At 68.1% G+C, this 112,481-nt stretch carries 104 protein-coding genes, 1 pseudogene and 1 riboswitch (2 of these 106 cut by a window edge); of the genes and pseudogenes, 48 read left to right on the top strand and 57 right to left on the bottom strand.

Translation table 11 applies throughout. The features are described 5' to 3' along the window. The 3 genes in view from KME82_RS24520 to KME82_RS24510 are tightly spaced (at most 13 nt apart) and all read right to left on the bottom strand, a layout consistent with a single transcriptional unit that may run on beyond the window. Positions 1 to 2,392, bottom strand: partial view of a fimbria/pilus outer membrane usher protein gene (locus KME82_RS24520; protein ID WP_215496346.1) — the 5' portion only. The gene continues 29 nt to the left of window position 1, outside the view; only the first 2,392 of its 2,421 coding nucleotides appear in the window; the start codon lies at positions 2,390 to 2,392; its stop codon lies beyond the left edge, outside the window. Continuing rightward, positions 2,343 to 3,128, bottom strand: a complete 786-nt coding sequence (locus tag KME82_RS24515; protein WP_215496345.1) for a fimbrial biogenesis chaperone — start codon at positions 3,126 to 3,128, stop codon at positions 2,343 to 2,345. Before KME82_RS24515 ends, KME82_RS24520 begins: the two co-directional genes overlap by 50 nt. A 13-nt stretch (positions 3,129 to 3,141) precedes the next feature. After that, positions 3,142 to 3,645 (bottom strand): Csu type fimbrial protein, encoded by a 504-nt coding sequence (locus tag KME82_RS24510; protein ID WP_215496344.1) that lies wholly within the window; start codon positions 3,643 to 3,645, stop codon positions 3,142 to 3,144. A 333-nt stretch (positions 3,646 to 3,978) separates the two neighbouring features. On the opposite strand from KME82_RS24510, the gene KME82_RS24505 reads away from it, so the two are divergent. From KME82_RS24505 to KME82_RS24490, 4 genes are all read left to right on the top strand, one after another. Next, positions 3,979 to 5,142 (top strand): hypothetical protein, encoded by a 1,164-nt coding sequence (locus KME82_RS24505; protein WP_215496343.1) that lies wholly within the window; start codon positions 3,979 to 3,981, stop codon positions 5,140 to 5,142. Positions 5,143 to 5,533: 391 nt separating this feature from the next. Beyond that, the gene (plsB, locus tag KME82_RS24500) at positions 5,534 to 8,521 is read left to right on the top strand and encodes a glycerol-3-phosphate 1-O-acyltransferase PlsB (RefSeq protein WP_215496342.1); all 2,988 of its coding nucleotides are present in this window, start codon (positions 5,534 to 5,536) and stop codon (positions 8,519 to 8,521) included. A gap of 146 nt (positions 8,522 to 8,667) precedes the next feature. Further along, entirely contained in the window at positions 8,668 to 9,933 is a 1,266-nt protein-coding gene (locus KME82_RS24495) for a hypothetical protein (protein WP_215496341.1), read from the top strand. 116 nt (positions 9,934 to 10,049) lie between these two features. Continuing rightward, positions 10,050 to 11,333: a hypothetical protein gene (locus tag KME82_RS24490; protein WP_215496340.1), complete on the top strand. Its 1,284-nt coding sequence runs from the start codon at positions 10,050 to 10,052 to the stop codon at positions 11,331 to 11,333. A 91-nt stretch (positions 11,334 to 11,424) separates the two neighbouring features. On the opposite strand, the pseudogene KME82_RS27305 reads toward KME82_RS24490, so the two are convergent. Next, a pseudogene (locus KME82_RS27305) lies at positions 11,425 to 11,667 on the bottom strand (DUF6053 domain-containing protein); the annotation flags it as partial. Between KME82_RS27305 and KME82_RS27300 the strand changes: the two are divergent. Continuing rightward, positions 11,585 to 11,764 carry a DUF6053 domain-containing protein gene (locus KME82_RS27300; RefSeq protein WP_430538762.1) on the top strand — a complete coding sequence of 60 codons (180 nt, stop codon included), beginning with the start codon at positions 11,585 to 11,587 and terminating at the stop codon, positions 11,762 to 11,764. The pseudogene KME82_RS27305 and the gene KME82_RS27300 sit on opposite strands and share 83 nt — an antisense overlap. Here KME82_RS27300 and KME82_RS24485 read toward each other — a convergent pair. The 4 genes from KME82_RS24485 to KME82_RS24470 form a co-directional block, all read right to left on the bottom strand. Next, on the bottom strand, positions 11,743 to 12,375 hold the full coding sequence (locus KME82_RS24485; RefSeq protein WP_215496339.1) for a hypothetical protein: 633 nt from the start codon (positions 12,373 to 12,375) through the stop codon (positions 11,743 to 11,745). The two genes, KME82_RS27300 and KME82_RS24485, sit on opposite strands and share 22 nt — an antisense overlap. Further along, entirely contained in the window at positions 12,375 to 13,001 is a 627-nt protein-coding gene (locus KME82_RS24480) for a hypothetical protein (RefSeq protein ID WP_215496338.1), read from the bottom strand. The genes KME82_RS24485 and KME82_RS24480 overlap by 1 nt, the downstream gene beginning before the upstream one ends. Then, complete coding sequence (locus KME82_RS24475; RefSeq protein ID WP_215496337.1) at positions 12,998 to 13,621, bottom strand: hypothetical protein; 624 nt, start codon at positions 13,619 to 13,621, stop codon at positions 12,998 to 13,000. Before KME82_RS24475 ends, KME82_RS24480 begins: the two co-directional genes overlap by 4 nt. A gap of 113 nt (positions 13,622 to 13,734) precedes the next feature. Next, the gene (locus tag KME82_RS24470) at positions 13,735 to 13,944 is read right to left on the bottom strand and encodes a YdcH family protein (protein WP_036105101.1); all 210 of its coding nucleotides are present in this window, start codon (positions 13,942 to 13,944) and stop codon (positions 13,735 to 13,737) included. Between the two features lie 110 nt (positions 13,945 to 14,054). On the opposite strand from KME82_RS24470, the gene ttcA reads away from it, so the two are divergent. The 3 genes from ttcA (at position 14,055) to KME82_RS24455 (ending at position 17,188) form a co-directional block, all read left to right on the top strand. Then, positions 14,055 to 14,978, top strand: coding sequence for a tRNA 2-thiocytidine(32) synthetase TtcA (gene ttcA, locus KME82_RS24465; RefSeq protein ID WP_215496336.1), 924 nt, complete (start codon positions 14,055 to 14,057; stop codon positions 14,976 to 14,978). Positions 14,979 to 15,155: 177 nt separating this feature from the next. Beyond that, complete coding sequence (locus tag KME82_RS24460; protein WP_215496335.1) at positions 15,156 to 16,064, top strand: recombination-associated protein RdgC; 909 nt, start codon at positions 15,156 to 15,158, stop codon at positions 16,062 to 16,064. 329 nt (positions 16,065 to 16,393) lie between these two features. Further along, positions 16,394 to 17,188 (top strand): M48 family metallopeptidase, encoded by a 795-nt coding sequence (locus KME82_RS24455; RefSeq protein WP_215496334.1) that lies wholly within the window; start codon positions 16,394 to 16,396, stop codon positions 17,186 to 17,188. A gap of 358 nt (positions 17,189 to 17,546) precedes the next feature. Here the strand turns inward: KME82_RS24455 and KME82_RS24450 are convergent, their stop codons facing one another. Both KME82_RS24450 and hemH read right to left on the bottom strand, forming a co-directional pair. Further along, positions 17,547 to 18,407 (bottom strand): alpha/beta fold hydrolase, encoded by an 861-nt coding sequence (locus KME82_RS24450; protein ID WP_215499198.1) that lies wholly within the window; start codon positions 18,405 to 18,407, stop codon positions 17,547 to 17,549. A 193-nt stretch (positions 18,408 to 18,600) separates the two neighbouring features. Further along, the gene (gene hemH / locus KME82_RS24445) at positions 18,601 to 19,605 is read right to left on the bottom strand and encodes a ferrochelatase (RefSeq protein ID WP_215499197.1); all 1,005 of its coding nucleotides are present in this window, start codon (positions 19,603 to 19,605) and stop codon (positions 18,601 to 18,603) included. Between the two features lie 60 nt (positions 19,606 to 19,665). Between hemH and KME82_RS24440 the strand changes: the two genes are divergently transcribed. The 6 genes from KME82_RS24440 to KME82_RS24415 all read left to right on the top strand — a co-directional run bounded on the left by KME82_RS24440 (position 19,666) and on the right by KME82_RS24415 (position 23,410). Beyond that, the gene (locus tag KME82_RS24440) at positions 19,666 to 19,842 is read left to right on the top strand and encodes a hypothetical protein (protein WP_215496333.1); all 177 of its coding nucleotides are present in this window, start codon (positions 19,666 to 19,668) and stop codon (positions 19,840 to 19,842) included. A 62-nt stretch (positions 19,843 to 19,904) separates the two neighbouring features. Next, positions 19,905 to 20,804, top strand: coding sequence for a lipid-binding SYLF domain-containing protein (locus KME82_RS24435; RefSeq protein ID WP_215499196.1), 900 nt, complete (start codon positions 19,905 to 19,907; stop codon positions 20,802 to 20,804). Positions 20,805 to 21,001: 197 nt separating this feature from the next. Beyond that, entirely contained in the window at positions 21,002 to 21,241 is a 240-nt protein-coding gene (gene tatA / locus KME82_RS24430; protein WP_036105095.1) for a Sec-independent protein translocase subunit TatA, read from the top strand. Positions 21,242 to 21,286: 45 nt separating this feature from the next. After that, positions 21,287 to 21,841, top strand: coding sequence for a Sec-independent protein translocase protein TatB (gene tatB / locus KME82_RS26895; protein ID WP_215496332.1), 555 nt, complete (start codon positions 21,287 to 21,289; stop codon positions 21,839 to 21,841). Next, positions 21,828 to 22,622: a twin-arginine translocase subunit TatC gene (tatC, locus tag KME82_RS24420; protein ID WP_215496331.1), complete on the top strand. Its 795-nt coding sequence runs from the start codon at positions 21,828 to 21,830 to the stop codon at positions 22,620 to 22,622. The genes tatB and tatC overlap by 14 nt, the downstream gene beginning before the upstream one ends. Beyond that, positions 22,619 to 23,410, top strand: a complete 792-nt coding sequence (locus KME82_RS24415; protein WP_215496330.1) for an RDD family protein — start codon at positions 22,619 to 22,621, stop codon at positions 23,408 to 23,410. Before tatC ends, KME82_RS24415 begins: the two co-directional genes overlap by 4 nt. Positions 23,411 to 23,429: 19 nt before the next feature. On the opposite strand, the gene KME82_RS24410 is transcribed toward KME82_RS24415, so the two are convergent. Together KME82_RS24410 and KME82_RS24405 are read right to left on the bottom strand one after the other, a co-directional pair. Then, positions 23,430 to 24,362, bottom strand: coding sequence for a hypothetical protein (locus KME82_RS24410; protein ID WP_215496329.1), 933 nt, complete (start codon positions 24,360 to 24,362; stop codon positions 23,430 to 23,432). Between the two features lie 183 nt (positions 24,363 to 24,545). Then, positions 24,546 to 25,271, bottom strand: a complete 726-nt coding sequence (locus KME82_RS24405; protein ID WP_215496328.1) for a glutamine amidotransferase — start codon at positions 25,269 to 25,271, stop codon at positions 24,546 to 24,548. 116 nt (positions 25,272 to 25,387) lie between these two features. Between KME82_RS24405 and glyQ the strand changes: the two genes are divergently transcribed. After that, positions 25,388 to 26,323, top strand: coding sequence for a glycine--tRNA ligase subunit alpha (glyQ, locus tag KME82_RS24400; protein ID WP_036105085.1), 936 nt, complete (start codon positions 25,388 to 25,390; stop codon positions 26,321 to 26,323). 144 nt (positions 26,324 to 26,467) lie between these two features. Continuing rightward, the gene (gene glyS, locus KME82_RS24395) at positions 26,468 to 28,660 is read left to right on the top strand and encodes a glycine--tRNA ligase subunit beta (RefSeq protein WP_215496327.1); all 2,193 of its coding nucleotides are present in this window, start codon (positions 26,468 to 26,470) and stop codon (positions 28,658 to 28,660) included. Between the two features lie 988 nt (positions 28,661 to 29,648). On the opposite strand, the gene KME82_RS24390 is transcribed toward glyS, so the two are convergent. Next, positions 29,649 to 32,438, bottom strand: coding sequence for a TonB-dependent receptor plug domain-containing protein (locus KME82_RS24390; protein WP_215496326.1), 2,790 nt, complete (start codon positions 32,436 to 32,438; stop codon positions 29,649 to 29,651). Positions 32,439 to 33,084: 646 nt separating this feature from the next. Here KME82_RS24390 and KME82_RS24385 point away from each other — a divergent pair. The 3 genes from KME82_RS24385 to KME82_RS24375 all read left to right on the top strand — a co-directional run bounded on the left by KME82_RS24385 (position 33,085) and on the right by KME82_RS24375 (position 39,643). Continuing rightward, positions 33,085 to 35,067: an autotransporter assembly complex protein TamA gene (locus tag KME82_RS24385; protein WP_215496325.1), complete on the top strand. Its 1,983-nt coding sequence runs from the start codon at positions 33,085 to 33,087 to the stop codon at positions 35,065 to 35,067. 30 nt (positions 35,068 to 35,097) lie between these two features. After that, positions 35,098 to 38,988 (top strand): translocation/assembly module TamB domain-containing protein, encoded by a 3,891-nt coding sequence (locus KME82_RS24380; protein ID WP_215496324.1) that lies wholly within the window; start codon positions 35,098 to 35,100, stop codon positions 38,986 to 38,988. Between the two features lie 112 nt (positions 38,989 to 39,100). Continuing rightward, positions 39,101 to 39,643: a DinB family protein gene (locus KME82_RS24375; RefSeq protein WP_215499195.1), complete on the top strand. Its 543-nt coding sequence runs from the start codon at positions 39,101 to 39,103 to the stop codon at positions 39,641 to 39,643. 27 nt (positions 39,644 to 39,670) lie between these two features. Here the strand turns inward: KME82_RS24375 and KME82_RS24370 are convergent, their stop codons facing one another. The 3 genes from KME82_RS24370 to KME82_RS27295 all read right to left on the bottom strand — a co-directional run bounded on the left by KME82_RS24370 (position 39,671) and on the right by KME82_RS27295 (position 43,638). Next, positions 39,671 to 42,496 (bottom strand): serine/threonine-protein kinase, encoded by a 2,826-nt coding sequence (locus tag KME82_RS24370; protein WP_215496323.1) that lies wholly within the window; start codon positions 42,494 to 42,496, stop codon positions 39,671 to 39,673. A 125-nt stretch (positions 42,497 to 42,621) separates the two neighbouring features. Beyond that, on the bottom strand, positions 42,622 to 43,194 hold the full coding sequence (locus tag KME82_RS24365) for an ECF-type sigma factor (RefSeq protein WP_036107887.1): 573 nt from the start codon (positions 43,192 to 43,194) through the stop codon (positions 42,622 to 42,624). A 132-nt stretch (positions 43,195 to 43,326) separates the two neighbouring features. Continuing rightward, complete coding sequence (locus KME82_RS27295; protein ID WP_430538761.1) at positions 43,327 to 43,638, bottom strand: DUF6053 domain-containing protein; 312 nt, start codon at positions 43,636 to 43,638, stop codon at positions 43,327 to 43,329. Here KME82_RS27295 and KME82_RS27290 point away from each other — a divergent pair. Beyond that, positions 43,521 to 43,862 carry a DUF6053 domain-containing protein gene (locus tag KME82_RS27290; RefSeq protein WP_430538760.1) on the top strand — a complete coding sequence of 114 codons (342 nt, stop codon included), beginning with the start codon at positions 43,521 to 43,523 and terminating at the stop codon, positions 43,860 to 43,862. The genes KME82_RS27295 and KME82_RS27290 overlap by 118 nt on opposite strands. On the opposite strand, the gene mutM is transcribed toward KME82_RS27290, so the two are convergent. After that, entirely contained in the window at positions 43,804 to 44,616 is an 813-nt protein-coding gene (gene mutM / locus KME82_RS24360; protein WP_215496322.1) for a bifunctional DNA-formamidopyrimidine glycosylase/DNA-(apurinic or apyrimidinic site) lyase, read from the bottom strand. The two genes, KME82_RS27290 and mutM, sit on opposite strands and share 59 nt — an antisense overlap. Positions 44,617 to 44,687: 71 nt before the next feature. On the opposite strand from mutM, the gene KME82_RS24355 reads away from it, so the two are divergent. From KME82_RS24355 to KME82_RS24325, 7 genes are all read left to right on the top strand, one after another. Next, complete coding sequence (locus KME82_RS24355) at positions 44,688 to 45,656, top strand: CHAD domain-containing protein (protein ID WP_215496321.1); 969 nt, start codon at positions 44,688 to 44,690, stop codon at positions 45,654 to 45,656. A 424-nt stretch (positions 45,657 to 46,080) separates the two neighbouring features. Continuing rightward, the gene (locus KME82_RS24350) at positions 46,081 to 47,286 is read left to right on the top strand and encodes a DesA family fatty acid desaturase (RefSeq protein WP_215496320.1); all 1,206 of its coding nucleotides are present in this window, start codon (positions 46,081 to 46,083) and stop codon (positions 47,284 to 47,286) included. Between the two features lie 176 nt (positions 47,287 to 47,462). Continuing rightward, positions 47,463 to 47,828, top strand: a complete 366-nt coding sequence (locus KME82_RS24345) for a calcium-dependent protein kinase 21 (RefSeq protein WP_215496319.1) — start codon at positions 47,463 to 47,465, stop codon at positions 47,826 to 47,828. Between the two features lie 151 nt (positions 47,829 to 47,979). After that, positions 47,980 to 48,786, top strand: coding sequence for a kanamycin nucleotidyltransferase C-terminal domain-containing protein (locus KME82_RS24340; RefSeq protein WP_215496318.1), 807 nt, complete (start codon positions 47,980 to 47,982; stop codon positions 48,784 to 48,786). A 296-nt stretch (positions 48,787 to 49,082) separates the two neighbouring features. Then, positions 49,083 to 50,081 carry a hypothetical protein gene (locus tag KME82_RS24335; RefSeq protein ID WP_215496317.1) on the top strand — a complete coding sequence of 333 codons (999 nt, stop codon included), beginning with the start codon at positions 49,083 to 49,085 and terminating at the stop codon, positions 50,079 to 50,081. Then, positions 50,078 to 50,821 carry an ABC transporter ATP-binding protein gene (locus KME82_RS24330; RefSeq protein ID WP_215496316.1) on the top strand — a complete coding sequence of 248 codons (744 nt, stop codon included), beginning with the start codon at positions 50,078 to 50,080 and terminating at the stop codon, positions 50,819 to 50,821. The genes KME82_RS24335 and KME82_RS24330 overlap by 4 nt, the downstream gene beginning before the upstream one ends. 639 nt (positions 50,822 to 51,460) lie before the next feature. Beyond that, positions 51,461 to 51,567, top strand: a riboswitch (glycine riboswitch). Between the two features lie 185 nt (positions 51,568 to 51,752). Then, entirely contained in the window at positions 51,753 to 52,343 is a 591-nt protein-coding gene (locus KME82_RS24325; protein ID WP_215496315.1) for a trimeric intracellular cation channel family protein, read from the top strand. 106 nt (positions 52,344 to 52,449) lie between these two features. On the opposite strand, the gene KME82_RS24320 is transcribed toward KME82_RS24325, so the two are convergent. From KME82_RS24320 to KME82_RS24305, 4 genes are all read right to left on the bottom strand, one after another. Then, positions 52,450 to 53,031: a uracil-DNA glycosylase family protein gene (locus tag KME82_RS24320; RefSeq protein ID WP_215496314.1), complete on the bottom strand. Its 582-nt coding sequence runs from the start codon at positions 53,029 to 53,031 to the stop codon at positions 52,450 to 52,452. A gap of 206 nt (positions 53,032 to 53,237) precedes the next feature. Next, positions 53,238 to 54,902 (bottom strand): MFS transporter, encoded by a 1,665-nt coding sequence (locus KME82_RS24315; protein ID WP_215496313.1) that lies wholly within the window; start codon positions 54,900 to 54,902, stop codon positions 53,238 to 53,240. Positions 54,903 to 55,135: 233 nt separating this feature from the next. Continuing rightward, the gene (locus tag KME82_RS24310; RefSeq protein ID WP_215496312.1) at positions 55,136 to 55,513 is read right to left on the bottom strand and encodes a hypothetical protein; all 378 of its coding nucleotides are present in this window, start codon (positions 55,511 to 55,513) and stop codon (positions 55,136 to 55,138) included. An 11-nt stretch (positions 55,514 to 55,524) separates the two neighbouring features. Beyond that, positions 55,525 to 56,721: a hypothetical protein gene (locus tag KME82_RS24305; protein WP_215496311.1), complete on the bottom strand. Its 1,197-nt coding sequence runs from the start codon at positions 56,719 to 56,721 to the stop codon at positions 55,525 to 55,527. A 312-nt stretch (positions 56,722 to 57,033) separates the two neighbouring features. On the opposite strand from KME82_RS24305, the gene acs reads away from it, so the two are divergent. Beyond that, positions 57,034 to 58,986, top strand: a complete 1,953-nt coding sequence (gene acs / locus KME82_RS24300; protein WP_215496310.1) for an acetate--CoA ligase — start codon at positions 57,034 to 57,036, stop codon at positions 58,984 to 58,986. Between the two features lie 254 nt (positions 58,987 to 59,240). Here the strand turns inward: acs and KME82_RS24295 are convergent, their stop codons facing one another. Further along, a complete protein-coding gene (locus tag KME82_RS24295; RefSeq protein ID WP_215496309.1) occupies positions 59,241 to 59,606 on the bottom strand; it encodes an endonuclease domain-containing protein in 366 nt (121 codons plus the stop codon). Between the two features lie 143 nt (positions 59,607 to 59,749). Here KME82_RS24295 and KME82_RS24290 point away from each other — a divergent pair, with 143 nt between their 5' ends. Further along, complete coding sequence (locus tag KME82_RS24290; protein WP_036107931.1) at positions 59,750 to 60,418, top strand: response regulator transcription factor; 669 nt, start codon at positions 59,750 to 59,752, stop codon at positions 60,416 to 60,418. A gap of 190 nt (positions 60,419 to 60,608) precedes the next feature. On the opposite strand, the gene KME82_RS24285 is transcribed toward KME82_RS24290, so the two are convergent. The 5 genes from KME82_RS24285 to KME82_RS24265 form a co-directional block, all read right to left on the bottom strand. Beyond that, on the bottom strand, positions 60,609 to 61,133 hold the full coding sequence (locus KME82_RS24285; RefSeq protein WP_215496308.1) for a hypothetical protein: 525 nt from the start codon (positions 61,131 to 61,133) through the stop codon (positions 60,609 to 60,611). A 123-nt stretch (positions 61,134 to 61,256) separates the two neighbouring features. Beyond that, positions 61,257 to 61,574, bottom strand: a complete 318-nt coding sequence (locus tag KME82_RS24280) for a J domain-containing protein (protein ID WP_215496307.1) — start codon at positions 61,572 to 61,574, stop codon at positions 61,257 to 61,259. After that, a complete protein-coding gene (locus KME82_RS24275; protein WP_215496306.1) occupies positions 61,571 to 62,281 on the bottom strand; it encodes a hypothetical protein in 711 nt (236 codons plus the stop codon). Before KME82_RS24275 ends, KME82_RS24280 begins: the two co-directional genes overlap by 4 nt. Beyond that, positions 62,278 to 63,153 (bottom strand): DUF2167 domain-containing protein, encoded by an 876-nt coding sequence (locus KME82_RS24270; RefSeq protein WP_215496305.1) that lies wholly within the window; start codon positions 63,151 to 63,153, stop codon positions 62,278 to 62,280. The genes KME82_RS24275 and KME82_RS24270 overlap by 4 nt, the downstream gene beginning before the upstream one ends. A gap of 196 nt (positions 63,154 to 63,349) precedes the next feature. Next, the gene (locus tag KME82_RS24265) at positions 63,350 to 66,847 is read right to left on the bottom strand and encodes a PAS domain-containing hybrid sensor histidine kinase/response regulator (RefSeq protein WP_215496304.1); all 3,498 of its coding nucleotides are present in this window, start codon (positions 66,845 to 66,847) and stop codon (positions 63,350 to 63,352) included. A gap of 521 nt (positions 66,848 to 67,368) precedes the next feature. On the opposite strand from KME82_RS24265, the gene KME82_RS24260 reads away from it, so the two are divergent. Further along, positions 67,369 to 68,613, top strand: coding sequence for a trypsin-like serine peptidase (locus tag KME82_RS24260; protein ID WP_215496303.1), 1,245 nt, complete (start codon positions 67,369 to 67,371; stop codon positions 68,611 to 68,613). A gap of 682 nt (positions 68,614 to 69,295) precedes the next feature. Here the strand turns inward: KME82_RS24260 and rpmG are convergent. The 12 genes from rpmG to KME82_RS24200 all read right to left on the bottom strand — a co-directional run bounded on the left by rpmG (position 69,296) and on the right by KME82_RS24200 (position 78,052). Continuing rightward, the gene (rpmG, locus tag KME82_RS24255) at positions 69,296 to 69,460 is read right to left on the bottom strand and encodes a 50S ribosomal protein L33 (RefSeq protein ID WP_031370656.1); all 165 of its coding nucleotides are present in this window, start codon (positions 69,458 to 69,460) and stop codon (positions 69,296 to 69,298) included. Between the two features lie 13 nt (positions 69,461 to 69,473). Continuing rightward, on the bottom strand, positions 69,474 to 69,710 hold the full coding sequence (rpmB, locus tag KME82_RS24250; protein WP_036107951.1) for a 50S ribosomal protein L28: 237 nt from the start codon (positions 69,708 to 69,710) through the stop codon (positions 69,474 to 69,476). 244 nt (positions 69,711 to 69,954) lie between these two features. Next, positions 69,955 to 70,596: a hypothetical protein gene (locus tag KME82_RS24245; RefSeq protein ID WP_215496302.1), complete on the bottom strand. Its 642-nt coding sequence runs from the start codon at positions 70,594 to 70,596 to the stop codon at positions 69,955 to 69,957. 10 nt (positions 70,597 to 70,606) lie between these two features. Further along, positions 70,607 to 70,948, bottom strand: a complete 342-nt coding sequence (locus KME82_RS24240) for a lipid-A-disaccharide synthase N-terminal domain-containing protein (RefSeq protein WP_215496301.1) — start codon at positions 70,946 to 70,948, stop codon at positions 70,607 to 70,609. A 10-nt stretch (positions 70,949 to 70,958) separates the two neighbouring features. Next, complete coding sequence (locus KME82_RS24235) at positions 70,959 to 71,684, bottom strand: glycosyltransferase family 2 protein (protein ID WP_215496300.1); 726 nt, start codon at positions 71,682 to 71,684, stop codon at positions 70,959 to 70,961. A gap of 335 nt (positions 71,685 to 72,019) precedes the next feature. Continuing rightward, a complete protein-coding gene (locus KME82_RS24230) occupies positions 72,020 to 72,985 on the bottom strand; it encodes an NAD-dependent epimerase/dehydratase family protein (RefSeq protein ID WP_215496299.1) in 966 nt (321 codons plus the stop codon). Continuing rightward, positions 72,982 to 73,716 carry a hypothetical protein gene (locus KME82_RS24225; RefSeq protein WP_215496298.1) on the bottom strand — a complete coding sequence of 245 codons (735 nt, stop codon included), beginning with the start codon at positions 73,714 to 73,716 and terminating at the stop codon, positions 72,982 to 72,984. Before KME82_RS24225 ends, KME82_RS24230 begins: the two co-directional genes overlap by 4 nt. Before the next feature lie 127 nt (positions 73,717 to 73,843). Then, positions 73,844 to 74,275 carry a hypothetical protein gene (locus KME82_RS24220; RefSeq protein ID WP_215496297.1) on the bottom strand — a complete coding sequence of 144 codons (432 nt, stop codon included), beginning with the start codon at positions 74,273 to 74,275 and terminating at the stop codon, positions 73,844 to 73,846. A gap of 395 nt (positions 74,276 to 74,670) precedes the next feature. Beyond that, positions 74,671 to 75,588: a ParB/RepB/Spo0J family partition protein gene (locus KME82_RS24215; protein ID WP_215496296.1), complete on the bottom strand. Its 918-nt coding sequence runs from the start codon at positions 75,586 to 75,588 to the stop codon at positions 74,671 to 74,673. Further along, positions 75,585 to 76,403, bottom strand: a complete 819-nt coding sequence (locus KME82_RS24210) for a ParA family protein (protein WP_215496295.1) — start codon at positions 76,401 to 76,403, stop codon at positions 75,585 to 75,587. Before KME82_RS24210 ends, KME82_RS24215 begins: the two co-directional genes overlap by 4 nt. A 189-nt stretch (positions 76,404 to 76,592) precedes the next feature. Then, positions 76,593 to 77,258: a 16S rRNA (guanine(527)-N(7))-methyltransferase RsmG gene (gene rsmG, locus KME82_RS24205; protein WP_215496294.1), complete on the bottom strand. Its 666-nt coding sequence runs from the start codon at positions 77,256 to 77,258 to the stop codon at positions 76,593 to 76,595. A 185-nt stretch (positions 77,259 to 77,443) separates the two neighbouring features. Next, positions 77,444 to 78,052 (bottom strand): 4'-phosphopantetheinyl transferase family protein, encoded by a 609-nt coding sequence (locus KME82_RS24200; protein ID WP_215496293.1) that lies wholly within the window; start codon positions 78,050 to 78,052, stop codon positions 77,444 to 77,446. A 220-nt stretch (positions 78,053 to 78,272) separates the two neighbouring features. Between KME82_RS24200 and KME82_RS24195 the strand changes: the two genes are divergently transcribed. Next, the gene (locus tag KME82_RS24195) at positions 78,273 to 79,670 is read left to right on the top strand and encodes an AMP-binding protein (protein ID WP_215496292.1); all 1,398 of its coding nucleotides are present in this window, start codon (positions 78,273 to 78,275) and stop codon (positions 79,668 to 79,670) included. A 334-nt stretch (positions 79,671 to 80,004) separates the two neighbouring features. After that, positions 80,005 to 80,280 carry a GlsB/YeaQ/YmgE family stress response membrane protein gene (locus KME82_RS24190; protein WP_215496291.1) on the top strand — a complete coding sequence of 92 codons (276 nt, stop codon included), beginning with the start codon at positions 80,005 to 80,007 and terminating at the stop codon, positions 80,278 to 80,280. Between the two features lie 224 nt (positions 80,281 to 80,504). On the opposite strand, the gene xth is transcribed toward KME82_RS24190, so the two are convergent. From xth to KME82_RS24170, 4 genes are all read right to left on the bottom strand, one after another. Continuing rightward, entirely contained in the window at positions 80,505 to 81,275 is a 771-nt protein-coding gene (gene xth, locus KME82_RS24185; protein WP_215496290.1) for an exodeoxyribonuclease III, read from the bottom strand. Between the two features lie 28 nt (positions 81,276 to 81,303). Beyond that, positions 81,304 to 82,530 (bottom strand): hypothetical protein, encoded by a 1,227-nt coding sequence (locus KME82_RS24180; protein WP_215496289.1) that lies wholly within the window; start codon positions 82,528 to 82,530, stop codon positions 81,304 to 81,306. Then, on the bottom strand, positions 82,527 to 83,801 hold the full coding sequence (locus KME82_RS24175) for a hypothetical protein (RefSeq protein ID WP_215496288.1): 1,275 nt from the start codon (positions 83,799 to 83,801) through the stop codon (positions 82,527 to 82,529). Before KME82_RS24175 ends, KME82_RS24180 begins: the two co-directional genes overlap by 4 nt. A gap of 561 nt (positions 83,802 to 84,362) precedes the next feature. After that, positions 84,363 to 85,790, bottom strand: a complete 1,428-nt coding sequence (locus tag KME82_RS24170) for a coniferyl aldehyde dehydrogenase (RefSeq protein WP_215496287.1) — start codon at positions 85,788 to 85,790, stop codon at positions 84,363 to 84,365. A gap of 297 nt (positions 85,791 to 86,087) precedes the next feature. Between KME82_RS24170 and KME82_RS24165 the strand changes: the two genes are divergently transcribed. The 8 genes from KME82_RS24165 (at position 86,088) to KME82_RS24130 (ending at position 94,164) form a co-directional block, all read left to right on the top strand. After that, positions 86,088 to 86,630 (top strand): gamma carbonic anhydrase family protein, encoded by a 543-nt coding sequence (locus tag KME82_RS24165; protein ID WP_036108115.1) that lies wholly within the window; start codon positions 86,088 to 86,090, stop codon positions 86,628 to 86,630. A gap of 68 nt (positions 86,631 to 86,698) precedes the next feature. After that, positions 86,699 to 87,211: an RDD family protein gene (locus tag KME82_RS24160; RefSeq protein ID WP_215496286.1), complete on the top strand. Its 513-nt coding sequence runs from the start codon at positions 86,699 to 86,701 to the stop codon at positions 87,209 to 87,211. Continuing rightward, entirely contained in the window at positions 87,211 to 87,894 is a 684-nt protein-coding gene (locus KME82_RS24155; protein WP_215496285.1) for an RDD family protein, read from the top strand. Before KME82_RS24160 ends, KME82_RS24155 begins: the two co-directional genes overlap by 1 nt. Next, positions 87,891 to 88,904, top strand: coding sequence for a stage II sporulation protein M (locus KME82_RS24150; protein WP_215496284.1), 1,014 nt, complete (start codon positions 87,891 to 87,893; stop codon positions 88,902 to 88,904). Before KME82_RS24155 ends, KME82_RS24150 begins: the two co-directional genes overlap by 4 nt. Further along, a complete protein-coding gene (locus KME82_RS24145) occupies positions 88,901 to 90,562 on the top strand; it encodes a DUF4129 domain-containing protein (RefSeq protein ID WP_215496283.1) in 1,662 nt (553 codons plus the stop codon). The genes KME82_RS24150 and KME82_RS24145 overlap by 4 nt, the downstream gene beginning before the upstream one ends. Beyond that, positions 90,559 to 91,773: a DUF4350 domain-containing protein gene (locus KME82_RS24140; protein ID WP_215496282.1), complete on the top strand. Its 1,215-nt coding sequence runs from the start codon at positions 90,559 to 90,561 to the stop codon at positions 91,771 to 91,773. Before KME82_RS24145 ends, KME82_RS24140 begins: the two co-directional genes overlap by 4 nt. Continuing rightward, a complete protein-coding gene (locus KME82_RS24135) occupies positions 91,770 to 92,759 on the top strand; it encodes an AAA family ATPase (protein ID WP_215496281.1) in 990 nt (329 codons plus the stop codon). The genes KME82_RS24140 and KME82_RS24135 overlap by 4 nt, the downstream gene beginning before the upstream one ends. 61 nt (positions 92,760 to 92,820) lie before the next feature. Next, the gene (locus KME82_RS24130) at positions 92,821 to 94,164 is read left to right on the top strand and encodes a DUF58 domain-containing protein (protein WP_215499194.1); all 1,344 of its coding nucleotides are present in this window, start codon (positions 92,821 to 92,823) and stop codon (positions 94,162 to 94,164) included. A 593-nt stretch (positions 94,165 to 94,757) separates the two neighbouring features. On the opposite strand, the gene KME82_RS24125 is transcribed toward KME82_RS24130, so the two are convergent. The 4 genes from KME82_RS24125 to aroE all read right to left on the bottom strand — a co-directional run bounded on the left by KME82_RS24125 (position 94,758) and on the right by aroE (position 96,689). Further along, positions 94,758 to 95,021 carry a YkgJ family cysteine cluster protein gene (locus KME82_RS24125; protein WP_215496280.1) on the bottom strand — a complete coding sequence of 88 codons (264 nt, stop codon included), beginning with the start codon at positions 95,019 to 95,021 and terminating at the stop codon, positions 94,758 to 94,760. Continuing rightward, positions 95,018 to 95,356, bottom strand: coding sequence for a DUF952 domain-containing protein (locus KME82_RS24120; protein ID WP_215496279.1), 339 nt, complete (start codon positions 95,354 to 95,356; stop codon positions 95,018 to 95,020). The genes KME82_RS24125 and KME82_RS24120 overlap by 4 nt, the downstream gene beginning before the upstream one ends. A 39-nt stretch (positions 95,357 to 95,395) precedes the next feature. Next, positions 95,396 to 95,743: a hypothetical protein gene (locus KME82_RS24115; protein WP_215496278.1), complete on the bottom strand. Its 348-nt coding sequence runs from the start codon at positions 95,741 to 95,743 to the stop codon at positions 95,396 to 95,398. A 76-nt stretch (positions 95,744 to 95,819) separates the two neighbouring features. After that, positions 95,820 to 96,689 (bottom strand): shikimate dehydrogenase, encoded by an 870-nt coding sequence (gene aroE / locus KME82_RS24110; protein WP_215496277.1) that lies wholly within the window; start codon positions 96,687 to 96,689, stop codon positions 95,820 to 95,822. Positions 96,690 to 97,052: 363 nt separating this feature from the next. Here aroE and KME82_RS24105 point away from each other — a divergent pair, with 363 nt between their 5' ends. From KME82_RS24105 to KME82_RS24095, 3 genes are all read left to right on the top strand, one after another. Continuing rightward, on the top strand, positions 97,053 to 97,958 hold the full coding sequence (locus KME82_RS24105; RefSeq protein ID WP_215496276.1) for a TolB family protein: 906 nt from the start codon (positions 97,053 to 97,055) through the stop codon (positions 97,956 to 97,958). Further along, a complete protein-coding gene (locus KME82_RS24100; protein ID WP_215496275.1) occupies positions 97,955 to 98,296 on the top strand; it encodes a hypothetical protein in 342 nt (113 codons plus the stop codon). Before KME82_RS24105 ends, KME82_RS24100 begins: the two co-directional genes overlap by 4 nt. Positions 98,297 to 98,651: 355 nt before the next feature. Next, on the top strand, positions 98,652 to 98,957 hold the full coding sequence (locus KME82_RS24095; protein ID WP_215496274.1) for a hypothetical protein: 306 nt from the start codon (positions 98,652 to 98,654) through the stop codon (positions 98,955 to 98,957). A gap of 212 nt (positions 98,958 to 99,169) precedes the next feature. On the opposite strand, the gene hemB is transcribed toward KME82_RS24095, so the two are convergent. The 4 genes from hemB to cysT all read right to left on the bottom strand — a co-directional run bounded on the left by hemB (position 99,170) and on the right by cysT (position 103,326). Continuing rightward, a complete protein-coding gene (gene hemB / locus KME82_RS24090; protein ID WP_215496273.1) occupies positions 99,170 to 100,162 on the bottom strand; it encodes a porphobilinogen synthase in 993 nt (330 codons plus the stop codon). A 297-nt stretch (positions 100,163 to 100,459) separates the two neighbouring features. Then, complete coding sequence (locus KME82_RS24085) at positions 100,460 to 101,503, bottom strand: sulfate/molybdate ABC transporter ATP-binding protein (protein WP_215496272.1); 1,044 nt, start codon at positions 101,501 to 101,503, stop codon at positions 100,460 to 100,462. 88 nt (positions 101,504 to 101,591) lie between these two features. Beyond that, positions 101,592 to 102,467, bottom strand: coding sequence for a sulfate ABC transporter permease subunit CysW (gene cysW / locus KME82_RS24080; RefSeq protein WP_215496271.1), 876 nt, complete (start codon positions 102,465 to 102,467; stop codon positions 101,592 to 101,594). Next, positions 102,460 to 103,326, bottom strand: coding sequence for a sulfate ABC transporter permease subunit CysT (gene cysT, locus KME82_RS24075; RefSeq protein ID WP_215496270.1), 867 nt, complete (start codon positions 103,324 to 103,326; stop codon positions 102,460 to 102,462). The genes cysW and cysT overlap by 8 nt, the downstream gene beginning before the upstream one ends. Before the next feature lie 355 nt (positions 103,327 to 103,681). On the opposite strand from cysT, the gene KME82_RS24070 reads away from it, so the two are divergent. The 3 genes from KME82_RS24070 (at position 103,682) to KME82_RS24060 (ending at position 105,400) form a co-directional block, all read left to right on the top strand. After that, positions 103,682 to 104,113, top strand: coding sequence for a hypothetical protein (locus tag KME82_RS24070; protein WP_215496269.1), 432 nt, complete (start codon positions 103,682 to 103,684; stop codon positions 104,111 to 104,113). Between the two features lie 94 nt (positions 104,114 to 104,207). Then, a complete protein-coding gene (locus KME82_RS24065) occupies positions 104,208 to 104,828 on the top strand; it encodes a hypothetical protein (protein WP_215496268.1) in 621 nt (206 codons plus the stop codon). Between the two features lie 95 nt (positions 104,829 to 104,923). After that, positions 104,924 to 105,400 (top strand): hypothetical protein, encoded by a 477-nt coding sequence (locus KME82_RS24060; RefSeq protein ID WP_215496267.1) that lies wholly within the window; start codon positions 104,924 to 104,926, stop codon positions 105,398 to 105,400. 201 nt (positions 105,401 to 105,601) lie between these two features. Here the strand turns inward: KME82_RS24060 and KME82_RS24055 are convergent, their stop codons facing one another. The 4 genes from KME82_RS24055 to KME82_RS24040 all read right to left on the bottom strand — a co-directional run bounded on the left by KME82_RS24055 (position 105,602) and on the right by KME82_RS24040 (position 109,088). Then, entirely contained in the window at positions 105,602 to 106,606 is a 1,005-nt protein-coding gene (locus KME82_RS24055) for a sulfate ABC transporter substrate-binding protein (RefSeq protein ID WP_215496266.1), read from the bottom strand. A 33-nt stretch (positions 106,607 to 106,639) separates the two neighbouring features. Continuing rightward, positions 106,640 to 108,100 carry an OprO/OprP family phosphate-selective porin gene (locus KME82_RS24050; protein WP_215496265.1) on the bottom strand — a complete coding sequence of 487 codons (1,461 nt, stop codon included), beginning with the start codon at positions 108,098 to 108,100 and terminating at the stop codon, positions 106,640 to 106,642. Positions 108,101 to 108,270: 170 nt separating this feature from the next. Then, entirely contained in the window at positions 108,271 to 108,573 is a 303-nt protein-coding gene (locus KME82_RS24045) for a hypothetical protein (RefSeq protein WP_215496264.1), read from the bottom strand. Beyond that, entirely contained in the window at positions 108,570 to 109,088 is a 519-nt protein-coding gene (locus KME82_RS24040; RefSeq protein ID WP_215496263.1) for an RrF2 family transcriptional regulator, read from the bottom strand. Before KME82_RS24040 ends, KME82_RS24045 begins: the two co-directional genes overlap by 4 nt. A gap of 256 nt (positions 109,089 to 109,344) precedes the next feature. Here KME82_RS24040 and KME82_RS24035 point away from each other — a divergent pair, with 256 nt between their 5' ends. Beyond that, positions 109,345 to 110,190: an ABC transporter permease gene (locus KME82_RS24035; RefSeq protein ID WP_215496262.1), complete on the top strand. Its 846-nt coding sequence runs from the start codon at positions 109,345 to 109,347 to the stop codon at positions 110,188 to 110,190. Then, a complete protein-coding gene (locus KME82_RS24030; protein ID WP_215496261.1) occupies positions 110,187 to 111,776 on the top strand; it encodes a dipeptide ABC transporter ATP-binding protein in 1,590 nt (529 codons plus the stop codon). Before KME82_RS24035 ends, KME82_RS24030 begins: the two co-directional genes overlap by 4 nt. 259 nt (positions 111,777 to 112,035) lie before the next feature. On the opposite strand, the gene KME82_RS24025 is transcribed toward KME82_RS24030, so the two are convergent. Both KME82_RS24025 and KME82_RS24020 read right to left on the bottom strand, forming a co-directional pair. Beyond that, positions 112,036 to 112,284: a hypothetical protein gene (locus KME82_RS24025; protein ID WP_215496260.1), complete on the bottom strand. Its 249-nt coding sequence runs from the start codon at positions 112,282 to 112,284 to the stop codon at positions 112,036 to 112,038. Between the two features lie 177 nt (positions 112,285 to 112,461). Then, positions 112,462 to 112,481, bottom strand: partial view of a PA domain-containing protein gene (locus KME82_RS24020; RefSeq protein WP_215496259.1) — the 3' portion only. Its footprint extends 1,636 nt past the window's final position; only the last 20 of its 1,656 coding nucleotides appear in the window; its start codon lies off the right edge, out of view; it ends in the stop codon at positions 112,462 to 112,464.

Below are 112,481 nucleotides of genomic sequence, written 5' to 3'. Positions count from 1 at the left end.
GCGGGCCGATACGCGGGATGCCCGGCCCCTGCGGATACGCGAACCGCACCCGGCACGCGCCGCTCGGCGTGTCGACGCGCAGGTCGTTGGCGTCGCCCACGCGATCGAGATAGGCCTCGCCGTCGTAGCCGACGATCGCGCTGCCGCCATCGATCAGATGCACGCGACTGCCCAGCGGCAGCGGCAGGCCCGAGGCGTCGCGCAGCACCAAGATCGCCGGGCGGATCTTGTCGATCACGAAACGCACCAAGGTGCCGGAGCGATCCTTCGGCGTCGCCTGCACTTCGACCTGACCGAGTTGCACATCGGCCGGCAGCTCCATCGGATCGATCGCGATGCGGTTGCGCTGCCAGGCGTTGAGCGGGGTGACCAGCAGCATGCCGTCGCGATCGCTGCGGCCGATCGGGCGGTTTTCGAGCAGCACCGGCACGTCGGCCACGCCGCCGGTGGACACCACCGCGAACGCATCGCTGACGTTGCGCGCGGCGAAGGCATGGCCGCCCATCCACACCAGCGAACCGCTGGCGCTGGCGTAGCCGTAATCGTTGTCGCCCTGGCGCGCGAGGCCGACGTTGAAGCGACCGTACGACGTCAGCCAACCCGCCTCGGCCAGGCCGCCTTCCTCGCCATCGCCGCCGCGCGCCTGCACCCGCCAGCCGAAGCCGCCGTCGCCCGGCACCGGGCGGCTGATGTCGATCACGCCCTGGTCGCGGTCGCGGCTGCGCTGCGCCGACACGCTGACCTGGGTGCTGCCGCGGCGGTCGCGATCCTGCAGGTTCAAGGTGAAACCCAGGTAGACGTTGCGGTCCTCGCCGCGATCCAGGTTCTGGTTGTACGACAGGCTCAGTGCGGCGCGACCGCCGAAGCTGCGGTTCCAGGTCGCGCTGGCGTAACGCGCGGCCGGTTCACTGCGATGGATCAGGCGCACGTAGCTCAGGCCGAGGCTGCCCAGTCGCGCGTCGCTCCAGCTCGCCACCGCGCGTTCGCTCACGCGCGGCGCGCCCAGTCCGTAACGCGAGGCCAGATCGCGGTAGTCGCCGCGGGTGCGTTGGGTGTCGGCGGAGATATTGAATCGTCCGTTGCTCCAGTTGTACGCCGCCGCATACAGCCAGCCGCCGTCGTTGCCGTCGCGGCCGTGCGCGAGCGAGCCGCTGATCACCCCGGCCTGGCCGAGCAGCCATACCCCGCCCACGCCGCCGTTGACCACGCCGTCGCCGCCTTCGCCGTGCGCCTCGACGGTGAAGCGGTCGCTGACGCCGTAGCGCAGGTCGCCGCTGAGCAAGGGCTCGTGGCCGTAGGCGAACGAGTCGATCGCGTAGTCCTCGCGCGCCAGGCCCAGGCTCAGCGACCAGTCCGACAGGCCCTTTGCCAGCAGTTGCTGCGCGGCGTAGAACGGGAAGTCGAGGGTGCGGGTGCGGCCGAACGCATCGGTGACCACCAGTTGCGCGTTGCCCGCGCCGGTGATGCCGGGAATCGTCGCCAGCTGGAACGGCCCCGGCGACAGCTCGCCGCTGTACTGGCGGATGCCGTTGACGTACAGGTCCACCGCCGACGGCACCGCGACTTCGCCCAGCAGGGTCGGCAGCGGGGTGGTGATGCGGTAGGGCTGCAGGCCGAAGTCGCGGCCGATGCGGATCCCGCCCAGGCGCAGCGACCGGGTCCAGTCGAGCTGGCCGCTGATCACGTCGCCGGCGGTGACGCTGAACATCGAGGCCGGCGCCGACCAGCGCCAGCTGCTGTCCAGGCGCACCGAGTCGGTGCGGCGCGGGTCGTCCTCGTTGCGATAGCTGCGGGTCACCGCGGTCTGGCTGAACACGCCGCTGCCCAGGCCGAACACGCGCAGTTCGGCGAACGCGCTGGTGCTGTCGCTGTGGCGGTCGCGGCTGGAATACAAGTCGTAGTTGAGCAGCAGCCCGGGCGAGGCGCTGGCGACCGGGACATCGGCGCCGGGCGCGTTGAGCCGGGTGGTCGCCAGCGACAGCAGCGACAGCGGTGCGTCGATCGCGACCCGCTGGCTGGCGGCGTCGTAGCGCACGCTGACGCCGGCCAGGCGGTCGGGCGCCAGGGTTTCGCCGCTGTCGCGGCCGTCGAGGCGGAAGCCGATCGCGCGCAGGGTGGCGACGCTGGCGTACAGGCGGCCCTCGCGCAGCTCGAACGGCTGCGGCGGGCCGTAGGCGGTCTGGTTGAGGCTGACTTCCAGGTACAGGGCCATGTTCGCCGCCGCCGCGGTGGCGCTGAGCGATCCGCCGCCCAGGGCTTCGCCCGCGCGCAGCACCGCCAGCGGCGGCGGTTCCGCCGCATGGCCCAGCTGCGACGCCAGGAGCAGGCCGGCCGGCATGGCGTCAGCCAGCCGGCGGGTCCAGCGCCAGCGCCTGCTCGGTGGCTTCGCCATTGATCCTCGCCTTGAGGGTGCCGCCGCCGCGCAACAGCTCGGCCGGGGCCGCCAGCGGCCAGCGCATGCGCTGGGCGGGCAGGGCGTAACCGAGCAGGCCGGACTGCAGCGCATGCCGGGTGCCGTGGGTGTCGACGAACACCAGATCGGCCAGCTGCGCGTGCTGGTCGCCGTCGTTGCGGACCTCGAGGCGGACCTGCTCGCCCTGGAAGCTCAACTGCGCGCGCAGTTTCGGCGCCGGCGCGGCGTCGCCGGCCGCGGCGAGGAACACCGGCAATGAGTAGCGCAGCACGAACTGCAGACCGGGCGGGCGGTTGACGTCGTCGGGCGGCAGCTCGTCGACGATCAGCCGGTAGCTGTCCTCGCGGGCCGGCGGCGCGCCGAGCCGGATCACCCGCACCAGTTGCCGCGCGCCGGGCGCCAGTTCGAGCATCGGCGGGCTGATCGCCAGTGCCTGGGTCGGTTCGAAGTGCTCCTCGCCGTTGGACTGGGTCCAGCGGAACACCCGCACCTGGGCCTGCAGCGTGGTCGTGCCGGTGTTGCTGAGCCACAGGCCGTCGGCGTTCTGCCGGGCCTGCAAGGTCAGCACGGTGGGCGTGACTTGCAGCCCGGCCGCGCCGGCGGGCGCGGCGATCAGGGCCAACCACAGGCCGAGTGCGATCGGGCGCAGGGCCGACAGGGCCCCGGTGGACGCGGCCGAGGCGCGGGCTGCCCGCGAAAACCGGCCGCCGCTCATCGGCCCGGCCCGGTCAGTAGGTCACCGTGGCGGTCACCAGGTCATTGTAAGTACCAGTGGGAAAATTGGCGCTCGGGGTCCGGCCGTAGACCGGCACGTTGACCGCCGCGCCGGTGCCGCTGCCGGCCAGGACGTTGCCGCCGGCGCCGGTGGTGCTGCCCCACACGTCGGCCGCGCCGCGCGCGGCGGCCCGGTACAGCTGGTACGGCACCAGATTGGCGCCGGAAGACATCTTGCGGGTGTTGACGTCGGTACCGTTCTGGCCGTTGTCGAGCGCGATCGTGTACGCCGTGCCGGGGGTGCAGTTGACGGTCAGCTGGCCCTGCTGGTCGACGTTGGTCGCGGTCGAGGCGACCGAGCCGAAATTGACGTTGGTGGCGGCGACGGTGTGGATGTCGCAGACGCTGGTGATGGTGATGGTGACGTTGAACTGGGTAGTGTCGGTGGCCGCGAAGGCGGGGCCGACGCCGGCCGAAGCCAGGACGGCAACGAACAGACAGGTGGGGGTAAGACGCATGGTCGTTCTCCTGCGCGAGACGCGCGGTGGCGAACCGACAGATGTGCCGGTTTAGTCTGTTTGGACGCATAAAACATGCCAGGACCGGCAACATATCGATCGCGGGTGCCCTTGAGGGTGATTGGGGTCACGGGATCGCCGCTCCGCCCTGTTCAGCGGTTTTTCTGCTGGACGCAGTCACTTTTCGGCGTTTCCAAAAAGCAGGCGGAACGGACGCCGCGCGTCATCTAGTGCTGGTCGGCGTCGCGATCGGTGAGCGAGCGTGAGCCGGACCCGGCTTGTGCCGGCCCGGACGCGCGGCCAAGATGCCCCACGCCTGGGGAGCCAGACCTGATGTCCATCGTCCGACGCGTCCGCACGATCTGCCTGACGACCGCCCTGCTGGTGGCGGCGGCCGGCTGCGGCCCGGACCCGGCGCCGGCCGAGCCGGTGGCGAGCCTGCCGACCCAGGCGGTGACCCAGTTGGTCGCCGACCTGCGCCGCAACGACCTGGCCGGCTACGCCCGCCACGCGGTGCCGCCGGAGCTGCATGCGCGCCTGGAAACCGCCTGGCGCGAGGGCCGCACCACCTGGCCGTTGACCGAGCTGCCCCTGCACGACCGCTTCCCGACCTTCATCGCCGCCTTGGCCGCGCAGAACGCCGAGCGCGACCTGGTGGCGAGCTTCCGCCGCCAGTTCGCCGGCGCCGACGGCGAGCTGCATTCGGCGGCCAAGACCCTGGGCGTGTTCGCGATCCAGTACGTGCGCAGCGAGGCCGTCTACAGCGACACCGAGCGCGATCACCACGCCCAGCTGATCGGTGCGATCAGCCAGTGGGCGCAGGCCACCTCGCTGGGCGACTCGGCCAAGGGCCGCGCGGCGATCCCGCAACTCGTCTCGGCCGCACGCGCGACCGGGCTGGCGGCGCCGGACGCCTTCGCCCACAACGGCATGGACCGCAGCCTGCGCCGGCTCGGCCCGTTCGTGGAGCGGCTCAAGCAGGTGCTGGGCGGCTACGGCCTGGACCTGGACGCGGCGCTGGACAGCGTCGACGCCACCCTGGCCGAACAGACCGGCGACACCGCGCGGGTCCGCATCCGCTACCAATTGGCCGGCGAACCGGTCGATGCCTACGTGCTGGTCGAACGCCGCCAGGACCGCTGGTACCTCAGCGACGTGCTGCGGCATGCCCAGGCCGAGCTCGAGGCGCCGGTGCATGCGGCTTCCGCGGCGGGGCAGCAGGCGGCGTGGGCGCAGGCTGCGGCGGCTAGGAAATCGGCGCCGGCCAAGCCGGTCGCCGCCAACAAGAACGAGACAGCGGCCAAAGTCGAGGCCCCCGAGGCTGACGCAAGCAAAACCGACGCAAGCAAAGCCGGGGACGCACCGACGCCCGCGGCCGCTCAGCCAGCCACTGCCAAACCGAGCGCAGCCGCAGCGACCCCCGCGGCAACGACCAAGCCGGCGTCTCCGCCCGCTGCTTCCGGCCCCGCAGCCGCCGCGCCGCCGAAACCCCACTAGCCGCAGCCGGCATAAGCCCCGCAGTCTTTTGTGGGAGGGCCTTCAGGCCCGACGCTTTTGTCTCAGGTCGCTTCGGACCCGCGCCGCAGCAGATCGAAAAGCATCGGGGCCCAAAGCCCCTCCCACAAAAGACCTCGCGGCTTCCGGGGCTTGCAGACCCTGAAGGCGCGGCCGCCCTTTCCCAAGCACCCGCCCATTCGGCCCAGGCGCGCGCCGAAGCCGAATAGGCATAATGCCGGGGATGCCGAAACAGACGCCCCTGCCTTTTCCCGACGCCGCCGCGACCGATCCCCACGCGACGGACGGTGCTGCCGCACGCACGCCGGCCGACCCGATCGAGCCCTCCGTTGCCGATGCCGATCCGGCGTCCTCTTCCGACCCCCTTTCCGCCATGCCCGACCCGACCCCACCCGTCGACCCCGGGCTCGATGCCGGCGACCCGACCGCAGCCGGCGTAGAACCCGGCGCGACCTCGTTGCCCGGCGCGCCCGACCCGGCCGCCTGGCCTGACTCGACCGAGCCGGCTCCGGTCGATCCCGTCCGGGTCGATCCGATCCCGTCCGAACAACTTACGGCCGATCCCGCATCGGGCGAACCCAACGCATCCCTACCATCCGAGGTCGAGCCGCTCGTGCCCGACGCAACCGGCGCCGCCACCCCGCCGTCCAACGATCCGACAGACACGGCCTCGACCTCTCCCGAACCTCGCGCCGCCGAGCAGCAGCACGCCTCCGCTCCCGTCGCCCCCCCCAGCCACCCAACCGACGAACCCACCCACCAGGCCGAACTGCCGATGGCCGCGCCCGCACCGCCCGCGCCCGAACCATCCGCCCAGGCCACCCAGGCCACCCAGGCCGCCACCAAGCACCGCCCATGGTGGGCGCGCCTGCTCGGCCAGCTGATGGCGCCGTGGGTGTCGCTGACGATCGAGCCCAAGACCCCCTCGGAGCACATCGCCGAGGAATGGAACGGCCGCCCGGTCTGCTACGTGCTCGAGGACTACGGCCTGTCCAACGCGCTGATCCTGGAACGCGCCTGCATCGAAAGCGGCCTGCCGTCGCCGCTGCAGCCGCTGCCGGGCGACCCGCTGGGCCGCAAGCGTGCCTATGTCGCGCTGTCGCGGCGCAACGCCGGCACCCTGGCGCCGTCCGGCCCGCCGTCGGCCAAGACCCATTCGGGCTCGCTCGCGCGCCTGCTCGACGCGCACCGCGCCGACCCGGCGCTGGACGTGCAACTGGTGCCGGTGTCGATCTTCGTCGGCCGCGCGCCGGACCGCAGCAGCGGCTGGTTCTCGGTGCTGTTCTCGGAAAACTGGACCCTGGTCGGCCGCTTCCGCCGGCTGCTCGCGATCGCGCTCAACGGCCGCCATACCATGGTCCGGTTCTCGCCGCCGGTGTCGCTGCGCGGCATCGTCGACGAAGGGCTGGAACCCGAACGCACCGTGCGCAAGCTCTCGCGCGTGCTGCGCACCCACTTCCGCCGCATCCGCGCGGCGGTGATCGGGCCCGACCTGTCGACCCGGCGCATGCTGATCGACCGCGTGCTCGCCGCCGAGCCGGTCAAGGAAGCGATCGCCGACCAGGCCCGCCGCGACAGCAGCTCCAGCGCCGAAGCGTGGAAGAAAGCCCACGCGATCGCCTACGAAATCGCCGCCGACTATTCGCACCCGGTGGTGCGTTCGCTGAGCTTCATCCTCACCCCGGTGTGGAACCGCATCTATCGCGGCGTGCTGGTGCATCACCTCGACCAGCTCAAGCAGGACGCGCCCGGCCACGAAGTCGTCTACGTGCCCTGCCATCGCAGCCACATGGACTACCTGCTGCTGAGCTATCTGCTCTACGCCAAGGGCATCGTGCCGCCGCACATCGTCGCCGGCATCAATCTCAACCTGCCGGTGATCGGCGGCATCCTGCGCCGCGGCGGCGCGTTCTTCATCCGCCGCAGCATCCGCGGCAGCGTGCTGTATTCGGCGATCCTCAGCGAGTACGTCGCGCAGTTGGTCTCCGGCGGCTATTCGATCGAATACTTCATCGAAGGCGGACGCTCGCGCACCGGCCGATTGCTGCAGCCCAAGGGCGGCATGATCGTGATGACCGTGCGCGGCTTCCTGCGCCAGCCGACCCGTCCGGTGCTGTTCCAGCCGATCTACGTCGGCTACGAAAAGCTCATGGAAGGCAACAGCTACCTCGACGAGCTGTCGGGCAAGCCGAAGGAAAAGGAATCGATCTGGCAGCTGCTGTGGGGCATCCCCAAGGTGCTGCGCTCCAACTACGGCCAGGTGGTGGTGAACTTCGGCGAGCCGATCCGGCTCAACGACATGCTCGCCACCCACGCGCCCGAGTGGGACGGCCGTCCGCTCGACGAAGAAGACAAGCCGGCGTGGCTGTCGGCCACGGTCGACGCGCTGGCCGAGCAGATCCAGATCAACGTCAACCGCGCCGCCGACGTCAACCCGATCAACCTGCTGGCGCTGGCGCTGTTGTCCACGCCCAAGCACGCGATGGGCGAGGCCGACCTGCTCGCGCAGATCGCGCTGTCGAAGACCCTGCTGGCCGAGTTGCCGTACTCCGACCGCGTCACCGTCACCCCGCACACGCCGCAGGAAATCGTCGCCCACGGCGAAGAGATCAACGTGCTGCAACGCGTCGCCCATCCGCTCGGCGACGTGCTCGGCGTCGACGGCGACGACAAGGCGGTGTTGCTCAGTTACTTCCGCAACAACGTGCTGCACCTGTTCACCGCGGCCTCGTGGATCGCCTGCTGCTTCCAGCACAACCGGCGCATGAGCCTGGCCGGCGTGCTGCGCCTGGGCCGCAGCGTGTACCCGTTCCTGCAGGCCGAACTGTTCCTGCCGTGGAGCGAGGAAGAATTCACCCAGCGCCTGTCGCGCACGGTCGACGTGTTCGTGCGCGAAGGCTTGCTCGAACGCGTCAGCGACGACGACGGCGGCATCCTCGCGCGCAACGCCGGCCAGACCGACGAAGTGTTCCGCCTGCGCGCGATCGGCCACTCGCTGCAACAGGCGTTCGAGCGCTATTACATCGCCATCTCGGTGCTGGTGAAGAACGGCCCGGGTACGATGTCGGCCGGCGAACTCGAAAGCCTGTGCCAGCTCGCCGCGCAGCGCCTGTCGCTGCTGTACGCGCCGGCCGCGCCGGAATTCTTCGACAAGACCCTGTTCCGCGGCTTCATCCAGAAACTGCGCGAACTCAAGCTGGTGTGGCCCGACAGCGAAGGCAAGCTCGCCTTCGACCAGCGCCTGGACGCGTGGGCGAAGGACGCGAAGGTGATCCTCGGCCGCGAACTGCGGCATACGATCGAGAAGATCAGTCCGGAGATGGCCAAGCCGGTCGTGGAAACGCCGCCGGCCGCGGCCTGATCGACGCAGTTCGGCGACATCGCGCGGCCACGGCGGCGCGCGATTGTTCCAGGCCACGGGGGCGTGGATACTGGCGCGGCTTCTCGGGAGGAGAAGCCGTTGCAGATCGCGCTTGCCCGAGCAAGCGCCCACAGGGGGTTGGGTACATGATCAAGATCAAGACTGCGCCGCTCGCGGCGGGCGTGCTCATGCTCGCGTTGAGCACCGCCGCGCAGGCGGCCAGCAAGGAAATCGATGGCTACCGATCCGAGCGCGCGTCGCTCGCGGCGAGTCTGCCGGTGCATATCGTCGCCCTCGATCGGCAAGTGCGGCCGCAGATCGATTTCGTCTATCAGGATGTGTCGCGCTACATGCCGGGTTATCCGGGCGGCACGCAGCAGTTCAATTCCGGCATGAGCACCGGGCAGGCGATAGGCGTCAATGTCCTCGGCGGGCTGATCGCGAGCGCGATCGTCAACGGCGCGGCGTATTCCGAGGCCAAGACCCGCGCCGTCGCTGCTTACCAACCGCTCCAGCAGGCGCGGTGCGACCTGCCGGTCGATGCGCCCTTGCAGCAGGCCGTGCGCGACGCGATCGCGCGCGCGCCCTGGGGCGCGGGCGTGGCGGTGAACCTGACCGACGGCGAAGACGACGCGTGGGAAAAACGCATTCCCAAGGATCAACCGCGGCAGATATTCACCATCACTTCGAGCCTGTCTCCGGGCCTGACCGCCCTGGTGACCTCGGTCGATGTCGCCGCGTACGTGCCCGAGGGCGAGGCCAAGCCGGCGTGGCGGAAGAAACCGTTGTGGCGCGATCACTTCATCGTCGTGTCCGATTGGCTGGACCTCCCGCCCAAGACCGTCGCCGAGATCGAGCAACTGGTGGCGCAGGAAGAACGGCGTTTCGCCGACAGCGGCGCGCAAGCGATGGTCGCGCGGGTCAAGGAAAAAGGCCGCGTGGGACGCAGCTCCGAACTGCGCGAAGCCGCCGACGCGCGCAAGCTGCACGAAAAGAATCTGGAACTCGCGCGCGAGGAGAGCTGGTCGGCGGAGATCGAGGACCAGCGCCGCGCACGGCTATGGAGCGAGAACGATTGCGCGCGCCTGCGCTCGGCGATCGATCTGACCGGAGTGGAACTCGGGCGCATGCTCGATGCGTTGTATGCCCAGCAGTTACCGGCGCGGCGGTCGTCGAAAGAATTGGACAACGCGTTCGAGCGGCCGGGCGAGCGGCAGATACGCGCGTTGCCGGGTGGGGTCTACGTCTCGCGTAACGAAGGCGGTTCGGTGAACCTGAATTTCCGTTACAGCCTGTTGCCGCTGAAGGACTCGAAGCCCGCCGATCGCCCGTCGCCGGCGTCCGCCCGCGGCGCCGACGCTACGGCGCCGAAACAGCACCCAGCGCAGGATGCGCCGACCGCGAACCAGTAGCGGCTCTGCGTCGAGCGCATCGACCCGGCCGGCAACGGCCGGGTCTCTGATATTCGTCACTGCAAGGACCGTGTCGGCGCGGGTTACCATCGCCCGACTTCGATCCGGCCCCGCGGATGTCCACGAGCACGATTCCGACCAGCGTCTTGTCTTCGGCCTCCGACCCGTCCGCCATTCGGGATGGCGGCAGCCACCCGTGGCTCGAAATCCCCCAGCTCAGCGCCCGCCTGCTACGGCGCCATTGGCCCGCGCTGGCATTCTGGTTCTTCGCCCAGCGGGTCTGCTACGACCTGTTGATGCAGCTGTCGGTGAAGCTCGGCGAGCGCTCGGTGCTGCTGTCGTTCGCGGCGCTGTCGGTGCTGATCGTGACCCAGCTGGCCGGCACCATCCTGATGTTCCAGTCGCTGCGGCCGTCGCTGCCGATGCTCGCCGGCGGCGCGACCACGCCCGACACCGCGGCGGTGCGCAAGCAATGGATCACCGCGCTGGCGATCGCGATGCTGCCGTTCTTCGCCTATTACGCCGGCTGGGGCCTGCTCGAGGATCTGCGCCGCAACTTCCGCACCCACTACACCTTCAGCGTGTGGGACAAGGAAAACCTGCATCAGGTGCTCAAGCTCAAGGGCCTGTGGATCGCGCTCGCGGTGGCCTGGGTGGTGCGCTGGTTCAGCAAGCGACGCGCGACCGCGACCGGGCATGCGCTGTGGAACGTGATCGCGACCAGTTGCGAGGCGTACTGGGTGTTCGTCGGCGCGGCGGCGATCGCGCAGCTGATCAAGAGCGGGCAAGATTGGTGGCACGAGCGCGTCGTGTATGTCGCGGCGACGGAGTGGTGGGAAAGCCCGACCGCGTTGTTCAAGCTGCTGGCGCCGAGCAAGCGCGCGCTGGCGCCGCTGTGGGATTTCGTCTCCACCGCCGCCGGCGCGATCGCCCTGCCGCTGATCTGGCTGGCGATCACCGCGATCATCTACGGCATCGACCTGCGCCGCGCGCAGCGCATCGACGCGGCCGACGAACGCCTGGGCCGGGTCGCCGAGCGCTTCAAGTCGATGCATTTCACCCTGCGCATGCTCGCCGACAAGGCCAGCGCCGGCTGGAGCAGCAAGGGCGTGCCGGTGGTCAACAGCCTGCGCCTGGTGCTGCGCGCGGGCCTGCCGGCCTTGCTGACCTTGTGCGTGTGCTGGCAACTGCTGGCCTACATCGATTCGTGGTCGTGGCGGCTGATGCAGCAGTTCGTCGGGCCGCAGGACCCGCAATGGCAGAGCGTGATCGGCCAGCCGTTCGCGGTGTTCCTCAACACCCCGTTGTCGTTCCGCACCTCGCTGCTGACCGATGTGCTGCGGGTGGTGTTGCTGGCGGCGACGTTCGATCGGGCGATTGCGCGATTGCCGCGCGCTTGATCGAAGCGCCTTTGGGGGGAGAAAGGGCGCCGCTGTGATAGATCGTCGCGAAGTTTTTGGTGGGAGGGCCTTCAGGCCCGACGCTTTTGTCTCAGACCACTTCGAATCCACGCCGCGCCGGACCGAACAGCGTCGGGGCTGAAGCCCCTACCACAAAAGACCTCGCGGCTTTCGGTTGCAGACTTCGAGTTACAGCGGTGCAAAGCAGAAAAACGCACTGCTTGTGAACCTTCGCCGGCCCGAAGTTTTTTGTGGGAGGGCCTTCAGGCCCGACGCTTTTGTTTCCGATCGCGACTAATCCATGTCGCGGCGGACCGAAGAGCGTCGGGGCTGAAGCCCCTCCCACAAGAGACTTCGGTGCTGAAGCCTCCCGCGCAAAAAACGAGAGTTCGCCAGGTGACTGTCGGACTTACAGCTTGAAACGCAAGTAACGGCCCTTGTCGGTCTGCAGCGGCCCGAATTCGATGCGTGCCTCCAGTCCTTCCAGCTTCTGCGTGCGCGGCAACACATAGGCATGCTGGAACGCGAACGGCCGGCCCGGCACCGCCAGCACCGATTTGAATTGTGCGTCGTAGCCGCTGCCGCAACTGGTCGGCAGCTTCGGCCCACCCAGGCGCGGCAAGCCGACCGGGCCGGCTTCCCACTGCCGGCCCCGCGCATCGGCGATGCGGCCGCGGCAGGTGTCGAGGGTTTTGATCGGGGTGCCCGAATCGGGGATCACCTCGAAACGCACCAACAGCACGCCGGCGTCCTTGCGCAGCGGACCGAGGATGCGCGGGTCGCGCGGAGCCAGCGCCTCGGCTTCGACCAGGCGCCAGCGCGCGCCTTCGAACTGCACCCAGTCGTGCTTCGATGCGTCGATCGCGATGCTCGGATTGCGCGCTCGGTATTCGTTCAAGGCGTCGTGGTACGGCGCATAGATCGCGATGCCGCCGAGCACCGCGGTGCCGATCAGCCAGCCGGTGTTGCGCCGCCACCACCCGATCGCGGCGGGTTGGACGGAAGGGGCTGCGACCGGCTTGGCGGGGATTTCGATGCTCATCAGCGCAGGTCCAATACCGGTTTCGCCTCGGCCAGCAGCTTGCGCGCGCGCGCCGCGTCGATGCCCAGGTCGACATCGACCAGGCTGTCGCCGCCCTGCGGCAGGCCGCTGCCCCAATACAGTTGCAGGTGCGCGCCTTCGAGCCGGTCGGCCGGCACTTCGAAGAACCAGGCGCCGTTCTCGGGCAGGCCCGGTGCGACCGGCCGTTCGCTCAGGTTCACCCCGCGCAGCTTGGGCCGCTCGGCGCTGGACGCGGCATAGACCAGTCCGTCGCGGGTCAGCAATTGCGCCTGGACATAGCCCGGGCGCTGGGTGGCTTCGACCGTGGCCACCACCGACAGCCACAGGCCCGGCGTGCGCAGCAGCAGATCTTCCGAACGGCTGAAGTCGCCCTTGAGCAGGTAGGCGCGCGCGGCCTTGAAGCCGCTCACGTCGACGGCGAAATTGCGGCCTTCGGCGCGGCCCAATCCGCTCGCGCGCTGCACCAGCGGCGCGTCGCGCTGTTCGTAGCTCGACTCGCCCTTGCGCAGCGCGACCACCGCGATCAGCGCCAGCACGATCCACAGCGCATCGCGCCAACGCCAGCGCGCCCGCAGGCCGGTGCCGGAGGTCGTCGTCGTGCTCATGGCGCCACCGCCCGGTCGCGCAGGTCCTGCACCGGAATCAGGAACTTGGCCGCCGGCTTGCCCTGCACCCAGGCGCCCTCGTCGTTGATGTAGGCCTTGGCCTTGTAGGCGCGCGCGAACACGCCCCAGGTCTGCTGCGGCGCGTGGACATAGGTCTTGGGCAGGTTCCAGACCAGATCGACCCGTTGTTTCAGGCGCGGATGCAGGTCGGCGGCGACGCTGTGGTCGTCGGACATCAGCAGCAGGTCGGGCTGGATCGGCTCGCGCTTGGCCGACACCAGGATCACGTCCTCGCGCGGGTAGCCGAAGCCATTGAAACTGCGCGGCGTGCGGTTCTCGATCTCGACCTGCAACACCAGGTACAGCTTGCCCGGATCGAAGCGGTCGACCTGGCCGCCGGGTTTGTAGCGCGCGACCCAGGCGCGCAGCGGCGTCACCGCCATCGCCTCGCCCTGGTAGCGGTGGCCGGCCGAATACTGCGGCAGGGGCTTGCTGGTGCTCTTGGCCTGCTTGAAACCGCCCAGGGCGAAGGTGACCACGAGCGCGACCAGTGCGACCGCCGCGGCGCCTTGCCACCACGGACTGCGCGCCGCCTTGACCAGTTCGTCCTTGTTCGCCATGCAACCGCCCGATTTCGAGTGGCGGCACCGTAGCACGAGGCAAGGGGGTGGCTGCAGCTGGGTTTCGCACTAGCTGGACATGACATCCATGCCGCTGGCAGGCGCGGCGGCGGTCAGGCCGGTTCGTCGGGGATCAGCGCGCTTTCCAGCCGGGCGATGCAGTCCTTCAACCACAGCTTGCGCTTCTTGAGCCGCTTGACCGTCAGCTCGTCGGCCTGCGGGTCCAGGGCCAGACGGTCGATGGCCGCGTCGAGATCGCGATGCTCCAGCCGCAGTTCGGCGAGCTGGCGGACGATCTCGGTGGAGTCGGTGCTGACGGTCATGCCGCTGAGCTTAACGCGCCGCCCTTGCGGCCGTCATCGGTGGCGCCGGTCCGCCGCGGCCGTCCGCACCGGCTGCGTTCACCGACCCGTAGCGTAGAATCGACGGCCTCATGAGCATCGTCCTGCCCCTCGCCGAACCCGTCCGCCGCCCGCGCCCGGACACCGCCCGCGTCGCCGACGGCGAGCGCCTGGCCACCCGCCTGCGCCATCAGGTCGGCCGCGCCATCGCCGATTTCGGCATGATCGAAGAAGGCGACAAGGTCATGGTCTGCCTGTCCGGCGGCAAGGACAGCTACACCTTGCTCGACATTCTCCTGCAGCTGCAGAAGAAGGCGCCGGTGAAGTTCGAACTGGTCGCGGTCAACCTGGACCAGAAGCAGCCCGACTTTCCCGAGCACGTGTTGCCGGCGTACCTCGAATCGATCGGGGTGGCGTACAAGATCCTCGAGCAGGACACCTACTCGGTGGTGACGCGCGTGGTGCCGGAAGGCAAGACGATGTGCTCGTTGTGTTCGCGGCTGCGGCGCGGGGCGCTGTATACCTACGCGGCGGAGCAGGGGTTCACCAAGATCGCGCTCGGGCATCATCGCGACGACCTGGTCGCCACGTTTTTCCTGAATCTGTTCTTCCACGCCAAGCTCAGCGGCATGCCGCCCAAGCTGCTGTCCGACGACGGCAAACACGTGGTGATCCGGCCGCTGGCCTATGTACGCGAGGACGACATCGTCGATTACGCGGCGGTCAAGGATTTCCCGATCATCCCGTGCAACCTGTGCGGCTCGCAGGAAAACCTGCAGCGCAAGCAGGTCAAGCGCATGATGGATGCCTGGGAACGCGAGACGCCGGGCCGCATCGAGACGATTTCGCGCGCGCTCGGCGATATCCGGCCGTCGCAGTTGAGCGATGCGAAGTTGTTCGATTTTCTGGGGCTGGGCAAGGCGGGCGCCGCGCCGGTCGTCGATGCGCCTGTGTGGCTCGATGAAGCATCCGTTGAAACGGACGACACGCAAGTTAACGACGCGCAAGTTGGATAACCGCGTACTTCCCAAGTCGTCATTCCCGCGAAGGCGGGAATCCAGGGCTTCATCCAGGCATGACTCTGAAGTCTTTGGATTCCCGCCTTCGCGGGAATGACGAGCAAGGGCGGCCCGCAAGCCGCTCTTGGCTGTTTCCGACTCCCCATTCCCCATTCCCCATTCCCGGTCCCCTAGATGTTCTTTCGCAACCTGACCTTCTTCCGCTTCCCCACCACCCATGAACTCGACGATCTCGAAAAAGGCCTCGAAGAGTGCGCGCTCAAGCCGGTCGGCCCACTGGAGCTGTCCTCGCGCGGCTTCATCTCGCCGTTCAGCCGCGCCACCGAGGACGCGCAGATGCTCAACCGCATCGGCGACGCGATCTGGATCACCGTCGGCAGCGAAGACCGGCTGCTGCCGGGCGCGGTCGTCAACGACATGCTGGCCAAGAAACTGGCCGAGATCGAGCAGAAGGAAGGCCGCAAGCCCGGCGGCCGCACCCGCAAGCGGCTCAAGGACGAACTGATCGTCGACCTGATGCCGCGCGCCTTCATCAAGCCCGGCCGCACCGACGCGATCATCGATCTCGAACATGGCCTGGTCATCGTCGACACCTCCAGCCGCAAGACCGGCGAGAACGTGATCAGCGAAATCCGCCGCGCGGTCGGCAGTTTCCCGGCGCTGCCGTTGAACGCCGAAATCGCGCCGCGTTCGATCCTGACCGGCTGGGTCGCCGGCGAGGAACTGCCCGACGGCATCAGCCTGGGCGATGAATGCGAACTGCGCGATCCGGTCGATCAGGGCGCGGTGGTCAAGTGCCAGCGCCAGGAACTGGAAAGCGATGAAATCGCCAAGCACCTGGAAACCGGCAAGCAGGTCACGCGCCTGGCCCTCACCTTGGACGATCACGTGTCGTTCGTGATCGGCGAAGACCTGGTGGTGCGCAAGTTCAAGCTGCTCGACGGCGCCGTGGACCAGCTCGAAAACAGCGACAGCGACGGCGTGCGCGCCGAGCTCGACGCGCGCTTCGCGCTGATGAGCGCCGAAGTGAAGCGGCTGTTCCGGGTGATGGAGTCGGCGTTGAAGTTGTCCAAGGTCGATTGAGCCGTTGCGGAGCGGTGCCTTGCGGGCCGGCGTGGGCCGCGAGGTTGCGCCGCAGTCGTGGTGGCGTGGTCGCGGCTTGCGCCGCTCCTGCAGGGGCTTCGGCTGTATGCGCGAAGCTTTGACGGCGCCAAGAAGGTTTCGATCGCCTCCTGTAGGAGCGGCGCAAGCCGCGACCGCGAACCTCGCGCCACGGCGCAACCGGCCAGGCCGCCGTCGCGCGCATGCCGCGCCGCCTTTACCAAGGCACGAACGCACGGATTTTCGCCACGCGCCGACGCGCTAAAACCGTCATCCAGGCGCTATGCTTCGCCCATGGCGGTCCCCCACCCATGACGAGCCTCCTGCGCCTGCTGACCGGCAAGCCGCAGCCCGCGCCGCGCGCGGTCTCGCGCGAAACCATCGCGATCACCCTGGGCAACGGCCAGGTGGTCGAAGTCCTGCGCGTGCGCGACCCGCGCGCGCGGCGGATCAAGCTCAGCGTCGACGAACGCGGCCCGCGCCTGACCTTGCCGATGCGCGCCAGCGAGATCGCCGGCCAGCGCTTCGTGATCGAGCACGGCGACTGGCTGCTGGCGCAGATCGCCAGCGCCAGCAGCGATGCGGCCAGCCTGCAGGCGCATGTCAGCACCGGCATTCCGCTGCGCGGCCGCGACTTGCCGCTGCAGTGGCGGCAGGCGCGCTATCTGCGCCTGCACTTGAACGACGACGCGCTCGAGATCGCCGCGCCCGAGACGGTCAGCCCGGCCAACTTGCGGCGCGCGTTGCGCGATTTCTACGAAGGCCAGGCGCGCGCCGATGTCGGCCGCTGGCTGCCGAAGTACCTGCCCGGCCTGCCGCGCGCGCCGTCGCGCGTGCGCTACCGGGTGATGTCCTCGCAATGGGGCTCGCTCGCGCCCGACGCGGCCTTGTCGCTGGATCTGTCGCTGGTGCTGGCGACACCGGCCGCGTTCGAATACGTGCTGGTGCACGAGCTGTGCCACCTGATTCATGCCGATCATTCGCGCGCGTTCTGGCGCGAGGTCGAAGCACGCTGCCCGGACTGGCGCGATCAGCGCGAGTATTTCCGCACCTCGGGACGCGCGTTGAAGGCGAGTCTGCGGCGGTTGATCGCGGACGATAAGTGACGAGTGCGCAGCCGCGGGCGCCGATGGCTGGCTACCATGAGCACGCGCCGCGCTTTCGCCATTGAGTAACCCAGGCTTTTGCTGTTCCCCCCTTTGGAAAGGGGAGCAGGGGGCATTCGCGTTTCGCTCCAATCCGCCGCGCAACTGGCAAAGAGCAAATCCCCCGCGCGAGCAAGCGCAGTCGGGCTTCGTGCCTTCGCAGCGCGCGGCCCCCTTTTGCAAAGGGAGCGAATTTCAACGCTCTGAAGAAGCCTCATATGAGACCGCGGCTGTTGCTGTTCCCCCTTTGTAAAAGGGGGGGTAGGGGGGATTTGCTGTTCGCTCCAATCCGCCGCGCAACCAGCAAGAGGGTTTTCTTTCACCCACCCGTCAAGAAATTCTGAAACACCTCACCCACCACGCCCGGTTTTTCCATGTGCAGGTGATGCGTGCCCGGCAAGGTGTGCAATTCCCCTTGGCGCAACAGCGCGGCGCGTTCGCGGCGCAAGGTGTCGGGCATGTAACTCTGCGCCGGGTCGGCCCAGATCATGCAGGTGGGGCAGTCGATCGCGCGGATCAGCGAGCGCATCTGGCCTTCGCTCATGCGCAGGGCCGAGGTCAGAGTCAGACGCGGGTCGCTGCGCCAGGCGTAGCCGCCTTGCTGGTGTTCGCTGCGCACCGGTGCGATCCCGCGTTCGACCAGCAGCCGCGCGACCGGTTCGCTCAGATCGTTCGCGGCCATGCGCACCTGCACCGCGCTGGCGATGTCGGGAAACACGCGCAGTTGCTTGCTGTTGGCCGCGGCCAGGCCGGCGAAGGCCTCGCGCAGGCGGGTGCCGACGCGTTCCTCGGATTCGGCCAGCGACCCCAGCGCTTCGATCAGCAGCAGTTTCTCGACCCGTTGCGGCACCGCCGCGGCGACGAAGCTCGCGGTCGCGCCGCCCAGCGAATGGCCGAGCAGGTGGAAGCACTCCCAACCCAGCGCATCGGCGATCGCCAGCGCGGTGCGCGCGGCGGTGACCAGGGTGTATTCGCTCGACACCGGCAGGTGCGCGCTGGCGCCGTGGCCGGGCAGGTCGGGCGCGACGAGGTCGTAGCCGCCGAACCACGGCGACAGCGGCACGAAGCTGGCCGCATTGTCGAGCCAGCCGTGCAGCGCCAGCAGCCTGGGCGCGCCGGCATTGCCGTTGCGCAGCCCGCTGATGCGTCCGAACGCGGTGTCGACGACGAATTCCTGCATTGCGGCCATCAATCAAGTCCCATCAGCGAAATCCCGTCGGCGAAGTCTCATCGGCGTGGCCGTTCCCCAGGCGCCCGAGCGCGGCGCTTCATCAAACCATGCGTGGGCGATCGCGCCCAACGACGGCGCGCCGATTTTGCCAAATCCATGCGGCGAATTCGTGGCGAAGCGTGCCAGGCCGGCGCGCTTGCGCTCAAACCGCGACGTCGGCCCAGTCGCCCAGTTCGCGCTCGATCACGCCGGCCAGGGCCGCGGCGTGGGCTGGCGAATCGTTGAGGCAGGGGATGTAGCGCAGCTCGCCGCCGCGCGCGGCGAACTCCTCGGCCAGCATGATCGCGACTTCTTCCAGGGTTTCCAGGCAGTCCACCGCGAAGCCCGGCGCGATCACGTCGACCCGTCGCACTCCGCGCGTCGCCAGCGCGGCCAGGGTGTCGGTGGTGGACGGTTCCAGCCAGCGTTCGCGGCCGAAGCGCGATTGGTAACTCAAGGTCCAGGCATCGTCGGGCAAGCCCAGCGCCTGCGCGATCGCCTGCGCGCTGGCTTCGCAGTGGAGCGGGTAGGGATCGCCGGCCGCGGCGAAACGCTGCGGCAGGCCGTGGAACGACATCAGCAGGTGCTCGCCCATGCCGTGGATGGCGCGATGGCGGCGCACCGAGTCGGCGATCGCCGTGACCCAGTCCGGGTCGAGGTGATACTCGCGCACCATCCGCGACGTCATGCCCGGCGAGGCGTCGAGCACATCGCCGACGGACGCGGTGGTCGAGGTCGAATACTGCGGGTACAGCGGCAGCGCGAGCACGCGGCGCACGCCCTGGCGTTCGAGATCGAGCAGCAACTGCTTCCACGACGGCTTGCCGTAACGCATCGCGTGCAGCACGCGCACCTGCGGCAATTCGCGCTGCACCGCCTCGGCCAGGCGGCGGGTGTGGACCGCCAGCGGCGAGCCTTCGGGCAGCCACACGCTCGCGTACTTGTGCGCGACCTTGCCGCTGCGCAGCGGCAGGATCGCGAAATGCAGCAGCGGGCACCACAGCCAGCGGCTCATGTCGACGACCCGGCGGTCGTGCAGGAATTCGGCCAGATAGCGCCGCACCGAAGCGCTGTCGGGCGCGTCGGGCGTTCCTAGATTGACCAGGACCACGGCCGTGTCGGCGGCGGAAGGAAGCTCGTGAGCGGCGATGCTGGCGTGGGCGGGCATGCGCATAGGATGACATTCGCGGTGGTGACGGCGAAATGTTTTGCCGGATCGAAGGTTCCGATGGCTGCGATAGTCGGCCGCGATCGGCGCCCGTCGACGGCGACGATCCTCGCCGCGCGCGATGCCGCGGCCGCGCATCGCTACAATGCGGCCGTCGTGCGGGCGTTCGCCGATTCCGTAGCGATTCATCGCCTGCTTACTAGCCTGAACCAACCCTCGTCGTTGCGGTTACCGTGATGGCTGCCGTCCATCCATTGCCCAGTTGCGCATCACCGCCGGAGTCCGCCATGTCCCGATCGCTGCCCCGCGTCCTGAGTCTGAGCCTCGCCCTGAGCCTGGGCCTTGCCGCCACCACCTCCGCCGTCGCCGGTCAGACCGAAGACCAGCGCGCCCGCGACGCGGTACGCGTGCTGGCCGATATCCAGCAGATTCCCGAATCGGCGATTCCCGACAAGCTGTTCGACGAGGCGCGCGCGATCGTCGTGGTGCCCGACACGCTCAAGATCGGGCTGGTGGTCGGCGGTCGTCGCGGCCACGGTCTGGTCTCGGTCAAGAACCCCGACGGCACCTGGTCCAACCCGAGTTTCGTCAAGCTCACCGGCGGCAGCGTCGGTTTCCAGGCCGGCGTGCAGTCCTCCGACATCGTGCTGGTGTTCCGCGGCGATCGCGGCCTGGACTCGATCGTCAACGGCAAGGTCACCCTCGGCGCCGACGCCAGCGTCGCCGCCGGCCCGGTCGGGCGCACCGCCGCGGCCGCCACCGACGGCCAGCTCAAGGCCGAAATCTGGTCGTGGTCGCGCGCGCGCGGCCTGTTCGCCGGCATCGCCCTCGACGGCGCGGCGCTGTCGATCGACGACGACGCCAACCAGGCCGCGTACGGCCAGGGCAACACGCCGCGGATGATCTTCGAAGGCCGCGCCACCGGCCAGCCGTCCAATGCGGTGGTCGATTTCCGCGACCGCCTGGAAGAAGCCAGCGCCGCCGCGCGGTCGCATCGCACCGCCGAAGAGCAGCGTCCGGCGCTGGGCGCGACGGTCTACCCCGAGCACGGCAGCGCGCCGGCGGCCACCGCGGCGCCCGCGCAGACCGCGCAGACCGCGCCGGTGCAGGCGCAGCCGGCCCAGACCCAGCCGCAGCCGCAGGCGTTCGAGACCGTGCCGGCGCAGCCCAATCCGGCCAAGGTCGAACCGCTGCCCTGAGTTTGCGGCGTCGCTGCGAGCCAGCGGGCAACCGCTGTCCGGGGCGGGTCGGTCGATCCGGCCGCGCCCCCGTTCAGGCCCTTTGCGGCGGCGACCATGCCGAATCGGGCGTTCGGTCATACAGGACCTTCGCCACATTGGCTTAAGAACGGTTGCGGTATCCTTGCTGTCTTCATCATTCAGCAGCGAGCAACGTCATGGGCGCCTGGGGCATTGGTCATTGGATCGTCGTCCTTGTGATTGTTCTGCTGGTCTTCGGCACCAAGCGTCTGGGCAGCGTGGGCAAGGACCTCGGCGACGCGGTCAAGGGTTTCAAGAAAGGCATGCAGGACGACGACAAGCCGTCCGCGCAGTTGCCCAACGACGCCAACCGCACCGACTCCACCACCGGCAGCACGCCGTCGCAGTCGCGCGACAACGAGCAGAACCCGCGCTGAGCCCGGGCTGTTGCGCCACCCGCATCCCTCGCCTGGCAGACGCGCATGTTCGACATAGGCTTCTCGGAAGTCTTCGTAATCGCGATCGTGGCCTTGATCGTGCTCGGGCCCGAGCGCCTGCCCAAGGCGGCCCGGTTCGCCGGGCTGTGGGTGCGGCGCGCGCGCGCCCAGTGGTACTCGGTCAAGTCCGAACTCGAGAACGAGCTGGCCGACGAGGAGCTCAAGCGCAGCCTGCGTCAGGCCCAGGCCGACCTGCGCGACGCGCAGAGCCAACTGCGCGACAGCGGTCAGGCGATCCGCAACGAAGTCGACGACATGAACCGCCGCATCGCCGCGCCGGTCGCGACCGCCACGGCGGCCGCCGATCCCGATCCGGCGGCGACGCCGGAGCCGGTGTACGGCTCGGCCGACCCGGTCAATACCGCGCATCCGGCGCCCGCGCTCGATGCGCCGGCGCCGCAGGCCGCGCCGATCGACGCGCCGCCCACTCACGATTACCAACACGACTACGCCGGCGCGGCCCAGCCCGACTACCGCCCCGCCGCTCCCAATGCCCCCGCGCCCACGCCCACCGCGAGCGATGCCGATGAGCGACGCTGACCACGGCGTGCCGGGCGAAGAGGCCTCGGCCGAGCCGCGTCTGCTCGATCACCTGATCGAACTGCGCGCGCGCCTGCTGCGCGGGGTAACCGGGCTGGTGATCGTATTCGCGTGCTTGTTGCCGTTCGCCAACAAGCTCTACCACTACCTGGCCACGCCGCTGCTGGCCAAGCTGCCGGCCGGCAGCCAGCTGATCGCGGTCGAAGTGGCTTCGCCGTTCTCCGCGCCGCTCAAGCTGGCGTTCTTCGCCGCGTTGATGATCTCGATGCCGTGGCTGCTGTTCCAGGCCTGGGCGTTCGTCGCGCCGGGCCTGTACAAGCGCGAGAAGCGGCTGGCGCTGCCGCTGCTGGCCTCGGCGCTGGTGCTGTTCTACGCCGGCTGCGCGTTCGCGTTCTTCCTGGTGCTGCCGTCGGTGTTCGGTTTCCTGGTCAAGATCACCCCGACCGGCGTGTCGATGATGACCGACATCAACGCCTACCTGGATTTCGTGCTGATCCTGTTCCTGGCCTTCGGCATCAGCTTCGAGGTGCCGGTGGCGCTGGTGATCCTGGCGCTGCTGGGCTGGGTCACGCCGGCCCAGCTCAAGGAAGGCCGCGGGTACGCGGTGGTCGGCATCTTCATCATCGCCGCGGTGATCACGCCGCCGGACGTGGTCTCGCAGTTGATGCTCGCCATTCCGATGTGCCTGCTCTATGAGCTGGGCATCATCGCCGCGAAGTGGGTCGCGACCGAATCGCGCGACGCCGACGATCACCCGACCGGGGACGCGCGCGGTCCATGAGCGCGCCGGCTCCGAGCGGCGCGGGCGCGCCGCCGCCATTGCCGCCGGGCCCGCTGATTTCCGCTTCGGCCGTCGCTGCGCCGCCGCCTTCCACGCCGTTGTTGCCCGCGCGCTTCTGGCCGCGCTACGTGGCGTGGTCGCTCGATGCGGCCTTGATGGCGATGGCGACCTGCGTGATCGGTGCCAGCCACTGGCGCTATCAGGCGCTGGCGGCGAAGCAGGCCTACGCGGCGATGAACGCGCGCGCGGCCGAGCTGATGGCCGACAGCGTGCTCAACGACCTCGACTTCGGCGGCTTCGCCCAGCAATTGATGACTGATCCCGCGATGCACGCGGCCGGGCTCGCCTCGACCGCCGCGCTGACCTCGCTGATCTTCGGCTGGATCTTCCTGTTCGCCTTGTTCGGGCTGATCTACGAGGTGGGCTTCGTCGCGTTCTCGCCGTGGCAGGCCACGCCGGGCAAGCGCGTGCTCGGGCTGCGGGTCACCGATATCGCCGGGCGCCGGCTGAGTCCGGGCCGCGCGGTGCTGCGTTATCTCGGCGGCGGATTGTCGTGGCTGCTGTTGAACCTCGGCCACGTGATCGCGATGGCCAAGCCCGAATACCGCGCCCTGCACGACCGCCTCGCCGGCGCGCGGGTGCTGCGCGACGCGCACGCGCGCATGCCGCTGTGGGCCTGGGCCTGGGTGGCGGTGCAGGTGATCGTCGGGTTCAGCGCAACGTTCTGGCTGATGCGCGCGATGCAGGCGGCGATGGACGCCGCGCTGGCTCAGTCCGGCGCGCTGTAGGCGAAAGGATTCGCGCGGCTCAAGCTTCCAGCTCGCCCGGACGCGGCGAACGCGGCGTGTTCGGCGCATTCGCCGCGGGCGCATCGTCGTTGTCGCTGAACACGTCGCGCCAGGCGTAGTAGCAGGTGCCGCACATCACCACCAGGAACGCCGAGCCGTAGGCCACGACCACGGCCACCACCAGCAACTGGCCGACCGCCGGGTGGATCAGCGACCCCAGCTGCATCGCCGCCAGCGACACCACGCTGATCAGCGCGCCGGAAATCATCACCCCGAGCATGAACAGCATCGCCGCGAACAGGTACGAACCCAGGTTCCACACCGACGCGCCGAGACTGCGCCGTACCGCCGCGGAGATATCCAGCCCGGAGAACATGATCAGCGGGATCGAGACCAGCACCACCGCGGTGCTGAAGTAGTAGTAGACCAGTTGCACCAGCACCACCAGCGCCGGCGATTCGGCGGCCGGCACGTTGACTTGCCCGCCGATCGCGCCGCGCGCCATGTCCTGGTAATGCGCCCAGAAGTCCGGCCCGGTCGCCCACAGCAGCAAGGTGCCGCAGATCAGCGCCAGCGCGATCTGGATCACCCCGAGCAGCGCCAGCTGCACCGCCTTGTGCTGGCGCAGCGGCGCGAACAGGTCGCGCGCGCGCACCGGGCGGCCGCTCTCGGCCTCGCGGATCACGTGCATCAATCCGCCCAGCAGCACCGGCAGCACCAGCACCGCGGCGAGCGCGGCGATGCCGATCACGGTGACGAAGCGCTCCATGTCGACCTCGCCTTCGCCGATCCGCAGCGGGATGGTGAACAGGTACAGCACCAGGTACAGCACCGCCATCACCAGCAGGCCGGCGCCGAAGATCGCGCGCGGGTTGCGCGTACCCAGGTTGAACGCGCGGATCAGCCATTGCGCGCCGTGGGTCAGCGGAACCTTGCGGATGGGTTGGGTCATCGGATCGATCCCGGGCCATGGGCCCCTGACTGGACGAAAGCATGCGAAGCGGACGCGCCATGGTGCGAAGGCGCGCGTGACGACGGCGCGCGCATCGCGCCGGGCGTGCGCTGCGGCGTGGCGCGCCATCCGATGGCGGCCTTCGCCGCGAGGTCGCGGCGAGACGGTGGCGTGCCGGCGGGCTCAGCGCCCGTGCAGGCTGCGCGCATGACCGATGAAACGCCGCAGCACCCGCCGCGCGTGCGGCGCCGCGCTGATGCCGCCGGCGACGGCCTTCGGGCACAGGCCCTCGCTGCGCAGCGCGTCCTGGCGCGCGCGCACGTAACCGCGCATGTGGCCGGCGCTGAATTCGGGATGGAACTGCACGCCCCAGGCCCGGTCGCCCCAGCGGAACGCATGGCAGGCGTCGTGCTGCGAGCGCGCCAGCACGGTCGCGCCGTCGGGCGCGCGCAGCACGGTCTGCAGGTGGGTGGCCTGGGCCGCGAACCGTTCCGGCAGGCCGGCGAACAAGGGATCGGCGCCGGCGCTGGCATGCAGCTCCAGGCCGATGGTGCCCATCTCGCGGCCGGCGGGATGATTGCCGACCTCGCCGCCGAGCGCGTGCGCCAGCAACTGGTGGCCGTAGCAGATGCCGAACAGCGGCAGGCCTGCATGCGCGGCCTCGCGCAGCCACTGCGCGCTGCGTTCGCTCCAGTCGGCGCGGTCGGTGACCATCGCGCCCGAGCCGGTCACGATCGCCCCGGCGAAGCCTTCGCGGCTCGGCAATGCCTGGCCGCGTTCGACGTCGACCACCACCGCCTCGTCGCGTCCCAGCCCGGCGGCGACCCGGATCCAGTGCGGAAAGCCGCGATGGCGGCGCATGGAGGCGACCGGCTGGCCGGTTTCGACGATCAGGAAGGGCGGGTTCACGGGGCGGCGTCGACGGGGGAAGTCACTGCGGAAGTGTGCGCTGCGAACCGGGGCAAAAGCCCGGCAGGCAAGGCTCGTGGCTATACTAACCCGCTTTGCTGCACTGCGATGAGACCATGGCCGAGAGCGACGCACCGACCCCAGTGATCACCTTCCAGAGCATGATCCAGCGCTTGAACGCGTTCTGGGCCGAGCATGGCTGTGTGCTGATCCAGCCGCTGGACCTGGAAGTCGGCGCCGGCACCTTCCACCCGGCCACCTTCCTGCGCGCGCTGGGCCCGGAGCCGTGGAACGCCGCCTACGTGCAGCCCTGCCGCCGTCCCACCGACGGCCGCTACGGCGAAAACCCCAACCGCCTGCAGCGCTACTACCAGTACCAGGTGGCGATGAAGCCCAGCCCGGACAACATCGTCGAGCTGTACTTCGACTCGCTCAAGGCGCTCGGCGTCGACCCGCTGGTGCATGACCTGCGCCTGGTCGAGGACAACTGGGAATCGCCGACGCTCGGCGCCTGGGGCCTGGGCTGGGAAGTCTGGCTCAACGGCATGGAAGTCACCCAGTTCACCTATTTCCAGCAGGCCGGCGGCCTGGAATGCCGGCCGGTGCTCGGCGAGATCACCTACGGTCTCGAGCGCCTGTGCATGTACCTGCAGAACGTCGACAACGTCTACGACCTGGTCTGGACCTACGGTCCCGACGGCGTCCCGGTGACCTACGGCGACGTTTACCACCAGAACGAAGTCGAGCAGAGCGCGTACAACTTCGAACACGCCGACGTGGAAGAACTGTTCCACCGCTTCGACGCCTGCGAAGCCGAAGCGCTCAAGCTGATCGAGATCGGCCTGCCGCTGCCGGCCTACGATCAAGTCTGCAAAGCCTCGCATTCGTTCAACCTGCTCGATGCGCGCCGCGCGATCAGCGTGACCGAACGCCAGCGCTACATCCTGCGCGTGCGCCGCATCGCCCAGGGCGTGGCCGAGGCGTATTTCGCCCAGCGCGAGAAGCTGGGCTTCCCCGGCCTGAAACAGCCCTCGAACGCCGAAGCCGCCTGACCTCCTAAAGCCCCTCTCCCGCCCGCGGGAGAGGGGTTGGGGTGAGGGCCTCCCAAGCCGCAGCCCACGCCGCAAATTCACCCACCTCGCCGCACCCAGCACGAGGCGTCTTCCCAACGAAGACACCACCGCAAAGGCCACCGCATGAGCACGACCCAACCTCTCCTGATCGAACTGGGCACCGAAGAACTGCCGGTCAAGGCCCTGCCGGGCCTGGCCCAGGCGTTCTTCGACGGCGTGCTCGACGGCCTGCACAAGCGCGGCATCGGCTTCGACCGCGACGGCGCCAAGCCGCTGTACACGCCGCGCCGCCTGGCCGTGCTGTTGCGCGCCGTCGACGTGCGCCAGCCCGAGCAGAAGAGCGAAGTGCTCGGCCCGTATCTCAACATCGCGCTCGATCCGCAGGGCCAGCCGACCAAGGCATTGCAGGGTTTCGCCGCCAAGGCCGGCATCGACTGGACCGCGCTGGAGCGCACCAGCGACGTCAAGGGCGAGCGTTTCGTCCACCGCGCCACCAAGCCCGGCGCCGACACCGCCAGCCTGCTCGAACAGATCGTGCGCGAAGCGCTGGCCGCGATGCCGATTCCCAAGCCGATGCGCTGGGGCGGCCACGACTACGGTTTCGCCCGGCCGGTGCATTGGCTGGTGCTGCTGCTCGGCAAGGACGTGGTGCCGGCGCAGGTGCTCGGCGTGAGCAGCGACCGCATGAGCCGCGGCCACCGCTTCATGCACGACAAGCCGGTGTGGTTCAGCCTGCCCGGCGACTACATCGAATCCCTGCGCGGCGCCAACGTGCTGGTCGATCCGGACGAACGCCGCGAACGCATCGTGCAGGAAGTCACCGCCGCCGCCAGCGCGACCGGCGGCAGCGCGCGCATCGACGCCGGCATCCTGGAAGAGGTCAACGGCCTGACCGAATGGCCGGTGGCGATCGCCTGCGGGTTCGAACGCGAATTCCTCGCCGTGCCGCAGGAAGCGCTGATCGCGACCATGGAAGCCAACCAGAAATTCTTCCCGGTGCTCGACGCCGCCGGCACCTTGAGCGAGCGCTTCATCGGCGTGGCCAATATCGCCAGCCGCGACGAGTCCGAAGTGCGCAAGGGCTACGAACGCGTGATCCGCCCGCGTTTCGCCGACGCCAAGTTCTTCTTCGACGAAGACCTCAAGCAGGGGCTCGCGTCGATGGGCGAGGGGCTCAAGACGGTCAAGTACCAGGACAAGCTGGGCAGCGTGGCCGACAAGGTCGCGCGCGTGGCGGCGTTGGCCGAAGCCATCGCGCCGGCGGCCGGGGTCGATCCCGCGCAGGCGCGGCGCACGGCGGAACTGTCGAAGAACGACCTGCAGTCGCGCATGGTCAACGAGTTTCCGGAATTGCAGGGCATCGCCGGGCGGTACTACGCGAAGGCCGCGGGCGAAGCGGCCGAGGTCGCCGATGCGATCGACGAGGCGTATATGCCGCGGTTTGCGGGGGATGCGATTGCGCCTTCTAAGTTGGGACAGGTGGTTGCGATTGCTGAGCGGTTGGACACGCTGGCAGGTGGTTTCGCAGCTGGGCTTAAGCCGACTGGCAATAAAGATCCTTTCAGCCTACGTCGTAATGCACTGGGCTTGGCACGTACTTTGATCGAAGGTGGACTAGAGATCGACTTGGAAAAGGCGCTGTTAGAGGCCAGTTCGGTTGACGCATTCCAGCAGCCACTTCGGCAGCAGATTGAGGTAAGAAAAAAAGCGGCCGATGCGCTGAAAGACAAAGAGCTAAAAGCAGCTTCCCAGCCGCTGGACGAAAGCGTACTGCCCTTGGCAGTCTTGAACGCAGGTGACATCACGTCGTTCATCCTCGATCGCTTACGTAGTTATTACGCCGATCAATCTGTACCGTCTCATCAGTTCGATACGGTCGAGGCATTAGTCAATTCGCAGGTGGGTTTGAAACTTTCTGATTTCGACCTGCGCCTCAAAGCGATTGCTGAATTCGTCAAGCTCCCGGAAGCCGAAGCCCTCGCCGCGGCCAACAAGCGCAGCCGCAACATCCTCAAGAAGGTCGAGGGCGATGTGCCCAGCGCGATCGACGCCTCGTTGTTCAACGAGCCGGCCGAGCGCGAACTGGCCGAAGCCGTCGATGCGGCCGTCGCCGACACCGATCCGTTGTTGGCGCAGCGCGATTACGTCGCCGTGCTCGGCCGTCTGGCGCGTTTGCGTCCGCAGGTCGATGCGTTCTTCGACAAGGTGATGGTCAATGTCGACGACAGCGCGGTGCGCAACAACCGTCTGGCGTTGTTGAAGCGATTGTCGGATCGTCTGGGCAGTGTCGCGGCGATCGAACATCTGTCGATCTGAGGCGTTCCGACCGGTTCGAACGTGGCCGGCGTCGGCGCACGCCTTCATCGCGGCTGCGTCGGAGCCCCTGTAGGAGCGGCGCGAGCCGCGACCGCGACATTACGGGTATGACGAAACCGACGGCGTAGCCGCAGTGGCGCGGTCGCGGCTTGCGCCGCTCCTACAGGTAGGTCATGCGACTCTCGCTTGAAGTCTTGCAGCTCATCCAGCGCTACGAGGCGACTAACTCGCGAGAACAACAGCACACCCGGAGGGCGGCGCACATGGATGTGCGCCGTGCGCCACCGAGACAGGATGTCTCGTGTGGCGCATGCCCGCGTCAGCACCGATCGTGCGGCTCTTGATTCGAAACAGGAACGCCTTTTTCTTTGGTGACTTTCTTTTGTGGCTCTGGACAAAAGAAAGTTACCCGCCGCTTTAGTGGCGGAAGCTTTTGATCCTGTTTGCAGCTTCAAGGATTTGAAGCTCTAGAGCTTTTGAAGCCGAAGGCAAGATCAACAGCTTTCGTCCGCAAGCGGCCGAGTTACTTTCTTTTGTCAAAAGCGACAAAAGAAAGGTAACCAAAGAAAAACGCTTTTCTTTGAATCAAGGGCCCGCAAGATCGGTGCAGGCGCGGGCATGCGCCACACGGGACATCCTGTCCCGGTGGCGCACGGCGCACATCCATGTGCGCCGCCCTCCGGGTGTGCGTTTGCTAACGCGAGTTACAAGCCTCGTAGCGCTGGGTGAACTGCGCGACTTCAGGCTCAAGCCGAAGCCGAAGCCGAAGCCGAAGCGGAAGCGGAAGCGGAAGCGGAATTCATGGTCATGGTCGAAGCTGTAGCCACGGCCACGGCCACGGCCACGGCCACGGCCACGGCCACGGCCACAGCCACGACGAAGACAACACCAGCCGCAGTAAGGCCGCGCTTACTGCCAAGTCCCGGCGCAAAGAAAAAGGCCGGCGAACGCCGGCCTTTTTCGTGGTCGATGGCGCGCAGCCAGAGGCTTACTGCGACCCCGCCCCAAACCGCCAGTTCACCTCGACCATGAACGACCGGCCGTAGATGTTGTAGTTGAAGTTGTTGAAATACGGATACGCCGAATACGTCTTGTCGCGATCGGGCATCTTGTTGAACAGATTGTTGACCGTGAAGCTCAGCGACACGTCCTCGTCGAACTCGTAGCTCGCGCTGCCGTTGAAGGTCAGGTACGGCTTCATCCGCCCGCCGTCCTCGGTGGAATAGCCGGCCGGGTCGATCTGCGAAGCGTAGTTCGGCGTGCGGCCGTAACGGGTTCCGTACAGCGTGGTCGTCCACGGGCCCTTCATCCAGCTCAGCGACGCGCTGCCGATGCTGTGGAACTCCGAGGAGTAGAACGGATCGCGCAGGTAGTCGATGACCGGGTCGCCCGGGTACTGCTGGTTCTCGTGCTTGAGGGTGACGTTGTAGTTCGCGCCCAGGGCGAAGTTGCCCCAACGCTCGGTCTCCCAGCGGTAGTTGAGCTTGGCGGTGAGGCCCTGCACTTCTTCCTTGGATACGTTGATCGGGTTGGTGCGCACGCTGTCGAGCTGGAACGGCACCGGCGCGTCGGCCGGCAGGCGGGTGATGCGCGCGAGCGCGTCCACGCAGCTGGGCGAGGCGATGTCGAGCTGGCCCTGGCGGCAGGCCGATTCGGTGCGCAACACCGCGTCGATGTTGAGGTCGTTGACCTCGTCGTCGATCTTGATGTTGTAGTAATCGACGCTGACGTCGAAGTTGCCGCTCGGCGCCCACATGATGCCCGCGCCCCACGACTTGGCGGTGATCGACTTGAGGTCTTTGGCGCCGCTGCGCTGGCCCGAGACCGATTCGCCGTTGTAGGTGCAGTTGCCGATGCTCTCGCCGGGTTCCTCGGTGGCGCAGCGGTAGTAGTCGACCACGGTGGTGAAGTAGCCGCTGTCACCGGCGAACACGTAGGCCATGTCGGGGGCCTTGAACGCGGTCGCGTAGTTGGCGCGCAGCAGCAGGGACGACACCGGCCGGTACTCCAGGCCGATCTTGTAGGTGCCGTCGGCGTCCGAACCGGCGCCGACGTTCTTGTACTTGTCGTAGCGGCCCGACAGGCTGGCGGTCAACTGGCTGAAGATCGGCACGCGGAACTCCAGGCCGACGGCCTGGTTGCGGCGCTTGCCTTCGCCCTGGGTGCCGGTGAGGCCGAAGAAGTCGCCGTTGACCACGCGCGGGTCGGTCGGGTTCTTCCACGATTGTTCGCCGGCCTGCAGCACCGCGGCGAAACCGACCGCGCCGGCCGGCAGCCTGAACAACTCGGTGTTGGTCAGTTGCAGGTTGACGTTCTGGGTCCAGGTCTCGGACTTGGTGTGGATGACGTCGGAGATGCTGGCGTACTCGGCCGGCGTCAACGGCCGGTAGAAGCCGCTGTCGTCGCTGGGCGCGTACACCGGGTAGGGGCCGACGTGGTCGATCACCGGGCCGAGGAAGCGCTGTTCGAAGAACGCATCGCTGGCCGCGCCGAGCAGCCACAGCTGCTTGCTGTCGACGGTGTACTGCGAGCGGCCGAAGTAGGCGTCGTAGTTCCAGGCCGAATCGCCGAAGCTGCCGCGCGAGCCCAGGGCCAGGTTGTAGGAATCGCTGGTCTGGCGCTCGTTGTTGGCGTCGACGCTGCCGGTTTCCTCCGGCGCGAAGATGCGCTGGTAGGTTTCGAACTGGCCGCTCACGTCGTTGAGGAACAGGCCGTTGGTGGATTCGGCGGTGGTCCAGATGCGGGTGCCGGGATTGGCTTCGGACTTGTTGCGGCCGATCAGCAGCGTGCCGTACAGCTCGTGGCGGTCGTTGAGCGCGTAACTGGCGTTGAGGTAACCGCTGATGTCGCGCTTGCGGTTCATGAGCGTGGCGTAGCCGACGTCTTCGCGGCTGCCGCAGTAATAACCGCGGTTGGGGCGGAAGTCGCGGATGATCGTGCCGTTGAACAGATGGCCGAGGCTGGCGCAGGTCGCCGCGCCCGGGTCGATGTATTCGTTGGGCGACACGTCGGCGTTGATGTGGACGAAGTTGCGGGTGCCGTAGCGCGCTTCGGGGTCGGGGTTGTCGCTGGTCGAATCGATGCGCCGGCGGTCGTAGCCGTAGATCGGGTCCTGCATGCTGTATTGCAGGCCGTAGGTCAGGTTGAGTTCGCCGAAGCTCTTGCCGCCGATCAACTGCAGGCGCGTGCTTTCGCCGCCGCCCTGGTCGTAGCCGCCGAAACGCAGGTTGAGGTGGGTGCCGTCGATGCGCTTTTTCAAGATGATGTTGACCACGCCGGCGATCGCGCTGGAGCCGTAGATCGCCGACTGGTTGCCCGGCGCGATGTCGATGCGCTCGACCATCGCGGTGGGAATGCTGGCCAGGTCGGTGAAGTTGCTCTGGCCGTTGTACAGCAGCGGGTAGTCGGCCATCGGCCGGCCGTCGATCAGCACCAGGGTGAAGCCCGGGTCCAGGCCGAGCAGGCTGATGGGTTCGGCGTTGGTGGTGAAGCCGCCGATGAACTGGGAGTCCTGCACCGCGCCGGTCGCCAGCGGTTGCGAACGCAGCACGTCGTAGACGTCCTTGAAGCCCTGGCGCTTGATGCTCTCGGCGCTGATCGAAATCACCGGCGTGGCGGTTTCGATTTCGGTGCGCGGGATCAGCGAGCCGGTCACGGTGACCTTGTCGATCTCGGTCGGTGCCGGGCTCGGCGCGGGGTCCTGGGCATGGGCGGGCGAAGCGATCAACGCGGCGGCGAGCGCGGCGTGGACGGCGGTGGCTAGCAAATGTCGATGCATGATGTCGGGTTCCTCGATTCGTACGGCGCCGCTTGTGTGTGACGCGGCTTACGGGGGATTGCCTTGAGGGAGCCGCGCTGTCGCTGCGCCACGAAACCACGGCAAACGCGCGAAGCCCGGTCGTGGACCGGGGCATGCGCGTGGCGACGAAACGAGTTTCCCTGTGCCGAAACTACGACTTGCGTGCGCATGGACGCAATACGTGGCGGTGCCTCGGCGGGCGGGTTCGCAATCGAAGTACATCGGCCCGCGTCGCGTCCGCGGCGACGCGGCGAAATGCATGGTTCGGGCTATCGAAACCGCGCTCGGTTACTGCGACGCGATTCACTTTTCCCCGGCGGCAATGTCGCCGCGGAAAATTGTCGTCGGCGCGAGCGCGTGATAGGCCCGCGTGCCTAGGCGACGGCCGCGCGCGTCGGCCGGCCGTGTCGCCCGCGCGGCGGCCGCGGGCCGAGCGGGGCAGATCGGGTGGCCATGAGCGCGGTTTGTGCGCGGATTTGCGAGGTGCGGGCGTCGCGATTGTGCTTGGGCCACGCCGGCCGGGCCGCGCGCATCACGCGCCGTTAACGCGGAAAATCGGCTAAACCCTCACTATCACCGGGAAAATCCGTAAGCAATACAAGTCCTTGCCGGTTATCCTTCACGCATGCCAGTTATTTTTCGTCTCGCCTTCGCCGCCGTTTCCAGCTTTGCCATCGCTGGGGCGGCGCAAGCCGCTCAGGTGAGCAAGGTGGAGATCCGTGGCCTCGACGAGGCCATGACCCAGAACGTCCGCGTGTCCTTGTCGCTGGTCGATACGATCGGCAAGGACGTGTCCGGGCGCCGCCTGGGCTACCTGCTGCGCGAGGCCGAGAACGAGGCGCGCGAAGCGCTGGAGCCGTTCGGCTACTACTCGCCGACGATCAAGATCGAGGATTCGCGCGGCACCCGCCGGATCGCGACCAGCGAGGGCACCGACCCGAATGCGCCGGCCGAAGGCGATCGCCCGGCCGCCGAGGTGGCCGCCGCGGCCGACACCGGGGCCGCCGACGCGCGCGCCGCCAGCGACGCCACCACCGGCCAGGCCGCCGCGACCCCGGTCGACGCGTCCACGCAAGCCGCGCCGGCGCGCGCCGCGTCGCCGCCGATCACCGTGACCCTCACCATCGACAAGGGCGAGCCGGTCAAGGTGCGTCGCTCCGATGTCGCCATCCTCGGCGCCGGCAGCGACGACCGTTACCTCAAGCAGGACCTGGCCGCGTTCAAGCCCGGCCCGGACCAGGTGTTCGAGCACGCGGCCTACGAGGCCAGCAAGACCAAGATCAGCCGGCGGCTCGCCGAGCGCGGTTACTTCGATGCCGATTTCACGTCGCGGCGCGTGGCGGTGACGCGCGCGGAACATGCGGCGGACATCGACTTGGTCTGGACCAGCGGCCAGCGCTACGACATGGGCCCGATCACCTTCGAGCAGACGCCCAAGCGGATCATCCGCGACAGCCTGCTCGAGCGGCTGGTGTACTGGGAACAGGGCAGCTACTACCACCAGCGCAAGCTCGATACGTTTCGCGAGTCGCTGGCGCGGCTGGATTATTTCGCCAGCATCGATATCGAACCGCAGCCGGACCAGGCGGTCGACGGCCAGGTTCCGGTCAAGGTCACCCTGACCCCGGCCAAGCGCAGCATCTACACCGCCGGCCTGAGCTACGGCACCGACAGCGGCGCCGGCGTGCGCCTGGGCGTGGAGCGGCGTTACCTCAACGACCGCGGGCACAAGGCGCTGGCGCAGGTCGATTTCGCCCAGCGCCGCAAGACCGCGACCTTGCAGTACCGCATTCCCGCGTTCGCCTGGCTCGACGGCTGGTACACCTTCAGCCTGCAGGGCACCGACGAGCAGACCGACTACATCGATTCGCGCCGGGTCGAACTGGTCGCCAGCCGCAGCGGCAAGATCAACCAGCACTGGACCGCGACCGCCTCGCTGCACGGCCTGCGCGAGCGCTGGGCCTATGCCGACGAAGACGACAACGATCCGACCACGCCGGTCGACTACCGCAGCGCGACCTTCCTGTATCCCTCGCTGCGCGCGGAGTACATCGACGCCGACGACCGCCTGTATCCGCGCAACGGCATCAGCGCCACCGGCATGCTGCGCGGCGGCCTCAACGGCGCCGGCTCGGACGCCAATTTCCTCCAGGCCCACCTGACCGGGCGCTGGTACAAGGGCCTGGGCGCGCGCAGCCGCCTGATCACCCGCGGCGAACTCGGCCACACCTTCACCGACGCGCTGGTCGCCATGCCGCCGTCGCTGCGCTTCTACGCCGGCGGCGACCGCAGCGTGCGCGGCTACGAGTGGCGCGAAGTGGGGCCGCGCATTCCCGCGATCCCGGGCCGCAAGGCGTTCGCGCTCGGCGCGAAGAACGTGGTCACCGGCAGCGTGGAATACGAGCAGTACTTCAACGATACCTGGGGCGGCGCGGTGTTCGTCGACAGCGGCAGCGCCTTCGACGACAGCCCGGACATGCGCACCGGCGTCGGTGTCGGCGTGCGCTGGCGCTCGCCGGTCGGGCCGTTGCGGGTCGACATCGCGCGCGGCCTGGACCACCCGGATTCGGGTTTCCAGCTCTACATCAACATCGGCGCCGATCTGTAAGCCCCGCGGCCAGGACGACCACGCAACGACATGAGCGATACGCCGAAAACCCCAGAGGAACTGCGCCTGGAAGCGCTGATCGAACGGCGTCGCCGTCGTCGCGCGGCGGCCAAGCGCTGGGCCTGGCGCAGCAGCCTGGCGGCCGGCGTGCTGACCTTGCTGGTCGCGTTCGCGATCTATTGGCTGATCTCCACCGTCGCCGGTCGCGACGTGCTGCTGGCGCAGATCGTCGCGCGCCTGCCGGCCGATTCCACCTTCACCTGGACCTCCGCCGAAGGCCCGGTGGCCGGTCCGCTGACCCTGCGCGGCGTGCGCTTCGCCTACAAGGACACGCTGTTCACGGCGCAGCGCATCTACCTGGAACCGGCGCTGCGTCCGCTGCTCGGACGCAAGCTGCGGGTGGACGCGTTGCAGGTCGACAACGCGACCTTGTCGATCGCCAAGAGCGATGAACCCTTCGAACTGCCGCGCTGGCCCGAAGTGCTGCCGCAGATCGAACCGCCGCTGGCCCTGCAGGCCGACGACGTGCGCATCGACGGCTTCAAGCTGAGCCAGGGCGGCGAGCATCTGATCGACGTGCGCCATCTGCGCGCGGGGCTGGATGCGCAGTCGGGCAAGCTGCATGTCGAGAAGCTCGACGCCGACACCGATCGCGGCCATTTCACCCTGCACGGCGACTACGAGCCGCGCAACGACTTCAAGACCGACCTGCTCGCCACCGCGGTGCTGCCGAGCGCGCCGGGGCGCACGCCGCCGCGGCTGGGGCTGGTCGCGCGCGGCGATCTGTCGCGCATGGACGTGGCGGTGGCCGGCGCCGCGCCGGGCCCGGTGCGCGTCACCCTGACCCTGCGCGGCAAGGACGATCCGAACTGGAAGCTGCACGCGCGCAGCGACGCGCTCGATATCGGCCTGCTGACCTCGCCGCAGGCCACGCCCAGCGAAACCCCGATGGCGCTGCGTTTCGACGCGGCCGGCGTCGGCGGCAACGCCGACCTCAACGGCGAATTCCGCCAGGGCGATCTCGACATCAAGGTGCTGCCGTCGAAGGTGTCGCTGAAGAACCAGGTGCTCGACGTGCAGCCGCTGGCGCTGCAATTGTTCGACGGCACCGCGACCTTGCGCGGCCACGCCGATTTCACCGACGCCGACAACGGCCAGTTCAAGTTCTCGATCAACGCGCGCGGCCTGACCTGGGGCGGCAAAGCCGCGCCGACCACGCTCAAGTCGGTGGCCAAGCCATCGCAGGTCGCGCAGACGCCGGACACGCCGGCGGTGACGCTGGAAACCGCCGACCTCGGCTTCGCCGGCACGGTCAAGGCCTGGGCCGCGATCGGCACCGCGAGCCTGCTGCGCGACAAGCAGCGCGCGACGGTCGAGTTCGACGGCCGCGGCAACGATCAGCGCATGACCCTCAACACGCTCAAGGCGAAGATGCCGACCGGCGCGCTCGACGGCCAAGGCGAGGTCGCGTGGGCGCCGTCGCTGGGCTGGGACTTCAAGGCGACGCTGTCGGGTTTCGATCCGGGCTATTTCGCGCCGCAGTTCAAGGGCGCGATCGATGGCAAGCTCGCCAGCACCGGCGCCACCCGCGCCGATGGCGGCCTGGAGATCAAGGCCGGCGCCGATCAGCTCGGCGGTCGCCTGCGCGATCGTCCGCTCGGCGGACGCGGCAACTTCGTCATGCACGGCGCGGCCACCGGCAAGCGCGACGACGCGTTCGAAGGCGATGTGGCCTTGAGCCTCGGCGGCAGCCGCATCGACGCCAAGGGCAAGTACGCGCAGGCCATCGACCTCGATGCCAAGTTCGCGCCGCTGCAACTCAACGATCTGCTGCCGAGCGCGGCGGGCAGCGTCAACGGCACGCTCAAGCTCAGCGGCGCGCGCACCGCGCCGAACATCGACGCCGACCTTACCGGCAGCGGTTTGAAGTATGGCGACTACAAGGCCGCCAGTTTCAGCGCCAAGGGCCGCCTGCCGTGGCAGGGCCGCGGCGGCGAACTGGCGGTGCGCGCGAGCGAGATCGATGTCGGGCTCGCGTTGTCGTCGTTGAATATCGATGCGCGCGGCGCGATCGAATCGCTGCAACTGCAGGCGCAGGCGCGCAGCGAAGTGGCCAATCTCGATCTGTCCGGCAATCTCGACAAGCGCGGCGCGACCTGGCAAGGCGCGCTGGCCTCGTTGCAACTCGCGCCGAGCAAGGGCGCGTCGTGGCGCCTGCAGCAACCGGCGCAGTTCCGTTGGGACGGGCGCAACGGCGCGTTGACCAACGCGTGTCTGGCCTCGAGCAGCGGCGGCTCGTTATGCGCGAGCGCGGACTGGCCGCGTCGCGGCGTCGATCTCAAAGGCCAGGGCCTGCCGCTGTTGCTCGCCCAGGCCTATCTGCCCGAGCGCGCCGACAAGCGGCCGTGGGTGCTGCGCGGCGAGATCGCGCTCGACGGCGAACTGCGTCCGCTCGGCAACGGCTGGCGTGGCCAGTTCAATGTCAGCTCGGCCGGCGGCGGCCTCAAGTTCAGCGAACGCGCGCGACGCGAGCTGCTGCGCTACAACGAACTCTCGCTCAAGGCCACGTTCGATCCGAACAAGCTCAACGCCGAACTCAAGGCCGGCTTTAACGACGACGGCCGCATCGACGCCACCATCGCCACCGGCTGGGACGCGTTCGCGCCGCTGTCGGGCGCGGTCGCGGTCAACACCGACGAACTGACCTGGGTCGAATTGTTCTCGCCGGACATCGTCGAGCCCAAGGGCAAACTCGAAGGCCGCATCACTCTGGCCGGCACGCGCTCCAAACCGCTGCTCGGCGGCCAGGCGCGGCTGTCGCAGTTCACCACCGAAGTGCCCTCGCTCGGCATCGTGCTGCAGGACGGCGACGTGCGCCTGGACGCGCAGCCCGACGGCAGCGCGCGCATCGCCGGCAGCCTGCGTTCGGGCGAAGGCACCTTGAACATCGACGGCACCCTGGGTTGGCAAGGCGACGACACGCCGCTGGTGTTGAACCTGCGCGGCACCAACGTGCTCGCCTCCGACACCCGCGATCTGCGCGCGGTCGCCAATCCCGAATTGACCGTGCGCTACGCCGCCAAACAGCCCTTGAACGTGACCGGCAAGGTCACGATCCCGTCGGCGCGCATCGACCTGGAACGCCTGGACCAGGGCGTGTCGGTGTCCGAGGACGTGGTGGTGCTCGACCCGGTCGATCCGGAAGACACCGGCGCCTCGCCGCTGGAACTCGACCTGACCCTGGCGGTCGGCGACGACGTCAAGCTCAACGGCTTCGGCCTGGAAGGCAAACTCGGCGGCCAGATGCGCGTGCGTTCGCGTCCGGGCCGCGAGATGACCGCCAACGGCGCGCTCAACGTCGAAGGCCGCTACACCGCGTACGGGCAGAAGCTGCAGATCACCCGCGGCAATCTCAACTGGAACAACGGGCCGGTGTCCGATCCGATCCTCGATGTGCGCGCCGAGCGCGAAGTCGGCGCGGTCAAGGCCGGCGTCGACATCAGCGGACGGGTCAGCGCGCCGCAGGTCAACGTGTGGTCCGATCCGGCCAGTTCGCAGTCCGAGGCGCTGGCGTATCTCGCGCTCGGCCGTCCGTTGTCGTCCGCCAGCGGCGACGAGAACAAGCAGCTCAACGCGGCCAGCGCGGCCTTGTCGGCCGGCGGCGGCCTGCTCGCTTCGCAGCTCGGCGCCAAGATCGGCCTGGACGACGCCGGCGTGATGGAAAGCCGCGCGCTCGGCGGTTCGGTGCTCGGCGTCGGCAAGTACCTGTCGCCGCGCCTGTACGTCGGTTACGGCGTGTCGTTGCTGGGCACCGGCCAGGTGCTGACCTTGAAGTACCTGCTGCGCAAGGGCTTCGACATCGAGGTGGAGTCGAGCACGCTGGAGAATCGTGCGTCGATCAACTGGCGCAAGGAAAAATAGGCCATGAGTTCGCTGTGGAAACGATCGCGCTCCGCGTCGGTCCACCGCGCCGCCTTCGTTGTCGTAATCGCGATCCGATGAAGGCCTGGATCGCATCTTGGAAGATCGCCGCATGAACCTGCGCGAACACGCGGTCTTGATGGCCGCCTACAACCGCTGGATGAACCAGCAGGTTTACGCCGCCGCCGCGCGCCTGCCGGCCGCGGCGATCGCCGAGGACCGTGGCGCGTTCTTCGGCTCCATTCTCGGCACGCTCAACCATCTGCTGATCGCCGATACGATCTGGTTGCATCGGTTCGCTACTCATCCCGCGGGTTTCGCCGCGCTGGAACCGTTCCGGATGAGCGAGCCGCCGCGCGACTTGCGCGCGACCGCACATGAGGATCTGCCGTCGCTGCGGGCCGCGCGCGAACGACTCGACGCTCTTATCGATGCCTGGGTCGACGAGTTGAGCCAGGCCGATCTGGATCATGTGCTCGCCTACGCCAACACCAAGGGCGTCGCGTCGCGGCGGCGCTTCGGCGGCCTGGTGATGCACTTCTTCAATCACCAGACCCATCACCGCGGCCAGGTCAGCACCTTGTTGACCCAGGCCGGGGTGGATGTCGGAGTGACCGATCTGTTGATGTTGATTCCCGCGGTGGATATCGACTGAGCGACGTCGCGGTGGGCGCGGCGGCGGTTACTGCGCTACGCACGCCTCGCGGATCGCCTGCACTTCGCGGCCCACCTCGCTGCCGTCGGGCCGCGCGTCGTTGATCGCGCGCAGCAGGCCGTCGAGCTTGGCGCGCGCCTGGCCGCGTTCGCCGCCGGCGCAGCGCGCCTGCGCGGCATAGGCCTGCGCGCGCCAGCCGAGTTTGCGCAGTTCTTCGTCGGTGGTCGGCAGGCCCGACAGCGAGTCGAGTTGCGCCAGGGCGGCGGCGTCGCCGGCCTGGGCCTGGACGTGGGCCAGGTCGAGTTCGACGTGGCGGGTGTGCGGGTGGCGTTCGCCGTAGTGCTTGCGGGTCAGGGTCAGCGCATTGCTCAGGCGGCCCAGGCCGCGCTTGCGTTCGCCCAGGGCGATATCGACATCGCCGAGCAGGCGATCGGTGTCGCCGACCACGCCGCTGTCGACGCCGAAGTGCTGCGCGCGCAGGCGGCGGCTTTCCTCGAGCAAGGGCATCGCCTGCGCGTCGCGGCCGGCGGCGTGCAGCACTATCGCCTGGTTGAACAGCAGGTCGGCCAGCACGTCCGCCGCCGGTTGCTTGCGCGCGACCACGACCGCGCGATCGAGTTCGCTCAAGGCCCGCTCCAGGTCGCCGCGCTCCCAGGCGATGATGCCCAGCGCGCTGTAGGTGCTGGCCAGCTGCGGGTTGCCGGCGCCGAGCCGTTGCGCGAGCAGGCCGCGGATCAGTTCGAACTCGCTCTGCGCCTGCGCGAACTGGCCTTGGTCGACATGCAGGCCGGCCAGCTGGCGCCGCACCGCGAGGGTGGCCGGATGCTGCGCGCCGTTGACTTCCAGGGCGATGGTCAGCGCGTCGCGCGCGTCGCGTTCGGCGTCGTTGACCTGGCCCAGCTCGCGTCGCAACGCGGCCAGGCTGCGGCCGATCTCGACCTGCAGCGGATGGCGGTCGCCGACGCTCTGCTGCAGGCGGCGACGCGCCTGTTCGAAGCCTTGCAGGGCCTCGCGGCTTTGCCCGGCGTCGGCCTGCAGGCTGGCCAGGTCCATCAGGTTCTCGACTTCGCCGACGTCGGTGTTCTCCTGCATCTCGCGGCGCACCGCCAGCGAGCGCTCGAACAACTGGCGCGCGCCCTGGCGTTCGCCGTTGGCGCGCCGGCAGCGGCCCAGTTCGGAATAGAAGTCGCTCGATTGCAGCGGCAACTGCGCTTGTTCGCGCCGGGCCAGCATCAGTTCGGGCTGCATCAGCGCGGCGCAGTCGCGCGGCTGGTTGAGCAGGCGCAGCACCTTGCCGCGCTGGGTCAGCGACTGCAGGCGCAGGCTGTCGGGGATGTCGTCGGTGGAGGCCATGATCGTGGCCTGGCGTTCGAGCAAGGCGCGCGCTTCGCTGTAGTCGCCCAGGCCGGTGCGCATGCGCGCGATCACCCCGAACAGTTCGGCGCGCGCGCGCGGCTGGCGCGCGAGTTCGCGATTGCCGCGCGCGACCGAGGCATCGAGCAGGCCGCGCAGGTCCAGCGCTTCGCCTTCGGGCGTGCCGCGCGCGCTTTCGAACAGGCCGACCATGAAATCCTGCATCGCCTGCGCGCGTGCCGCTTCGCCGACCGCTTCGCGCGCCTGCCAGGCGACGATGCCGAGCGCGGCGCTGAGCACCACCGCGACCAGCGCCGCGGTCGCCAGCGCCCAGCGATGGCGGGCGACGTATTTGTTGAAGCGATAGCGCAGGCTCTGCGCGCGCGCCAGCACCGGGCGGCCGGACTCGAAGCGTTGCAGGTCCAGCGACAGCGCTTCCACCGACGGATAGCGTTGCTCCGGCCGCTTGGCCAGGGTCTTGAGCACGATGTTGTCGAGATCGCCGGCGAGCTGGCGGCCGAGCCGGCGCAGCGAGACCGGGTCGATGTCGGCATCGTCGTTGTCGGCGTAACGCAGCACCGCCTGCGAGGGACGCAGCGGATCGGCGGCGAGGATCGCCTCTTCCCATTCGGCGTCGGTCTGGCGCTTGAGCCGATAGGGTTTTGAATCGGTCAGCAACTCGTACAGCACCACGCCGAGCGAATACACGTCGGTCATGGTGGTGACCGGTTCGCCGCGCACTTGCTCGGGCGCGGCGTAGTGCAGGGTGAACGCGCGCGCGCCGGTGCGGGTCTGCTCGGGCAGCGGCACGTCGCTGCTGTCGAGCAGCTTGGCGATGCCGAAGTCGAGCAGGCGCACGTCGCCGGCCGGCGTGACCATGATGTTGGACGGTTTGAGATCGCGGTGGACGATCAGGTTGGCGTGGGCGTGGCTGACCGCGTCGCAGATCTGCTGGAACATGCGCAGGCGCTTGTCCAGCGGGGTGCGCTGATTGCGGCAGTAATCGGTGATCGGCTCGCCTTCGACGTACTCCAGCGCCAGGTACGGCAGGCCCTCGCGGGTCACGCCGGCGTCGAGCAGGCGGGCGATGTGCGGATGGGCGAGGCGGGCGAGGATCTGGCGCTCGCGGGTGAAGCGGGTGCGCAGGTTGGTGTCGGCCAGGCCCGGCCGCAGCAGTTTCAATGCGACCCGGCGCTGGTACAGGCCGTCGGCGCGCGAGGCCAGCCAGACCTGGCCCATGCCGCCTTCGCCGAGCAGGCTTTCCAGGCGATACGTGCCGACCTCGACCCCGGGCCGCATGCCGGTGTTCTGCGGCGGCACCAAGGGTTCGGAGAGGAAATCCTCGTGGCCTTCTTCCAGGCCGATCAATTCGCCCAGTTCGTCGGCCAGCGCGGGATCGTCGGCGCGCAGTTCGCGCAGGCGTTCGGCGCGCGCGACCGGTTCGAGCTCGAGCAAGGCATCGAGCAGCGGAGACAGGCGTTGCCAGCGCTCGGCGTCCATGCGCGATCAGGCCCGAGCGCGGAGTGCGGCGGAAAACTGCGTGGCGGCGGAATGAGCGGTGGCGTGCATGGCGATGCGCATGGCGGACGGGCGCGCGGCGCGAATCATCGGCGCGACCGCGGCCGTCAGCGGTTGGGCTCGTCCTGCAGCGAGGCCAGCAGGAACAGGCGGGCCTTCTGCCAGTCGCGGCGGATGCTGCGTTCGGAGCGTTGCAGCAGCGCTGCGATTTCCAGCTCCGACAGGCCGGCGAAATAGCGCAGTTCGACCACCTGGGCCAGGCGTTGATCGACCTGGGCGAGCTTGGTCAGCGCGGTGTCGAGGCCGAGGGTGTCTTCGTCCAGGCGCAGGCCGCCTTCGACATCTTCGGGCAATTCGGTGACCCGGTGCAGATCGCCGCCGCGCTTTTGCGCGAGCCGTTGACGGGCGTAGTCGACCACCACGCTGCGCATGGCCGAGGCGGCGTAAGCGAAGAAGTGCGCGCGATCGTCGAACTGCGCCTCGCGGCGGCCGACCAGTTTGAGATAGGCCTCGTGCACCAGCGCGGTCGCGTCCAACGTCTGCCCGTGCTGGCCGGCCAACTGGCGCCGGGCCATGGTGTGCAGTTCCTGATACAGCGTCGCCAGCACGCGATCGAGCGCACCGCGATCGCCCTCGCGGGCGGCATCCAACAGGATGGTGATGTCAGCGCTATCGGCCATATACCCCTCGACTCCTTGCGACTATAGCGCGTTCATCTTCCCTTGGTAGCGACAGGCTTGGCACCAATCGCACCTGCGCTGGCTGGATTTTGGCGGTGTCGCCTGGAAATCCCAGGCGCAGAAAATACCCCGTCACGCTAACGCACGTGCTCGCATTCGGATGACAGGCCGGTTGGGCGGCATCGGCGGGAGTGGGGCGGCGCTGCGGGATCGGCTTGATGAGAGCGGCGTCATCGAGAGCGGCGCTGTGGAGAGCGGCGACGTCGAGCGCGGCTTATCGAGATCGGAACCTTCGAGCAAGCGGCCTGCGCTTGTGGGAGCGGCTTTTGTGGGAGGGGCTTCAGCCCCGACGCTTTTCGCTCGGAGCGCCGCGTCTTTTCTGGAAAGCCCGATGCTTCGCTGCGAACGGAACGAAAAGCGTCGGGGCTGAAGCCCCTCCCACAAGAGCCGGGCCTGCTCTCATGCAAGCGAAGCTCCGCCCTCGCAAGCGCCATGCTTGCGCCCAAAAAACCAGCGTATTTCCGCAAAAACGGCCGCTTTGTCAGCGGGCGCGTTGGCGCCCGCCGCTTCGCACCGCCGCAAAATCCAACCACCGCGCCACCACCGCGATCAACGCTGGCAATGCCCGCACCACACCGTCGTGCGCTGGCCGATGCTGGCCTGTTTGAGCGGCCGGCCGCAGCGTGGGCAGGGTTCGCCGCCGCGTCCGTAGGCCGCCAGTTCCTGTTCGAAATAGCCCGGCGCGCCGTCGGGGCTGATGAAGTCGCGCAAGGTCGTGCCGCCGCGCTGGATCGCGTAGCCCAGGATGGTCTTGATCGATTCGGCCAGTTGCACGTAGCGCTCGCGCGCGACCTTGCCGGCGGCGCGCAACGGCGACACGCCGGCGGCGAACAAGGCTTCGGCCGCGTAAATGTTGCCGACGCCGACCACGACTTTCTGATCCATCAAAAAAGTTTTCACCGGCGCCTTGCGGCCGCGACTGAGTTCGAACAGATAGTCGCCGTCGAAGTCGTCCGACAGCGGCTCCGGGCCGAGATCGCGCAGCAACTCGTGGGTCTGCCCTGGCGCCTGCCACAGCAGGCAGCCGAAGCGGCGCGGGTCGTTGAAGCGCAGCACGTGATCGGAATCGAGCAGCAGGTCGACATGGTCGTGCGCGCGCACCGGGGTGTCGGCCGGCAGCACCCGCAGGCTGCCGGACATGCCCAGGTGCAGCAGCGCGCTGCCGGCCGCGGTGTCGAGCAGCAGGTACTTGGCGCGGCGGCGCACCGCGTCGATGCGCTGGCCGGGCAGGGTGTCCTCGATCGCCAGCGGGATCGGCCAGCGCAGGTCGGGTCGGCGCAGGATCGCGGTGACCACGCGGCGGCCTTCCAGGTGCGGGGCGAGCCCGCGTCGGGTGGTTTCGACTTCAGGTAATTCAGGCATGTGCCCAGCGTACTATCCCGGTCAAGGCCCTGTGCCCTCCCGGGCGGGCCGCCATTCCGGGAGTGGGTGCGATGCCGCAGGCGAGCGAATCCGAACAGGCCGCCAGCGGGTCGCGATCCGGGCGGCGTAAATGGTCTGATTCGGAGGCCGGCCCCGACCGCGAATCGCCGCGCGCCGCGGCCGCAACCGCCGACGGCGGTGACGACCCCACTTCGGCGGTCGAGGCACCGCCGCGACCTCATGGCCTGCGCCTGCGCGCATTCGCCACCCGCGAACTCGATCAGGCGCTCGATGCGCTGGGCTGGCGCGGCAGCCGTATTCACGCCGGCGTGCATCTGGCGCGCAAGAACCTGCGCCGCGCCCGCGCGACCCTGGCCTTGGGCGGGCCGGCGCTCGGGCCGGGCGCGGCCCTGATCGATCGCGAACTGCGCAAGCTCAACGACGGCCTTTCCGCCTTGCGCGATGCGCATGCCCTGGTCGAAACCTTCGATCGCCTGCTGCGCCAACACACCGATTCCGAAACTCGCGCATTGCTCTCGCGCACACGCCGTCGCGCCGCGACCGCGCGCGCACAGGCCGCGCGCGAGGCGCGCATCGACGATCCTGACCTGGGCGCGCGCCGCTCGCTGCTGCGGGTGTTGCGCGCGGGCTTGCGCGCTCTGCCGTGGGCGCAGCTGCAACCCGAGCACTGGCGCGAGGCGGTCGTGGTCAGCCTGGCGCGGGTCGCGCGCGCGGCCGAAAACGCGCGCCGCAGCGGCGAGGACGAGGACTGGCACGGCTGGCGCCGGCGCGCGCGGCGTCTGTCGCAGCAGCAGCGCGCCTTGAAGACCGCCAAGCTCGGCCGCGACGCGCCGAAGTTCGACAAGCACCAGATCGAACGCCTCGGCGAGGCGCAGGACCTGAACCTGCTGCTGGACCACTGCGGCAAGCGCTCGCCGTTCGGCAAGCAGGATCGGACCGCGCTGAGGCGTTTCGCCCAGGCCGAGCTGGAAGGTGCGCGGGTGCGGATCGCCGAGGGCGGGGGCGCGGGCGCGGACTGAGCTGCGCTTTTTGTGGGAGGGAGCTTCAGCCCCGACTGCTTTTCGCTCAGGGGGAGGCGAACTTTCACTGCCTCGGATCGAAAAGCAGTCGGGGCTGAAGCTCCCTCCCGCAAGAGCCACCGAAAGCATCCCGATATATGGGGGGCAGGACCGCCCGCCAGGGAGGGGTCCAAGGAGGCCCGAACCGCCCCGATTCCCCTGAACCGCTCAGCCGTGCCCGCTTCGCCCCGGCTTGCCCGTTGGAATCCACGACCCCATCACAAACGCCTGAGCAGGGCCTGCGGCCGTACCGGCGCGAACGGTGGCCGGCAGGTGGCATGATCGCCTCCTGCACAACTGTCTTTTAATTGGTTCAAACTGTCCGTTGCTGGCCCCGCCGGTCTCACCGTCGGCCGCCGGACCCTCGCCGCTCCTGGAGTCCGCAATGCCCGCGTTTCTGATCGATTTCCTCGCCGGTGGCCTGATCCAGGCCAGCTTCTGGGAACTGGCCGTCTATTTCCTGGTGGTGACCCAGCTGACGATCATGTCGGTGACCTTGTACCTGCACCGCTCGATGGCGCACCGCTCGGTCGACTTCCATCCGGCGCTCGCGCACGTGTTCCGCTTCTGGACGTGGCTCACCACCTCGATGATCACCAAGGAGTGGGCGGCGATCCATCGCAAGCACCACGCCAAGTGCGAGACCGAGGAGGACCCGCACAGCCCGCAGTTCAAGGGCATCGACACGGTGATGTGGCGCGGCGTGGAGCTGTACCGCGAAGCGCGCGCGCAGCGCGAGGACATCGAGAAGTACGGCAAGGGCTGCCCGGACGACTGGATCGAACGCAAGCTCTACACCCCGCACGCGACCATGGGCCCGGTGCTGCTGCTGGTGCTGAGCTTCGCCCTGTTCGGCGCCGCCGGCGTGGCGATCTGGGCGCTGCAGATGGTGTGGATTCCGTTCTGGGCCGCCGGCGTGGTCAACGGCCTGGGCCACTGGTGGGGTTATCGCAATTTCGAAACCACCGACACCGCGACCAACCTCACCCCGTGGGGTTTCTGGATCGGCGGCGAAGAGCTGCACAACAACCACCACGCGTTCCCGAGTTCGGCCAAGTTCGCCCTGCGCAAGTGGGAGTTCGACATCGGCTGGACCGTGATCCGCGGCCTGAGCGCGCTGCGCCTGGCCAAGGTGCTGCGGGTGGCGCCGTCGCTGGACGTGCGTCCGAACATCGCCATGCCCGACGGCGAAACCCTCAAGGCGCTGCTGGCGATCCGCTTCCAGGCCATGACCGACTACTACCGCAACGTCACCCTGCCGGCGCTGCGCGAGGAAGCCGGCCACGCCGGCGATCGCATGCGCTCGCTGCCGCGTCGCCTGCGCAAGGGCCTGGCCGATGGCGGCCGCTGGCTCGACGGCGATGCGCGCGCGCGTTTGCAGCACTGGATCGACGAGCGTCCGCGCATGGCCACGGTGGCCGATTTCCGCCAGCGCCTGGCGCAGGTGCTCGATGACCGTTCGCACGACGCCCAGGCCACCTTGTCGCGTCTGCACGCGTGGTGCGTGGAAGCCGAAGCCAGCGGCATCCAGGCGCTGCAGCAGTTCTCGGCGCGGCTCAAGGGCTATGCGCTGGCGCCGGCGCGTCACTGAGCGCGGCGATCGGCGGCCAACGAAAACCCGCGCAGCGATGCGCGGGTTTTTTATTGCCCGCGACAACGCTGGCGCGGGCGCATGCGAACGATTGCACGATCGATCGCCGCACCTACTTGCCCGCATCGCGCAGCGGCCTCACCCTTCGCCCCAGGTCTCCCCCCGGTCCCGCGTTCATGCCGTATCGCCCGCTCGCCTTCGCCCTGTGCCTGTTGCCCGCCGCGGTCGCGGCCCAAGTCGCGGCCCCGGCCGCGGGCCCGGTCACGTCCACCGGCGATTACCTCTCGCGCATGGACGCCGACGGCGACGGCAGGATCTCGCTGATCGAATACCAGGACTGGCTGAGCTACGCCTTCGACGCGATGGATGCCAATCACGACGGTGTGCTCGATGCCCAGGAGCAGCCGCGCAGCGGCCGCGGCGCGCACGCCGCGCTGACCCGCGAGCAGCATCGCCTGACCCTGGCCGAACGGTTTCGCAAACAAGATCGCAACCACGACGGCTGGCTCGACGCGCGCGAACTCGCTTCGCCGCCGCAATGACCGCCACCGCGTCGCACACGTCGGGCATTGCGACGGCGACGCACGCGAATCGCTCGTATCGGCCTATTTCTCCACACCCGGTCGCAATGCCCGGATCGCGCAATTGCCGCCTTCGTGCATCGCGTGGTACCTAGTCGGGATGGAATACGCCTTGCCTCGCGGCGAACTCGACACCTTGTTCGCCGGCCCCCAATCGGTCACCTGCGAACAACGCCGCGAACTGGTCGACGCGATCGTCGAGCAACTGCGTGAGCAGCACGGCGAGCGCCTGCTCGCGGTGGCGCTGTACGGTTCGACCGCCCGCGACGACGACGGCCCGTATTCGGACGTGGAGCTGTGGGCGGTGCTCGACGACGGCGCGTTCGGTATCGATTTCGATCAGTCGCTGGAATGGGTGCATGGCCGCGGCAAGGCCGAGGTCAATCTGTATTCGCGCACCGCGGTGGAGGACTACGCCCGCAGCGTCGAGGAAGACTGGGCGCTCAGTCATGGCCAGTTCGTGCATGCGCGCGCGCTGTGGATCGCGCCCGATCACGGCACTCTGGTCGAGACCCTGCGCGCGCTGGCCGCGCATCCGGAGGACGACGCGGTCAATCGCGCGTTGTCGGAGATCGTGGTCGGCGAGCTGTACGAACTGATCGGCAAGCTGCGCAATCGTTTCGCGCGCAAGCCGCTGACCCTGCTGGCCGCCGAATTCGCCCAGCACCTGGCCTGCCTGATCGGCCTGGCCGAGCGGCATGTGTTCGTGTCGGCCGGGACGATGTTCGACGAAGCCGCGGACCTGCCCGGGCCGGACGGCGCGACGGCCTTGTTCAAGCGGGTGAATCAGGGCGATCTGGGCGACGACATCGCGGTGAGCGCGGCGATCGAGCGGGCTTGGGCGGGGATTGAAGTCTGGGCCGGCGAGGTGTCGTTGAACGAGACCTTGCTGCGACGCTGCGCGGCGGGGACGCGCTGAGCGCGCGCTTTGCATTGCTTGGCAAAGAATATGCGGGCCTTATCAAACCTACTGAAAGCCCCTCTCCCGTTTACGGGAGAGGGGTTGGGGTGAGGGCACGCGAAGACCGGCGCCGCATCTGCCCTCATCCGGCCCTTCGGGCCACCTTCTCCCGCACGCGGGAGAAGGGTTCGTGATCCCGGCCCGGCTATCGGCGCCATAAGCCGCTCCCGGTCGCTTGCCGCGCAGGCCTTCCTGAAAACCAACGATACTGACGCACTCGACGGATCGCCGATTCCATCCCTTCCGGAGCGCGCATGCCCGCTCTTTTGCATCCCTGGCTCAGTCAGGCCCGCATCGCCGCCGCGCGCGGCGGCGGTTGGCGGCGCAATCGCGGCGCGATCGCGTTGCTGGCCTCGTCGATCCTGCTGCCGCTCGGCCTGCGCCTGTCCGGCAGCGAAGCGGCGATGCTGCCGGCCGCGGTGCCGCGCCTGATCGCGCAGCTGCCGTTGCCGTTCGCGCTGCTCGCGCTCGCCCTGGCCTATGCGCTCGCACGCGGCCGCTTGATCGCGCTGGATGAGCGGCTGCGGCACGGCTGGTGGGCGGCCGCGCCGATCGCTCCGGCCGCCACGACCCGCACCTTGATCGTGCTCGCGTTCGCGGCGACCTTGCTGGCGATGCTCATCAGCGCGGTGATGCTGATCGCGTTCGGTGGCGAGCCGGTGCAGGTTCGCAGCGCGTGTTGGATCGTCGCCGGCGGGCTCGGCATCGGCGCGTCGTTCGGTTTGATCTCGGCGCTTCGCCATCGCCGCTATCCGCGTCATCGCCTGCGCGAAGGTGCGCGCCTGCCGCTGTTCGGCCTGCGCTGGCTCGACGACGCGCGCCTGCCGCATCTGAGCGACTGGCAACGCCGCGACGCCTTGCTGCGCTGGCGCCGCGGCGGGCATGCCTGGATGGTCGGCGCGGTGTTGGCGGCGCTGCCGAGTTCGACCGCGATCGCCGCCGGCCTGGGCGTGCTGCTGATCGCCGTCGCGATCGCCTGGTTCAGCCTGGTGGTGCGCGGCTGCGTCGCCGCGACCGTCGCCGCCGACCGCTTGCTCGCCAGCACGCCGCGCGCGCCGCGGGCCTTCGTGCGAGCGGCGTGGCGCTATCCCGCCTTCGCCTTCGTCTGCGCGGCAACGCTGATGCTGATCGGCGGCGCGCTGCTGTCGTTGAACTGGCGCGCCGCGCCGGTGTTGCTGGCGATCGTGCTGGTGCTGTCGTTGCCGGCGTTGTCGGGCTTGCGCCGCGTCCATCGGCCGGTGTCGCCGCGATGAACTTCATGCTCGAACTCGATGCGTTGCAGCACCGCTACGACGAACACGCCGTACTGCACGGCATCGACCTGCACCTGCGCGGCGGCGAATTCGTCGCCCTGATCGGACCGAACGGTTCGGGCAAGACCACCTTGCTGCATTGCCTGGCCGGCATTCAGCGGCCTAGCGCCGGCCGCGTACTGATCGGCGGTCACGACATCGTGCGCGAGCCCCTGGCCGCGCGTCGGCAGTTGGGCTTCGCGGTCGATCCGGCGCAACTGCCGCCCTTGCTGAGCGGACGCGAATGCCTGCGGCTGTTCGCCGGCGCGCGCGGCGTCGGCGAGATTCCCGCCGCCACCCTGGCCCTGGCCGAAACCCTGGGCTGCACCGCGATGCTCGACCGCCGCATCGGCCAGTACTCGCTGGGCACGCGGCAGAAACTCGCGATCTTGCTGGGCTTGCTCGGCGAACCGCCGTTGCTGGTGCTGGACGAACCGCTCAACGGGCTCGATCCGCTGAGCGCGTATGCGCTCAAGCATCACCTGCAACGGCTCGCCGCCGAACGCGGCACCGCGGTGTTGCTGGCGACCCATTCGCTGGATGTCGCCGAGCGTTTCATCAATCGCGCGGTGCTGTTGATGGACGGCCGTCTACGCCGCGAGTGGGCGAGCGATGAGCTCGATGCAATCCGCGCCGATCCGGCGCGGTCGCTGGAGCAGTCGATGGTCGAGGCGCTGGCCGATCCCGCGCCGCCGTGCTGATCGAGGTCCGATTGCAGGAGCGGCGTGAGCCGCGATCGAGGGTTTTCAGGTTGCGGCGCATATGCGGCGTCGAAGTCGGTTTGCGCCGTATGCAGGCCGGTTGGGGTGCGCGGTTTGTGCGGTGTCGCGGTCGCGGCTTGCGCCGCTCCTACAGGGGGATGGCCCGCTCGCGTTGTTGGTTGTCGATCGTCAGCCGTCAGGTGACAAGTAATGGAGGTGAGTGACGAGGTAACGGAGTGATGGGATGACGAGCCGCGACATTGTTGGTGGTTCGATTGGTTGTCGGAGGTCCGACTGTAGGAGCGGCGCGAGCCGCGACCGCGGAGTTACAGGTCGCGTCGCAGTTGCGATGTCGCGATCGAAACTCGCGCCCGCCAACAGCAACCGCATGGCAACAGCAAGGCAACAGCTGCGACTCTTTCATCAGGCGCTACGCCACACAGCTCCCGCATATCCATGCCCGAAAGCTCACCGCGAGCGGCAAGGCGACCAGGTCCGAAAACCTTTCACGCACCGTCACCTGCTACCATCCGCCCCGTTCGCAGAAGAGTGGCGCCGGCCTCGCGGTCGATGCCCGCCGAAGGCGCAGGCTCCCATAATCGCTCAGGCTCGGCCGTTCGGCCGGAGCACTGCGGACACCAACGCCGATCTGGAGAGAGGTCGCCACGCGGCCCACCGAAGGGGCAAGCGGTCCGACGCGCCGCGCCGGGCCGCCCAAACTCTCAGGTAAAAGGACAGCGGGAGCGGCGCCGTGGCCTTCGTCGTTCGACGATGCCGCGCAAACTCATGAGTGCATGCACGATGCGCGGCCTGCTGCTGCGCGTCGTCGCTTCGCGCGCTGCCGGTCGCCGGCCGCATGCGGGCACCGCATCGCGCGTGGGTATGCGTCGCATGGCCGCGGTTCTCCCGTATCGTCCGACGGAGCACCGCCATGTTGTTGCAGATCATCTACCTCATCGCCATCAGCGCCGAAGCCATGACCGGCGCGCTGTCCGCCGGGCGCCGGCGCATGGACCTGTTCGGCGTGGTCATCATCGCCTGCGTCACCGCGCTCGGCGGCGGCTCGCTGCGCGACATCGTGCTCGGTCACTATCCGCTGGGCTGGGTGCGCCATCCCGAATACCTGGCCTACACCATCGGCGCGGCGATCGCGGCCACGTTCCTGGCCAAGAAACTGCATTACCTGCGCCGCACCTTCCTGTGGCTGGACGCGCTCGGCCTGATCGCGTTCACCCTGATCGGCTGCGCGGTGGCGCGCGAAGCCGGTCATCAACCCGCGATCGTGGTGATCGCCGGCATGCTGACCGGCGCCTTCGGCGGCGTGCTGCGCGACGTGCTGTGCAACGAGATTCCGCTGGTGTTCCAGCGCGAGCTGTACGCGGTGATCTCGCTGCTGACCGGCGTGGCCTATCTGCTGTTGTTGCGCGTGGGCGTGGCCGAGAACGTCGGCGTGCTGTTGTGCCTGGGCGGCGGTTTCGCGCTGCGCCTGCTGGCGATCCGCTACGAGTGGGAGATGCCGTAGTTCGTGTATCAATGATCGCGCCGAGCGCCGGGTTCGAACGGTGCGAAGACGACAGGCTCGATCCGCGCGCTTGTGCTTGAACCGGGTCTGATTCAAGCCGGCGCGATCAATCCGCAAGCACCTGCGCGACCCGCTCGCGCAGCAGCGGCACCAGCTCGCGTTCGAACCACGCATTGCGCTTGAGCCACAGATTGTTGCGCGGGCTCGGATGCGGCAGCGCGACCACGGTGGGCCAGGTGTCGCGCCATGCCTGCACGGCCTGGGTCAGCGACGCGCCCGCGTCGGGCAGGTGATACGCCTGCGCGTACTGGCCCACGGCCAGGGTCAGTTGCAGATGATTCAAGCGCGACATCAGGCGCGCGCGCCAGGTCGGCGCGCATTCCGGCCGCGGCGGCAGATCGCCGGCGCGGCCGGTGCCGGGAAAGCAGAACCCCATCGGCAGGATCGCGACCCGGTCGGCGTCGTAGAACAATTCGCGCGACAGCCCCAGCCACGCGCGCAGACGCTCGCCGCTGGCATCGTCGAACGGGATGCCGCTTTCGTGGACCTTGCGTCCCGGGGCCTGCCCGGCGATCAGGATCCGCGCGCTCGCGCCCACCTGCACCACCGGCCGCGGCCCGTGCGGCAGGTGCGCTTCGCAGCGGGTGCAGGCGCGCACTTCGTCCAGCAGGGTCGGCAGGGAGGACATGCCGCGATGCTAGGGCTTGCCGGGGCCGGCGTCGATGCGCGGCGTTCATGTCGCGCGACCGGCCGCCCGGCACGCGATTCGGCTGCGACCGGCGTCGCAGTTGCGATGCCGTCGGGCGCGACGTTCGGCATCGCCGCGATGCGCAAACAACAACGCCGGCTTTCGCCGGCGTTGTTGCTTTCGTGCGTGCTGCAAGTTTCACGCGATCACAGGGTGATGTCGCGATCCTTGGTTTCCGGCAGGAACAGCGCGCCGATCACCACGGTCATCGCCGCGACGATGATCGGATACCACAGGCCGCTGTAGATATCGCCGGTGGCGGCGACGATGGCGAAGGCGGTGAACGGCAGGAAGCCGCCGAACCAGCCGTTGCCGATGTGGTACGGCAGCGACATCGAGGTGTAGCGGATGCGGGTCGGGAACAGCTCGACCAGCCAGGCGGCGATCGGGCCGTAGACCATGGTCACCAACAGCACCAGGAAGGTCAGCAGCGCGATCACCATCGGCTTGTTGATCTGCGCCGGGTCGGCCTTGGCCGGGTAGCCGGCGGTGGTCAACGCCGCGCTGAGCTGTTTGCCGAACGCTTCGGACTGCGCCTTGAACGTCGCGCTGTCGAGCGCTTCGCCTTCGAAGCTGTTCAAGCTCGCCCCGCCGATGCTCACCGTGGCCAGACTGCCGGCCGGACCGGCCGCGTTGACGTAGGGGATGCCCTTCTTGGCCAGCGCCGACTTGATCACGTCGCACGATTGCTTGAACGCGGCCTTGCCGACCGGATCGAACTGGAACGCGCAACGCTCCGGATCGGCGGTGACGGTGACCGGCGAGGCGGCGACCGCGGCTTCCAGCGCCGGGTTGACGTTGTGGGTGAGCGCCTTGAACACCGGGAAGTAGGTGAACACCGCGATCAGGCAACCGGCCAGCACGATCTTCTTGCGGCCGATCTTGTCCGACAGCCAGCCGAACAGGATGAATCCGCCGGTGGCCAGCGCGAGCGCGATGGCGATCAGGATGTCGGCCTGGTTCGGGTCCATGCCGAGGGTCTTGGTCAGGAAGAACAGCGAGTAGAACTGGCCGCCGTACCACACCACCGCCTGGCCCGCGGTCGCGCCGAGCAGCGCGAGCAACGCGATCTTGCCGTTCCTGGAGAAGAAGCTCTCGGTGATCGGCGCCTTGGAGGTCTTGCCTTCGGCCTTCATCTGCTGGAACAGCGGCGATTCGGCCAGCTGCATGCGGATCCACACCGACACGCCTAGCAGGATCACCGAGAACCAGAACGGGATGCGCCAGCCCCAGGCTTCGAAATCGTCCTTGCCCAGCCAGTTGCGGCAGGCCCAGATCACCAGCAGCGACAGGAACAGGCCGATGGTCGCGGTGGTCTGGATGAAGCTGGTGTACAGGCCGCGCTTGCCGTTGGGCGCGTGCTCGGCGACATAAGTGGCCGCGCCGCCGTACTCGCCGCCGAGCGCGAGGCCCTGCAGCAACCGCAACACGATCAGGATCACCGGCGCGGTGATGCCCATGGTCTCGTAGCTGGGCAGGATGCCGACCAGGAAGGTCGACAGGCCCATCAGCACGATGGTGATCAGGAAGGTGTACTTGCGTCCGATCATGTCGCCGAGTCGGCCGAACACCAGCGCGCCGAACGGACGCACCGCGAAGCCGGCGGCGAACGCGAGCAGGGCGAAGATGAACTGGCTGGTCTCGTTGAGGCCGCCGAAGAACTGCTTGCCGATGATGACCGCGAGCGAGCCGTACAGATAGAAGTCGTACCACTCGAACACGGTGCCGAGGCTTGAGGCGAAAATGACTTTCTTATGACCCTTGGTCAGCGGCGCGGTGGACGGCGGCGCGTTTGCGGCGGTGCTGGACATGTCTGTTCCCCCGAACAGTGAGAAGGAGCGGGCCGGGGCCCGCCGGGGTTTTTCTGTGTCAGAAACTGTGTTTGCTAGAAAAAGTGTTTGATCACGAGTCTCGAATCCCTCCGACCGTCATTCCCGCGAAGGCGGGAATCCAGAGACTTCAGAGTCATGCCTGGGTGAAGCCCTGGATTCCCGCCTTCGCGGGAATGACGGTAGGTAGAGGCGTCGCGGCCCGAGTTGCGCATTCAGAAGCTGTACTTCACATGCGTCTGCAGACGATTGATCTCGCCCTTGTCGCCGCTTTCGATCTCGCGCTGGCCCCAGATGTATTCCGCGCCCACATCGAGCTTCGGAATCGGGGTGTAGATCAGGTTGATGTGCGCCGATTGCGCCGAGTGGGTGATGCCGGTGCCGGTCAGCGCGGTGTCTTGGTCGTACTGCGCGCGCGAATAGAACAGGTTGCCGCGCAGCTTCGGGGTGAACACGTGCCGCCAGCCGACGAAGCCGGAGACGACGTCGATGTTTTCCAGATCGCCGTTCGCGTCGAGCACCGCGTCGGTTCGCCAGCCGATGTCGCCGATGCTGCGCGGTGAGTAACGCAGGTCGTCTTGCCGAGGTTCCACTGCCCGAAAGCTCAGACGGTTGCGTCGGAGATCGCCGGTCGACTTGAGCTGACGCGCCAGTGCGCCGACTGGCCCAGATGCCGCTGTAGCGCGCGGTGACGTGCCGCGGTCGCGCCGGCGCCGGGCATGTTGCCGCGAACGGCGTGCACCGTCTCCGGTGATCGAGAACGGCCGGCCCTGGTTCGCAACTGCGCTTGCCGCACGAACACCGTGCCTTGGTGCCAGTCGCCGTGTCCGGCAGCGCGCGGTCTGAACGCCAGGTCTGACCGGCGCCAGCCGCTACGGGCCTGGCGCGGTCGCCGTGTGGTGCGATCTCGTTGCCGGTGAACGCGGTGTGCGCCGCCGGTCGCGAGTAGCCCGGCTTGTCGCCGCTGTCCCGGTCGGTGTCGGTCGAGAACGACCGCGCCCGTCGGTGTCGGCGCTGCGCGTTGCCGCCGCCGCCACCGGTGCTTGGGCACGTAGGGGCGACCGGCCGTCGGCGTGTCGCTCGTTGTGGCCGCGTCGAGCGTCGGAGCGCCACTGACTGTCCAGCTCACGTAGGCCTGGTGCGAGGTCGCCGTTGGTGCCGTGCCGGTGAACGCGGTGGTGCGCCGCCGCGCGAGCCGGGCCCGGTCGTCGGCGCGGTGGCGCCAGAAGCGCGAGAAGTTCGCGCCCATGTCGGTGTCGGCGCTGCCTTCGCGATTGCCGCCGCCGCCGACCGGAATCGCCTTGGGCACGTAGAACAGGCGACCGACCGAACCGTCGGCGATGTCGCCGTCGTTGGTCGAGGTGACCGAGGCGTCGAGCTTGATGAAGCCGCCGTAGCTGAAACGCGTGCCGGGATTCGCGCCGGGGTTGATCGGCGCGGTCTGCAGGCTCGGCTTGCCCGGCGCGGCGACCGCGGCGACCGGCGCGCTGGCTTGCGCGGCCTTGACCTCGGTGACCTGGGTCTGCACCTGCTGCTGTTGCGACACCAGTTGCTGGACCATGCGTTCCAGGTCGGCGACGCGCGCTTCGAGTTCCTTTTCCTTCGCGGTCTGGGCGAAGGCCAGCCCGGGCAGGGCCAGCGCGACCAGCAAGGCCGCGGCCAGCGGCCGCCGTCGGATCGTTGCGCGCGGCGCGGCGTTGCGTGTCATCACGCGAGTGACAGTCATGATTCCCCTCCCGAAGAATGCCGCCCGAACGGTGCGGCCGCGGCCAGCCTGCGCGCGCCCCGAGTGGGTCACCATTCGCCATTGGTCGTAAAAAGCGCACCTGTATGCGGGGTTTACGACCAAGGTCTAGGGGTGGGAATCGGGAATCGGGAATGGGGAATAGGAAATCAAAAGCAGGCAGAGCCGCTCTACCGATTCCCGATTCTCCATTCCCGATTCCCGGCCTTTAGACCAAGGTCTAAAGGCCCCCACCTCAGCAGCGCTTGCTGCATTGCGGCACACTTGGGTGCCGAGATTGAGGGCTCGAGATTCGCCACGACATCATCGTGGCCGGCATCCGAATCCCGAATCTCCAATCCCGAATCCCGCCCTACGCAGGAGCCCGCAATGAGTCACCCCGCCAGCGTCTATCCCATCGACGAGGATTTCGCCGCCCGGTCGCGTTACCGGCGCGAGGACTACCAACGCCTGTACGCCGAATCCATCAGCGATCCCGACGCGTTCTGGGGCCGCATCGCGCAGCGGCTGGAGTGGTTCAAGGCGCCGACCAAGATCAAGAACGTCAGCTACGACCTGCGCGATTTCCGCATCAAGTGGTACGAAGACGGCGAGCTCAACGCCAGCGTCAACTGCCTGGACCGGCATCTGGCCACGCGCGGCGACAAGACCGCGCTGTTGTTCGAACACGACGATCCGAACCTGCCGGCCGAGCCCATCAGCTACCGCGAGCTGCACGCGCGCGTATGCCGTCTGGCCAACGCGCTGCGCAACCTCGGGGTCAAGAAAGGCGACCGCATCACCATCTACCTGCCGATGATTCCCGAAGCGGTGGTCGCGATGCTGGCGTGCGCGCGCGTCGGCGCGATCCACTCGGTGGTGTTCGGCGGTTTCGCGCCGAACTCGATCGCCGACCGCATCGCCGACTGCACCAGCAAGCTGGTCATCACCGCCGACGAAGGCCTGCGCGGCGGCAAGAAGGTTCCGCTCAAGGCCAACGTCGATGCGGCGCTGAAACTGCCGGGCACCAATTCGGTCGAAACCGTGCTGGTGGTGCGCCACACCGGCGCCGCGGTCGACATGCAGATGCCGCGCGACCGCTGGTACGACGCGGTGATCGAAGGCCAGCCCGACACCTGCGAACCCGAGCGCATGAACGCGGAAGACCCGCTGTTCATCCTCTACACCTCCGGCAGCACCGGCAAGCCCAAGGGCGTGCTGCACACCACCGGCGGCTATCTGACCTATGCCGCGTTCACCCACGAAGCGGTGTTCGACCTGCGCGAGGACGATGTCTACTGGTGCACCGCCGATGTCGGCTGGGTCACCGGCCACAGCTACATCGTCTACGGCCCGCTCGCCAACGGCGCGACTGCGCTGGTGTTCGAAGGCGTGCCGAACTACCCGGACGTGTCGCGGTTCTGGAACGTGATCGACAAGCACCAGGTCACGATCTTCTACACCGCGCCGACCGCGATCCGCGCGCTGATGCGCGACGGCGACGAACCGGTCAAGAAGACCTCGCGTTCCTCGCTGCGCCTGCTCGGCACGGTCGGCGAGCCGATCAATCCCGAAGCCTGGCGCTGGTACTTTGATGTCGTGGGCGATTCGCGTTGCCCGATCGTCGACACCTGGTGGCAGACCGAGACCGGCGGCATCCTGATCACGCCGCTCGCCGGCGCGACCGACCTCAAGCCCGGCTCGGCGACCCAGCCGTTCTTCGGCGTGCAGCCGGCGCTGGTCGACGCCAACGGCGGCGAGCTCGACGGTGAGGCCGAAGGCAATCTGGTGCTGAAGGATTCCTGGCCGGGGCAGATGCGCACGGTCTATGGCGATCATCCGCGTTTCATCGAGACTTATTTCCGCACTTACCCGGGGACGTACTTCACCGGCGACGGCTGCCGCCGCGACGCCGACGGGTATTACTGGATCACCGGCCGCGTCGACGACGTGATCAACGTCAGCGGCCATCGCATCGGCACCGCCGAGGTCGAGAGTGCGTTGGTGTCGCATCCGAAGGTGGCCGAAGCCGCGGTGGTCGGATTCCCGCACGACCTCAAGGGGCAGGGCATCTACGCCTACGTGACCCTGATCGCTGGCGAAGCGCCGGGCGAAGACCTGCGCAAGGAGCTGGTCGCCTGGGTGCGCAAGGAAATCGGCCCAATCGCCACGCCCGACCATCTGCAATGGGCGCCGGGTTTGCCGAAGACCCGCTCGGGCAAGATCATGCGCCGCATCCTGCGCAAGATCGCCGAGAACGCGCCGGATCAGCTGGGCGATACGAGCACGCTGGCCGATCCGTCGGTGGTGGATAGTCTGGTTAATGAGCGGCTTGGGAAGTAGATCAAGAGCAAAAGCAAATCCCCCCTGGCCCCCCTTTTTCAAAGGGGGGAACCGATCTGGGGGATGCGACCGACATCGAAGCCACGTCATCGCCAGCTCTCAAGCAATCCCACCTGACGGGTTCCCCCCCTTTGAAAAGTGGGGGGCGATCTGGGGGACGCGACCGACATCGAAGCCACGTCATCGCCAGCTCTCAAACAATCCCACCCGACGGGTTCCCCCCTTTGAAAAAGGGGGGCAGGGGGGATTTGCTCTTAGCGCCGAACTCGCTCGCAAACCACCCGAAAGATCTTCTCCATGACCGCGGTCGTTTCTGTCAAAACCTGCAAATTGTCGAACCGCACGACCATCAGCCCAAGCGCCTCCAACGCTGCGGTTCGCCGCGCATCCGCCTCCAGACCCTTCTCGGTCAAGTGCTGCGATCCATCCACCTCGATCACCAGCCGAGCCGCCGGCGCGTAAAAGTCCGCGACGTACCCCAGTAACGGTTTCTGCCGATAAACCTGCACGCCCAAGACCTGCTTGCCCCGCAACAAGCACCAAAGCCGCTGCTCAGCCGCGCTCATCCGACAACGCAAACGCCGAGCGGGCAATCTGAGACAGGGTTCATACGGCAGCATGCGCACATTTCACCCACCTTCACCCATCGTCCAATAGCGGGCCACACCCCTGCTGGTCGTAAGATTCCCCTGACAGCAAGTCCGGCTCACGCATGACGTCCGCCGCCGCAACACCCGCCGCAACGCAGTACCCGAGGTCCCCCATGCCGACCCTGCTGATCGCCGACGACCACCCGCTGTTCCGCGAAGCCCTGCGTGGCGCGGTCGCGCGGGTGCTGCCGGATGCGGCCCTGCGCGAGGCCGACAGCGTCGATGCGCTGTACGCCCTGGTCGAGGCCGAATCCGACGCCGACCTGCTGCTGCTCGATCTCAACATGCCCGGCGCGCAAGGCTTCAGCGCGCTGGTGCATCTGCGCGCGCTGCATCCGCAGTTGCCGATCGTGGTGGTGTCCGCGCGCGAGGAGCCGGCGACGATGCGCCGCGCGCTCGATCACGGCGCGGTCGGTTTCATCCCCAAATCCGCCGACGCGGTGACCCTGGGCGAGGCCCTGACCACCGTGCTCGACGGCGATCGCTGGGCGCCCGCCGCCGCGTTCGCCGCGCCCGCCGCCAACGCCGAGGAACACGACGCCGCGCAGCGCTTGCGCGACCTCACCCCGCAGCAGTTCCGGGTGCTGCAGATGCTCGGCTCGGGCCTGTTGAACAAGCAGATCGGCTACGAACTGGGCGTGTCGGAAGCCACGGTCAAGGCCCACGTCACCGCGATCCTACGCAAGCTCGGCGCCAACAACCGCACCCAGGCGGTGCTGATCGCCGGCCGCCTGGCGCTCGATCCGGGCGCGATCGTGCCGCCGCCCGAAGAGGCCGACTGAGGCAACAGGTCGCGCACGGTGCCCCTCGCGAATGCAGGCGCCGACAATGATGGTGTTCGAAAACGGCGTGCATATCCGCGTCGATTGCGGCATGCGGGCGCCGCACCGCGCATGCGTGCGGCAGGAAAATGCGTGAACGCGTAACGCGGACGAAGGCCGGTTGTGGGACGTCGATACCCTCAATGCCTGCTTACTGACGGCAACTGTCGGGAACGGCGTCGGACAGTTCTTCGCTCAGCGAGTCGATCGGAACGAAACGGTAGCTAAGATCGGATTCGCTGCCGTTCATCAGTGAGCGGACATGAAAATCGATGCGGTCGTGTCCCAGCTTGCCGGCGTATTCGACCGAGCCGCGTTTGGCCTGCACGGTGAATTCGATGCGGCCCGACTCGACGGTGTAAGCGCCGCGCGGAAGCCCGACGCAGTTGCGGTTGAACCAATGGTTCAATGCCTGCGGTGGTTCGCGCGTGGACAGGGTGATCGCGGTGCCGTCCGGATACAGGCGCAGATAGGAAAAATAATCCGACTGTTCGGTTTGATAGACGCCGTCGAAGCGGACCGCTTCGGCGACGACGGGGCCGGCCTGCTTTTCGCCTTTTCCTTCCCTCTGCTGGGCGACCTGCTCTACGTCTTTTTCCGCGACTTTTTCCACGGGCATCTGCCGCGGATTCGCGCTGCCGAGCAACAGCGGTGTGGCGGCCAGGGCCAGCAGCACTATCCAGTTCTTTCGCATGGCGGTTCCTTCCGGGGAGAGAGGGATTATAGGCGGCCGGTCGAAGCCGGAGCGCCGCGGATCGCGTCCATGTCGAGCCGGCTCAATCTGGATTGCCCTACGCCTCTATCCGAACTGCCGCATCGCCTGCGCATACGCGCGGTCGATCTGCATGCGGCGACCCTGCGCCTGCGCGCGCGCGTCCGCGCTCAGGTGGGCGATGCGTTCGGGCAGGTATTCGGCGCGTTTGCTTTGATGCGCGGCGTCGATGGTCGCGCGGTCGGCGTTGGTGGGCACGCCGAGCACTTCGTGCCATGGCTGCTCGCCATCGGCCGACGTCGGCGATGCATGGTCGCGGCCGCTCAGCAACGGCCACACCACCGCGACCAGCCAATAGCCCAGTGCCACGCCGCCGACGATCACCAGCACTTCGGTCGAGGTCATCGCAGTTGCTCCAGTCGTTGTTTTGCGCCCACGAGCCGGGCGTCGTCGCCATGAAAATCGATCGCCATGTCGGCGCGCTCGGCGATGGCGTCGGCCAGTCGGCTTCGCTCGGCCGCGGGCAGCAGACGCCGCGCCGCGTCGATGGCGTTGCCGTGCAGGCCGCGCCGCGCGCACAACCGGCGCACCACGTTGAGCGCATGCGGCGGGCAGCACAGCAGTTCGAACGACAGCGACACGGCTTGTCGACCGGTAAGTTCCAGCACGCGCCGATAACGCCAGATGCGCAGGCCCATCGCCAGCACGGTGGTGTAGATCGACACCGCCAGCGCCAGCATCGCCAGCGGATGCGGAAACCGCCACAGCAGTAGCGGCAGCGCGACCAGCAGCAACAGCCACAGCAACCGGCAGGCCGCGCCGAAGCCGCGCAGCGCCTGGACGAAATGATCCAGCCCGGCCCAGTGCTCGGCGGGCGATTGCGCCGGATCGCCGAGCCAGCCGCAGCGCCACAACGGCGCCGCGGGCCGCAGCGGATCGGGCAGATACAGGTAGCGGCCGCGCCACTGCGTGCCCGAACCGGTCGATGCGCGCCAGCGATCGCCGTGCCGCACCACGACGATCTCGTCGTAGTGCAGCAGCATCAGCGCATCGAGCAGGTAGAACCCGACCACGCCGAGCACCAGCAGCAGCTCGACCGGCGCGGGGTTCATTCCTGTGCGTCGTCTTTCGGCTTGTCCTTGTTGCGGCCGAACAGCTTGCCGATCGCGGTGCCGATCGCGACGAAGCCGACCAGCACCAGCTTCCACGCCTTGACCAGGAACAGGCCGATCGCGGCGAACACGCCCTTCTTGCTCGCCACCGCGGCCGCGCCGCCGGTGATCAGCGCGGCCAGGCCGAACTCGGCGACGTGATCGCCGGGCTTGAACTCGCTGTACTTCTCGCCGTCGTTGAAGGTATAGCCCGGCACCAATTGCTTGAACTGGCCGATCGCGCCGTCCAGGTCGGTCTGGTCGGCGACCAGGATCACCTCGGTGACGCCGTGGCGGCCGAGCAGGCGGGTGTTGTAGTTGGCGAACTTCTCGGTCGAACCTTCGCTGGAGGCGAGCACCGCCCATTCGAGGTTATGGGTGGACTTGTCGTACTGGGGCTTGAAGCTCCAGCCCTCGATCTTCATGGTTTCCCAGCCGCGCTTGCGGCGTTCCTCGTTGCCTTCCTCGGTGCCTTCGCGGATCGAGTCGAGGATCGCGTCGGCGTCGAGCGACTCTTCGTCCTTCACGTAGCCGATGTCGCTGTAGTGGAAGAACGAAAACCAGTTCATGTCCTTCGGCGCGAGGGTGTACTCGTCGGTGCCGGTGGGCGGGTTGTGCAGGATTTCGTTGAGCTTGCGGGTGCTCGCGGCATCCAGGAACGCGTAGCCCTCGGGCACGCGGATGCTGGCCTTGTCGGCGATCTTGCCGTTGGTCGGTCCGACCTGCCAGGCCAGATTGGCCAGCGCCTGCGCGCCGGTGTCCTGGGCGGCGGCGGGCGCGAGGGTGCCGACCAGCGCGAGCGCGGTCAGGACGGAAAGCAGGCGCTTCCGCATGAGGTATCCCCTTGTTCGATTCGATGACGTCTGTGATGAGACGCTGGCGGACGTTCCCCACGCCCGGCCCGCTATCGCGTCCTTGGATAGGTGCGGGCCCGGCAAGCTTAGTGTGTCGGGCATCACGGAAGCAACGAAGTTTTATCCCGTACGCCGCGGCGAGCGACGGCCCGGACGGCCGCATCGGCGCCGGGTATCAGGCACGCGGGCTCGACCGCTGCGCCGCCAGAAACGCCCGCAGCGAGGCCGGCTTGATCGGTTTGGTCAACACCCGGCAACCGTGCTCGCGCGCGGCATGCTTGAGCGCGTCGCTGCCGTCGCCGGTCAACAGCGCGGCCGGTAATGCGCTGCCGATGCGTTCGCGCAGCACGTCGATGGTCGCCAGGCCGTCGAGACGGTCGTGCAGGTGGTAGTCGACCAGGGCCACGTCGGGCGATTGATCGAGCAGCGCCAGCGCATCGTCCACGGTCGCCGCCAGTAGCGCGGTCGCGCCCCAGCGGTCGAGCAGGGCGCGCATGCCGTCGAGGATTTCGCGATCGTTGTCGATGCACAGCACGCGCAGCCCGGCCAGCGAATCGCCGAGCGTCGGCGAGGCGGCTTCCGGCGGCGGCAGCTCGCGCAGCGCCTCGCCGAGCGGCACCGCGATCGAGAACACGCTGCCGCGGCCGATCTGCGAACGCACCCGCAGCGGATGATCCAGGGTGCGCGAGATGCGCTGGCAGATCGACAGGCCCAGGCCGAGGCCGCGTTCGCCGCCGCTGCCGGGTTGGTCGAAGCGGCGGAACTCGTCGAAGATCTGTTCCAGGTGATGCTCGGGGATGCCCGGGCCGGTGTCCCACACCTGCAATTCGATCTGGCGCGACTGCGGCCGCGCGCGCGCCGCCATCAGCACGCCGCCTTCGCGGGTGTAGCGCAGCGCGTTGGCGAGGAAGTTCTGCAACGCGCGGCGCAACAGGCGGCGGTCGCTGCGGATCGACAGCGGCATCGGCGGCACCCGCACGCGCAGGTGCAGGCCGCGGCCGGCGGCGCTGGGCGCGTATTGCGCGGCGAGTTCGCGCAGCAGTTCGCCGGCGTCCAGGTCGTCGAGTTCCGGGCGCAGCGCGCCGGCGTCCAGGCGCGAGATATCGAGCAGGCCGTCGAGCAGGTCCTCGGCCGCGCGCAACGAAGCGTCGACGCGTTCGGCCAGGCGGCGTTGCTCGTGGACATCGTCGCTTTCGCGCAGCGCGGTGGTGAACAGGCGCGCGGCGTTGAGCGGCTGCAGCACGTCGTGGCTGACCGCGGCGAGAAAGCGGGTCTTGGACTGCTGCGCCGATTCGGCTTCCTGGGTGCGCTGTTCGACGCGTTGCTCGAGGTTTTCGTTGGCTTCGCGCAGCGCCTGTTCGGCGCGCTTGTAGTCGGTGACGTCGCTGTAGCTGGTCACATAGCCGCCGCCGATCAGCGGCCGCCCGACCATCTCGATCACCTGGCCGTTCGCGCGCACGCGCTCGAACACGTGCGGCGCGCCCGCGCGCAGATGGGCGAGGCGGCGGCGCACGATTTCGTCGATGCGGGTTTCGTCGAGGCTGTAGTCGTCGTAGGGGCCCGGGCCCATTTCGCCGCGCTCGGCGTTCCAGCGGATCAGGTCGCTGACCGGGCGGCCGACGTAGAGCATGCCGTCGGGGTAATCGAACAGTTCCTGATAGCGGCGGTTCCACGCGACCAGGCGCATCGCCGGATCGACCACGCTGACGCCCTGGCTGATGTTTTCCAGCGTGGTCGACAGCACCTGGCGATTGAAACGCAGTTCCTGGTTGGCTTCGTCGAGCAGCGCGACCACTTCGCCCAGTTCCATGCCCGAACCGCGCAGCGCGCTGGTCAGGGTCAGGCGCGCGGACGCCGCGCCGATCGCCGCGGCGAGCAGGCGTTCGGTGAATTGCGCCAGCGCGCGGTCGGCCGGTTGCTCGGGTTGCCAGTCGCGGCCTTGCTGGCGCGCGTAGTCCTCGAACGCGCGCCGCGCGTGGCGCTCGCCGACGATGCGTTCGGCCAGCGCCAGCAGTTCGCCGCCGCGCACGCTGCCGGCCCAGCCGCCGGGGCCGAGCGCGGGACGGCGCACGTAGGGGTCGAGGAACGGCGCGGCCAGCAGTTGGTCCTGCAGGCGCGGGCGTTGCCGCACCGAGACGAACAGGAACGCGCCGATGTTCACCAGCAGCGACCAGAACGTGCCGTGGGTCAGCGCGTCCCAGCCGACCAGGCCGAACAATTGCTCCGGCCGCAGCCAAGTGATGCCGAGCGGGCCGGTCGCGAGCCAGTGATCGGCGATCCAGCCGCCGCGCGCGAGCGCCGGCAGCAGCAGGGTGTAGGTCCACACCACGGTGCCGGCGAACAGGCCAGTGAACGCGCCGGCGCGGCTCGCACCACGCCAGTACAGGCCGCCGATCAACGCTGGCGCGAACTGCGCGACCGCGGCGAACGCGAGCAGGCCGTGCTGGGCCAGACCGTTCGCGCCGAGCGAACCGCGGTGATAAGTGTAGGCCATCAAGGCCAGCAGCACGATGGTGACCCGGCGCACCCACAGCACCTGGCGATCGATGCCGGGGCTCTGGTGCGGCGCGCCTTCGTGCAGCGCGCCGGTGCGCAGCAACAACGGCATGACCAGGTCGTTGCTGACCATGGTCGACAGCGCCACCGAAGACACGATGACCATGCCGGTCGCGGCCGAGAAGCCGCCGATGTAAACCATCAACGCCAGCGCGCGCTGGTCGAACTGCAACGGCAGCGCGAGCACGTAGGTATCCGGCGATACGCCGCTTCCGCCGAGCACGGCCTGGCCGGTCAGGGTGATCGGCACCACCAGCAGGCTGATCAGGATCAGATAGCCGCCGAACAGCCAGCGCGCCGAACGCAGGTCGTTGGGGTCCTGGCATTCGACCACGGCGACGTGGAACTGGCGCGGCAGGCACACGATCGCGGTGAACGCGAGCAGGGTCTGGGTGATGAAACCGGCCGGCAGGCCAGGTTGCATCACCACGCGCGCGGCCTGTTCGACCCGTTCGGGGTAACTGCCCAGGCCGGGCAGGTGGATCAGCGCGAACACGCCGATGGCGACGAACGCGACCAGCTTGACCAGCGACTCCAGCGCGACCGCCAGGACCATGCCGTGGTGGTGCTCGGTCGCATCCACGCGGCGGGTGCCGAACAGGATCGCGAACACCGCCAGCATCATCGCCACGTAGAACGCCGGGTCGGCGAGCAGGCCGCTGTCGGACGGCACCCCGGCCAGCACCTCCACGCTCATCGCCACGGCCTTGAACTGCAGCGCGACGTAGGGCACCGCTGCGGTCAGCGCGACCGTCGCGACCAGCGCGGCCAGGCCCGGCGCGCGGCCGTAGCGTGAGGACAGGAAGTCGGCGATCGAGACGATGCGCTGTTCGCCGGAGATCAGCACCAGGCGTTCGAGGATGCGCCAGCCGAAGGCCAGCATCAGCAGCGGGCCGAGGTAGATCGGCAGGAAGCCCAGCCCGGTGCGCGCGGCGGTGCCGACCGCGCCGTAGAAGGTCCACGAGGAGCAGTACACCGCGAGTGCCAGCGAATAGACCGCGGTGCGCAGCCAGCGCGCGCGCGGCGTGCGTTCGCGCTGGTCGCCGTAGTAGGCAACCGCGAACAGCAGGCCGACGTAACCGGCCGATACCAGCAGCAGGATCCAGCCTGGGATCAAGGGCGCGGATTCGCGAGGACGAGTGGCGTGGAGTGTACGGCCTCGGCGATTGGCTCGGGTTTGGGTGGGGATTCGACTTTCGATGCAGGTGCGGCCCTCACCCCAACCCCTCTCCCGTAAACGGGAGAGGGGCTCTTCGCCGCTTCCTTCTCCCGCTTGCGGGAGAAGGTGCCCGCAGGGCGGATGAGGGCACACGGCCCCGCGCGCAGCCGTTTGCTGCCCCGCGCCATCGGCCCGCGCCCCGCCTGAACTTCGCACACGCCCCGCACAATCGCGCTGAGCGGCCGATCAAGCTTCCACACCGCCGCGGCGCGGAACCCACTGCGGTCACGGTTTGCCCGGCGGGCATTTGCCAGTGTCGGCCGCGCGCGCAGAACCCTCGGCTCTCGCGCGCATCACCTCAACCCAAACTCCGGCGCAGCCATCGCCACGCCCGTCGTCGCCGCAGATGCGGCGCGCGGACGCGCGCGCGTTGGTCCGATGGCCGATCGCGCCGTCTCGATCCCAGGAGGGAACAGCGAATGAACCATGGACCGTCGAAGTTGTTGATGCCCGCGCTGCTGGCCAGCGCCTTGTGTCTGGCGCTGCCGGCCACCGCCGTCGCGCAGACCGAACCGGGCGCGCCCGTGCCGTTGAAGATCGCCGACCAGCGCAGCATCGATCTGCAACTGGGCGAGCAGCCCGGCCGGGTCGGCCGCGCCGGCGTCGACGCCGGCCGCAAGCAGGTCGAGATCCGCACCCCGGATGCGTCCTTCATCAAGGTGCATTTCGATCATTTCTCACTGCCCGCGGGCGTGACCTTGGAAGTCGCCAGTCCCGACGGCCGCGAGGTCTATCGCTACAGCGCGCAGCAGCTCGATCCGCATACCGTCGCCGCCGATCTCGGCCAGGACGGCAAGACCAGTTTCTCGGCGATGTCGATCTCCGGCCCGGTCGCGGTGCTGCGCCTGGTCGGCACGGCGCGCGAGCCGTGGCGGGCCGGCCATGGGGTGAAGGTGTCGCGTTATCTGGAAGGCTATCCGGAGGACATGCTGCCGCAGTTGCAGAACGAAGGACTGCTGGGCACCCCGGTCGGCGGCAAGTCGATCTGCGGCACCGACAACAAGCAGGCCGCGGCCTGCTATGCGACCAGCGATACGCAGGCGTTCAACGGCTCCAAGCCGGTCGCGCGCGCGGTGATGAGCGGCGGCAGCCTGTGCACCGCATGGCGGGTGAGTTCGAGCAACCGCATGTTCACCAACAACCATTGCATCAGCACCGCCGCGGGCGTGACCGGCGCGGAATTCTGGTTCAACTACCAGCGCAGCACCTGCACCGGCGCGCAGGCGACGGTGACCAAGGTCGCGGGCGACCAGATGCTCAAGACCGACACCACCCTGGACTACACGCTGTTCACGGTGAAGAACTTCGCCAACATTTCCAGCTTCGGTTTTCTCGGCCTGGATCCGCGCGCGGCGGTGGCCAATGAAGGCATCTTCATCGCCGGGCATCCCGGTGGTCGCATGAAGGAGCTCAGCGTCGCCGACACCCAGAACAGCGGCGGCAAATGCCGCGTCGATGCGCCGAGCGTGACCGGCAACGCGGCCAACAGCGATGTGGGCTACTACTGCGACACCGAGGGCGGCAGCTCGGGTTCGCCGGTGCTCGCGCGTTCCAGCGGCAAGGTGCTGGCGCTGCATCACTTCGGCGGCTGCTTCAATTCGGGCGCGAAGATTTCGCTGATCTGGCCGCAGGTGTCGACCTACTTCGGCGGTGTGATTCCCTGAGTTGGCTTGGTGTGTTTTGTTGCGACGACAGGCCCGCCGATTGGCGGGCTTGTTGTTGGGGCGCAAGGGCAAAGTCGCTGGATCCCCGCGTTCGCGGGGATGACGGTCGTGAGGGGTTGCTTGAATTTTTGGTGTTGTCGCTTCGGAAAATCACGAAACGGGAAACGGGAAGGGGGAAACGGGAAGGGGGAAACGGGAAGGGGGAAACGGGAAGGGGGAAACGGGAAGGGGGAAGCGGGAAACAGGCAACAGGAAACAGGAAACAGGCGAGAGGAAGCAGGCGAGAGGAAGCACGAGGCGCGTCGGCTCCCCAGCCTCGTCATTCCCGCGAACGCGGGAATCCAGTGACTTTCATCGCCGGCCCACGAAAAATTAGTGGCCGATTGCTCTTGCGCTGCGTGCGTGCGCCAAAGGCAAATCCCCCGCGCTGCCGTTTCGATCCGACTTCGAACTCGCGACGGGCGCTCGCCCTCTATTCAACGTGGGCATGGGTCGCGCATGTCCGCTCCGTCATGCGGGTGTCTGCGCATTGACTCTGAGCGCATCGAACCAGAGAAAAACCTTCGCCCAAAAGAAAACCCGCCATGTAGGCGGGTTCGCTTCTGAAGGCGCTGGATCCCCGCTTTCGCGGGGATGAAGCAATGGCAAAGGCGTTCGCGCTATGCCCGAACGCGCCATTGCTTCACTTGATCTTGCCTTCCTTGTAGATCACGTGCTTGCGGACGACGGGGTCGTACTTCTTGACCTCCATCTTCGCCGGGGTGTTCTTCTTGTTCTTGTCGGTCGTGTAGAAGTGACCGGTGTTCGCCGTCGAGATCAGGCGGATCTTGTCGCGCTTGGAAGCCATGGTTCGATCCTCCTCAGATCTTTTCGCCGCGTGCGCGGAGTTCGGCGAGGACGGAATCGATACCGTTCTTGTCGATGGTGCGCAGGGCATTGGCGGAAACACGCAGCTTCACCCAACGGTTCTCACTGGCGACCCAGAAGCGGCGCTCGTGCAGGTTGGGCATGAAACGGCGGCGGGTCTTGTTCATGGCATGCGAGACGTTGTTGCCGGTCGTCGTTCGCTTGCCCGTTACTTGGCATACGCGGGACATTACGCACCTCGAAAGGAGTCTTGCTTCCCTTGGCCAGGGAGGCGGCGGCCCCGGCACCGCGCTCTTTCGAAGGCTGGCACCGCGCGATACAGGTAAGGAATCTCGCCGTACGTGGCGGCCCGGAATCGCGCTTCCGACGGCCGCCCGGTGATGCCCCTAGAGGCAGCCGGACACAACGAGCCGGGCATTATGCCCCAGGCCCCGGGCCGCGACAACAAATGCAGGCGCGTTCAGGCCGCAGGGGTCAGGCGCGGATGAAGAACAGGGCGATCAGCAGGCCCGTCAGGATCAATCCCAGTACAAAGCGGACGTGCGCCTGGGCGGGTGTCCGCGGCGGTGGCCAGGATCGCATGAGGCCGTAAGACAGGGCCATGAGGGTCACGATGGCGGCAAACAGGCCGACCATCACCAGGTAGTGCCGCAGTCCCTCGTCGCCGGCGAACCAGTACCGATGCAGCATCATGCCGACCAGGCAGGCCGCCGCGACGGCGATCAGGCCGTATTCGGCGACGCGCCAGCCGCGCGTCTGGCACAGGTGGCTCAAGCCGAGGGCCACCGCCATTCCCCCGCCAGCGAGCAGCACGCTCCAGAAGGAACCGCCAGGCAGGGGACTGGGCAGTGCGCTCGGGACGATGACCAGCGCGAGGAACGCCAGCAGCAGCCCGTTACGCAATCTGCCGCCGCTGCGCTTAGGGGCCTTGTTCGCGAGTCCGGGCGTGGCCGGCGGAAACAGCCCGGGCGGCAGCAGGGGGTTGAGAGGCTTGCCGACGGCGATCCGGTAGGCCCGGTCCAGGTCCAGGATCAGCGCGGCGATCAATACGATATGCGCCAGGATCAGGACCGCGCCCCAGGGCGCTTTCAGCGTATACGCCCACTGGATGATCAAGCATCGCGCCTCAGTGACTGGCGCGGTCGCGGTGCCAGCCGCGGTGCTTGATGTCCAGGTACAGGCTGTAGGCGGCGGTGAAGGCCGGGAACAGGTTCTGGATGACGCCGACCGAGTCCTGCTTCTGCGAAAACACGAAGTAGCTCAGGGTCATCACGCTGCCGACCAGGCTCATGTACCAGAACGCGCGCGGGATCACCGGCTTGCCCTGGCGCTTGCTGGCGATGAACTGGACCAGCCAGCGGCCGCCGAACATCAGCGCGCCGACCAGGCCGATCAGCTTCCACGGCGACATGTGCAGGCCGGTCCAGGCCAGCCAGACGATCGGCGAATTCATGAAATCGAAGTTCATCGGCGCGGCCTCAGCGTTCGACGATCTGGGTCAGCTTGCCGCGGCGGATCAGCCAGGCCACCCCGCGCAGGTCGCTGATGCCCACCAGGGCGCGGTTGAGGTTGTTGTACTTGGACACGCCGGTGCTGCGCTGGCGGTGATTGACCGGCACGCTCAGGGTCTTCCAGCCGGCGCGCTGCATCAGCGCCGGCAGGTAGCGGTGCATGTGGTCGAAGTAGGGCAGTTCCAGGAACGCGGCGCGCTCGAACAGCTTGATGCCGCAGCCGGTGTCGGGGGTGTCGTCGCGCAGCATGCGGCTGCGGATCGCGTTGGCCCACTTCGACGCCCAGCGCTTGCTGCCCGAGTCCTGGCGGTTGACCCGCCAGCCGGCGAACAGGCGCACGTCGCCGGCCGATTCGGCGCGCTTGGCCAGCAGCTTGGGGATGTCGGCCGGGTCGTTCTGGCCGTCGCCGTCGAGGGTCGCGATCCAGGCGCCGCGCGCGGCCCTGACCCCGTTGCGCACCGCGGTGCTCTGGCCGCTCTGGGTCACGTGGTGCAGCACGCGCAGCTCGGGCACGCCGGCCTTGAGCGCTTCGAGTGCCGCCAGGGTGCCGTCGCGCGAATGGTCGTCGACATAGACGATTTCGAAATCGGTCACCCCGCGCAGCGCGGTGACGATTTCCTGGACCAGGGGCGCGACGTTGTCCTGTTCGTTGAACACGGGGACGACGACGGAGAGTTGGGGGGATTGGGTCATCGATGGGGTTCGCGAGGAATGCGGGGTATTTCAGCCCAGGGCTTGGTCAGCGTGGAGTGATGGGCGGGCCGGCGCAGCGGTTCCGGGGCGGATGGGTCGGGGTTGCAACACGGGATGCCGCCGTCGCAGGCGAAAAACACCGGCAGCTTAAGCCTCGGCCGCGCTGACGTGAACGGCCGCGGCGCCGGCGTTCGGCCAGCGATCATGAACACGCGCGCGTCGGCGGGGTGTCGGTGCGTGCCAGGTGGAGCCCCGGCCCGCCCGGCCCGGCGACTCGCACCCGCACCCGCGGGGCGGGCCGGGATCAGCTTACTTCGCCGGAATGGCCGCGAATGTCAGGCATCGTCGCCGAAATAGTCGCGGCACCACTCGACCACGCGCGGCAGGCCCTGCTCGATCGCGGTCGCCGGCTCGAACCCGAACGCGGCCTGCGCGCGCGAGGTGTCGGCCATGGTCTCGATCATGTCGCCGGGCTGCATCGGCTTGTAGACCTTTTCGGCCGGGCGGCCGGCGGCATCGGCGATGACCTGGATGAAGCGCTCCAGTTCGACCGGGGTGTGGTTGCCCAGGTTGAACACCCGGTGCGGCGGGTCCTGTTCGGGCGGGTGATCGAGCGCGCCGATCACCCCGGCGACGATGTCGTCGATGTAGGTGAAGTCGCGGCGCATCTTGCCGTGGTTGAACACCTCGATCGGGCGGCCGGCGAGCACCGCGCGCGAGAACAGCAGCGGCGCCATGTCCGGCCGGCCCCAGGGGCCGTAGACGGTGAAGAAACGCAGACCGGTCGAGCGCAGGCCGTACAGATGCGCGTAGGTGTGCGCCATCAGCTCGTTGGCGGCCTTGGTCGCCGCGTACAGCGAGCGCGGCTGGTCGATGCGCTGGTCTTCCGAGAACGGCGGCCTGGCCGAATCGCCGTACACCGACGAGGAACTGGCATAGGCCAGGTGCTGCACGCCGCGATGGCGGCACAGCTCGAGCAGGTTGACGAAGCCGACCAGGTTGCTGTCGACATAGGCATGCGGGTTGGTCAGCGAATAGCGCACGCCGGCCTGCGCGGCCAGGTGGACCACCCGGTCGAAGGCGAATTCGTCGAACAGCGCGCTCAGGCCGTCGCGGTCGCCCAGGTCGAGCGCGCGGATGTCCACCTCGGCGCACAGCGCCTGCACGCGATCGCGCTTGAGTCGGGGGTCGTAGTAGTCGTTGTAGTTGTCGAGGCCGACGACGTCGCGACCCTGCGCGCGCAGCGCGCGGCAGACGTTCGCGCCGATGAAGCCGGCCGCGCCGGTGACTAGGAGGGTCATTGGAGGGGGAGTTGGCTGACGATGGGCAAAGTGTCGCTCAGTTCTTTTGCATTGGCTGCATTGATCCACAGGTGCAGGGTCCAGCCGTAGCGCCTGGTTCGCGGCGAGAACAAGGTCTCGCGGGCGTAGGCGCCGCCGCTGCGGGCCTGGAACCAGCGCACCGGGCGGCCGTCGATCGTGCCCTGGGCGACGGGCTGGCGCGACGCCGGATCGAAGCTGGGATGCAGGCCGTGGTACAGGCCGAAGCGCGCCGGCGCGTCGGGCTGCTTCGGTGCCGCGCGCGGATAGGCGTAGCACAGGTCGAAATCCTCGCCGCGCTCATGCACCCAGCGCAGGCCGGCGGCGGCCGGCAGGGTCGGGCAGGCGAAGGGGGCGGCCTCGGGGGCGGGCAGCGGCGGAAGGTCCGGCGGGCCATCGATCCCTTCGGGGCCGGCCGCGGCCGCCGGATGGCCCGGATCGGCCCACTGCAGCGGGTCCTGCGGCCGCTCAGGCAGCGGCGGGACATCGATCAGCGTCTCCGGCACCGACGGATACCACGGCTCGATCAGCGGCGGGTGGTAGATCAGCTCGCCGTCGCGCAAGCGGCCGACCGGGTCGGCCCAGTCCAGGTGCACGTCGTCCTGCGGCTGGGGCGAGGTCACCGGACCGGGCCACATCGGCGGCAGCGGCGGCAAGGGCGGCGGCGAGGGCGTCGCGCCCAGCACGACGCTCAGCAGTACGGTCTCGATCATGCGGAGGATCTCCTTATCCGGGCCGGCCGGACCGGGCCAGTCCGGCTCGGCCGGCCACGGCGACGTTCGCAAAGCGCGTCCGTCGCCGTTCGACCGGTTTACGGCCTGCCGGTTACTGCGCGCAGGTTTACTGCACCGCGACCTGGCGGGCCAGGCCGAAGGCTTCGTCCAGTTGCTCGGCGGTGGCCGCGTCGATCCAGGTGTAGATCCGGACCTTGCTCTTGGGCTTGGCGCCCGGCAGGTTGACCAGCGCTTCGCGCGAGTAGGGGCGCGCGTTGTTGACGGTCTGCTTCTTGAACCACTGCACCTGCTGGCTGCCGACGCTGCCCTTCTCGGCGCGCGCCTTCTTGTCCGGCTTGAAGGTGCGGCTGCCCAGGTAGACCCCGAACCCGCTGCCCGAGCCCAGACTGGACGGCAGCTCCAGGTAGCAGATCGTGTAGTTCGCGCCCTGGCGCTGGCTCCACTTCAACTCCGGATTCTTCAGTTCCGGGCAGGACCCGGACTGCGCCAAAGCCATAACCGGTGCCAGCATCAATGCGGCGGCGGCCATCCATTTCATGTGCAATCTCCCTATCGGTGGTGTGGTTCGTTTGCGGCGACGACGTTCGCGCCCGGCCGGAGCAGGTCCGGCAGGCGTATTGGCACGATCGAATGCGTCAGTTTAGTGGATTATCCCCGGACGCCCGGGCGGGACGTCACAGGACGGCTCCGGGCGACCCGCGCAGGGCGGGCGAGGACAGGCTAGTGCGGATCAGTCGAGCCGGTGCTCTGGACTGGGGCGCGGGGGCTGATCGCAGAGCGTCGGGGCTCTAGCCTCTCCCACAATAATCCTGGCGTCGCGCGGCGATCGGCGGCTTCGTCCCTTGGACTATTTGCGTGGCTGCGAGGTCTTTTGTGGGAGGGGCTTCAGCCCCGATGCTCTCGTCTCAGATGCATCGAAGCCTCAAGCCAGACTCAGTCGACCACTTTCCCGCGCAGCTTCTCCAGCACGCCTTCCAGCGAATCCAGGTCGCTGTAATGGATCACCAGCCGGCCCTTGCCGGCGCGGCCGTGCAGCACGTTGACCTTGGTGTTCAGCGATTCGGACAGCTCGCGCTCGAGCGTGGCGATGTCGGCCTGCGGCTTGGCCTTGGCCGGCTTGGGCTTGCCGGCGACCGGGATCTTGCCGGCGGCCAGCTGCTGCACCCGATGCTCGACCTCGCGCACCGACCAGCCCGCCTCGGCGGCCTGGCGCGCGACCGCGATCGCGGCCTGCGGCGCCAGGGTCAGCAGCGCGCGCGCATGGCCCATTTCCAGCGCGCGGGTTTCCACCAGCACCCGGATCTCGGCCGGCAGTTCCAGCAGGCGCAGCAGGTTGGACACCGCCGCGCGCGAACGGCCGACCGCTTCGGCGGCCTGGGCGTGGGTGAGGTCGAATTCGTCGATCAGGCGGCTGAGCGCCTGCGCTTCTTCCAGCGGGTTGAGGTCTTCGCGCTGGATGTTCTCGATCAGCGCCATCGCGACCACGGTGCGGTCGTCGACTTCGCGGATCACCACCGGGATCGTGCTCAGCCCGGCCAGGCGCGAGGCGCGCCAGCGGCGTTCGCCGGCGATGATCTCGTAGGTCTTGCCGCCGCGTTCGCCGATCTCGCGCACCACGATGGGCTGGATCACGCCCTGGGCCTTGATCGATTCGGCCAGCTCGGCGAGCTTGGCTTCGTCCCAGTGCTTGCGCGGCTGGTACTTGCCCGCGCTCAGCGAATCGACCGGCAGGTTGCGCAGCAGGTCGCCGGGCTGGGCCTCGACCAGGGCCGGCGCCTCGGCGGCGGCCTTCGGGCCAAGCAGGGCTTCCAGGCCGCGGCCCAGGCCGCGCTTCTTGGCGGGATTGCTCATGCCGCGGTCTCCGCGCTGGCGGGGCGCGCGCCGGCCTTGGCGGCCTGGTCGCGTTCGCGCTGGCGGCGCAGCACTTCGCCGGCCAGGCCCATGTAGGCGATGCCGCCGCGGCTGGCCTTGTCGTAGCCGACGATGCTCTGGCCGAAGCTCGGCGCCTCGGCCAGGCGCACGTTGCGCGGCACGATGGTGCGGAACACGCGGTCGCCGAAGTGGGTGGTCAGGTCGGCCGACACGGCATTGGCGAGGTTGTTGCGCACGTCGAACATGGTGCGCAACACGCCTTCGATTTCCAGTGAAGGATTCAGGTTGGCCTTGAGCGCCTCGATCGTGTCGACCAGCGCGCTCAGGCCTTCCAGGGCGTAGTACTCGCACTGCATCGGCACGATGATCGAGTCGGCCGCGGTCAGCGCGTTCAAGGTCAGCAGCGACAGCGCCGGCGGGCAGTCGATCAGGATGTAGTCGTAGCTGGCGCGCAGCGGCGCCAGCGCGCGCTTGAGCCGCTGCTCGCGCCCGTCCTGGTTCATCAGGCTGATCTCGGCCGCGGTCAGGTCGATGTTGCCGGGCAGCAGGTCGAACTCCTCCTGCGTGCGCACGATCGTGGCGGCCGCGTCGGCTTCGCCGAGTAGAACGTCGCACACCGAATTGTCCAGCTGGCGCTTGTCGATGCCGCTGCCCATGGTCGCGTTGCCTTGCGGGTCCAGGTCGACGAGCAGCACTTTCTTGGGCGTACGTGCGAGCGCGGCGGCCAGATTGACCGCGGTGGTGGTCTTGCCGACCCCGCCCTTCTGGTTGGCGACGGCGATGATGCGGGCCATGCGGCTCGTCCCCTGCTGTTCGGTGTGATGACGAAAGAAAGCGGACGGCGCCTGGCGCCGGCCGGACTGGGGATTATGCCCGCGCCAGCTGCCCCGCGCTTGCGCAGGCAGCGGCGGGCCGTCAAGACGCCCGTCGACACACGCTCGGGCGGGCCGCCGTATGGTACTCGCCCGGCGTGGGCGTCCCGATCAGCCTTCGCCGCGGCGGCCGACGGTCACCATGTGGCGCTCGCCGACCAGTCCCGGCACCTGCAGCGCCTCGACCGCGCGCACTTCCCAGCCGTCCGGCAGCGCGGCGATTTCCTCGTCCGGGCGCTGGCCCTTCATCGCCAGCAGCACCCCGCCGGGCTTGAGCAGGTGGCCGCCGAGTTCGAGGATCAGCGGCAAGGTCGCCAGCGCGCGCGCGGTAATGGCGTCAAATGCGCCGGGTTCGGCGAACGCCTCGATCCGCGATTCGGCCACCCGCGCGTCCTTCAGGCCGAGCTGGCGCAGCGCTTCGCGCATGAAGCGGGCCTTCTTGCCGTTGCTCTCGACCAGGGTCACGCGCAGGCCGGGCTTGACGATCGCCAGCGGAATGCCCGGCAGGCCGGCGCCGGTGCCCAGGTCGGCCAGGGCGCCGCCGCGCTGCGCCAGGGCGTCGACGTAGCGGTGCATGGCCAGCGAATCGAGCAGGTGCTTGCCGACCATCTCGTGCGGGTCGCGCACGGCGGTGAGGTTGTAGGTGCGGTTCCAGCGGGCGAGCAGGGCCAGGTAGTCCAGCAGCGGCGTGGCCAGGGCCGGGTCGAGCGCGAGCGCGCTCAGGCCGGATTCGAGATCGGCGCGCAGCGCGGGCGGCAGGGAGAGGGGGGCGTTCATGCGGGGATTATCGCTGATCGCGTGGGGGCGATTGGTTGGGCGGGACCGGATGCGGGTGGCGGGCGAGGCGGCGTGGCGTTTGTTTCGGTGCGGGGTGCGAACCGTTGCGATGTCGTTTGCGTCGTCGTCGGGGGTTCGCGGTCGCGGCTCGCGCCGCTCCTACAGATGGGCACCGAGGTTTGCGCTCAGGTTTCGTGCGGGCGCCACGCCAGCGCGCCCAGGTAGCCGGGCTCGGGGGCGATTTCGCTCAGTCGCCATTGCGCCGGCTCGCCCAGGGCGGGATCGCATTCGATCAGGCGCAGGGCGCCGTCGTGTTCGGCGAAACGCAGTTTCTCCAGGCCGAACGACAGCCCGTGCCCATGCGCCTTGAGCACCGCTTCCTTGGCGCACCACAGGCGCAGGAAGGCGCGGTCCAGATCGGGATGCGCGGCCAGCCACGCGGTTTCGTCGGCGGTGAAGTAACGCTGCGCGATCTGGATCGCGCGCGGCCGGCGCTGCAGTCGCTCCAGGTCGACCCCGACCCGCGCCCGCGGCGCGAGCGCGACCAGCAGGCGCTCGCCGCTGTGGCTCCAGTTGCAGTCGTAGTCCTGATGCGGCGGGCTCAGGTGCGGGCGCTGGCGTTCGTCGCGCCACAGCGACAGGTCCGGATCGCGCAACTGCGCGGCCAGCCAGCGTCGCGCTTCGGGCTCGGCCGGTTGCCCGTGCGCATGCGCCAGGCCGGTCCAGCGCACCGCGCCATCGTCGGATTGGTGGATCGCATCGGCGGGGGAAGGTGAACGGCCGGACAGGGACATGAACGAGCGATTCTTGGCGGGCGCCGGGCCGCTCAGCGTAAGCTAAACCCTTGGGGCGGGTTGGTTGATACGCGATCAGGCCACGGACGCAGCGCGGGGGCGCGGCGGCGTGGGCATCGCGCGCGGGCGCGGCGGCGATCGGCCGTCGGCATGCGATTCAGCTGGACCGGAGCAAGTTGCATACACGACAAGCGGCCGCAGCCGCGGGACAAACACTTTGATGTCAGCGGTTTTCGATCCGAGCCAGAACGCGCTCAGCCAGGATCTCGCCTCGCCCGAGGCCGACGTATTCGCCCTCGTGGCCGGCGCCTCGCAGCGCGCGCTCGCGTTCGGCGCCGACGGCATCGTCGAACGGGCCCGTTTCGAACGCGAAGTGCGCGCGCTGGCCGCTAAGCTGCCGCAGGCGCAGTACGCGGTGAATCTGTGCGAAAACCGCTATCGCTTCCTGGTCGCGCTGTGCGCGGTGGCCCTGCGCGGGCAGACCAATCTGCTGCCGTCCTCGCGTGCGCCGGCGGTGGTCGAGGACGTGCTGGCGCGCTACCCCGACAGCTACTGCATCGGCGATGAGGCACTGGCCCCGGCGCCGCCGCGCTATCTGCACTTGCCGACCACGCTGGCCGAACTCGACGGCGAGGCTTTGCAGGTCGACGCGCGCGGCTTGCTGGCGATCGGCTTCACCTCCGGCAGCACCGGCCAGCCCAAGCCGAATCCGAAGACCTGGCAGGCGTTTCGCACCAGCACCGCGCAGAACCTGGCCGCGCTCGACGATCTGCTGCGCGGCGACGAGGTCACCTTTCTGGTTGCGACCGTGCCGCCGCAGCACATGTACGGCATGGAGATGTCGGTGCTGCTGCCCTTGCTCGGGCCGGTCGCGGTGCATGCGCAGCGCCCGTTTTTCCCCGGCGATGTCGCGCGCGCGTTGAGCGATGCGCCGACCCCGCCGCTGCTGGTGACCACGCCGGTGCATCTGCGCGCGCTGGTCGAATCCGGGATCGAACTGCCGGCGCTGGCCGGCATCGTCTCGGCGACCGCGCCGCTGCCGGTCGAGCTCGCGCAGCTGGCCGAAGCGCGCTATCGCTGCGAAGTGCGTGAAGTGTTCGGTTCCACCGAAACCTGCGTGTTCGCGCGCCGCCGCACCGCGTGCGAAAGCGCGTGGACGCCGTTGCCCGGCGTGCGCGTGTGCCCGCAACCCGACGGCACCGCGATCCACGCCCCGCACTTGCCCGAACCGGTGGTGCTGGCCGACCTGATGGAAGTCGAGGCCGACGGCCGGTTCGTGCTGCGCGGCCGCAGCGCGGATCTGCTGGAAATCGCCGGCAAGCGGGCCTCGCTCGGCGATCTGACCCGTAAGCTGCTGGCGATCGACGGCGTCGTCGACGGCGTGGTGTTGCAGCTCGACGCCGCCGATGCGTTCGGCGTGCGCCGCATCGCCGCGCTGGTGGTCGCGCCGAGGCTGAGCGAGTCGCAGATCGTCCACGCGCTACGCCAGAGCATCGATCCGGTGTTCCTGCCGCGACCGTTGCGTCGGGTCAATGCATTGCCGCGCAACGAGACCGGCAAGCTGCCGCGGCATGCGCTCGAAGCGATGCTGCAGGCCGCCGACGCGACCGACGAGTAAAGCCTCGCGGCGGGTTTGCGGTGGATGCTTCGTTCGCGGCCTCGTCTTCACGGCCTCGTCGGTTCACGACGCCGTTGCCGCTGCGCACGCTCCTCATCACGGAAGCGAACGCGTGGTCACACGATGTGTGAACCTTCGGTGCGTGCGCAGCGCAATCATCGCGCGTACGCCGGCGAATCGTGACTGATTCATCGTTCGGCGTGCCGTTCGATCCCGGGTTTTTCTTACGCTGTCGTCACGCAGCGCGATCCAGACTGCGCTCGCCCTGTCAGGGCACTACGGCGCGCTTCGCAGCGCATTGTTTCGACATCATCGAATTGCCAGGAGGACGCACATGCTCGGTATCATCATTTGGCTGGTCGTAGGCGGCATCATCGGTTGGATCGCCAGCATGATCATGAGGACCGATGGTCAGCAGGGCGTGTTCCTCAACATCATCGTCGGCATCGTCGGCGCGTTCCTGGGCGGTTGGCTCGGTGGCGTGCTCGGCATCGGCGCGGGCACCATCAACAGCGGCGCCTTCAACCTCGGCGGCCTGGTGCTGTCGCTGGTCGGCGCGGTCGTGCTGCTCGCGATCGTGAACCTGTTCCGTCGCGGCCGGGTGCGTTGAGCGCAGCGGTTGCGCAAGGCTTGCGTTGTTGAACGATTGGAAACGAAAGGCCCGGCGATCGCCGGGCCTTTTGCGTTGCTGGGGTGGAGAAATCTTTCAGGACGTTATTCCCGCGTTCGCGGGAATGACGAGCAAAAGCAAAATCGTCAGGGCCACGTCAGCCGAATCCGGCCGAATCCAGCCGAGCAACATCAAAGCCGAGCTAAATCAACCCGCAGCGAACCTCACCCCGCCAACTCCACCCAAGCCGGCGCATGATCGCTCGGCCGGTCCCAGGTGCGCGGTTCGCGGTCGATGCCTGCGGCGATACAGCGGCCGCGCAGCGATTCGGAAATCAGGGTCAGGTCGATGCGCAGGCCCAGGTTGCGGCGGAAGCCGGCCTGACGGTAATCCCACCACGAGAACTGGCCTTCTTCCTGGTGGTGCAAGCGATAAGCGTCGTGCAGCCCCAGCGACAACAGGCGCTGCAAGGCGTCGCGTTCGGCGGTCGAGGTCAGGATGTGGTCCTCGTTCCACACCGCCGGGTCGTGGGTGTCGCGCGCTTGCGGGGCGATGTTGAAATCGCCGAGCACGATCAGGTCCGGGTACTGGCGGATTTCCTGCTCGATCCACGCATGCACCGCATCGAGCCAGCGCAGCTTGTAGGCGTATTTGTCGGTGCCCACGTCCTGGCCGTTGACCACGTACAGGTTGACGATGCGCAGGCCGCCGACGGTGGCGGCGATCACGCGCTTTTGCTCGTCCTCGAACCCGGGGATGCCGATCTGCACGTCCTGCGCGTTCTCGCGCGAGACGATGGCGACGCCGTTGTAGGTCTTCTGCCCGGCGAACACGCTGCGATAACCGGCCGCGCTCAGCGCGGTATCGGGAAAGCGCGGGTCCTCGAGCTTGGTTTCCTGCAGCGCGACGATGTCCGGCGCGAACCCGGCCAGCCACTGTTCCAGGTGCGGCAGGCGCACGTTGAGGGAGTTGACGTTCCAGCTGACGATTTTCATGGGCGTGAGTGTAGCGGTCGGGATGGGATTACGGCGGCGCGGCGGGCGTCTTGACGCTCGCCGGGCACAGCAGCGCCTGCGCGCGCGCGACTTGCGCCGGGTCGGGGGCGGGGAGGTCGTCGTCGCGCTGTTCTTTCAGGCCTTCCTTCAATCGCGCGCAGGCGTCGCGGCCGTGTTCGTCGCGCGAGCGCAGGTCCGCGCCGTGGCGCACGAACGCGGCGACCAGGTCCAGGTCTATGCTCGAATCGGCGGACGATCCGACCGCGAGTCTCAGGCCCAGGCCTTCGGCGTGCGGCAACAACGCGGTCTGCGGCACCGGCCCGGCGCCGGGATAGGGCGAGGCGTTGACGTCGACGCCGGCGGCGACGAGCTGGTCCAGGGCCTGCGCGTTGAACACGTGCTCGAGCAACTGGTACTGCTGCGCGGTGGTGAAGCGAAAGCCGGCCTCGCGCCAGGTGCGCAATCCGTCGGGCCCCCAGGCGCGGAACACCTCGCCCAGATCGTCGGCGCCGGTGTTGTTGGGGCAGTCTTCGGGCGAATCCCAACCGACCTCGTCGGCCAGTTCGACCGCGTCGGCGCGGCCGCCGGGCTGGTTGCGCCGCCACAGCTCCAGCCATTGCGGCAGGCGCGCGGGTTCGTCGCGATTGACCAGCACCGACAGCAGATAGCGCAGCGCGAGCTGCCGCTGCGGCAAGGTCGCGGCGCGATCGCCGGCGGCGACCATGCCGGCGCCCAGGTGCATCAGCGTGTCGGTCGATGCCGGCTCGGGCGGTGCATAGGCCTTGGCCGCCTCGTTGCTGTTGAGGTCGGCGAGCACGCAGAACACGCCGGGCACCGACAGCGGCAGGTTCTTCATGCCCGCGCCGAGCGCGGCCGGTTCGCGCTTGGCCGCGGCGTCGCGCAGCAGCCGTTCGATCGCGTCGTGGCGGGCGGTCTGCAGGTCCTGCGCCGACTGCGCCTGCATCCGGGTGACGACGGCGTGGCTGGCGACGCCGAGCAGCAGTCCAAGCGCCCAGCCCAGCAGCGCCGCGCCGATGCGACGCGCCAGCGCGCCGGTGACCAAGGCCGCGAACGCGCTGCCGGCAATGCACAGCACGCTCATGAAACGGTGCTGGCCGGCGGGGTAGTCGGCGTCGGCGAGCAATTCGAGCGCGACCCAGCTGCCGATCGCGACGACGATCAGGCACAGCGCGAAGATTTGCCTGCCGGTGAAGTTGAGCGGCGGTGCGGCGGCGGGCGGGGTGGTCTGATTCATGGCTGCGGTACCGGTTCTGCATCGTCGGTGGGCGGCGCCGACGGTTCGGGCTCGGCCTTGGGCGGCTTGGCCGCCGCGACCGGTGCCTTCAAACCGGCCGGGCACCACTGGCTGCGAATGCGCGCCGCGGCCGCGCGACGTTGCGGCGAATCCTTGCTCGCGTCGCGCTGCGCCTCGGCCTGGTCGAAGCGCCGGCACGGCGACACGCCCGATACGGATCGGGTCGGATCGACGCTGGCCTTCGCCAGAGCCTCGACCAGGTCGGCCAACTCGCCCGGGCGCTCGCTGCGATCCAGGCGCGCGGACAGATCGTCGACCTGCGCCGACAGCGCTTCTTGCCCGAGGTAGTGCTCGCTGCCGAGCAACGTCGCGAATGTCGGATCGGCGGCGAACAAAGCATCGAGCATCGCCTTGGAGCGCACCGCATGCAGGGCCCAGCGGTGTTGTTCGCCGGCGAAGCCGAAGCCGGCCTGCATCCACATGCGCAGGCCCTCGTCGTGCCAGCGCCGGAACACCGGGTCGGCCGGATCGCCGAGATCGCAGCCGCCGTAATCGCCTTCGTAATCTGGGTCGAACAAGGTCGCGCCGGGCGCATCGGGCTGTTCCAAGGTCGCGCGCCACAGCCGGGCCCACGCCGGGAAGCGCGTGGTCTCCTCGCGATCGAGCAGATAGCGCAGCACGGTCAGCAGCGCGGCCTGTTTCTCCGCGCGCGGCCAGTCGCCCTCGACCACCGCGGTCGCGGCGGTGTGCAAGTCCTTGCTCGGCAGCGGCTCGCCGTAAGCGTGATCGTTGAACCACAGCCAGCGTTCGAAGGTGTAGGTGGCGCCGCCGCCGAGGGCGCACAGCGCGTGCGGCGCGCTGAAATTACCCGGCAACGCGCGCAGCTGCGCGCGGATGCGCGCGCGATCGCCGCCGCGCACGGTCTGCTGGAACGCGGCGAACTGCGCCTTGTCGTGTTCGAACTGGCCGTAACGGCGGCTGCCGACCAGCTCCATGCTCAGCGGCAATGCGATCACCGCCGCGATCGCGCCGAAGGCGAGTCCGGCCAGCGCCTGCAGCGGTTTGCGCCGGTAGGCGGCCCAGATCAGCACCGGCACCGGCAGCGCCGCGGCCACGGCGAGGCTGATCAGGATCGCGTTGAGGTAATCGAAGACTTCGGCGTCGGCGGTGCCGTAGGTCAGCGTGACCCACAGCAGCCACAGCGCCGAGGCGACCGGATACACCGCCAGCGAGTACCAGAACACGCGCCGGTCCGATCGTGCTGCGGGCACGGGAGTTGGGTCCGGCGGGAGCGGCTGTTCTGAAAGCGGCTCGGTTGGAAGCGATCCTGGTGGAAGCGAGGGTGGGCCGGCCATGGCGTGCGTCTCGTGCAGTGTCGGTAACCGGGGTTGAGGCCGGCCGGGGGATCATCGCATCGATTCGCCTCGATTTAGGCACGCAGGCTATGGCAGCCGCGGCTGCCGGGTTGAAACGCAGTGGAGACGGTGGCCTTCGTCCGCGCGCATGCGCTGCCACGGCAAGATCAAGATCAAAAGCAAATCCCCCGCATTCGCTGCGCGAATGCCGCCCCCTTTTCGAAGTGGGCAAAAGCCCGATGCGCCGTGCTGCGTGGCGCGATGCAGGTCGGTTCGCGCGGCGGCGTCGCGGCGTGCATTCGCGCGGCATCGATCGGGCCGCTGCCGTGGATCGTCCGATCGCGCGCGGGCATCGCCACGCGCATCAGATGCCGTTCGAACCGCGGCGATTACTTCGCCAGCCAGGCCGCTGCCGTGGATCGTCCGATCGCGCGCGGGCATCGCCACGCGCATCAGATGCCGTTCGAACCGCGGCGATTACTTCGCCAGCCAGCGGATCATCGTGTCGATCGTGCCCTTGTACGGCGGCTTGAGCAGATCGCTGGCGACCAGCCGGCGCTGGTGGAACACCGGCAGCAGCTTGCTGAAGGTGTCGAAGCCGTTGCGGCCGTGGATCGCGCCGATGCCGCTGGGGCCGATGCCGCCGAACGGCAGGTCGTGGACGCCGAAGTGCAACAGGGTGTCGTTGACGGTAACGCCGCCGGCCAGGGTGTTGGCGAGGATCTTCTCGATCTGCGCGCGATCGTTGCCGAACGGATACAGCGCCAGCGGGCGGTCGAGCGCGTTGATGCGCGCGATCGCTTCGTCGAGCGTGCGGTAGGACAGCACCGGCAGGATCGGGCCGAAGATTTCGTGCTGCATGACCTGCGATTGCGGGTCGGGGTCGATCACCAGCGTCGGCGGGAAGATGCGCTCGGCCTGGCGCTGTTCGCGCAGGGCCGGATCGGCGAACGGTTCGATCACCTGCGCGCCGCGGCTGCGCGCGTCGTCCAGATACCCCGACAGCCGCGCGTACTGGCTGGCGTTGATGATGCGGGTGTAGTCCTGCGGCGCGTGCAGGTCGCCGTAGCGCTCGCGCAGTTGCTTTTGCAAGGCGGCGACCAGTTCGTCGCGGCGCGCGGCGTCGACCAGCACGTAGTCCACGCCGATGCAGGTCTGGCCGGCGTTGAACCACTTGCCGCTGGCGATGCGCGCGGCGGCCAGGTCGATCGGATAGTCGGCGCAGATCAGCGCCGGCGCCTTGCCGCCCAGTTCCAGGGTGACCGGGGTCAGGTGCGGCGCGGCCGCGGCCATGACCTTGCGGCCGACCGCGGTCGAACCGGTGAACAGCAGATGGTCGAACGGCAGCGCCGAGAACGCCGCGCCGACCTTCGGCCCGCCGAGCGCGACCGCGACGCGGTCCTCCGGGAACACCTCGGCCAGCAACTCGCGCAGGAACTGCGAGGTGCGCGGGGTATGTTCGGATGGCTTGAGGAATACGTGGTTGCCGGCGGCGATCGCCGAGACCACCGGCACCAGGGCCAGGTTCACCGGGTAATTCCACGGCGACAGGATGCCGACCACGCCGACCGGTTCGGGCCGGATTTCCGCGCGTGCCGGCCAGAAGCGCCAGCCGACCGAGGCGCTACGCGGACGCGACCAGCGGCGCAGGTGGCTGATCGCATGGTCGATCTCGGCCAGGGTGATCATCGCTTCGGACAGCAGATTCTCGTGGCTGGAGCGGTGGCCGAAGTCGGCGCGGATCGCTGCGTCCATCTGCGGCACGCTGGCGCGGAACGCGTCGCGCAGGCGGATCAGGTCGGCGCGGCGCTGGGCGAGGTCGGGCTTGCGGGCCTGCCAGGTGGTGCGCAGGCGTTCGCGGGTCGCGGGCAGGTCGGTCACGGGCGTGTCGGCGAGGATGTCCATACGCCGCAGTGTAGTCGTCCGCGCCGCACGGAAGTGTGCCGGCGGCGGGGCGGCTGAGGTCAGGCGAGGGGGGCGCGGCGGCCGTCTTGTGGGCGGCGGGCCGGTGTCGGGCCTGCAGGTCGCGGTGGCGGGGCGCGATCGGGGGCGACATCGGGCTGAGGCCGCTTACGAAAAACTAGGGTTTCGCTGCGGGGCTGGATCGACGCACAGGTTCCGACCCGTGCAACCCGGCTTGCCCTGCGTGTCGGCTGCCGTCCGCGGCGTCGCGCGTCGCGCCTCACCGCTTACACTAGCCCCATGAGCCTACGTCCCTATCTCGACGCCTTCCCCAGCCTGGGCGAACGCGTCTACGTCGACCCCGCCGCGACCGTCATCGGCGCGGTCACCCTGGGCGACGATGTCTCGATCTGGCCCGGTTGCGTGGTGCGCGGCGACGTCAATTCGATCGTCATCGGCGCGCGCACCAATGTGCAGGACGGCACCATCGTGCATGTCACCCACGAAGGTCCGTTCACCCGTCCCGGCGGCCTGCCGACGGTGATCGCCAACGACGTGACCATCGGCCACGGCGCCATCGTCCACGCCTGCACCATCGACGAATTCGCCCTGATCGGCATGGGCGCGAAGATCCTCGACGGCGCCCGCGTCTCGCGCTTCGGCTTCGTCGGCGCCGGCGCGGTGATCGCGCCGGGCAAGGTGGTCGGCGAGGGCGAGCTGTGGGTCGGCAATCCGGCCCGGCTGGCGCGCACGCTCAGCGAGCGCGAGATCGAGCAATTGCAATACAGCGCGCAGCACTATGTGCGCCTGAAGGACCGTTACCTGGGCATGACGCCGGGCTAGCCATGGCCCGGTGGCCGCGTTTACAGTCGCGGCAGGGGAAAAAAGCAGGACTCAGGACTCGGTACCGCATGGAAGACTTGCAGAATCCGTACGCCGCGCCGAGCGCGCCGCCGCCGTTGCCGGCCTATGCCTGGGTGGACGACCGGACCATCAAGGCCGATCCGTGGATTCGCCTGGTCGCGCGGCTGATCGACTGGGGCCTGATGATGGTGTGCTTCTTTCCGTTGTTCGTCGCGGTCGGGCTCGAACCCGACAGCAAGGACCCCTCGCCGCTGCAGCTGATCACCTCCTGCGTCGCGCTGCTGGCCGCGCTGGGCTTGTTCATTTATCAGCTGGTGCTGCTGGCGCAGTCCTCGCAGACCCTGGGCAAGCGCTGGATGCGGATCAAGATCGTGCGCAACGACGGCACCCACGCCAGCTTCGGCCGCATCTTCGGCCTGCGCATGCTGGTGGTCGGGCTACTCGAACAAGTGCCGTGCATCGGCCTGATGTTCTCGCTGATCAATGTCGTGTGGATCTTCGGCGAGGAAAGCCGCTGCCTGCACGACCTGCTCGCCGACACCAAGGTCGTCATCGTCTGATGCTCGACACCTACCGCCATGTGGTGACGCCCGAGGGCGTGGCCCTGCACCTGCGCGCGGCCGGGCCGCTGCCGCGCGCGCTGGCCTATGTGCTCGACCTGATCGCGCGCATCGCGATCTACATGGCGCTGTATCAAGTGTTGACCGCGCTGTTCGGCGGCGCCGGCTACGCGATCCTGATGCTGGTCACTTTCGTGATGAGCTGGTTCTACATGGTCCTGTTCGAAGTGCTGATGCAGGGCCGCACGCCCGGCAAGTGGGCGCTGGGGCTGCGGGTGGTCGCCGCCGACGGCGCGCCGGTCGGCTGGATGGCGTCGTTCACCCGCAACCTGCTGCGCGTGGTCGATGCGCTGCCGGTCGGGTACGCGGTGGGCCTGGTGACCAGCCTGATCGATCCGTGGGGCCGGCGCCTGGGCGACATGGTCGCCGGCACCCTGGTGGTCCACGCCGCGCGCCAGCAGACCTTGTACGAAGCGCAGGTCGCGCCTGCGCTCGCGCCGGCCATCGTGTTGCTGCAGCACGAACAGGCGGCCGTGGTCGCCTTCGCCGAACGCGCGCCGCGCCTGACCGCGGCGCGCCAGGCCGAACTGGCCGAGCTGGTCGAACCGCTGACCTTGTCGCGCGGCCAGGCCGCGGTGATGCGCCTGTACGGCATCGCCAACTGGTTGCTGGGCCGCCGATGAGACAGGAACGCTTCGTCGAACGCCACCAGGCCGAATGGCGCGATTTCGAGCTGTGGCTGGAAAAACGCTCGGTCAGCGCGCGCGATGCGCGCCGCCATCGGCGCGAATGGACCGGCATCGCCGACGACGAACTGCCCGCGCGCCACCGCCGGCTGTGCCAGCAGCTCGCGCTGGCGCGTCGGCGCGGCTACAGCGCGGTGGTCACCGATCGTCTGCAGCAGTTGATGCAGCGCGGCCACAGCGTGCTGTACCGGACCAAGCCGGTGCATTGGCGGCGCGCGGTCGAATTCCTGCTGGCCGGTTTCCCGCGGCTGGTGCGCGCCGAGGCCCGCTGCATGCTGGCCGCGGCGCTGTTGTTCGTGGTGCCGCTGGTGACGATCTTCATCGCCATCCAGGTCAAGCCCGACCTCGCCGCCGGCCTGTTCGACGCGCAGAGCCTGGCCAGCTTCGAGCAGATGTACGACCCGGCCGGCAAGGGCGATCTGGGCCGCACCAGCGAAGACGATCTGCAGATGTTCGCCCACTACATCGGCAACAACGTCGGCATCGGCTTCCAGACCTTCGCCAGCGGCCTGCTGGCCGGGCTCGGCACGGTGTTCGTGCTGATTTTCAACGGCATCATGATCGGCGGCGTCGCCGGCCACCTGCAGGCGGTCGGCCACGGCGATCCGTTCTGGCGCTTCGTCGCCGGCCATTCGGCGCCCGAACTCACCGCGATCGTGATCTCCGGCGGCGCCGGCCTGCGCCTGGGCCTGAGCCTGATCGCGCCGGGCCAGCGCCGGCGCATCGATTCGCTGATCCACGGCGGCCGGCGCGGCGCCAAGATCTGCATCGGCGTGTTCGCGATGCTGGTGTTCGCGGCCTTCGTCGAAGCGTTCTGGTCGTCGATTGCCAGCGTCCCGGCGTCGATCAAGTACACGGTCGGCGCGGTGCTGTGGGCGCTGGTGTTCGTATGGCTGCTGCGCGGCGGCCGCAACGCGATCCATCGCGACGACGAAGACGCCGCATGAAACTCGAAGCGCTCACCGTCACCCTGCGTCCGCGCACCTCCTGGGAAGCGGCCGAACTCGGCATGGCCCTGGTGCGCCGCCACGCCGGCGCGATCTGGAAACCCTGGCTGCTGGTGACCGTGCCGATCCTGGTGCTGCTCAACGCGGCCGGCTGGGCGCTGGACCTGCTGTGGCTGTCGGGCCTGCTGATGTGGTGGCTCAAGCCGTGGTTCGACCGCATCGTGCTGTTCGTGATCTCGCGCGCGGTGTTCGGCGAAACCCCGGGCACGCGCCAGACCGTGCGCGCGCAGTTCCGCTGGGGCGCGCGCTGGTGGTTGCCGTACCTGACCTGGCGCCGGCTCGGCCCGGCGCGTTCGCTGTACCTGCCGGTGGACCTGCTCGAAGGCGGCAGCGGCAGCGAGGCGCGCCAGCGTCGCGCCGCGTTGGGCGCGCCGGTCTACGGCATGTGCGCGCTGCTGACTCTGGTGTGCATGAATTTCGAAATCCTGCTGGTGATCGGCACCTTGCTCGGCGCGATGATGTTCATCCCGTTCGACTACCTGCCCGATACGTTCAAGGCCTTGCTGGAATCGTTCACCGAGCAGTCGCAGTGGTTCAACGCGCTGTTGAACCTGGTGGTCTGGATCGCGGTCAGCGTGATCGAGCCGTTCTATGTCGGCGCCGGCTTCGGCCTGTACCTCAATCGCCGCACCGATATCGAAGGCTGGGACATCGAGATCGTGTTCCGCCGCCTGCGCGCGCGCCTGGCCGCGGCGGCCGCGCCGAGTTTCCTCGCCTTGTGCCTGACCTTGGGCTGGATGGCCGATGCGCCGGCGCAGGAGCCCTCGGCGCCGGACGCCTCGGCGATGCAGGCGCCGGCCAAGCAGGCGCCGCCCGCGCAGGCGAGCGGCGACGACGAACAAGGCGACGAAGAAGCGTACGAACCGACCAGCGCGCCGATCCGCGGGGTGATCGACGGCAAGAAAGCCAAGCGCCTGCCGTCGACCTTGAACGAGATCTACGGCGATCAGCGCAGCGACGATCGCGCCCTGCGCGATGCGGTCGCCAAGGCGATGAAGGACCCCACGGTCGCGCCCAAGCGCAAGCAGACGGTGTGGAAGCCCAAGCACGAGGCCGAGAAGAAAAAGAAAGACGAGCCCAAGCCGGTCGATCCGTCCAAGTTCGAGGGCCTCGGCGGCGGCCTGGCCGCGTTCGCGAAGCTGCTGATGTGGGGCCTGGTGGCGCTGCTCGTCGGCGTGCTGGCGTTCACCCTCGGCCGCTGGCTGGGCTGGTTTCGCGGCGGCGCCAGCGAAGAAGAACAGGCGCCCGCCGGCGTGCGCACCGCGGTCCACAGCGAGCCCGAACCGCTGCCCGACAACCTGCCCACCGCGATCCGCCGCCTGTGGCAGGCCGGCCGCCATCGCGATGCGCTCGCGCTGATGTACCGCGCCGCGGTCGAGTCGATGGCCAAGCGCGCCGACATCGTGCTGGTGCCCGGCGCGACCGAGGCGCAGTGCCTGCGCGCCTCGCGCAAGCTCGGTTCGGCCGAGGAGCGCGAGGTGTTCGCGCGCGCCGTGCGCACCTGGCAGTACGCGGCCTACGCCGAAAGCCTGCCCGAGTCGCAGGACTTCGACGATCTGGTCGGCCAGCTCAGCCAGCGCTTCGGGTGGGCGGCATGAACCGCAATCTCGCCCTGACCATCGCCGCCGCGGTGGTGGTGATCGTTGCCGTGCTGGTCGGCGTTTCGCTGTGGCGCAGCAACTACGTCAAGGTCGAGGAAACCGTCGACGAGCCGCGCAGCGGCGAAGCGGCCAGCAACCCGCTGTACATCCTCAAGCTGGCCCTGGGCAACGACAAGGTCAAGGTCGACGCGCGCCAGCGCCTGGCGCTGGCCCTGCATCCGCTGCAGCCGCGCGACACGGTGCTGATCTACCGCGACCCGCGCACGCTGTCGAAAGCCGATGCCGACCAACTGCTCGGCTGGGTCGAACGCGGCGGCCATCTGATCGTGCGCACGCCGCCGCTGCGCGAAAAACTCGGCGAGTCGCCGGTGCCGGTGCTCGATACGCTCGGCCTGACCTTGCTCGACGCCAGCGACAGCAGCGCGGAGAACCAGCGCAACGACTGCGTCGGCTTGTACGAACGCGGGCTCGAACCGCAGAGCCTGTTCTGCAACGCGCGCCGGTTCTACTACTACAACAGCGATGTCGAACCCGACTACGCCTGGGGTGACGAAGACGACGCCTACGTCTACGCGCGTTTCCCGCGCGGCAAGGGTTCGGTCGACGTGCTCGCCGACATGGACTTCCTGTCCAACCGCGGCAACGCCAATCCCTTGCTGAGCGCGTTCAATTTCGGCACCGACGAAATCGCCGAACCGGCCAACGCGGCATTCACGCGCCAGTTGCTGGCGCCGAACTACCGCGCCGGCACCATCCATCTGATCTACGCGGCGGAAGTGCCGTCGCTGTGGAAGACCCTGATCTTCAACAGCTGGATGGCGTGGGTGCCGTTGCTGCTGTGGCTGCTGGGCTGGCTGTGGCAGCGCACCCAGCGCTTCGGTCCGCTGCGGCCGGCGCCGGCGCTGGAACGGCGCTCGCTGCTCGAACACATCGTCGCCAGCGGCGAACACATCTACCGCTACGGCTATGGCGCGATCCTGTACGAAGCCGCGCGTCGCGCCTTCTTGCTGCGCCTGCGCCGCCGCGATCCGTATGCCGCCGCGCAGCAGGGCCAGGAACAGGTCGCGCTGCTGGTGGAACGTTACAAGCAGGACCCGACCCTGGGCGCCGCCGCGATCGGCGACGCCTTGACCCAGCCGCTGACGCGCGACCACGCCGCGTTCCGCACCCGCATCGCCACTTTGATCCGCATGAGAAACCGCTTATGAGCCTCGACGCCGCCCCGCTCGTTCCGATCACCGGCACCGCGCTGGCGCAACGCGCCGCCGCCGTGCGCGAGGAAGTCAGCAAGGCCTTCATCGGCCAGGCCGACGTGCTCGACCAGATCCTGATCGCGCTGCTCGCCGGCGGTCACGCGCTGCTCGAAGGCGTGCCCGGCCTGGGCAAGACCCTGGTGGTGCGCGCATTGTCCAAGGCCTTGGATTGCGGCTATGCGCGCGTGCAGTTCACGCCCGACCTGATGCCCAGCGACATCAGCGGGCATGCGGTGTACGACCCCAAGACGGAGAGCTTCAATATCCGTCGCGGCCCGGTGTTCACCAATCTGCTGTTGGCCGACGAAATCAACCGCGCCCCGGCCAAGACCCAGTCGGCCTTGCTCGAAGCGATGCAGGAACTGCAGGTCACCATCGAAGGCCACAGCTTCGAACTGCCGCCGCCGTTCCTGACCCTGGCCACCCAGAATCCGGTCGAGCAGGAAGGCACGTATCCGCTGCCCGAAGCGCAGCTCGATCGCTTCCTGCTGAAGATCCTGATCGGCTACCCCAGCCGCGCCGACGAAAAGCGCATGGTCACCGCGGTCAGCCTGGGCCGCAGCGCGTCGGATTTCGATCTGTCGCAGGTGCGGCGCGTGCTCGGTCCGGAAGAGATCGTGGCGATGCAGCAGGGCACCGCGCTGGTGCGGGTGGACGAGGCGGTGATCGATTACGTGGTGCGCATCGTCGGCAAGACCCGCGACTGGGCCGGCATCTCGCTCGGCGCCGGTCCGCGCGGCAGCCTCGGCCTGATCCGCGCGGCGCGCGCGCAGGCGGTGCTGTCCGACCGCGATTTCGTTACTCCCGACGACGTGCGCGAAATCGCCAAGCCGGTGCTGCGCCATCGCATCGCGCTGGCGCCGGAGCTGCAGATCGAAGGCCAATCGCCCGACGACGTGCTGCACCAGCTGCTCGCCACGGTGGAAGCGCCGCGTCAATGAGTGCATTTTGATGAAAGCAGGCGTGCCGCCGCCGTTGCCCGTCGCCTCGCCGGTCGCCGCGATGTCGGTGCCGCGCGATCGCGCGCTGCCGCGACGCGGCTGGGCGCGGCCGTCGCCGCGCTGGGCCTGGCTGGCCGTGCCGTGGTCGGCGGTCGGTCTGGCCGCGAGCGCGGGCTGGCTGGCGCCGTCGGTGTGGCAGTGGCTGACCGCGTTGATCGCGCTGATCCTGATCGTCGATCTGTTGCGATTGCTGCGCGCGCCGACCCCGACGGTCGCGCGGCGCATGCACGACACCTGGGCGATCGGCGTCGAACGCCCGGTCAGTCTGACCTTCGAGACCGCCGCGCGCCGGCAACGGCTGGACGCGTTCGACCTGCATCCCGGCGGCTGGTCGCTGCGCAACCTGCCGCGCCGGCTCGACCTGCGCCGCGGCGAGAGCGCGAGTTTCGACTACGAACTGCGCGCCAATATCCGCGGCGATTTCCAGTTCGACGGCGTGCAGCTGCGCCTGCATTCGCCGTGGGGCCTGTGGTGGCAGTCGCGGGTGTCCGGCGACCTGCAGCGCGTGCGCGTGTTTCCGAACTTCGCGCCGTTGGCCAAGTTTGCGATGTTCAGCGCCGAACAGGCCTCGCGCCTGGTCGGTGCGCACGTCAAGCGCCGTCGCGGCGAAGGCACCGACTTCCATCAGATGCGCGAGTACCGCGTCGGCGACAGCCTTCGCCAGATCGACTGGAAGGCGACCGCGCGCGCGCGCCGGCTGATCTCGCGCGAGTACCAGGACGAACGCAATCAGCAGCTGGTGCTGATGCTCGATACCGGCCGCCGCCTGATGGCGCGCGACGGCGAGCATTCGCATTTCGATCATGTGCTCGATGCGGCTCTGGTGGTGGCGTATCTCGCGCTGCGCCAGGGCGACGGCGTGGGCCTGCTCGCCAGCGGCGGCGAAAGCCGCTGGGTGCCGCCGCAGCGCGGCGTCGGCGCGATCGACAACCTGCTGCGCGCCAGTTACGCCTTGCAGCCGCAGCCGATCGCGACCGACTTCCTGGCCGCGGCGACCGAACTGTCGCTGCGCCAGCGCCGGCGTTCGCTGGTGATGCTGGTGACCAACCTGCGCGACGAAGACATGGACGACCTGCTCGCCGCGGTGCGCATGCTGCGCGGCCGGCACCTGGTGTGCGTGGCGAGCCTGCGCGAAGGCTCGCTCGACCAGGCCTTGAACGAAGACGTCGAAGACCTGTCCGGCGCGATCCGCGCCGGCGCGACCGCGCAATACCTGGAGCTGCGCGTGGCCGCCCACGAAGCGTTGCGTAACCACGGCGTGATGGTGCTGGACGTGAGCTGCGATCAGCTGGCCGCGTCGCTGGTGGAGAAGTACCTCGCGGTCAAGCGCGACGGGTTGCTGTAAAGCATTTGCTTTTCCCCCTTTGCAAAAGGGTGCGTGGGGGTTCGCTCTTGCTCCTGAAAGAAGCAACAGCAAAAGCAAATCCCCCACGTCCGCTGCGCGGCCGTTCGCCCCCTTTGTCAAAGGGGGCAACAGCAAAAGCCGTCGCGATTCGAATCCTCACTTAGCTCGGCCGAATCCGGCCCGACGCACGAGTCTGTCTCACGCATATTCGCAACTGCTCTTTCCCCCTTTGAAAAAGGAGGGTAGGGGGATTTGCTTTTGCTCCTGAAAGAAGCAACAGCAAAAGCAAATCCCCCACGTCCGCTGCGCGGCCGTTCGCCCCCTTTGTCAAAGAGGGCAACAGCAATGGCCGTTGCGATTCGAATCCTCACTTAGCTCGGCCGAATCCGGCCCGAGGCACGAGTCTGTCCCACGCACATTCGCAACTGCTCTTCCCCCCGTTTGAAAAAGGGGGGGGGTGCTTTTGCTCCTGAAAGAAGCAACAGCAAAAGCAAATCCCCCACGTCCGCTGCGCGGCCGTTCGCCCCCTTTGTCAAAGGGGGCAACAGCAAAAGCCGTCGCGACGAATTTTGCAGCGAGTCACGCAGCGAACCTCAACCCGGCGCGGTCATCCGCTCCAACGCAGACAACGCCCTCATCGCCTCGCCGCGATCACCCCCGCACATCTCGAACGAAGGCTGCAGCGACCCGCAAAACTTCGGCCGCTCGGGTTTGCCGAACAACCGGCAGCGCAGTTGCTCGTCGAGCTGCACGCAGGCGACCCCGGCCGGTTTGCCGTCCGGCATGCCCGGAATCGGCGAGGTGATCGACGGCGCGATGCAGCACGCGCCGCAGCGGTCGCGGCAGATCGCGTTCACGGTGGCGCGAGGAACGCTTCGGCCGAATGCACCGCCGCTAGCGCGATCGGTCCATACACATGCGGAAAGTGATCGCCGCTGCGCTCGCTCCAGTAGTAGCGCAACGCATCGCCCAGTGCGGCGGCGTCCAGGGTCAACAATACCCGCGCGCCACGGCCGCGTTGATGACGTTCGATCACGCCGGCCAACTGCGCCTGGGTCGCGCAATGCAGAAAACCGTCGCGTTGCAGCGCGTCGGGCGCATAGGTGCCGGCGGTCTGCGCTCGCGCCCAGTCGGCCGGATCGGCGAAGTGGTAGACGGTGGCGGGACAGGTTGGGTCGGCGTGCGTGGACATGGATGCTGCCTCAGCAGAGCCAGGCGCGTTCGATGGCGCTCATGCCGACTGCGCCGGCCGCCGCGCCACAATCGCGGCGACCAGCAGCCCCATGGCGATCGTGTGGAGCACGGTCGCGATGACGATGAACACGGTCAGGCCCGATGCGATCGAGGACACAGGGGCCGCGGCGTACTCTCTGGCCCACATCGACCAGGCTTGGCCGCCCAGACCCACCAGCGACCCGCCGATGTGCAAGCCGAAGCCCAAGCCGCCGTACAGGCCGGCCGTGCCGAGTTCGCGTCGCCGCAGCAGACACAACAACAAGCCCACCGCACAAGCCAGCAGGTGCGGCGCGATGTGCAATAACGGGCCGATCAGCGCCGCGAACAGGGGAGCGGAATCCATTGTCGTTTCCAGAGGCGGGGCCGGCGCGCCGGCCCGGTCGCGCACGGCGACAGAACGGCGCGAACTTCAACAGGTATCAGTCGGCGGTGACCAGGGCCATCGCACCCTGTCGCAGCTGCGCATACACCGGATCGGTGTCCGGCCGCTTGCGGTGCCAGCGTTCGAAACTCTCGGCGGCCTGTTCGACCAGCATGCCCAGGCCGTCGACGCGATCGTGCGCGCCGGCGACCTTGGCCCACGCGAGGAACGGCACCGCCACTTCGCCGTAGCTCAGGTCCACCGCCGCGGTGCGCGGCGTGGCCAGGCTCATCGGCAGGGTCGGCATCGCGTCGATGCGCGCGGCCGAGGTCGCGTTGATGATCAGATCGAAATTGCCCAGCGTGTTGACGTCGGCGAGATAGCGCGGATGCACCCGGCCCGGCAGGCCCAGCGCATCGGCCAGCGCGTCGGCGCGCTCGGGCGTGCGGTTGACGATGTACAGATCGCCGATGCCGGCATCGAGCAGCGCCGGCGCCACGCCGCGCGCGGCGCCGCCGGCACCGATCAGCAGGGTGCGGCGCGAACGCAGGTCCAGGCCGTGGCGTTCGGTGAGGTCGCGGATCAGGCCGATGCCGTCGGTGTTGTCGCCTTCCCAGCCGGTGGCGCTGCGGATCAGGGTGTTGACCGCGCCGGCGCGCTGGGCGCGCTCGCTCAATTGCGAGCAGATGCTCGCCGCGCGGGTCTTCAGCGGCAAGGTGATGTTGGCGCCGAGCCCGCCTTCGGCGGCGAACTCGGCCAGGGCGACGTCGAAACGTTCCGGCGCGGCATCGATCGCGGTGTACTCCAGCCCGATCCCGAACTGCCGCGCGAACGCGGCATGGATGCGCGGCGACAGCGAGTGCGCGACCGGGTGGCCGAACACCGCGTAACGCAGGACCGGGCTGGACGAATTTGAATCGATCGACATGCAGGCGCCTCTCTGGACGGATGACCCTTCCTGGGGGAGACGCACCGAGCGGCGCGCCAGGGTCCGGTTGCCCCGAAGTCTACTCCTCGACCGCGGGCTGACCAGCGCGCCGCGGGCGCCGGCCGCCGACCCGGCACGGACCGCACGGGTGGCGTTTCGACTGCGCACAGTGGGATGTGCGTCGATTGTGAATTCCAGTGATCGGCGCATCGTCCGGGACCCAGGCGCATGGCCGCCCGGTGACCAACGGCCGTGCGGTCGAGGCGCGGGCCGCGATGCCAACGCCACAAGGCCGCGTCCGACCACGACAGCGGACCGCACCGCCGGACTAAACTCCCAGCTCCCGTCGCGAGCCCAGGTCCCATGCGCACCGCCATCTCCCGTCTGAGCCTGATGCTGGGCTGCACCCTCGCCGGCAGCGCCTTCGCCCTGTCGGAATTCGGCATCGAAGGCATGGGCGTGGTCTCCACCCCACACAGCGAAGTGCGCGGCGCGATCCGCCCCGACGGCCAGCGCATCGTCTGGGGCAGCACCGACCGCAAGGGCGGCGCGGGCGGCTGGGACCTGTGGCAGGCGCGGCTGATCGACGGCCGCTGGCAACAGCCCGAACCGCTGTCGATCAACTCGGTGTCGAACGATTTCGATCCTTTGTTCAGCGCCGACGGCCGCTGGCTGTACTTCTTCTCCAACCGGCCCGGCGGCCGCGGCGGCGACGATCTGTATCGCGCGCCGGTGCAGGCCGACGGCAGCTACGGCCCGGCCGAAAACCTCGGCCCCGGCGTCAACAGCCGCGGCGACGAATGGGCGCCGACGCCGAGCCGCGACGGCAAGCATCTGCTGTTCGCCAGCAACGGGTTCGGCGGCGCGGGCCGGCACGATCTGTTCGTCGCGACCTGGAACGGCCGCGCGTTCGCCGACCCCAGGCCGGTGCCGGGCGTGAACACCGCCGCCGACGAATTCGACGCGGCCTGGCTCGGCGATGGCCGCGCCATCGTGTTCGCGCGTTCGAGCGACGTCGAGCACGATCCGATCCGGCTGTACCTCGCGCAATGCGATGGTTCGCGCTATGGCGAGGCGACGCCGTTGGCGTTGTCGTTCAATACGGCCGAGGGATATACGCTCGGCCCGGCGGTCGACTGGAACAAGCCGGGCGAACTGGTGGTCAGCGGTTCGGCCAAGGCGCCGAAGGCCGGCAAGATGGACCTGTATCGGATGAAGGCGCCGGCCGCGACCGGCAAGGACGGCTGCGTGGCGAACGCGGCGCGGTGATTCGCGACAGCGCCTACGCAAAGAAAGTGGTGGTGCATTCGCGCGGCGACGACCTTGCCACGCTCGCACGCGCCATCGAACAATCGGTCGAACAATGGCTGCGCGACGGTGTGAGTTACGTCGGCGTGGTGGGGCCGCACGCATCCGCGCTGGAGGATGTCATCGACTGGACCTGCATCGAGCTGAGTCTGCGGGACGGCCGCGAGCCCGGCGGCGACGACGGTTACGACCTCCTCTCCGCCTTCCATCAACCCGACGAATGCCTCGACGACGCGATCGAACTGGCGCGCTTGATCGGTAGTCAACCCGACGCGCCGATCTGCATCGTCGAAATCTGAGCCATCGCGCACAGTTCGTCGAGGCCGCAACCGCCGGCGATGAATTGTTTCGTGCGCGCAACATCCGCTTCGCTGCACGACGCAGTACCTCGCGTCCCCGCACGCAATGCGAACGCATGAACGCACGCGCGCGAGCGCCGCTGTTGCGCTGGCGTTCGGCCTGCGCCGCATTGCAACACGAGCGACCGGCCGTTCGTCGGAGGATTGCGTTTGCGCGTTTCCGCTAGTCGCGGATGGCTCGCCGCTTATCGGCCGTGCGCGTATCGCGACGCCGTCGCGAATCGCGATCGCGACGCACGCCGCTATCCTTCCCCCGCCACGTCGTGTGGCAATAAAAAGGATCTTTATGAGCAACATGAAACGTAGTTTTGGGGGTCTGCTGTTCTCGATGTTGCTGTTGGCGGCGCCGGTCATGGCGGCCCCGCCCGGCGGTCTTCCGGTCAAGCCGCAGCCGCCGCAGCCGTTCGGCGTGTGGAAAGCCACGGTGCGTTGGGCCGACCCGCATAGCGTGCCCGGTCCGAACGGCACCACGGTGACCTACACCTTCCATTACGAGCACATCACTGCGATCACCCAGAGCGATTGCCAGGGCCAACTGCAAGGTTATGCGTCGCAGTTGAACGTGACGGTGACGGAGTTCTGCACGTTCTATCCGTATTGATGCAGGTTGCCGCGGGGCCTTCGGGCCTCGCGGCGATTTGCGGCGCGCAAGGTCGCGCCGATTGCCCTTGATCGAATCCGGACGCCGCGAACACGGACGCGGCGTTCAAATTCACGCCCAGGATCAATGCCGGTTGATTGAAATCGGGCAGCTCGCATCGCGTGCGCACACAGGGATGCCTGCGCGCGCCGCAACCGCCGTATTGATGCGGCTCAGTTCGCTTCGCGCAGCCACTGCGCCGCATCCAGCGCGAAGTAGGTCAACACACCGTCGGCGCCGGCGCGCTTGATCGAGGTCAGTGCCTCAAGCACGCAGCCGCGTTCGTCCAGCCAGCCGTTCTGAATGGCCGCGCGCAGCATCGCGTACTCGCCGCTGACTTGATAGACGAAGGTCGGCGCGCCGAATTCGTCCTTCGCGCGGCGCACGATGTCGAGGTAGGGCATGCCCGGCTTGACCATGATCATGTCGGCGCCTTCGTCGAGATCGAGCGCGATCTCGCGCATCGCTTCGTCGCTGTTGGCCGGGTCCATCTGGTAGGTGTACTTGTTGCCCTTGCCGAGCGCACCGGCCGAGCCGACCGCATCGCGGAACGGGCCGTAGAAACTCGATGCGTACTTGGCGCTGTAGGCCAGGATGCGGGTGTGGATGTGGCCGTCGCGTTCCAGCGCGTTGCGGATCTGGCCGATGCGGCCGTCCATCATGTCGCTGGGCGCGACCACGTCGGCCCCGGCGACGGCGTGCGACAGCGCCTGCTTGACCAGCGCCTCGACGGTTTCGTCGTTCATGACGTAGCCGCTGTCGTCGACCAGACCGTCCTGGCCGTGCGTGGTGTACGGATCGAGGGCGACGTCGGTGATCACGCCCAGCTCCGGGAAGCGTTGCTTGAGCGCGCGGATCGCGCGTTGGCACAGGCCGTCGTCGTCCCACGCGGCGGCGGCGTCGAGCGACTTCGCATCCGGCGCGGTGACCGGAAACAGCGCGAGTGCGGGCACCCGCAACTCGCTCGCGCGTTCGGCCACGCGCAGCAGTTCGTCGATCGACAGGCGTTCGATGCCGGGCATGGAGCCGACCGGCGCGCGGCCGTCGAGTTCGTGGACGAAGACCGGATAGATCAGGTCGTTGGCGGTGAGGACGGTCTCGCGCATCAAGCGGCGAGAGAAGTCGTCGCGGCGCATCCGCCGCGGGCGCGAGTGGGGATAGGTCATGGGGCTAGTTTACTCCCGCGCGGGGGCGGGGCCTGCGACCGCGGGTCGCGGGCGGGGGGCGATGCTGTGTTCTGCCAGATCGGGCAAGCCATCGCGCGTTCAACACGATCAACCGGCTTGTCTCCCTCTCCCGCTCGCGGGAGAGGGCCGGGGTGAGGGTGATGAAGGCGCAGGCGCGATCGTCCGATGCCGCGTGCCCTCACCCCAACCCCTCTCCCGCTTCGCGGGAGAGGGGCTCTAGTACGGCCTATTCCGAAACTCCCTATCCCGCTTTGCGGGAGAGGGGCTCTGTACGGCTTATTCCGAATACACCCGATACCGCAACGGCCGCACATGCACCGTGCTGCCCGAGGCCGGGGTCACCGCGTCGGGCGTCGCCACCAGGTCCAGTTCCAGCGGGCGCGTCTGGCCTTCGACCACCAGTTCCAGGGTGATCCGCTCGGCCAGGCGATGCGAGGAAATCACCCGCGCCGGCAGGCCTTCGCCCTCGCCGACCAGGGCGATGTCGTGCGGGCGCACATACAGGCGCGCGCGGCTGCGGCTGCTGCCGTCCACCGGCAGGCGCAGGGCGTGGCCGTTGACCGACAGCTCGCCGCCCTCGGTCTGGCCCTCGATGACGTTGGCGCGGCCGATGAAATCGAACACGTAGGCCGAGGCCGGCGCGCTGTAGATCTCGTCAGGCGTGCCGATCTGCTCGATCCGGCCGTCCTTGAGCACGACCACGCGATCGGCCAGCTCCAGCGCTTCTTCCTGATCGTGGGTGACGAACAAAGTGGTCTGCCCGGTGTGTTCGTGCAGACGCCGCAGCCAACGCCGCAGTTCCACCCGCACCTTGGCGTCGAGCGCGCCGAAGGGTTCGTCGAGCAGCAGCACGGTCGGGTCGATCGCCAGCGCGCGCGCCAGCGCCACGCGCTGCTTCTGCCCGCCGGACAGTTGTTCGGGATAGCGCGCGCCGAGTTCCGGCAACTGGATCAGGCTCAGCAATTCCTGCACCCGCTTGGCGATCGTCGCCTTGTCCGGTCGCCGCGCGCGCGGCCGGCTGCGCAGGCCGAAGGCGATGTTCTCGGCCACGGTCATGTGCTTGAACAAGGCGTAGTGCTGGAACACGAAACCGACATTGCGTTCGCGCAGGCTCAACCGGGTCGCGTCGTGTTCGCCGAACAGCAACCGCCCCGAATCGGGCTGCAGCAGGCCGGCGATCACGCGCAGCAGCGTGGTCTTGCCCGAGCCCGACGGCCCCAGCAACGCGACCAGCTCGCCCGAGGCGACGTCGAGATCGACCGAGTCGAGCGCGGCGACGTTCGCATAACGCTTGGCGATGGCTTTGAGATGCAGATCCATTCGTGGCGATACCTAGTGAACCGGAGCGGTAAATCAGAACGAGTGAGTGAATGAGTGTGTCGGTGGTTGTTTAAGTCGATCGCTCGACTCAATGCCGCCGATGCGAGCGCGCGAGCGCGTCGCCGTGCCGCGCTTCCAGCCAGATCTTGACCACCAAGGTGACCAGGGCCAGGCCGGCCAGCAACGACGCCACCGCGAACGCCGCCGCCGCTTCGCCGCCCATCTGCTTGTACAACACCTCGACATGCAGCGAGAGCGTATTGGTCTGGCCCATGACGTTGCCCGACACCACCGTCACCGCGCCGAACTCGCCCATCGCGCGCGCGCTGCACAACAACACGCCGTACAGCAGGCCCCATTTGATGTTGGGCAGGGTCACGCGGAAGAACATGGTCCAGGCGTTGGCGCCGAGCGAGCGCGCGGCGAGTTCCTCGTCGCTGCCTTGCTGCTCCATCAGCGGGATCAGCTCGCGCACCACGAACGGGAAGGTCACGAACATGGTCGCCAGCACGATCCCGGGCGTGGCGAACAGGATCTTGATGTCGTAGTGATTGAGCAGGTCGGCGAAGTAACCGTGGGTCGGGCTGAACAACAGCACCAGGCACAGGCCCGCGACCACCGGCGACACCGCGAACGGCAGGTCGATCAGCGCCATCAAGGTGCGTTTGCCGCGGAATTCGAAACGGGTCACCGCCCAGGCGGTGAACACGCCGCAGATCGCATTGACCGGCACCACGATCGCGGCGGTGAGCAAGGTGAGCTTGAGCGCGTCGATCGTGTGCGGCTCGCTGACCGCGGCGAACCAGACCTTGAGCCCGCTGCCGAACGCGGCGCCGAGCAGCATCAACAACGGCATGACCACGATCAACAGCATGATCGCGGCCGCCAGACCGATCAGGGTCCAGCGTACCCAGGCCGGTTCCTGCAGCGGATCGCGCGCGGGCGGAAGGGAGGCGTCAGCCATCGCGGCGATTCCCGTGGGCGAACAAGGTCGAGGCGGCGTTGATCGCGACCAGGCACGCGAACGACATCAGAAGCAGCAAGGTCGCCAGCACGATCGCGGCGGTGACGCCGCCGTCCTCTTCCAGGCGGATGGTGATCAGCAGCGGCGCGATCTCGGTCTTCATCGGCAAGTTGCCGGCGATGAAAATGACCGAGCCGAATTCGCCCAGCCCGCGCGCGAACGCCAGCGAGAACCCGGTCAGCAGCGCCGGCAGCAGCTCGGGCAGGATCACCCGCCGCAGCGCGGTCAGGCGCGAGGCGCCGAGCGAGATCGCCGCTTCCTCCTGCTCGCGGCCGAGGGTTTCCAGCACCGGCTGCACCGTGCGCACCGCGAACGGCAGGCCGATGAAGATCAGTGCGATCACGATGCCAGCGACGTTGTTGACCAACTGGATGCCAAACGGCTGCAGCCATTGGCCGACCCAGCCGTTCTGGTCGTAAATCGCGGCCAGGGTGATGCCGGCGACCGCGGTCGGCAGCGCGAACGGCAGATCGACCATCGCGTCCATCAGGCGCCGGCCCGGGAAGCGATAGCGCACCAGCACCCAGGCGATCACCGCGCCGAACACCAGCGCCACGACCGCGGCGATGAAGGCGGCGCCGAAGCTGACCTTGAGCGAGGCGATCACGCGCGGATCGGAGATCGCGCGCAGCCAGCCGGCGAAGCCGAGCCCGCCCGAGCGCAGGATCAGCGCGGCCAGCGGCAGCAGGACGATCAGGCCGAGCCAGGTCAGCCCGAGGCCCAGCCCGAGCCCGAGACCGGGCAACGGCCGGCGCCAGCGGGTGGCGGAGGTCGGCAGAGTAAGGACTTGCTCGCTCATGTGGCGTGGGCGGCAACGTGTTGTGGGGACAGAGGGGTTGGACGCTATCGCGTTCCGGGGGTTCCTGGGAAATGCGCGTTGGTTGTTTCTAGGTGCGCGATGGAGATATGGGGGGGCGAGCATGGTCGGGCCGGGGTTCGAATGGGGTGAATGGGGCGGCCGAGCACTAGACCAATGGCTGAGCCATAGGGCTGACAAAGATTGGCTCCGAAATACACAAAGTGGGATCGTTCCGACAAACTGGGTCGGGCTAACGAACTTGCTGCGAGCGTTCAGTCGAGGTGCTCGTACTGAACGAGCGCGCTGTCGGATGTACGCTGACAGTCATTGATCTGGCATCAGGGGGAGTATTTCGATGACGCTCAAGCCGGCTGTCGGATTGCTGTGCAACTGGAACGCAGTGCGAACCACAGGAGCTTACTCGTTGAAACGCGCTATCCATGGATTGCTATTGGCGTTTTTCAGCATCTCCTCGGCTTCTTGCCAAAGGCATGGGTCCGCTGAGGCTGCGATTGAAGGAATTGGAGTCGGTGAGACTCGCGCCAGCATCGAACTTCTGCTGAAAAGCCGCGGCATGGAATTCACATTCAACCCGCCGCTGAGCGATACATCAGCCTTGCCAACTGAATTGATTCAGGAGGAGGCGCTCAAATCGCCTACCCTCACGTTTTTCGTTTCCGAGCCGCCGGTGGATACGGTCACGAAAACCACGAGAATCATCGTGGTGTTCGATCAAGATGGCCAGGTTGCTCGAGTCATGACAAAAGAAAGCAATCTGGGATTGTAGAAAACAGAGATACAAGGCCAAAGCAGTAAAAAACGCTCTGTCCACGATCTGTGTTGGTCAGTTAGGCTTCACAGCGGTCACCGAGGATCGCCTCATGACCGCAATCCGCCAGCCATTCGGGGCAACGTGCGCGTCTGTGCTCTCCTGGCTGCGGGCAAGTGCGGGTAGTGACGGGGAATGGATGATGAAGAAGATCTCGATGTTCCTGGCTATTGTGCTGGCAAGTTCGTCGGGCGCGGGCTGGACGACTTCGCCCGCAAACAGGTCAGTAGAAACGTTGTTCAAAAATGCAAAGGCCGTCGTTACCGGGAAAGTGACAGGTGTGAGAGCCGAATGTGGGCAGAGCGAAGAGGTCTGCAATTCGAACCATGTGATCTCACTGGAAGTAAAAACAGTCAGAGAACTCAAGTCGACGGATGAGCCGAGCGCCAAATACAAGTCCCTATGCTCCAAGGTGCCTCTGGAGGTCGGTGCTGCATACACTTTGTTTTTGGAGACGCCGACAGAATTCAACGCGCAGGGTTCGGGCGTGTGCGATCTTGTAGTCGATGTTGATGGCGTGTTTCAGAGGATCGGGTCTTTCGTGTACCGCGTAGGTTCGCAGGATGCCAAGATCATCGTCGACTTTGAAGGTGCCAAGTACCTGACAAATGCTGTAGTGGAGCCCAGGTTCGATCAGGCTATGAAATCCCTTTCGCATCATTCATCGCCATGAGGAATGATAAGGCTGCCTCCAATGGAGTCCGATAGACGCATCTGCGCGACCGAGATGTTGGCCGCTCCGAACTGAGGTCTGATGAGTGACCAAAAATGAAAACAACAATTGCTGTCTGTGTTGCGGTCGGACTTTGCTTGGCTGCTCTAGCGTGGATCTTTTTCCCGGTATCTATTGAAGCTTCCCCTCAAAGATTCATGCCATTGACGACTGTAGAGTTCGCGCAAGTTCGTAGAGATGCCATCGATGCGGAAGTTTCATTAAAGCTTAAGGGCATCGAATTGATAGCCGGCGATCCGGCGTCGCATTCAATCCAATTCGATTGCAAAGGGGTGCCGGTCTTGACGCTAATCAATGGGCCGATAGTGCTGACAGTGCTTACGATGGTAGATGCGGATCAGCGCGCCCCAGATGTCGTATCGTTTCGAGAGCGGTTGTATCCTCGATTAAAGGAGTCCTGGGAGCAGCCTATAAAAGATCCCATTCCGACTCGGCCAAATGTCATCGAGGCATTTGTACTTAAGCACCGCGAAGGTATAGATATTGCAGCCGACTGCTCATCGACCCTGTAGGGCCAATCGGAGGCAACGAAACCGAGGATGATCGGCATGGACCAGCCGCGCATATATCGGTTTCGAAGATGTCCCATGGAACTATTGGGGTCGCTTATTGAGCGTTTCGTTGCGTTTTGCCGGATTTGAACACTTCAGCAAACGATAAAGCCCGCAGAAGCGGGCCTTATCGTTGCTGGAGTGGCAATGGGCTTCAGCCGATCACTTCGGTAAATAAATCTTGTCAAAAAACCCACCATCCGAAAAATGCGCCGCCTGCGCCTTCTTCCACCCGCCGAACGCGCCGTCGATGGTCACCTGCTTCACCTCCGGGAACTTCGCCAGTTCCGCCGCCGGGACCTTGTCCGGTTCGGCCGGGCGGTAGCCGTGTTTGGCGGCCAGGCGCTGGCCTTCGGGGGTGTAGAGGAAACGCAGGTAGGCTTCGGCCTGTTTGCGGGTGCCGTGTTTGTCGACGTTCTTGTCGACCCAGGCCACCGGCGGTTCGGCCTTGATGCTCAGGCTCGGGATGACGACTTCGAACTGGCCTCGCGTGTTGGATTGCTCCAGGGTCAGCAGCGCTTCGTTTTCCCAGGCGATCAGCACATCGCCGATCTTGCGGTCGACGAAGGTGGTGGTCGAGCCGCGCGCGCCGGTGTCGAGCACGGGGACGTTCTTGAACAGGCTGGTGAGGAAGTCGACGACCTTGTCGCCGTCGCGGAACTTGGTCGAGGCGTAGGCCCACGCGGCCAGATAATTCCAGCGCGCGCCGCCGGAGGTCTTCGGGTTCGGGGTGATGACCGCGACGCCGGGCTTGATCAGGTCGTCCCAATCCTTGATGCCTTTCGGGTTGCCCTTGCGCACCAGGAACACGATGGTCGAGGTGTAGGGCGCGCTTTGATGCGGCAAACGCGATTGCCAGTTGGCGGGCAGTTGCTTGGCGTTGGCGATGGTGTCGATGTCGCCGGCCAGGGCGAGGGTGACCACGTCGGCTTCCAGCCCATCGACGACCGCGCGCGCCTGTTTGCCCGAGCCGCCGTGCGAGGCGCGGATGTTGAGGGTTTCGCCGGTCTGTTGCTTCCATTGCGCGGCGAAGACTTGATTGACCTCGGCGTAGAACTCGCGGGTGGGGTCGTAGGACACGTTGAGCAGGTCGGTGTCCTTGGCCGAGACCGTGCCCGCGGCGGCGAGCGCCAGGGCCAGCAGGGTCAGTCGGAGTGCGGTTTTCATCGGTAGCTCCTGTGAGGGAAGGGCGAGGTCGAATCAGAATGCGAGTTGGGCGCGGGTGAAGAAGGCTTTTTCGTCTTCGCGGTCGCGTCCGGCGGCGGCGCCGCCATCGAACTGAGTCTGGGTGTAGTTGGCGACGAGCTTGAGGTTGCCGGTCAGGTACCAGTTCAAGCCCAGTCCCCACGAACGCGCGGCCGCGGCGACGGCGTTGCGGTCGGCGTAACGCGGGAAGGCGTCGTCGTCGATCTCCAGGCGGCCGTAGCGTGCGACCAGTTCAAACGCGCCCCAGCCTGCCGCACCGAGCGTAAAAGGTTGGTTAGGCCGGGCCACGCCCTTGTAGCCGGCGTCTTCGCCGGTCAGCACGTAACCGGCCGTGAGTTGCCAGGCGGTGTGTTCGAGTTCGTCGGCGAACGCGCCGACGCGCACGTCCTGGCTGGAGCTGACGTATTCGCCGAGCAGGCTCAGGCCGTTGCGGTAGTAGAACGCCTGCGGCGACCAGCGCGTCTGCGCGCCGTCGGCGAGCACCGCGCTGCGGTAGTTGAAGAACTGGGTCTGGCCCGGGGTGCGGTAGCGCGGCAGGAAATTATTGCCGTTGCCGCGACGGTCGCCGCTGCTCGCGGCCACGCCGAAGCCCAGGCCCGACAGCGCGTTGCTCGCGTTCTTCCACGGTTCGACGAACACCCGGCCGGCGAGTTCGAATTCGTTGTCGGGATTGACGGTCGGGCTGTCGCGGCCGTCGACCGCGCCGTTGAACACGCCCAGCGCATACGACACCGTCGCGCCGGCGAGTTCGCCCTGCAACTGCACGCCCAGGTCGCGATTGGGCGTGAGCTCGGACGCCAGGCCCAGTTCGATCAGGCCGGTGGAACCGCTGGATTGCAGGCGTTCCAGGCCGACCGGGCTCTTGAACTTGCCGATCCGCACGGTCGCGCGCGGATCGAATTTCAGATCGAAATACGCATCGGCGATGGTCGCGCTGTCGCCGGCGAATTCGGGCGTGAGGCGGAAACCGATCAACGGACCCCAGGTGCCTTCGATGGTCGGCATGATCCGGCGGAACAGGAAGGTGTCGTTCTGCGGCAGTAGTTCGTCACCGATGAAGAAACGGCCGTCGGCCTGGACCAGCGCCTTGAACTTGAGTTCGACATCGCCCGGCGGCGGCGATTTCACCGACAGGCCCTTGCTCGCGCTGAGCGACACAGCCGGCGTGCTCGCGACGCGCGCGGCGTTTTCTTCGGCCTGCAGTTCGAGTTTGCGTTCGATCACCCGCAGGCGTTGGTCGAGATCGCTGAGATTGCCGCTGTCGGCGGACGCATTGGCGACCGCGTCGCCGCCGCCCAGGCGTTGTTCGATCGCGCGCAGGCGCTGGGCCAGTTGCTCGACGGTGAGCTCGTTCGACTGCGCGTGAGCGGGCAAGGCGAGCGCACAGGCCAGCGCGCTCCACAACGAGACGGTCGCGGTGCGTGCGTTGAGCGCAGGTCGAACCCGGGTTTGCATGACGTGCTCCTTCGATCGATGACGGACGTGGATGGGGCCACGAGGTGAGTGGAGACAACAAAAACGCGTAGATCATCGAGGCGCGAATGCCCAGCGCCGACCCCCTAGACCGCGATGTCGCGAACGACCGCCCGCTTCCCCGCGAGCGGTCGCTCAAGTGACGGTGTTGCTTACGCCCACGACTCCTGCGCCGCATCGACTGCGACCCGCTGGGTGCGAGTGATCTCGACAATGCGCGAACCCTGGATGACGACTTCGATCCGACCCGCGCGCAGTTCGCGCACCGCGTTCAACAGTACGTATTCGGTATCGCTGAGGTTGACGATGTTGATCTCGGGTTCCGGATCGCGGGCGATCGGGTAACGCACGGTCGAGACTTGTTGCGCATCGTCGGCGGCGGCGCGTTTGCGCGTCGCGGCCGCCGTTTTCGACGCGGCTTTTGGCTTCGTTCCCGAGTTCGTGCCGCGGTTCACGACAACGCTCCATCGAGACCGAGCGTCGCATCGGCGATCGGCAGCGCGGCGAGGAAATCCGGGGCCAGCGCGAGTTCGCGCAGGCTGCGGCGGTCGAGCACGTCGGAGATCGCATCGCGCGCCTCGCGCATCAGCGAGCGCAGGCTGCACGCCTCCGGGTCGGGGCAGTCGGCGCAGGCCTGGTAGGCGCTGACGCTGGCGCAGCGCACCGGCGCCAATGGGCCGTCGATGGCGCGGATCAGGTCGCCGACCATGATCTGGTCGGCCGGGCGGGCGAGGGCGTGGCCGCCCTTCTGGCCGCGGCGGCTGTCGATGAAACCGGCCTGGCGCAGGTCGACCAGGATGGTTTCGAGGAACTTGCTCGGGGCGCCGCTGTGTTCGGCGATGGTGCGCGCCTGCAGCCGCTCGCGGCGCGGCCGCGGGGCGAGCGCGGGGTCGGTCGGGCGCCGGGCGTGCTCGGCGCGCGCGAGCGCGCACATCGCGCGCAGGGCGTACTTGGCCTTCATCGTCAGCATTTCCCATTCACCATGTAGGGAATGTCGCCGGGTGCGCGGGCCAGGGGAAAAGGTATTGCTTCATCTGCTTATGACCACCCGGCATGTGCCGGGGGGACTGTAGGAGCGGCGCGAGCCGCGACCGCGACATCACGGTTACGCCGAGGGTTTCGTCGTAGCTGTGGTTTCGCGGTCGCGGCTCGCGCCGCTCCTACAGAGGGAAACCCAGCTCCGGCGCGGGCTGGAGCGGGTACGATGCGCGGCAATGCGATCGCTCATGTCCCTGCCGCCGCTGGCGCGCACTTGTCTATTGATACTCGCCGCGCTGGCGGCGCTGTGCTGGCTGGCGCCGCTGCTCGGCCGCTACGGCCCGATCCTGCCCGACTGGGACGCGCTGTCGGCCCGGCCCGGGACCGCCGGGCATTGGTTCGGCACCGACGCGATCGGCCGCGACGTGTTCGCGCGCACCCTGGCCGGCGGGCGCTTGTCGTTGGGCATCGGCTTGCTGGCGAGCGTGGTCGCGTTGGTGATCGGGCTGGGTTACGGCGCGATCGCCGGGCTCGCCGGCGGCTGGGTCGAACGGCTGATGGTGCGGGTGCTCGACGTGTTTTCGGCGCTGCCGTTCCTGCTGGTGGTGATCCTGCTGCTGACCTTGTTCGAACGTTCGCTGCTGCTGTTGCTCGCGGCGATCGGCGGCTATGTCTGGATCGATCTGGCCCGGGTCATGCGCGCGGAGGCCGCGCGGCTGCGCGAGGCGCCGTTCGTGCTCGCGGCGCAGGCGGCCGGGGCGAGTTTCGGCCAGCGCCTGCGCTGGCATGTGCTGCCGAACCTGATGCCGCTGGCATTCGTGTACCTCGGCTTGATCCTGCCGCAGGCGATCCTGGTCGAAAGTTTTCTGGGTTTTCTCGGTCTGTCGATCGACGAGCCGTCGTCGAGTTGGGGCGGCCTGCTCGCCGAAGGCGTGCAGGAACTCGACAGCGCGCCGTGGACCTTGTTGTTTCCGGCGGGATTTCTGGTGACCACATTGGCCGCGTTCCAGTTTCTCGGCGACGGCCTGCGCGATTGGCTCGATGTGCATCGTTCGCCGCAGAGCGATGCGCCGCGCCAGGCCGCGGCCGCATGAGCGCGCTGGTGTCGCTGCATGGGTTGAGAGTTTCTGTCGACAGCAGTGCGACGCAATCGCGGCGTTTGCTCGGGCCGCTCGATATGGAGCTGCATCCGGGCCAGTGCCTCGGCGTGGTCGGCGAAAGCGGCAGCGGCAAGAGCCTGACCGCGCTGGCCTTGCTCAGCCTGTTGCCGGCGCAACTGCGCGCGCAGGGGCGCTTGACTATCGACGGCAGCGACGTCGCGATCGCCAGCGCCGCGCATGCGCGGCTGCGCGGCCGCACCCTGGCCTGGGTGCCGCAGGACCCGCTCGCGGCCTTGCATCCGTTGCGCCGGATCGGCGCGCAGCTCAACGAAACCTTGCGTGTGGTGCGCGGCTTGTCGGCCGCGGCGGCCGGCGCTCAGGCGCAGGCGCTGCTCGAACGGGTGCAACTGCCCGATCCGGCGGCGGCGCTGCGCCGCTATCCGCATCAGTTTTCCGGCGGCCAGCGTCAGCGCATCGCGATCGCGCTGGCCCTGGCGACGCAGCCGCGGGTGCTGATCGCCGATGAGCCGACCTCGGCGCTGGACGCGCGCATCGCCCGCGACATTCTCGATCTGCTCGATCGGCTGCGCCGCGAGGACGGCCTGGCGCTGCTGCTGATCAGCCACGATCTGCCGCTGGTGGGCGCGTATGCGCAGCAGTTGCTGGTGTTGCAGCGTGGCGAGGTGGTCGAGCGCGGCGACACCGCGACGGTGTTCGCATCGCCCGCGCATGCGTATACGCGCGAGCTGCTGGCCGCCGATCGGATCGATGCCTTGCCGCCCGAGCCGATGGTGCAGGCCGATAACGACACGCCGCCGCTGCTGCGCGGCGAAGCCTTGTCGATGCACTATCCGCGCGCGCCGCGGCCGGCGCTCGATGGGGTCGATATCGAACTCAGGCGCGGGCAAGGGCTGGCCCTGGTCGGCGAAAGCGGCAGCGGCAAGAGCACCTTGGGTCGTGTCTTGCTGCGGTTGTTGCGCGGCGCACAGGGACGCGTGTCGATCGAGGGGATCGATCTGGGGTCGTTGGACGCCGCGGCCTTGCGCCGGTTGCGGGCGCGGACCGGGGTGGTGTTCCAGGACCCGTATGCCTCGCTCGACCCGCGCCTGCGCGTGGCCGAGATCGTGGCCGAACCGCTGCGCATCCACGGAACTCTGGACAAGCACGCACGTCGCGCGCGCGCCGCCGGACTGCTGCGCGATGTCGGGCTGGACGAGGCGATGCTGGATCGGTATCCGCACCAGTTCTCCGGCGGTCAGCGCCAGCGCATCGCGATCGCGCGCGCGCTGGCGACCTCGCCGGATCTGTTGGTCTGCGACGAAGCGGTGTCGGCGCTGGACGCGCATCATCGCGCGTCGATCCTGGCCTTGCTCGCGCGGCTCAAGCGCGAACGCGGGCTGGCGTTGTTGTTCGTGACTCACGATCTCGCCGCCGCGGCCGCGGTGGCCGAGCGTATCGCCGTGCTCGAAGGCGGGCGCATCGTCGAGACTGGGCCGACGGCGCAGGTGTTGAAGATGCCGCAGCATGCGCATACGCGCGCGTTGGTGGCGGCGCGGCCGGCGGTGCTTGGGCCGGTCTAGCGAACTGGTTCGAGTGGGCGGCGCGGTCTACGCGCGACGATCAAGCAATTGTGTTCGAGGTGATCGGCGGTCTAAGCCGAAAGCGTCGGGGCTAAAGCCCCTCCCACAAAAGACCTCGGGAATTTGCGCCGGGTCGAGGTTTGCGCTCGCGCCCGCAGCGGTGGACCGTCTTGGCGCGGCGCTTGAATACAGGAAATCGTCACTGCGCCTTGTCGTCGCTGCGCCGCCGCCATCGCGACGGCGCAGCGCGAACGCGTCGTCAGATGATGCCGCCGCCGATGCCGAGCCGGACCAGCGCGACCACGATCACGATGGCGTTGAGCAGCAGGCCGGTCTTGGCGCGGCCGTTGTTTTCCGACTTGGTGAACAACAGGCCGATCGCGGCGATGATCGCGCCGACCGCGGCGAACGGAATCAGAAACCAGTTGCCCCAGCCGAGCAACGGAATCAGGGCCAGGACCATCCACGCCAGCGCGAAAATGCCCCAGAGCAGGCTGATCAATCCCATCGTGTCGTACTCCGCATGCGGCCGGATTGGCCTTGTGGGTGCAACGTAGCGTCTGCGGCGGCGAATTCAAGTGCCGCAGGTCGCCGGCGCCGACATGCTTTCAGCTGGCGCAAAGAAAACCGGCGCCTCGCGGCGCCGGTTTTTTGCAACGCTATAACGATGCCTGGAGCGTGAGGCTTACGGACGCACCGTCGCCG

Origin of the sequence: Lysobacter capsici, from assembly GCF_018732085.1 — a bacterium.
GTDB lineage: Bacteria > Pseudomonadota > Gammaproteobacteria > Xanthomonadales > Xanthomonadaceae > Lysobacter > Lysobacter capsici_A.
The sequence above is the reverse complement of the archived record's forward strand: the minus strand, read 5'-3'. Positions and strand labels throughout refer to the sequence as shown.

Coding starts and splice junctions, on each gene's coding strand:
- KME82_RS24410 (WP_215496329.1), bottom strand. CDS start 24,362: ATGACCCAACCCATCCGCAAGGTTCCGCTGACCCACGGCGCGCAATGG.
- hemH (WP_215499197.1), bottom strand. CDS start 19,605: ATGCCCGCCCACGCCAGCATCGCCGCTCACGAGCTTCCTTCCGCCGCC.
- KME82_RS24505 (WP_215496343.1), top strand. CDS start 3,979: ATGTCCATCGTCCGACGCGTCCGCACGATCTGCCTGACGACCGCCCTG.
- KME82_RS24095 (WP_215496274.1), top strand. CDS start 98,652: ATGAAACGTAGTTTTGGGGGTCTGCTGTTCTCGATGTTGCTGTTGGCG.
- aroE (WP_215496277.1), bottom strand. CDS start 96,689: ATGTCGATCGATTCAAATTCGTCCAGCCCGGTCCTGCGTTACGCGGTG.
- KME82_RS24485 (WP_215496339.1), bottom strand. CDS start 12,375: ATGAGCATCGAAATCCCCGCCAAGCCGGTCGCAGCCCCTTCCGTCCAA.
- KME82_RS24330 (WP_215496316.1), top strand. CDS start 50,078: ATGAACTTCATGCTCGAACTCGATGCGTTGCAGCACCGCTACGACGAA.
- KME82_RS24070 (WP_215496269.1), top strand. CDS start 103,682: ATGACGCTCAAGCCGGCTGTCGGATTGCTGTGCAACTGGAACGCAGTG.
- KME82_RS24160 (WP_215496286.1), top strand. CDS start 86,699: ATGGAAGACTTGCAGAATCCGTACGCCGCGCCGAGCGCGCCGCCGCCG.
- rpmB (WP_036107951.1), bottom strand. CDS start 69,710: ATGTCCCGCGTATGCCAAGTAACGGGCAAGCGAACGACGACCGGCAAC.
- KME82_RS24220 (WP_215496297.1), bottom strand. CDS start 74,275: ATGAAATGGATGGCCGCCGCCGCATTGATGCTGGCACCGGTTATGGCT.
- KME82_RS24155 (WP_215496285.1), top strand. CDS start 87,211: ATGCTCGACACCTACCGCCATGTGGTGACGCCCGAGGGCGTGGCCCTG.
- KME82_RS24180 (WP_215496289.1), bottom strand. CDS start 82,530: ATGAATCAGACCACCCCGCCCGCCGCCGCACCGCCGCTCAACTTCACC.
- KME82_RS24380 (WP_215496324.1), top strand. CDS start 35,098: ATGAGCGATACGCCGAAAACCCCAGAGGAACTGCGCCTGGAAGCGCTG.
- mutM (WP_215496322.1), bottom strand. CDS start 44,616: ATGCCTGAATTACCTGAAGTCGAAACCACCCGACGCGGGCTCGCCCCG.
- KME82_RS24350 (WP_215496320.1), top strand. CDS start 46,081: ATGCCCGCGTTTCTGATCGATTTCCTCGCCGGTGGCCTGATCCAGGCC.
- glyS (WP_215496327.1), top strand. CDS start 26,468: ATGAGCACGACCCAACCTCTCCTGATCGAACTGGGCACCGAAGAACTG.
- KME82_RS24515 (WP_215496345.1), bottom strand. CDS start 3,128: ATGAGCGGCGGCCGGTTTTCGCGGGCAGCCCGCGCCTCGGCCGCGTCC.
- KME82_RS24195 (WP_215496292.1), top strand. CDS start 78,273: ATGTCAGCGGTTTTCGATCCGAGCCAGAACGCGCTCAGCCAGGATCTC.
- KME82_RS24150 (WP_215496284.1), top strand. CDS start 87,891: ATGAGACAGGAACGCTTCGTCGAACGCCACCAGGCCGAATGGCGCGAT.
- ttcA (WP_215496336.1), top strand. CDS start 14,055: ATGAGCATCGTCCTGCCCCTCGCCGAACCCGTCCGCCGCCCGCGCCCG.
- KME82_RS24030 (WP_215496261.1), top strand. CDS start 110,187: ATGAGCGCGCTGGTGTCGCTGCATGGGTTGAGAGTTTCTGTCGACAGC.
- KME82_RS24335 (WP_215496317.1), top strand. CDS start 49,083: ATGCCCGCTCTTTTGCATCCCTGGCTCAGTCAGGCCCGCATCGCCGCC.
- KME82_RS24345 (WP_215496319.1), top strand. CDS start 47,463: ATGCCGTATCGCCCGCTCGCCTTCGCCCTGTGCCTGTTGCCCGCCGCG.
- KME82_RS24140 (WP_215496282.1), top strand. CDS start 90,559: ATGAACCGCAATCTCGCCCTGACCATCGCCGCCGCGGTGGTGGTGATC.
- KME82_RS24215 (WP_215496296.1), bottom strand. CDS start 75,588: ATGAGCAATCCCGCCAAGAAGCGCGGCCTGGGCCGCGGCCTGGAAGCC.
- KME82_RS24035 (WP_215496262.1), top strand. CDS start 109,345: ATGTCCCTGCCGCCGCTGGCGCGCACTTGTCTATTGATACTCGCCGCG.
- KME82_RS24495 (WP_215496341.1), top strand. CDS start 8,668: ATGATCAAGATCAAGACTGCGCCGCTCGCGGCGGGCGTGCTCATGCTC.
- KME82_RS24295 (WP_215496309.1), bottom strand. CDS start 59,606: ATGCTGCCGTATGAACCCTGTCTCAGATTGCCCGCTCGGCGTTTGCGT.
- KME82_RS24480 (WP_215496338.1), bottom strand. CDS start 13,001: ATGAGCACGACGACGACCTCCGGCACCGGCCTGCGGGCGCGCTGGCGT.
- KME82_RS24455 (WP_215496334.1), top strand. CDS start 16,394: ATGACGAGCCTCCTGCGCCTGCTGACCGGCAAGCCGCAGCCCGCGCCG.
- KME82_RS24365 (WP_036107887.1), bottom strand. CDS start 43,194: ATGGCCGATAGCGCTGACATCACCATCCTGTTGGATGCCGCCCGCGAG.
- KME82_RS24115 (WP_215496278.1), bottom strand. CDS start 95,743: ATGGATTCCGCTCCCCTGTTCGCGGCGCTGATCGGCCCGTTATTGCAC.
- KME82_RS24170 (WP_215496287.1), bottom strand. CDS start 85,790: ATGGACATCCTCGCCGACACGCCCGTGACCGACCTGCCCGCGACCCGC.
- xth (WP_215496290.1), bottom strand. CDS start 81,275: ATGAAAATCGTCAGCTGGAACGTCAACTCCCTCAACGTGCGCCTGCCG.
- KME82_RS24275 (WP_215496306.1), bottom strand. CDS start 62,281: ATGAACCCCGCGCCGGTCGAGCTGCTGCTGGTGCTCGGCGTGGTCGGG.
- KME82_RS24145 (WP_215496283.1), top strand. CDS start 88,901: ATGAAACTCGAAGCGCTCACCGTCACCCTGCGTCCGCGCACCTCCTGG.
- KME82_RS24105 (WP_215496276.1), top strand. CDS start 97,053: ATGCGCACCGCCATCTCCCGTCTGAGCCTGATGCTGGGCTGCACCCTC.
- KME82_RS24055 (WP_215496266.1), bottom strand. CDS start 106,606: ATGAAAACCGCACTCCGACTGACCCTGCTGGCCCTGGCGCTCGCCGCC.
- KME82_RS24260 (WP_215496303.1), top strand. CDS start 67,369: ATGAACCATGGACCGTCGAAGTTGTTGATGCCCGCGCTGCTGGCCAGC.
- cysT (WP_215496270.1), bottom strand. CDS start 103,326: ATGAGCGAGCAAGTCCTTACTCTGCCGACCTCCGCCACCCGCTGGCGC.
- KME82_RS24470 (WP_036105101.1), bottom strand. CDS start 13,944: ATGACCGTCAGCACCGACTCCACCGAGATCGTCCGCCAGCTCGCCGAA.
- rpmG (WP_031370656.1), bottom strand. CDS start 69,460: ATGGCTTCCAAGCGCGACAAGATCCGCCTGATCTCGACGGCGAACACC.
- KME82_RS24120 (WP_215496279.1), bottom strand. CDS start 95,356: ATGTCCACGCACGCCGACCCAACCTGTCCCGCCACCGTCTACCACTTC.
- KME82_RS24390 (WP_215496326.1), bottom strand. CDS start 32,438: ATGCATCGACATTTGCTAGCCACCGCCGTCCACGCCGCGCTCGCCGCC.
- KME82_RS24165 (WP_036108115.1), top strand. CDS start 86,088: ATGAGCCTACGTCCCTATCTCGACGCCTTCCCCAGCCTGGGCGAACGC.
- KME82_RS24355 (WP_215496321.1), top strand. CDS start 44,688: ATGCCGCAGGCGAGCGAATCCGAACAGGCCGCCAGCGGGTCGCGATCC.
- KME82_RS24235 (WP_215496300.1), bottom strand. CDS start 71,684: ATGACCCAATCCCCCCAACTCTCCGTCGTCGTCCCCGTGTTCAACGAA.
- KME82_RS24385 (WP_215496325.1), top strand. CDS start 33,085: ATGCCAGTTATTTTTCGTCTCGCCTTCGCCGCCGTTTCCAGCTTTGCC.
- KME82_RS24270 (WP_215496305.1), bottom strand. CDS start 63,153: ATGCGGAAGCGCCTGCTTTCCGTCCTGACCGCGCTCGCGCTGGTCGGC.
- KME82_RS24025 (WP_215496260.1), bottom strand. CDS start 112,284: ATGGGATTGATCAGCCTGCTCTGGGGCATTTTCGCGCTGGCGTGGATG.
- KME82_RS24510 (WP_215496344.1), bottom strand. CDS start 3,645: ATGCGTCTTACCCCCACCTGTCTGTTCGTTGCCGTCCTGGCTTCGGCC.
- KME82_RS24240 (WP_215496301.1), bottom strand. CDS start 70,948: ATGAACTTCGATTTCATGAATTCGCCGATCGTCTGGCTGGCCTGGACC.
- tatC (WP_215496331.1), top strand. CDS start 21,828: ATGAGCGACGCTGACCACGGCGTGCCGGGCGAAGAGGCCTCGGCCGAG.
- glyQ (WP_036105085.1), top strand. CDS start 25,388: ATGGCCGAGAGCGACGCACCGACCCCAGTGATCACCTTCCAGAGCATG.
- KME82_RS24450 (WP_215499198.1), bottom strand. CDS start 18,407: ATGCAGGAATTCGTCGTCGACACCGCGTTCGGACGCATCAGCGGGCTG.
- hemB (WP_215496273.1), bottom strand. CDS start 100,162: ATGACCTATCCCCACTCGCGCCCGCGGCGGATGCGCCGCGACGACTTC.
- KME82_RS24060 (WP_215496267.1), top strand. CDS start 104,924: ATGAAAACAACAATTGCTGTCTGTGTTGCGGTCGGACTTTGCTTGGCT.
- KME82_RS24325 (WP_215496315.1), top strand. CDS start 51,753: ATGTTGTTGCAGATCATCTACCTCATCGCCATCAGCGCCGAAGCCATG.
- KME82_RS24290 (WP_036107931.1), top strand. CDS start 59,750: ATGCCGACCCTGCTGATCGCCGACGACCACCCGCTGTTCCGCGAAGCC.
- KME82_RS24225 (WP_215496298.1), bottom strand. CDS start 73,716: ATGATCGAGACCGTACTGCTGAGCGTCGTGCTGGGCGCGACGCCCTCG.
- KME82_RS24490 (WP_215496340.1), top strand. CDS start 10,050: ATGTCCACGAGCACGATTCCGACCAGCGTCTTGTCTTCGGCCTCCGAC.
- KME82_RS24040 (WP_215496263.1), bottom strand. CDS start 109,088: ATGCTGACGATGAAGGCCAAGTACGCCCTGCGCGCGATGTGCGCGCTC.
- KME82_RS24135 (WP_215496281.1), top strand. CDS start 91,770: ATGAGCCTCGACGCCGCCCCGCTCGTTCCGATCACCGGCACCGCGCTG.
- KME82_RS24280 (WP_215496307.1), bottom strand. CDS start 61,574: ATGACCTCGACCGAAGTGCTGGTGATCGTCGGCGGCGTGGCACTGGGC.
- tatA (WP_036105095.1), top strand. CDS start 21,002: ATGGGCGCCTGGGGCATTGGTCATTGGATCGTCGTCCTTGTGATTGTT.
- plsB (WP_215496342.1), top strand. CDS start 5,534: ATGCCCGACCCGACCCCACCCGTCGACCCCGGGCTCGATGCCGGCGAC.
- KME82_RS24200 (WP_215496293.1), bottom strand. CDS start 78,052: ATGTCCCTGTCCGGCCGTTCACCTTCCCCCGCCGATGCGATCCACCAA.
- KME82_RS24370 (WP_215496323.1), bottom strand. CDS start 42,496: ATGGACGCCGAGCGCTGGCAACGCCTGTCTCCGCTGCTCGATGCCTTG.
- KME82_RS24065 (WP_215496268.1), top strand. CDS start 104,208: ATGACCGCAATCCGCCAGCCATTCGGGGCAACGTGCGCGTCTGTGCTC.
- KME82_RS24305 (WP_215496311.1), bottom strand. CDS start 56,721: ATGGTGACCCACTCGGGGCGCGCGCAGGCTGGCCGCGGCCGCACCGTT.
- KME82_RS24440 (WP_215496333.1), top strand. CDS start 19,666: ATGGCTGCGATAGTCGGCCGCGATCGGCGCCCGTCGACGGCGACGATC.
- tatB (WP_215496332.1), top strand. CDS start 21,287: ATGTTCGACATAGGCTTCTCGGAAGTCTTCGTAATCGCGATCGTGGCC.
- KME82_RS24050 (WP_215496265.1), bottom strand. CDS start 108,100: ATGCAAACCCGGGTTCGACCTGCGCTCAACGCACGCACCGCGACCGTC.
- KME82_RS24375 (WP_215499195.1), top strand. CDS start 39,101: ATGAACCTGCGCGAACACGCGGTCTTGATGGCCGCCTACAACCGCTGG.
- KME82_RS24320 (WP_215496314.1), bottom strand. CDS start 53,031: ATGTCCTCCCTGCCGACCCTGCTGGACGAAGTGCGCGCCTGCACCCGC.
- KME82_RS24315 (WP_215496313.1), bottom strand. CDS start 54,902: ATGTCCAGCACCGCCGCAAACGCGCCGCCGTCCACCGCGCCGCTGACC.
- KME82_RS24085 (WP_215496272.1), bottom strand. CDS start 101,503: ATGGATCTGCATCTCAAAGCCATCGCCAAGCGTTATGCGAACGTCGCC.
- KME82_RS24210 (WP_215496295.1), bottom strand. CDS start 76,403: ATGGCCCGCATCATCGCCGTCGCCAACCAGAAGGGCGGGGTCGGCAAG.
- rsmG (WP_215496294.1), bottom strand. CDS start 77,258: ATGAACGCCCCCCTCTCCCTGCCGCCCGCGCTGCGCGCCGATCTCGAA.
- KME82_RS24475 (WP_215496337.1), bottom strand. CDS start 13,621: ATGGCGAACAAGGACGAACTGGTCAAGGCGGCGCGCAGTCCGTGGTGG.
- KME82_RS24460 (WP_215496335.1), top strand. CDS start 15,156: ATGTTCTTTCGCAACCTGACCTTCTTCCGCTTCCCCACCACCCATGAA.
- cysW (WP_215496271.1), bottom strand. CDS start 102,467: ATGGCTGACGCCTCCCTTCCGCCCGCGCGCGATCCGCTGCAGGAACCG.
- acs (WP_215496310.1), top strand. CDS start 57,034: ATGAGTCACCCCGCCAGCGTCTATCCCATCGACGAGGATTTCGCCGCC.
- KME82_RS24415 (WP_215496330.1), top strand. CDS start 22,619: ATGAGCGCGCCGGCTCCGAGCGGCGCGGGCGCGCCGCCGCCATTGCCG.
- KME82_RS24190 (WP_215496291.1), top strand. CDS start 80,005: ATGCTCGGTATCATCATTTGGCTGGTCGTAGGCGGCATCATCGGTTGG.
- KME82_RS24230 (WP_215496299.1), bottom strand. CDS start 72,985: ATGACCCTCCTAGTCACCGGCGCGGCCGGCTTCATCGGCGCGAACGTC.
- KME82_RS24130 (WP_215499194.1), top strand. CDS start 92,821: ATGTCGGTGCCGCGCGATCGCGCGCTGCCGCGACGCGGCTGGGCGCGG.